The 113,549-nt window shown below is 71.6% G+C and carries 112 protein-coding genes, 2 pseudogenes and 1 riboswitch (2 of these 115 cut by a window edge); of the genes and pseudogenes, 46 read left to right on the forward strand and 68 right to left on the reverse strand.

All coding sequences use genetic code 11. The features are described 5' to 3' along the window. Nucleotides 1–54: the start of a class I adenylate-forming enzyme family protein gene (locus tag HAV40_RS28280; RefSeq protein ID WP_166386541.1), read on the reverse strand. The gene continues 1,461 nt to the left of window position 1, outside the view; 54 of the gene's 1,515 nt are visible here — the first part of the coding sequence; it begins with the start codon at nt 52–54; the stop codon falls past the left edge of the window. A 557-nt stretch (nt 55–611) separates the two neighbouring features. Here HAV40_RS28280 and HAV40_RS28285 point away from each other — a divergent pair. From HAV40_RS28285 to HAV40_RS28300, 4 genes and pseudogenes are all read left to right on the forward strand, one after another. Next, complete coding sequence (locus HAV40_RS28285) at nt 612–1,421, forward strand: ECF subfamily RNA polymerase sigma factor, BldN family (protein ID WP_409365007.1); 810 nt, start codon at nt 612–614, stop codon at nt 1,419–1,421. A 142-nt stretch (nt 1,422–1,563) separates the two neighbouring features. After that, a pseudogene (locus HAV40_RS28290) lies at nt 1,564–2,403 on the forward strand (DUF5667 domain-containing protein); the annotation flags it as partial. A gap of 460 nt (nt 2,404–2,863) precedes the next feature. Further along, a complete protein-coding gene (locus HAV40_RS28295) occupies nt 2,864–3,673 on the forward strand; it encodes an HAD family hydrolase (RefSeq protein ID WP_239086910.1) in 810 nt (269 codons plus the stop codon). Nucleotides 3,674–3,762: 89 nt separating this feature from the next. Continuing rightward, nucleotides 3,763–4,827 (forward strand): TolB-like translocation protein, encoded by a 1,065-nt coding sequence (locus HAV40_RS28300; protein WP_166386549.1) that lies wholly within the window; start codon nt 3,763–3,765, stop codon nt 4,825–4,827. A gap of 3 nt (nt 4,828–4,830) precedes the next feature. Here the strand turns inward: HAV40_RS28300 and HAV40_RS28305 are convergent, their stop codons facing one another. From HAV40_RS28305 to HAV40_RS28335, 7 genes are all read right to left on the reverse strand, one after another. Continuing rightward, complete coding sequence (locus tag HAV40_RS28305; protein WP_166386551.1) at nt 4,831–5,691, reverse strand: lysophospholipid acyltransferase family protein; 861 nt, start codon at nt 5,689–5,691, stop codon at nt 4,831–4,833. Further along, entirely contained in the window at nt 5,688–6,776 is a 1,089-nt protein-coding gene (locus tag HAV40_RS28310) for an NAD-dependent epimerase/dehydratase family protein (protein ID WP_166386553.1), read from the reverse strand. The genes HAV40_RS28305 and HAV40_RS28310 overlap by 4 nt, the downstream gene beginning before the upstream one ends. 168 nt (nt 6,777–6,944) lie before the next feature. Further along, nucleotides 6,945–7,046: a 30S ribosomal protein bS22 gene (locus tag HAV40_RS28315; protein WP_007465623.1), complete on the reverse strand. Its 102-nt coding sequence runs from the start codon at nt 7,044–7,046 to the stop codon at nt 6,945–6,947. A 155-nt stretch (nt 7,047–7,201) separates the two neighbouring features. Then, nucleotides 7,202–7,411: a helix-turn-helix domain-containing protein gene (locus HAV40_RS28320; RefSeq protein WP_120321539.1), complete on the reverse strand. Its 210-nt coding sequence runs from the start codon at nt 7,409–7,411 to the stop codon at nt 7,202–7,204. 98 nt (nt 7,412–7,509) lie between these two features. After that, complete coding sequence (locus HAV40_RS28325; protein WP_166386555.1) at nt 7,510–9,495, reverse strand: hypothetical protein; 1,986 nt, start codon at nt 9,493–9,495, stop codon at nt 7,510–7,512. 115 nt (nt 9,496–9,610) lie between these two features. Next, a complete protein-coding gene (locus tag HAV40_RS28330; RefSeq protein ID WP_166386557.1) occupies nt 9,611–11,131 on the reverse strand; it encodes a hypothetical protein in 1,521 nt (506 codons plus the stop codon). Nucleotides 11,132–11,179: 48 nt separating this feature from the next. Next, nucleotides 11,180–12,133, reverse strand: a complete 954-nt coding sequence (locus HAV40_RS28335; protein WP_166386559.1) for a proline dehydrogenase family protein — start codon at nt 12,131–12,133, stop codon at nt 11,180–11,182. Nucleotides 12,134–12,253: 120 nt separating this feature from the next. On the opposite strand from HAV40_RS28335, the gene HAV40_RS28340 reads away from it, so the two are divergent. From HAV40_RS28340 to HAV40_RS28350, 3 genes are read left to right on the forward strand one after another with little or no spacing between them, the layout of a single operon-like run. After that, the gene (locus tag HAV40_RS28340) at nt 12,254–12,490 is read left to right on the forward strand and encodes a hypothetical protein (protein ID WP_239086899.1); all 237 of its coding nucleotides are present in this window, start codon (nt 12,254–12,256) and stop codon (nt 12,488–12,490) included. 6 nt (nt 12,491–12,496) lie between these two features. Further along, the gene (locus tag HAV40_RS28345) at nt 12,497–13,663 is read left to right on the forward strand and encodes a glutathionylspermidine synthase family protein (protein ID WP_166386563.1); all 1,167 of its coding nucleotides are present in this window, start codon (nt 12,497–12,499) and stop codon (nt 13,661–13,663) included. Nucleotides 13,664–13,681: 18 nt separating this feature from the next. Then, nucleotides 13,682–14,278: a CGNR zinc finger domain-containing protein gene (locus HAV40_RS28350; protein ID WP_166386565.1), complete on the forward strand. Its 597-nt coding sequence runs from the start codon at nt 13,682–13,684 to the stop codon at nt 14,276–14,278. Nucleotides 14,279–14,340: 62 nt separating this feature from the next. Here the strand turns inward: HAV40_RS28350 and HAV40_RS28355 are convergent, their stop codons facing one another. Both HAV40_RS28355 and HAV40_RS28360 read right to left on the reverse strand, forming a co-directional pair. After that, nucleotides 14,341–15,144, reverse strand: coding sequence for a sugar phosphate isomerase/epimerase family protein (locus HAV40_RS28355; protein ID WP_239086898.1), 804 nt, complete (start codon nt 15,142–15,144; stop codon nt 14,341–14,343). Nucleotides 15,145–15,164: 20 nt separating this feature from the next. Then, nucleotides 15,165–16,091, reverse strand: a complete 927-nt coding sequence (locus HAV40_RS28360) for a Ppx/GppA phosphatase family protein (RefSeq protein ID WP_166386567.1) — start codon at nt 16,089–16,091, stop codon at nt 15,165–15,167. Nucleotides 16,092–16,134: 43 nt separating this feature from the next. On the opposite strand from HAV40_RS28360, the gene HAV40_RS28365 reads away from it, so the two are divergent. Genes HAV40_RS28365 through HAV40_RS28375 form a run of 3 tightly spaced genes read left to right on the forward strand, consistent with a single transcriptional unit; the run spans nt 16,135 to nt 17,541 of the window. Further along, nucleotides 16,135–16,965 (forward strand): DUF3109 family protein, encoded by an 831-nt coding sequence (locus HAV40_RS28365; RefSeq protein ID WP_166386569.1) that lies wholly within the window; start codon nt 16,135–16,137, stop codon nt 16,963–16,965. Nucleotides 16,966–16,981: 16 nt separating this feature from the next. Next, nucleotides 16,982–17,161, forward strand: coding sequence for a hypothetical protein (locus HAV40_RS28370; RefSeq protein ID WP_166386571.1), 180 nt, complete (start codon nt 16,982–16,984; stop codon nt 17,159–17,161). After that, nucleotides 17,158–17,541: a type II toxin-antitoxin system death-on-curing family toxin gene (locus HAV40_RS28375; RefSeq protein ID WP_166386573.1), complete on the forward strand. Its 384-nt coding sequence runs from the start codon at nt 17,158–17,160 to the stop codon at nt 17,539–17,541. Before HAV40_RS28370 ends, HAV40_RS28375 begins: the two co-directional genes overlap by 4 nt. A 79-nt stretch (nt 17,542–17,620) precedes the next feature. Here HAV40_RS28375 and HAV40_RS28380 read toward each other — a convergent pair whose 3' ends face one another. From HAV40_RS28380 to HAV40_RS28395, 4 genes and pseudogenes are all read right to left on the reverse strand, one after another. Continuing rightward, nucleotides 17,621–18,469, reverse strand: a complete 849-nt coding sequence (locus tag HAV40_RS28380) for a hypothetical protein (protein WP_166386575.1) — start codon at nt 18,467–18,469, stop codon at nt 17,621–17,623. Between the two features lie 2 nt (nt 18,470–18,471). Continuing rightward, nucleotides 18,472–18,990, reverse strand: coding sequence for a SigE family RNA polymerase sigma factor (locus tag HAV40_RS28385; RefSeq protein ID WP_239086897.1), 519 nt, complete (start codon nt 18,988–18,990; stop codon nt 18,472–18,474). Nucleotides 18,991–19,101: 111 nt separating this feature from the next. Then, nucleotides 19,102–19,785: a response regulator transcription factor gene (locus tag HAV40_RS28390; RefSeq protein WP_166386577.1), complete on the reverse strand. Its 684-nt coding sequence runs from the start codon at nt 19,783–19,785 to the stop codon at nt 19,102–19,104. A gap of 160 nt (nt 19,786–19,945) precedes the next feature. After that, nucleotides 19,946–21,196: pseudogene (locus HAV40_RS28395) on the reverse strand (sensor histidine kinase); the annotation flags it as partial. 236 nt (nt 21,197–21,432) lie between these two features. Here HAV40_RS28395 and phoU point away from each other — a divergent pair. Next, nucleotides 21,433–22,071: a phosphate signaling complex protein PhoU gene (gene phoU / locus HAV40_RS28400; RefSeq protein ID WP_144121645.1), complete on the forward strand. Its 639-nt coding sequence runs from the start codon at nt 21,433–21,435 to the stop codon at nt 22,069–22,071. 187 nt (nt 22,072–22,258) lie between these two features. Here phoU and HAV40_RS28405 read toward each other — a convergent pair whose 3' ends face one another. From HAV40_RS28405 to HAV40_RS28440, 8 genes are all read right to left on the reverse strand, one after another. Beyond that, nucleotides 22,259–23,257: a DUF559 domain-containing protein gene (locus tag HAV40_RS28405; RefSeq protein ID WP_166386579.1), complete on the reverse strand. Its 999-nt coding sequence runs from the start codon at nt 23,255–23,257 to the stop codon at nt 22,259–22,261. Between the two features lie 171 nt (nt 23,258–23,428). Continuing rightward, nucleotides 23,429–24,373, reverse strand: a complete 945-nt coding sequence (locus tag HAV40_RS28410) for a carbohydrate ABC transporter permease (protein ID WP_166386581.1) — start codon at nt 24,371–24,373, stop codon at nt 23,429–23,431. 11 nt (nt 24,374–24,384) lie between these two features. After that, entirely contained in the window at nt 24,385–25,374 is a 990-nt protein-coding gene (locus HAV40_RS28415; RefSeq protein ID WP_166386583.1) for a carbohydrate ABC transporter permease, read from the reverse strand. Nucleotides 25,375–25,447: 73 nt separating this feature from the next. Further along, the gene (ngcE, locus tag HAV40_RS28420; protein ID WP_166386585.1) at nt 25,448–26,869 is read right to left on the reverse strand and encodes an N-acetylglucosamine/diacetylchitobiose ABC transporter substrate-binding protein; all 1,422 of its coding nucleotides are present in this window, start codon (nt 26,867–26,869) and stop codon (nt 25,448–25,450) included. A 218-nt stretch (nt 26,870–27,087) separates the two neighbouring features. Continuing rightward, the gene (locus HAV40_RS28425) at nt 27,088–27,990 is read right to left on the reverse strand and encodes a MurR/RpiR family transcriptional regulator (RefSeq protein ID WP_166386587.1); all 903 of its coding nucleotides are present in this window, start codon (nt 27,988–27,990) and stop codon (nt 27,088–27,090) included. Between the two features lie 220 nt (nt 27,991–28,210). After that, a complete protein-coding gene (locus HAV40_RS28430; protein ID WP_166386589.1) occupies nt 28,211–29,638 on the reverse strand; it encodes an MFS transporter in 1,428 nt (475 codons plus the stop codon). A gap of 8 nt (nt 29,639–29,646) precedes the next feature. Beyond that, nucleotides 29,647–30,861, reverse strand: a complete 1,215-nt coding sequence (locus HAV40_RS28435; protein ID WP_166386723.1) for an MDR family MFS transporter — start codon at nt 30,859–30,861, stop codon at nt 29,647–29,649. A 25-nt stretch (nt 30,862–30,886) separates the two neighbouring features. Beyond that, nucleotides 30,887–32,152 (reverse strand): MDR family MFS transporter, encoded by a 1,266-nt coding sequence (locus tag HAV40_RS28440; RefSeq protein WP_166386591.1) that lies wholly within the window; start codon nt 32,150–32,152, stop codon nt 30,887–30,889. Nucleotides 32,153–32,346: 194 nt separating this feature from the next. Between HAV40_RS28440 and HAV40_RS28445 the strand changes: the two genes are divergently transcribed. Beyond that, entirely contained in the window at nt 32,347–33,102 is a 756-nt protein-coding gene (locus HAV40_RS28445; protein ID WP_166386593.1) for a phosphoglyceromutase, read from the forward strand. Nucleotides 33,103–33,537: 435 nt separating this feature from the next. Here the strand turns inward: HAV40_RS28445 and HAV40_RS28450 are convergent, their stop codons facing one another. Beyond that, nucleotides 33,538–35,346: a helix-turn-helix domain-containing protein gene (locus HAV40_RS28450; RefSeq protein WP_166386595.1), complete on the reverse strand. Its 1,809-nt coding sequence runs from the start codon at nt 35,344–35,346 to the stop codon at nt 33,538–33,540. 151 nt (nt 35,347–35,497) lie between these two features. Here HAV40_RS28450 and HAV40_RS38135 point away from each other — a divergent pair, with 151 nt between their 5' ends. The 4 genes from HAV40_RS38135 to HAV40_RS28470 all read left to right on the forward strand — a co-directional run bounded on the left by HAV40_RS38135 (nt 35,498) and on the right by HAV40_RS28470 (nt 41,970). Further along, complete coding sequence (locus HAV40_RS38135; protein WP_205694007.1) at nt 35,498–36,811, forward strand: hypothetical protein; 1,314 nt, start codon at nt 35,498–35,500, stop codon at nt 36,809–36,811. A 213-nt stretch (nt 36,812–37,024) separates the two neighbouring features. Beyond that, complete coding sequence (locus tag HAV40_RS28460; RefSeq protein ID WP_203671852.1) at nt 37,025–38,734, forward strand: FHA domain-containing protein; 1,710 nt, start codon at nt 37,025–37,027, stop codon at nt 38,732–38,734. Next, the gene (locus tag HAV40_RS28465) at nt 38,731–40,341 is read left to right on the forward strand and encodes a serine/threonine-protein kinase (protein ID WP_203671841.1); all 1,611 of its coding nucleotides are present in this window, start codon (nt 38,731–38,733) and stop codon (nt 40,339–40,341) included. The genes HAV40_RS28460 and HAV40_RS28465 overlap by 4 nt, the downstream gene beginning before the upstream one ends. Nucleotides 40,342–40,356: 15 nt before the next feature. Continuing rightward, on the forward strand, nt 40,357–41,970 hold the full coding sequence (locus HAV40_RS28470; RefSeq protein WP_166386599.1) for a serine/threonine-protein kinase: 1,614 nt from the start codon (nt 40,357–40,359) through the stop codon (nt 41,968–41,970). Between the two features lie 47 nt (nt 41,971–42,017). Here HAV40_RS28470 and HAV40_RS28475 read toward each other — a convergent pair whose 3' ends face one another. After that, entirely contained in the window at nt 42,018–42,209 is a 192-nt protein-coding gene (locus HAV40_RS28475) for a hypothetical protein (protein ID WP_166386601.1), read from the reverse strand. After that, nucleotides 42,206–42,433 carry a hypothetical protein gene (locus HAV40_RS28480; RefSeq protein WP_166386603.1) on the reverse strand — a complete coding sequence of 76 codons (228 nt, stop codon included), beginning with the start codon at nt 42,431–42,433 and terminating at the stop codon, nt 42,206–42,208. Before HAV40_RS28480 ends, HAV40_RS28475 begins: the two co-directional genes overlap by 4 nt. 201 nt (nt 42,434–42,634) lie before the next feature. On the opposite strand from HAV40_RS28480, the gene HAV40_RS28485 reads away from it, so the two are divergent. Genes HAV40_RS28485 through HAV40_RS28495 form a run of 3 tightly spaced genes read left to right on the forward strand, consistent with a single transcriptional unit; the run spans nt 42,635 to nt 44,194 of the window. Beyond that, complete coding sequence (locus tag HAV40_RS28485) at nt 42,635–43,471, forward strand: helix-turn-helix domain-containing protein (RefSeq protein WP_275413517.1); 837 nt, start codon at nt 42,635–42,637, stop codon at nt 43,469–43,471. A 5-nt stretch (nt 43,472–43,476) separates the two neighbouring features. Further along, nucleotides 43,477–43,671, forward strand: coding sequence for a DUF397 domain-containing protein (locus HAV40_RS28490; protein WP_409365004.1), 195 nt, complete (start codon nt 43,477–43,479; stop codon nt 43,669–43,671). Nucleotides 43,672–43,678: 7 nt separating this feature from the next. Further along, nucleotides 43,679–44,194: an O-acetyl-ADP-ribose deacetylase gene (locus tag HAV40_RS28495; protein WP_166386607.1), complete on the forward strand. Its 516-nt coding sequence runs from the start codon at nt 43,679–43,681 to the stop codon at nt 44,192–44,194. Between the two features lie 69 nt (nt 44,195–44,263). Here the strand turns inward: HAV40_RS28495 and HAV40_RS28500 are convergent, their stop codons facing one another. From HAV40_RS28500 to mshA, 5 genes are all read right to left on the reverse strand, one after another. Continuing rightward, nucleotides 44,264–44,548 (reverse strand): hypothetical protein, encoded by a 285-nt coding sequence (locus HAV40_RS28500; protein WP_166386608.1) that lies wholly within the window; start codon nt 44,546–44,548, stop codon nt 44,264–44,266. A 100-nt stretch (nt 44,549–44,648) separates the two neighbouring features. Then, entirely contained in the window at nt 44,649–45,710 is a 1,062-nt protein-coding gene (cobC, locus tag HAV40_RS28505; protein ID WP_166386610.1) for an Rv2231c family histidinol phosphate aminotransferase CobC, read from the reverse strand. Then, nucleotides 45,707–46,687 carry a cobalamin biosynthesis protein gene (locus HAV40_RS28510; protein WP_275413516.1) on the reverse strand — a complete coding sequence of 327 codons (981 nt, stop codon included), beginning with the start codon at nt 46,685–46,687 and terminating at the stop codon, nt 45,707–45,709. The genes cobC and HAV40_RS28510 overlap by 4 nt, the downstream gene beginning before the upstream one ends. Beyond that, the gene (locus HAV40_RS28515; RefSeq protein WP_166386612.1) at nt 46,684–47,235 is read right to left on the reverse strand and encodes a type III secretion system chaperone family protein; all 552 of its coding nucleotides are present in this window, start codon (nt 47,233–47,235) and stop codon (nt 46,684–46,686) included. The genes HAV40_RS28510 and HAV40_RS28515 overlap by 4 nt, the downstream gene beginning before the upstream one ends. Nucleotides 47,236–47,250: 15 nt before the next feature. After that, nucleotides 47,251–48,540 carry a D-inositol-3-phosphate glycosyltransferase gene (gene mshA / locus HAV40_RS28520; protein WP_239086896.1) on the reverse strand — a complete coding sequence of 430 codons (1,290 nt, stop codon included), beginning with the start codon at nt 48,538–48,540 and terminating at the stop codon, nt 47,251–47,253. A 100-nt stretch (nt 48,541–48,640) separates the two neighbouring features. On the opposite strand from mshA, the gene HAV40_RS28525 reads away from it, so the two are divergent. Then, nucleotides 48,641–49,387, forward strand: a complete 747-nt coding sequence (locus tag HAV40_RS28525; protein ID WP_166386616.1) for an SDR family NAD(P)-dependent oxidoreductase — start codon at nt 48,641–48,643, stop codon at nt 49,385–49,387. A 3-nt stretch (nt 49,388–49,390) separates the two neighbouring features. Further along, complete coding sequence (locus HAV40_RS28530) at nt 49,391–50,161, forward strand: class I SAM-dependent methyltransferase (protein WP_166386618.1); 771 nt, start codon at nt 49,391–49,393, stop codon at nt 50,159–50,161. Nucleotides 50,162–50,479: 318 nt separating this feature from the next. Here the strand turns inward: HAV40_RS28530 and HAV40_RS28535 are convergent, their stop codons facing one another. After that, nucleotides 50,480–51,535, reverse strand: coding sequence for a UDP-N-acetylmuramate dehydrogenase (locus tag HAV40_RS28535; protein WP_166386620.1), 1,056 nt, complete (start codon nt 51,533–51,535; stop codon nt 50,480–50,482). Between the two features lie 67 nt (nt 51,536–51,602). Here HAV40_RS28535 and HAV40_RS28540 point away from each other — a divergent pair, with 67 nt between their 5' ends. Together HAV40_RS28540 and HAV40_RS28545 are read left to right on the forward strand one after the other, a co-directional pair. Then, the gene (locus HAV40_RS28540) at nt 51,603–52,361 is read left to right on the forward strand and encodes a maleylpyruvate isomerase family mycothiol-dependent enzyme (RefSeq protein ID WP_166386622.1); all 759 of its coding nucleotides are present in this window, start codon (nt 51,603–51,605) and stop codon (nt 52,359–52,361) included. Nucleotides 52,362–52,372: 11 nt separating this feature from the next. After that, nucleotides 52,373–53,371 (forward strand): LacI family DNA-binding transcriptional regulator, encoded by a 999-nt coding sequence (locus HAV40_RS28545; RefSeq protein ID WP_166386624.1) that lies wholly within the window; start codon nt 52,373–52,375, stop codon nt 53,369–53,371. 160 nt (nt 53,372–53,531) lie between these two features. Here the strand turns inward: HAV40_RS28545 and HAV40_RS28550 are convergent, their stop codons facing one another. The 10 genes from HAV40_RS28550 to HAV40_RS28595 all read right to left on the reverse strand — a co-directional run bounded on the left by HAV40_RS28550 (nt 53,532) and on the right by HAV40_RS28595 (nt 62,440). Continuing rightward, nucleotides 53,532–55,643, reverse strand: coding sequence for an endonuclease/exonuclease/phosphatase family protein (locus HAV40_RS28550; RefSeq protein WP_166386626.1), 2,112 nt, complete (start codon nt 55,641–55,643; stop codon nt 53,532–53,534). A 9-nt stretch (nt 55,644–55,652) separates the two neighbouring features. Beyond that, nucleotides 55,653–56,417 (reverse strand): EI24 domain-containing protein, encoded by a 765-nt coding sequence (locus HAV40_RS28555; RefSeq protein WP_166386628.1) that lies wholly within the window; start codon nt 56,415–56,417, stop codon nt 55,653–55,655. Nucleotides 56,418–56,475: 58 nt separating this feature from the next. Further along, nucleotides 56,476–57,366, reverse strand: a complete 891-nt coding sequence (locus HAV40_RS28560; protein WP_166386731.1) for an alpha/beta fold hydrolase — start codon at nt 57,364–57,366, stop codon at nt 56,476–56,478. A 7-nt stretch (nt 57,367–57,373) separates the two neighbouring features. Next, complete coding sequence (locus HAV40_RS28565; protein WP_166386630.1) at nt 57,374–57,661, reverse strand: DUF2516 family protein; 288 nt, start codon at nt 57,659–57,661, stop codon at nt 57,374–57,376. 110 nt (nt 57,662–57,771) lie between these two features. Then, on the reverse strand, nt 57,772–58,296 hold the full coding sequence (locus HAV40_RS28570; RefSeq protein ID WP_166386632.1) for a hypothetical protein: 525 nt from the start codon (nt 58,294–58,296) through the stop codon (nt 57,772–57,774). Nucleotides 58,297–58,298: 2 nt separating this feature from the next. Further along, nucleotides 58,299–58,703 carry a helix-turn-helix domain-containing protein gene (locus HAV40_RS28575; protein ID WP_409365006.1) on the reverse strand — a complete coding sequence of 135 codons (405 nt, stop codon included), beginning with the start codon at nt 58,701–58,703 and terminating at the stop codon, nt 58,299–58,301. A 413-nt stretch (nt 58,704–59,116) separates the two neighbouring features. Continuing rightward, on the reverse strand, nt 59,117–60,064 hold the full coding sequence (locus tag HAV40_RS28580) for an asparaginase (RefSeq protein WP_166386636.1): 948 nt from the start codon (nt 60,062–60,064) through the stop codon (nt 59,117–59,119). A 29-nt stretch (nt 60,065–60,093) separates the two neighbouring features. Then, the gene (locus tag HAV40_RS28585; RefSeq protein ID WP_166386638.1) at nt 60,094–60,930 is read right to left on the reverse strand and encodes a beta-keto acid cleavage family enzyme; all 837 of its coding nucleotides are present in this window, start codon (nt 60,928–60,930) and stop codon (nt 60,094–60,096) included. Nucleotides 60,931–60,950: 20 nt separating this feature from the next. After that, on the reverse strand, nt 60,951–62,018 hold the full coding sequence (ygfZ, locus tag HAV40_RS28590) for a CAF17-like 4Fe-4S cluster assembly/insertion protein YgfZ (protein WP_239086894.1): 1,068 nt from the start codon (nt 62,016–62,018) through the stop codon (nt 60,951–60,953). Beyond that, nucleotides 62,018–62,440, reverse strand: coding sequence for a Fur family transcriptional regulator (locus HAV40_RS28595; RefSeq protein ID WP_144127817.1), 423 nt, complete (start codon nt 62,438–62,440; stop codon nt 62,018–62,020). The genes ygfZ and HAV40_RS28595 overlap by 1 nt, the downstream gene beginning before the upstream one ends. Nucleotides 62,441–62,579: 139 nt before the next feature. Between HAV40_RS28595 and HAV40_RS28600 the strand changes: the two genes are divergently transcribed. From HAV40_RS28600 to HAV40_RS28610, 3 genes are read left to right on the forward strand one after another with little or no spacing between them, the layout of a single operon-like run. After that, the gene (locus tag HAV40_RS28600) at nt 62,580–63,461 is read left to right on the forward strand and encodes an aminotransferase class IV (RefSeq protein WP_239086893.1); all 882 of its coding nucleotides are present in this window, start codon (nt 62,580–62,582) and stop codon (nt 63,459–63,461) included. Between the two features lie 31 nt (nt 63,462–63,492). Further along, entirely contained in the window at nt 63,493–64,668 is a 1,176-nt protein-coding gene (locus HAV40_RS28605) for a thiolase family protein (protein WP_166386642.1), read from the forward strand. Further along, entirely contained in the window at nt 64,658–65,239 is a 582-nt protein-coding gene (locus tag HAV40_RS28610; protein ID WP_166386644.1) for an NUDIX hydrolase, read from the forward strand. Before HAV40_RS28605 ends, HAV40_RS28610 begins: the two co-directional genes overlap by 11 nt. A 98-nt stretch (nt 65,240–65,337) precedes the next feature. On the opposite strand, the gene pstB is transcribed toward HAV40_RS28610, so the two are convergent. The 7 genes from pstB to HAV40_RS28645 all read right to left on the reverse strand — a co-directional run bounded on the left by pstB (nt 65,338) and on the right by HAV40_RS28645 (nt 72,962). Then, nucleotides 65,338–66,129: a phosphate ABC transporter ATP-binding protein PstB gene (gene pstB / locus HAV40_RS28615; RefSeq protein WP_239086892.1), complete on the reverse strand. Its 792-nt coding sequence runs from the start codon at nt 66,127–66,129 to the stop codon at nt 65,338–65,340. 62 nt (nt 66,130–66,191) lie between these two features. Further along, entirely contained in the window at nt 66,192–67,106 is a 915-nt protein-coding gene (gene pstA, locus HAV40_RS28620; protein WP_166386648.1) for a phosphate ABC transporter permease PstA, read from the reverse strand. Beyond that, complete coding sequence (gene pstC / locus HAV40_RS28625; protein ID WP_166386650.1) at nt 67,103–68,089, reverse strand: phosphate ABC transporter permease subunit PstC; 987 nt, start codon at nt 68,087–68,089, stop codon at nt 67,103–67,105. The genes pstA and pstC overlap by 4 nt, the downstream gene beginning before the upstream one ends. 89 nt (nt 68,090–68,178) lie before the next feature. Continuing rightward, a complete protein-coding gene (gene pstS, locus HAV40_RS28630; RefSeq protein WP_239086891.1) occupies nt 68,179–69,240 on the reverse strand; it encodes a phosphate ABC transporter substrate-binding protein PstS in 1,062 nt (353 codons plus the stop codon). 179 nt (nt 69,241–69,419) lie between these two features. Further along, nucleotides 69,420–71,066: a hypothetical protein gene (locus HAV40_RS28635; protein WP_166386654.1), complete on the reverse strand. Its 1,647-nt coding sequence runs from the start codon at nt 71,064–71,066 to the stop codon at nt 69,420–69,422. 45 nt (nt 71,067–71,111) lie between these two features. Then, complete coding sequence (gene mshD, locus HAV40_RS28640; RefSeq protein ID WP_166386655.1) at nt 71,112–72,053, reverse strand: mycothiol synthase; 942 nt, start codon at nt 72,051–72,053, stop codon at nt 71,112–71,114. A 162-nt stretch (nt 72,054–72,215) separates the two neighbouring features. Then, on the reverse strand, nt 72,216–72,962 hold the full coding sequence (locus HAV40_RS28645) for a winged helix-turn-helix transcriptional regulator (RefSeq protein ID WP_166386656.1): 747 nt from the start codon (nt 72,960–72,962) through the stop codon (nt 72,216–72,218). A gap of 461 nt (nt 72,963–73,423) precedes the next feature. Between HAV40_RS28645 and HAV40_RS28650 the strand changes: the two genes are divergently transcribed. The 6 genes from HAV40_RS28650 to HAV40_RS28670 all read left to right on the forward strand — a co-directional run bounded on the left by HAV40_RS28650 (nt 73,424) and on the right by HAV40_RS28670 (nt 77,408). After that, on the forward strand, nt 73,424–74,338 hold the full coding sequence (locus HAV40_RS28650; protein ID WP_239086890.1) for a hypothetical protein: 915 nt from the start codon (nt 73,424–73,426) through the stop codon (nt 74,336–74,338). Then, entirely contained in the window at nt 74,335–75,042 is a 708-nt protein-coding gene (locus HAV40_RS28655) for an LmeA family phospholipid-binding protein (RefSeq protein ID WP_166386657.1), read from the forward strand. The genes HAV40_RS28650 and HAV40_RS28655 overlap by 4 nt, the downstream gene beginning before the upstream one ends. A 105-nt stretch (nt 75,043–75,147) precedes the next feature. Beyond that, the gene (locus HAV40_RS39125) at nt 75,148–75,225 is read left to right on the forward strand and encodes an Ms5788A family Cys-rich leader peptide (RefSeq protein ID WP_322790472.1); all 78 of its coding nucleotides are present in this window, start codon (nt 75,148–75,150) and stop codon (nt 75,223–75,225) included. A 239-nt stretch (nt 75,226–75,464) separates the two neighbouring features. After that, nucleotides 75,465–76,313 (forward strand): sulfurtransferase, encoded by an 849-nt coding sequence (locus HAV40_RS28660; RefSeq protein ID WP_166386658.1) that lies wholly within the window; start codon nt 75,465–75,467, stop codon nt 76,311–76,313. Nucleotides 76,314–76,318: 5 nt separating this feature from the next. Beyond that, the gene (locus tag HAV40_RS28665) at nt 76,319–76,648 is read left to right on the forward strand and encodes a DUF1416 domain-containing protein (RefSeq protein ID WP_166386659.1); all 330 of its coding nucleotides are present in this window, start codon (nt 76,319–76,321) and stop codon (nt 76,646–76,648) included. Between the two features lie 241 nt (nt 76,649–76,889). Then, nucleotides 76,890–77,408, forward strand: a complete 519-nt coding sequence (locus tag HAV40_RS28670) for a hypothetical protein (protein ID WP_166386660.1) — start codon at nt 76,890–76,892, stop codon at nt 77,406–77,408. A 10-nt stretch (nt 77,409–77,418) separates the two neighbouring features. Here the strand turns inward: HAV40_RS28670 and HAV40_RS28675 are convergent, their stop codons facing one another. Beyond that, nucleotides 77,419–77,790 carry a DsrE family protein gene (locus HAV40_RS28675; RefSeq protein ID WP_409365003.1) on the reverse strand — a complete coding sequence of 124 codons (372 nt, stop codon included), beginning with the start codon at nt 77,788–77,790 and terminating at the stop codon, nt 77,419–77,421. Nucleotides 77,791–77,830: 40 nt separating this feature from the next. Here HAV40_RS28675 and mtfM point away from each other — a divergent pair, with 40 nt between their 5' ends. From mtfM to HAV40_RS28685, 3 genes are all read left to right on the forward strand, one after another. Then, complete coding sequence (mtfM, locus tag HAV40_RS39000; RefSeq protein WP_269059029.1) at nt 77,831–77,935, forward strand: small membrane protein MtfM; 105 nt, start codon at nt 77,831–77,833, stop codon at nt 77,933–77,935. Nucleotides 77,936–78,004: 69 nt separating this feature from the next. Further along, nucleotides 78,005–78,598 carry a heme-binding beta-barrel domain-containing protein gene (locus HAV40_RS28680; RefSeq protein ID WP_166386662.1) on the forward strand — a complete coding sequence of 198 codons (594 nt, stop codon included), beginning with the start codon at nt 78,005–78,007 and terminating at the stop codon, nt 78,596–78,598. 33 nt (nt 78,599–78,631) lie between these two features. Next, nucleotides 78,632–79,597 (forward strand): Gfo/Idh/MocA family protein, encoded by a 966-nt coding sequence (locus HAV40_RS28685; RefSeq protein WP_239086889.1) that lies wholly within the window; start codon nt 78,632–78,634, stop codon nt 79,595–79,597. Nucleotides 79,598–79,648: 51 nt separating this feature from the next. Here the strand turns inward: HAV40_RS28685 and HAV40_RS28690 are convergent, their stop codons facing one another. The 4 genes from HAV40_RS28690 to HAV40_RS28705 form a co-directional block, all read right to left on the reverse strand. Further along, entirely contained in the window at nt 79,649–80,701 is a 1,053-nt protein-coding gene (locus tag HAV40_RS28690) for an inorganic phosphate transporter (protein ID WP_166386663.1), read from the reverse strand. Nucleotides 80,702–80,740: 39 nt separating this feature from the next. Continuing rightward, complete coding sequence (locus HAV40_RS28695; RefSeq protein ID WP_155375534.1) at nt 80,741–81,367, reverse strand: DUF47 domain-containing protein; 627 nt, start codon at nt 81,365–81,367, stop codon at nt 80,741–80,743. 118 nt (nt 81,368–81,485) lie between these two features. Further along, a complete protein-coding gene (locus HAV40_RS28700) occupies nt 81,486–82,379 on the reverse strand; it encodes a PPK2 family polyphosphate kinase (protein ID WP_166386664.1) in 894 nt (297 codons plus the stop codon). A gap of 152 nt (nt 82,380–82,531) precedes the next feature. Further along, on the reverse strand, nt 82,532–83,023 hold the full coding sequence (locus tag HAV40_RS28705) for a DUF402 domain-containing protein (protein ID WP_166386739.1): 492 nt from the start codon (nt 83,021–83,023) through the stop codon (nt 82,532–82,534). A gap of 89 nt (nt 83,024–83,112) precedes the next feature. On the opposite strand from HAV40_RS28705, the gene HAV40_RS28710 reads away from it, so the two are divergent. Beyond that, the gene (locus tag HAV40_RS28710) at nt 83,113–85,188 is read left to right on the forward strand and encodes an ATP-dependent DNA helicase (protein WP_166386665.1); all 2,076 of its coding nucleotides are present in this window, start codon (nt 83,113–83,115) and stop codon (nt 85,186–85,188) included. Between the two features lie 113 nt (nt 85,189–85,301). Here the strand turns inward: HAV40_RS28710 and HAV40_RS28715 are convergent, their stop codons facing one another. Together HAV40_RS28715 and HAV40_RS28720 are read right to left on the reverse strand one after the other, a co-directional pair. Further along, nucleotides 85,302–86,480 carry a DUF5685 family protein gene (locus HAV40_RS28715; protein ID WP_166386666.1) on the reverse strand — a complete coding sequence of 393 codons (1,179 nt, stop codon included), beginning with the start codon at nt 86,478–86,480 and terminating at the stop codon, nt 85,302–85,304. A gap of 103 nt (nt 86,481–86,583) precedes the next feature. Beyond that, nucleotides 86,584–86,925 (reverse strand): GroES family chaperonin, encoded by a 342-nt coding sequence (locus HAV40_RS28720; RefSeq protein WP_120317331.1) that lies wholly within the window; start codon nt 86,923–86,925, stop codon nt 86,584–86,586. Nucleotides 86,926–87,006: 81 nt separating this feature from the next. Between HAV40_RS28720 and HAV40_RS28725 the strand changes: the two genes are divergently transcribed. Further along, the gene (locus HAV40_RS28725) at nt 87,007–88,266 is read left to right on the forward strand and encodes an AI-2E family transporter (protein ID WP_239086888.1); all 1,260 of its coding nucleotides are present in this window, start codon (nt 87,007–87,009) and stop codon (nt 88,264–88,266) included. 64 nt (nt 88,267–88,330) lie between these two features. Here the strand turns inward: HAV40_RS28725 and HAV40_RS28730 are convergent, their stop codons facing one another. Then, entirely contained in the window at nt 88,331–89,800 is a 1,470-nt protein-coding gene (locus HAV40_RS28730; protein ID WP_166386743.1) for a PrsW family intramembrane metalloprotease, read from the reverse strand. Between the two features lie 222 nt (nt 89,801–90,022). After that, nucleotides 90,023–90,141, forward strand: a riboswitch (SAM riboswitch). 98 nt (nt 90,142–90,239) lie between these two features. On the opposite strand from HAV40_RS28730, the gene HAV40_RS28735 reads away from it, so the two are divergent. Further along, entirely contained in the window at nt 90,240–91,514 is a 1,275-nt protein-coding gene (locus HAV40_RS28735) for an aminotransferase class V-fold PLP-dependent enzyme (protein WP_166386667.1), read from the forward strand. Nucleotides 91,515–91,587: 73 nt separating this feature from the next. On the opposite strand, the gene HAV40_RS28740 is transcribed toward HAV40_RS28735, so the two are convergent. Then, nucleotides 91,588–93,198, reverse strand: coding sequence for an LPXTG cell wall anchor domain-containing protein (locus HAV40_RS28740; protein WP_166386668.1), 1,611 nt, complete (start codon nt 93,196–93,198; stop codon nt 91,588–91,590). Between the two features lie 55 nt (nt 93,199–93,253). Further along, the gene (locus tag HAV40_RS28745) at nt 93,254–94,411 is read right to left on the reverse strand and encodes an FUSC family protein (RefSeq protein WP_166386669.1); all 1,158 of its coding nucleotides are present in this window, start codon (nt 94,409–94,411) and stop codon (nt 93,254–93,256) included. A gap of 58 nt (nt 94,412–94,469) precedes the next feature. Between HAV40_RS28745 and HAV40_RS28750 the strand changes: the two genes are divergently transcribed. Beyond that, the gene (locus tag HAV40_RS28750; protein WP_166386671.1) at nt 94,470–95,102 is read left to right on the forward strand and encodes an HD domain-containing protein; all 633 of its coding nucleotides are present in this window, start codon (nt 94,470–94,472) and stop codon (nt 95,100–95,102) included. 52 nt (nt 95,103–95,154) lie between these two features. On the opposite strand, the gene HAV40_RS28755 is transcribed toward HAV40_RS28750, so the two are convergent. Then, nucleotides 95,155–95,439 (reverse strand): DUF4031 domain-containing protein, encoded by a 285-nt coding sequence (locus HAV40_RS28755; RefSeq protein ID WP_166386673.1) that lies wholly within the window; start codon nt 95,437–95,439, stop codon nt 95,155–95,157. A gap of 22 nt (nt 95,440–95,461) precedes the next feature. Here HAV40_RS28755 and HAV40_RS28760 point away from each other — a divergent pair, with 22 nt between their 5' ends. Continuing rightward, complete coding sequence (locus HAV40_RS28760) at nt 95,462–96,850, forward strand: FAD-binding oxidoreductase (RefSeq protein ID WP_166386675.1); 1,389 nt, start codon at nt 95,462–95,464, stop codon at nt 96,848–96,850. Nucleotides 96,851–96,979: 129 nt separating this feature from the next. On the opposite strand, the gene HAV40_RS28765 is transcribed toward HAV40_RS28760, so the two are convergent. Beyond that, complete coding sequence (locus HAV40_RS28765; RefSeq protein ID WP_166386677.1) at nt 96,980–98,719, reverse strand: glycerol-3-phosphate dehydrogenase/oxidase; 1,740 nt, start codon at nt 98,717–98,719, stop codon at nt 96,980–96,982. 70 nt (nt 98,720–98,789) lie between these two features. Here HAV40_RS28765 and HAV40_RS38140 point away from each other — a divergent pair, with 70 nt between their 5' ends. The 3 genes from HAV40_RS38140 to HAV40_RS28780 are packed head-to-tail and all read left to right on the forward strand — an operon-like array spanning nt 98,790 to nt 103,828. Then, complete coding sequence (locus tag HAV40_RS38140) at nt 98,790–101,444, forward strand: S8 family serine peptidase (RefSeq protein ID WP_239086887.1); 2,655 nt, start codon at nt 98,790–98,792, stop codon at nt 101,442–101,444. Nucleotides 101,445–101,446: 2 nt separating this feature from the next. After that, a complete protein-coding gene (locus HAV40_RS28775; protein ID WP_409365001.1) occupies nt 101,447–102,349 on the forward strand; it encodes a GNAT family N-acetyltransferase in 903 nt (300 codons plus the stop codon). Between the two features lie 57 nt (nt 102,350–102,406). After that, nucleotides 102,407–103,828 carry a sugar porter family MFS transporter gene (locus HAV40_RS28780; protein ID WP_239086886.1) on the forward strand — a complete coding sequence of 474 codons (1,422 nt, stop codon included), beginning with the start codon at nt 102,407–102,409 and terminating at the stop codon, nt 103,826–103,828. Between the two features lie 229 nt (nt 103,829–104,057). On the opposite strand, the gene groL is transcribed toward HAV40_RS28780, so the two are convergent. The 5 genes from groL to HAV40_RS28805 form a co-directional block, all read right to left on the reverse strand. Then, nucleotides 104,058–105,680, reverse strand: a complete 1,623-nt coding sequence (gene groL, locus HAV40_RS28785; protein ID WP_166386681.1) for a chaperonin GroEL — start codon at nt 105,678–105,680, stop codon at nt 104,058–104,060. A gap of 129 nt (nt 105,681–105,809) precedes the next feature. Next, nucleotides 105,810–106,274, reverse strand: coding sequence for a hypothetical protein (locus HAV40_RS28790; RefSeq protein ID WP_166386683.1), 465 nt, complete (start codon nt 106,272–106,274; stop codon nt 105,810–105,812). After that, nucleotides 106,271–106,447: a hypothetical protein gene (locus HAV40_RS28795; protein ID WP_166386685.1), complete on the reverse strand. Its 177-nt coding sequence runs from the start codon at nt 106,445–106,447 to the stop codon at nt 106,271–106,273. Before HAV40_RS28795 ends, HAV40_RS28790 begins: the two co-directional genes overlap by 4 nt. Beyond that, nucleotides 106,432–107,268 (reverse strand): hypothetical protein, encoded by an 837-nt coding sequence (locus tag HAV40_RS28800; protein ID WP_166386687.1) that lies wholly within the window; start codon nt 107,266–107,268, stop codon nt 106,432–106,434. The genes HAV40_RS28795 and HAV40_RS28800 overlap by 16 nt, the downstream gene beginning before the upstream one ends. Before the next feature lie 163 nt (nt 107,269–107,431). Continuing rightward, nucleotides 107,432–107,635: a cold-shock protein gene (locus HAV40_RS28805; protein ID WP_033342363.1), complete on the reverse strand. Its 204-nt coding sequence runs from the start codon at nt 107,633–107,635 to the stop codon at nt 107,432–107,434. A 307-nt stretch (nt 107,636–107,942) separates the two neighbouring features. On the opposite strand from HAV40_RS28805, the gene HAV40_RS28810 reads away from it, so the two are divergent. Then, nucleotides 107,943–108,737 carry a serine hydrolase gene (locus tag HAV40_RS28810; RefSeq protein WP_239086885.1) on the forward strand — a complete coding sequence of 265 codons (795 nt, stop codon included), beginning with the start codon at nt 107,943–107,945 and terminating at the stop codon, nt 108,735–108,737. Between the two features lie 73 nt (nt 108,738–108,810). Here the strand turns inward: HAV40_RS28810 and paaN are convergent, their stop codons facing one another. Beyond that, entirely contained in the window at nt 108,811–110,454 is a 1,644-nt protein-coding gene (gene paaN / locus HAV40_RS28815) for a phenylacetic acid degradation protein PaaN (protein WP_409365000.1), read from the reverse strand. A 110-nt stretch (nt 110,455–110,564) separates the two neighbouring features. On the opposite strand from paaN, the gene HAV40_RS28820 reads away from it, so the two are divergent. Both HAV40_RS28820 and HAV40_RS28825 read left to right on the forward strand, forming a co-directional pair. Next, a complete protein-coding gene (locus tag HAV40_RS28820) occupies nt 110,565–111,014 on the forward strand; it encodes a hypothetical protein (RefSeq protein WP_239086884.1) in 450 nt (149 codons plus the stop codon). 21 nt (nt 111,015–111,035) lie between these two features. Continuing rightward, a complete protein-coding gene (locus tag HAV40_RS28825) occupies nt 111,036–111,767 on the forward strand; it encodes a TetR/AcrR family transcriptional regulator (RefSeq protein ID WP_239086883.1) in 732 nt (243 codons plus the stop codon). 6 nt (nt 111,768–111,773) lie between these two features. Here HAV40_RS28825 and HAV40_RS28830 read toward each other — a convergent pair whose 3' ends face one another. Together HAV40_RS28830 and HAV40_RS28835 are read right to left on the reverse strand one after the other, a co-directional pair. Then, nucleotides 111,774–112,565, reverse strand: coding sequence for a hypothetical protein (locus tag HAV40_RS28830; protein ID WP_166386691.1), 792 nt, complete (start codon nt 112,563–112,565; stop codon nt 111,774–111,776). 74 nt (nt 112,566–112,639) lie between these two features. Next, on the reverse strand, nt 112,640–113,549 hold the 3' portion of the coding sequence (locus HAV40_RS28835) for a GNAT family N-acetyltransferase (RefSeq protein WP_166386693.1). The gene runs 140 nt beyond the window's last position; only the last 910 of its 1,050 coding nucleotides appear in the window; the start codon falls outside the window, past its right edge; it ends in the stop codon at nt 112,640–112,642.

The raw sequence follows: 113,549 nt of genomic DNA on the forward strand, positions 1-113,549 counted from the left end.
GATGCGGTCCGGGGTCGCGGCGGCGTGCTGGCGCAGCAGTGTGGCGAGGTTCACGGAGGCTGAGTTTTCCACAGCCCGGCCCGTCCGCCCACCCCTCGCGTTCACCGTCCTGACACGACGCCGCCACAGCCGCCACCGTCACGGGGACTACGGGCGCATCACCCACCCGGGTGAGCGGCCCCGAAACTTTCGGCCAGTAGGCGGACCAGCGCACACAGTGTGCGACGACACCTATGGGGGGCGGTGCAACATTTCGGTCCGGCGTGTAACTGACTCCACACCGCTCGGTGAGTTGGGGCCTTTATAGTCCTCAGGGTCGGCTCACCCTTTTTGTCATGAGTCGACACCCCTCAGCCAGAGGAGGCCTTTGTGCCGTTTATCGCACCGAACGAGTACCTCATGGGTGTTCAGCGGCTTATGGTGGAGATTGCCCGGTATGCCGGGGGACGCGTGCGTCTCCCGCAGCACCGGGACGGATCGGTCTGGGGGCACGCGGAGGTGGCGGGATGAGTTCTCTGTTGTTCGGCGATGAGCTGGTCACCAGCGAAGTGGCGGCGGCCCGCCGGGCCCTGGTCGACGGCCTGACGCTGCTCCGTACTTCGCTCAACGAGATGCTGGCCACGGCGGTACGTGGGGACGGCGGCACGCAGCGGATCCGTACCCGGCAGACCAACGACGCCACGGCCAGGCACCAGCCCCCGGGCACCAAGCCCGTGGGCGGCCGGGTCAACGGGCGCAGCGCGCCCACCCAGGCCAGCGGTTCGGCCGTGGAGGCAGGCGAGACCCAGGTGCTGCCCGCCGTCGAGGAGGGCGGCAGCGGCGGCACCGGATACCCGGACCGGCCCGATCCCAGCGACGCCGCACACGAGGTGTGGACGCTGGTCGAACGGGCCCAGCAGGGCGACTCCGAGGCGTTCGGGCTCATCTACGACCGGTACGTCGACACGGTGTTCCGGTTCATCTACTTCCGGGTCGGCAACCGTCCGCTGGCCGAGGACCTGACCTCGGACACCTTCCTGCGCGCGCTCAAGCGCATCAGCAGCTTCACCTGGCAGGGCCGCGATCTCGGCGCGTGGCTGGTCACCATCGCCCGCAACCTGGTCGCCGACCACTTCAAGTCCGGCCGGTACCGGCTGGAGGTCACCACCGGCGACGTGCTGGACGCCGACCGCGAGGACCGTGGCCCCGAGGGCAGCCCCGAGACGGCCGTGGTGGACCACATCACGAACGTGGCGCTGCTGACCGCGGTCAAGCAGCTCAACCCCGAGCAGCAGGAGTGCATCGTGCTGCGGTTCCTGCAGGGCTTCTCGGTGGCGGAGACCGCGCAGTCGATGGGCAAGAACGAGGGCGCCATCAAGGCTCTCCAGTACCGCGCCGTGCGCGCGCTCGCCCGTCTGCTGCCCGAGGGGTTCCAACCGTGAACGTGACTCACATCACTGCGGGTGCCCCGTCACCCTCGGCGGCCGTAACTGATCGTGCCCTGGTCCCGTTTGACCGGGTGCGAGCGGCATTCTCAGCGTTCGCTGTAACCATCACCGCGATCAGCGAAGGGGGGTGCCCGCGGTGAACAACATTTCCCTGTTCGATCGTGGGCGTGCCGAGCGCTTCGCCCAACTGGTCGACGAGGCCAACGGCGGCCGCCGTCACCACACCCGGTCCCGCCTCGACAGCCAGCTCGCCGAGCTGGTGACCGTCGGGCAGCAGTTGCGCACCGTCGCGCTGCCCGGCGTGCCCGAGGCCAACTTCAAACGGGATCTGCGCGCTCAGCTGATCGCCACCGCGGAACGCGACGGCATCGGTGTGACCGCCCGGACCGACGTCGAGGACCAGCGCGCCGCCGCGCCCTGGACGGCCCGTAAACCCGGCCGGGCCCGGGCCCGCGGGGCGATCGTCATCGGCATCGCCGCGGGCACGCTGGCACTGTCCGGCGTGTCGGTGGCCAGCGGCGAGGCGATCCCCGGCGACGCCCTCTACGGCGTCAAGCGGCAGACCGAGAAGGCCCAGCTCGCGCTGGCCGGATCGGACCTGTCCCGGGGTCGGCTCTACCTGGAGTTCGCCCGCACCCGCCTGTCGGAGGCGCACGCCGTGCGCACCGACGCGACCGGGTTCGGGTCCGCGCTCACCGACATGGACGCCGACACCACGCAGGGCATCCGGATGCTGATCACGTCCGCCATGGCGCGACGCGACACCTCCGCCCTGGACGCGGTGGACCGCTTCGTCGCCGACCAGCGGATGCTCGTCGGGCAGCTGCTCGACGGCAGCACCGACCGGGAGAAGGTCACCGGGTCGCTGTCGCTGCTGGACCGGATCGAGAAGCGCTCCGCGGCGGCCCGTACGGCGCTGGCCTGCGGTGCGGGCTCGAAGGAGAGCGACCGGCTCGGCTCGGTGCCCGGCTCCTGCGCCAACGCGGTCACTCAGCCGTCGCGGCCGGAGCAGCAGCCGCAGCCGGTGGAGACCAGGGAGAACGTCAAGCCCAACGGCAACGGCACGCCGGCGGCTCCGCAGGCGTCTATCGCGCCGAGCGCCTCGGCGTCGCCCGCGCCTGGCGAAGGCGAGACCGAGCAGACGAAGGACGACGGTCTGCTCGACGAGCTGGGACGGATCCTCGGCGGCCTGCTCGGCTAGCCGGAAACGAGCACCACGGGGGCGCGATGCCGGTAACGGCGTCGCGCCCCTACTGCGTCCGGCGGCCCGTGCCGCATAGGCTCTAGCGGTCGGCTTCGCGCACCCGGCACCCCGCGTTCCGCGCAGAAGGAGGCCCCCGATGGCACGTCGTCGCAGCCCCGCGCCGCCGACTGCCGCCGTCGGCACGGCCGTGCCGCAGACCGCCCCGCCCCTCATCCCCCCGGTCATCGTGCCGATGCCGCCGGCCGAGCCGGCCACCACGGTCGCCGACCGCACCGGAGCCGCGTTCTTCGACGTCGACAACACGATGATGCAGGGCGCCTCGCTGTACTACCTCGCCCGCGGCCTGGCCTCCCGGCGCTACTTCACCACCCTCGACCTGGCCAAGTTCGCCATCAGCCAGGCCCGGTTCCGGCTGCTGGCCGCCGAGCACGCCGGCGACATCGCGCAGGCCCGCCAGGCCGCGCTGGCCTTCATCAACGGCTGGAAGGTCGACGATGTGCAGCGGCTCAGCGAGGAGATCTTCGACGAGCTGATGGCCGACCGGATCTGGTCGGGCACCCGCGCGCTCGCCGACCAGCACCTAGCCTCCGGCCAGCGGGTCTGGCTGGTCACCGCCGCACCCGTGGAGCTGGGCCGGGTCATCGCGGCGCGGCTCGGGCTCACCGGCGCGCTGGGCACGGTCGCCGAGATCCGCGACGGGGCGTACACCGGACGCCTGGTCGGCGAGATGATGCACGGCCCGGCCAAGGCGCACGCCATCGACGCGCTGGCCGCCGCCGAGGGCCTGGACCTGACCCGGTGCACCGCGTACAGCGACTCGATCAACGACGTGCCGATGCTGACCAGCGTCGGCCGCGCGGTCGCCGTCAACCCCGACAGCGCGCTGCGCCGGATGGCCCGCGCCCAGGGCTGGGACATCCGCGACTTCCGGTCCGCGCGCAAGGCCGCCAAGGTCGCGGTCCCCGTCGCGCTGGGCGCGGGTGTGCTGGCGGGCGCGGTGGCGGGCGGCATGGCGCTGAGCCGCCGCCGGAAGAGAACGTGACCCTGCCCGGACGGAGCGGCCCCCCACCGCCACCCGGACCCCTCGCGAACTCCCCCGCGAGCCACGGCCAGCACCGGCATCCGGCCACCGTGCCGGTCACCCGTGCGGTCGCCCTGACGCTGGCGCTCGGCGCGGCAGGCTTCATGCTCGCGCTGAGCCCGCAGCCGCCCGACCCGCCGCCCGCCGCCGAACCCGCGCTCGCGCAGGCGTACGCGAACGCCACCGTCCAGGACACCCCGGGCGCGCTGGCCGACGGCTCGGCCTACAGCCCGCTCTACTTCGTCGGCGCGACCCGGTCCGTCGGCACCGCGCCGTCCGGCGACCAGGTGCGCCTGCTGCTGCGCGACGGCGGCATCGAACGCGAGCTGCGCCGCGTGCCCCAGAACGCGTCCACCGAGTTCGCCGGGTTCACCAGCGACGGCACGACCCTGGCCTGGGTGGAGCTGAGCAGCGACCCGGACGGCGCGGCCCGCGGCGGCATCTGGGCCGCTCGGCTCGACGGCGGCACGCCGCGCCTGGTCACCGCCGACACCGGCGCGGTGATGCTGTTCGACAGGCAGGGCGACCTGGCGCTGCACGACGGGCAGCTGAGCTGGATGGCCGACACCGGCCGGCCCGGCTACTCCGCGATCCGCACCGTGCCGCTGAGCGGTGGCAAACCCGTCGTGCGGGAGCTGGCGGGCGGGTACGCCATCGGCGCCTGGCCCTGGCTGGTCGGCGAACCGGTCGCCGACACCGGCGCGATCGAGCTGAACAATCCGCGGACCGAGGAACGGATCCTGGTCGGCGTGCAGCCCGGCGAGCTGATGAGCTGCTCGGCCACCTGGTGCCGGTCCCTGATCATCGGCAGCACCGAGTCGTCCACGGTCATCGAGCTGGTGCGCCCGGACGGTTCGGAGCGCGTACGCACGGTCACCGGCGCGGTCTCGTCGGCGATCACGGACGTCGCGGTGCTGGACCGGTTCGAGGTGTACACCCGCAGCACGCAAGGTCTGATCACGACCCGGGTCATGCTGTACGACCTGAAGACCCGCAGCCTGTCCCTGGTCACCGCGAACGCGGGCCGGGTCGCCTGCCGGGGCGGCGTGCTCTGGTGGTCCACCGGCGACAACGAGACCCTCACCTGGCACGCGCTGGACCTGCGCACGCTGTGACGGTCAGGGCGCGAACGGGTCCGGCCGCAGTTCCAGGGTCTCGTGCAGCATCGTCTGGATCGTCTCGCGAACCTGGTCGGCGAGGTTGAACACGACCGCGGGATCGTCGGCGGCGTCGGCGTACGGCGTGGTGTCGATGGGCTCGCCGAAGCGGATCAGCCACTTGCTCGGCAGCGGCACCATGCCGAGCGGCCCCAGCCACGGGAACGTCGGCGTGACCGGGAAGTACGGCGCGCCGATCAGCCGGGCCAGCGGCTTGATGTTGCCGAGCAGCGGATAGATCTCCTCCGCCCCGACGATGGCCACCGGCACGATGGGCTTGCCGGTGCGCAGCGCCGCCGACACGAAGCCCCCGCGCCCGAAGCGCTGCAGCTTGTACCGGTCGACGAAGTGCTTGCCGACGCCCTTGAACCCCTCCGGGAAGACGCCGACCAGCTCCTCGGCCTCCAGCAGCCGCTCCACGTCCGGGTTGCAGGCCAGCGTGGCGCCCGACTTGCGGGCCAGCTCCGACACGAACGGCATGCGGAACACGAAGTCCGCGCCGAGCAGCCGCAGGTGCCGGTGGGCCGGGTGCTCGTCGTGGCAGGCCACCGACAGCATCAGCGCGTCGAGCGCGACGGTGCCGGAGTGGTTGCCGACGACCAGCGCGCCGCCGTCGGCGGGCAGGTTCTTGACGTCGATGACCTCGGTGCGGAACCAGCGGCGGTAGAGCTGGCGCAGCACCGGCTGGAAGACCTGGTCGGTCAGCTCGGCGTCGAAGCCGAACTCGTCGACCTGATACTGCCCCGACAGCCGCTGGCGCACGAACGCCAGGCCCGCCGCGACCCGCTCGTCGAACTCGTCGTCGACCTCCGGGACCGTCACCGGCCTGCCCTCCCCCGCGTCTCGCGTACCGACCTGATCATGTCGAGCATCCGCTGCTCGGTCGCGGCGACCAGCGCGGGTGTGATGACCGCGCCCGGCTTCTGCGCGCGGACGAAGTCGTCGAAGGCGTCGGCCGTCGAGCGGGGCGTGAAGCCATACTCCCGGACCAGCCGCGCGGTGTCGACCACCCGGCCGTGCACGAACAGGTCCACCTGGTCCAGGCTCAGCCCGGCGACCCCGCGCCGGAACGAGGCGGCGGCGTGCATGGCGGGCTCCAGCACCGGCACCGCGATGCGCCCCGACCGGCGTACGGCCTGCGACAGGGTGAGCGTGCCGGGTCCGGCGACGTTGAAGGTGCCCTGGTGGTCCTCCAGCACCGAGCGGCGCAGGATCTCCAGCGCGTCGTCGACGTGGATGAACTGCAGGCGCGGGTCCCGCCCGAGCACCGTCGGCACCGCCGGGCGGGCCAGGAACTTCAGCAGCGCCGTGTCGGCCTGCGGGCCGATGAACGGGGCGAAGCGCAGCACGGTGGTGGTGACCTCGGGCCGCCTGCGGCGGAAGCCCCGCACGTACGACTCGATGTCGAGGATGTCGCGCGCGTACCCGCCCCGTGGCACGTCCCGGGGCTCGGTGTCCTCGGTGAACACGGCCGGGTCGCGGAACGAGACGCCGTACGCCGCCGTCGACGAGCGCACCACCAGGCGGCGCAGCGACGGCATCTGCTGGCAGGCGGCCAGCAGTTGGAGCGTGCCGATGACGTTCTGGTCCTTCATCGCGGCCCGCCCGCCGCCCTCGGCATCGGGCGAGGACATCACCGCGAGGTGCACGAGAGCTTCAGCACCGAGCTTGACCAGGGAGGACGCGCCTTCGGTCAGATCGACCCGGCGCACCGCGACATCGCGCAGCAGTGGTGCGAGCTCGTCGGGCGGATCGGCCCGGTCCACCCCGACCACCTTGTGGACCTGCGGGTCCGCGGCGATCCGGGCGGCGATGGTCGCACCGAGGAACCGGCTGACGCCGGTGACGATGACGACCCGGGGAGCGCGTGCGCGATCGGCGGCGGAGCCGTTGGCGACCGCGGTCATGACGCGCCTCCCCGGGGCGGCGAAGAATGAAGAGGAGCACCGCGCCTCCCGCAGGCCGTTGGCCCGCAGCAGGTCGACGCGGGACTGCGCCCGAGCTGCCGACACCGCCGGATGAGCGCACGATGGCGCTGCGAACCGGCCCGGTGGCTCAGCGCCGGGGCGCGGACCTCACTTGCCGAGACGGCGACGCTGGACGCGGGTCTTGCGCAGCAGCTTACGGTGCTTCTTCTTCGCCATACGCTTGCGGCGCTTCTTGACCACGGAGCCCATACGGCATCCCCTCGAAGTTGACGGTGGTGGAACCCGTTCAGGGTAGCCGAGCAGCCGCGAGCGCACTGCCAGGGGTCACCGTCAGGGTGAGCCGCACTACCGAAACGCAGAAGCTCGCGCTGCGGGGCTCGCAAGCTCACTCCTCGCACTTCGCCCTACTGCTCCGAGAAAGCGCCCCGCAAGTACTCCTGAACCGCCTGCTCAGGAACCCGGAAAGAGCGCCCCACCCGGACGGCGGACAGCTCCCCCGAGTGGACCAGGCGGTAGACCGTCATCTTCGACACCCGCATCAGGGTCGCCACCTCGGCGACGGTGAGGAATCTGACCTCAGCCAGCCGTGCGTCCTGTCGTGTCGATCCGATCATGAGCAGGCCCACCTCCTCCGGTGTGTAACAAGTACGGTACCGGGACGGTTGTTACCGATGCGAGCCTTTCGTCAAGATCGGGGCGGATCACGCGGTGATCAGGCGACGCTGTGCCGGACGAAGTCGGCGCACTCGCGCTCCAGCGCCGCCCAGTCCGTCCCGAAGATCTCCTGGGCTCCGTCCTGCACCGTCACCCCGTCGTGCACCACTCGGTGGAAGAACTCCACCAGCTTCGCCTCGCCGAAGCGGTCGGCCAGGTGGGTCATGGTCAGCCCGCTGATGCCGTAGCGGGCCGAGACGACCCAGCCGGCGGTGTTCGGGGGCGGATCGGCGAACTCCACGTCGCCGTCCCAGCCGCTCTCCACCAGGCGCTTGATCGCCGGAAGGCGCAGGTAGTCGCGCACCGGGCGGCCGTTCATCCCCGCGTAGTCGGCCAGGCCCTCGTGCAGCCACCACATGGTGTCGCTGTCCTTGAACGGCCCGGCCAGCGACGACGCGTGGGTCAGCTCGTGGCGCAGCACCCCGGACAGCACCTCGGGCGTGATGTTGTCCTCGTAGAGCATCAGCTCCCAGCGCTCCACGCTCACCCGCAGCGCCACGCCGGACACCGTGTCGCCCGGGTTCCAGGTGAACCAGCGCCGCCACTCGTCCGGCCCGGCGTAGTACACGACGTACCGCGACGGGGTCGCGCCCGCGCGGGCGAACCGGTCGGCGACCTTGGCCGCCTTCTCCGCCTCGGCCAGCAGGACCGGCAGCTCACCCGCGTACGCGGGGGTGGTCGCCACGACCGTGCGCTCACCCGCGTCGGCGACCAGCTCGGCGACCTGCCACGGATGCGGCGACGGCTGGGCGGTCACCGGCGTCCACTCGACCAGCCACGCGCGGTCGTCATGGATACGCCACCGGGTCTGCGCCCGCGCGCCCGCCTTCGCGCAGGTGGACGTCACGAAACAGGGGCTGCCGCGCAGCTCGGTCGTCCACTGCTCGCCGCCCTCGGCCGCCACCGCGGTCGGGTTGGAGGGCTCGTCGGTCCACCCCGCCACCCGCATCGCGCGCAGCGACCGGAACTGCGTGCGCATCCCGTCCAGCACCTGCGGCGCGGTCGAGTCGACCACGGCCAGGTAGGCCTGCTCGTCACCGGCCAGCAGGGCCCGGCGCTGCTCGGTCAGGGCCAACCCGATCCGGCTCTTGATCCAGGCCTGCCGGGCGGCGAACGGGGCGTTCGGGCCGGGGCTCGGCACGCCGCTCGGCGCGGTGCCGTCGAACCGTTCCTTCAGCCACGGGAACGCCACCACGGCGACCCCGCCGACTACCAGGCACACCACCACCATGACGACGGCCACGACCGCCAGCAGCCGCCCCCAGCGCCGCCGTGGCCGCACCGGAGGCCCACTCGGGGGCCACGCCACCGGATGACCGCCCGGCACGCCCGACGCGGGATACGGCGGGTATCCGCCGGGCGTCCCGGACACCGGCGGGGCGGCAAACCCTCCACCTGGCCCGCCGGACACCGAAAAACCGCCCGGTGTCGGCGACGCGGGATAGCCACCCGGTGTCGCGGAGACGGGATAGCCGCCGGGGGATCCGCTCGTCGGGTAGCCGGCGGGTGATGCGGAGGCCGGATGACCCGCGGGCGCGGCGGAGACCGGGTAGCCGCTCGGCGGCGCGACGGGCGGCGGATAGCCGGACGGGGGCATCGGCGCGGGCGGCGGCACGAAGGTCAGGTCCGCCGCGGCCTGCGGCGCGAATGCGGCGGGCGCCAGCGTGGGCGGCTCGGCGGGTGAGGCGGCGAACGGCGCGGTCGGCGGCTCGACGTAGGCCTCCAGGCCGCCGAGCGGGACCGGACCGACCGGGGCCTGCGCGTATCCGGCCAGCGGCGCGGTGGGCTGCTCGTCGTCGGGCGGGGCGGCGGAGTGCGCGGCGGCGATCACCGCGGCCGGGGTCGGGTCCTCGTCGTCGAGCGGCAGGAGTTCGGGCGCGCTGCGCGCCCAGGGGTCGACGGCCCCCGTGCCGGTCTCGTCGGGCGAGCGTCGATCGGCGGGCGGGGGCCAACCGGCGGAAGGGTTCTCGTCCTCGGGGGGCACGGACGTGGAGGCTACCAACGGGTTGCTGCCACGGGTAGGGCTCACGGCCACCGAATCCGGTATGAGCGGCATGGGCGGTCAAGCCCTTCCGCCCGATTCGCCCCCTACCCGCTGCTCAGCGCGAGGTACGCCGCACGTAATCGACCAGATCCCGCTGCACCACGGTCCAGCTCAGGCCGAGCACCGCCGGTGCCGCCAGTGCCGCTTCCCGGCTCTGGTGCAGCACGCTCTTGAAGAACGCCATCGCCTTGGCGAACCCGAACCGGGCGATCAGCCGGTGCACCGCGAGGTACGCCACGCCGTAGCTCCCGGCCACCGCGCCCTGCGCCGTGGTCCGGCCGGGTGCCACCACGGAAAGGTCGCCCTTCCAGGTCTTGGCGAACGTGCGGACCTCGTCCAGCGACGGGTACGCCGCCGGCTTCGCCCCGTTCATCGCGGCCTCCTCGGCCAGGCCCTCGACCAGCCACCACGCGCCGTAGCCGCCGGTCGAGCCCGCCAGCGACGAGGCGTGTGTCAGCTCGTGCCGCATCATGTCGCCCATGCCGCCCTGCAGCAGGTAGTCCCCGTTGAGCACGAGTTCGTAGCGGTCGTTGGTGACCGCGTAGGCGTAGCCGCCGGCCCAGTCCGGCAGCTTGCCGCCGAACCAGCGCTCCCACTCGCGGCTGTCGGCGTAGTAGACCGGGTAGCGCACGGGCGGGCTGCCGACGGCGTACTTGTCGGCGACCTTCGCGGCCTTCTCCGCCTCGCGGAGCAGCAGCGGCAGCTGCCGCTCGTAGACGGGGGTGGTGGCGACCACGGTGCGGGCACCGGCCAGGGCCACCAGCTCGTCGGTCTGCCAGGGCGGGCCGCCGTTCTTGTCGCCGGGCTCCCACCCCACCATCACGGCCTTGTCGCCCTCGACGCGCCAGCGCATGACCGAGGGCGTCCGGGACTCCGAGCACGACGCGACGACGAAGCACGGCGTGCTGTTGAGCCGTACGGTCCACTCGTCCCCGGTGGGGCTCGGCTGGTAGCCGCGGTCGGTCCAGGACGCGACCTTCATCGCCCGCAGCGACCGGAACTGGATCCGCAGCCCGTCCAGGGCCGACGTCGCGGTCGGGTCGACCATCGACAGGTAGCCCTGCTCGTCCCCGGCGATCAGGGCTTTGTTCTGCACCGCGAGGGCCTTGTCGATGCGCTCCTTGACCCAGGCCTGCCGCACACTCACCGGGTCACCGGGCCGCGGGCTGGGCGCGGTGCCGGGCGTGTCCGTCCCCGCCTCGGCGAGCTGCTCCAGCACCGGCGGCACCACCACGACCGCGAGCCCGCCGACCGCACCGCAGACCAGCGTCAGGCCACCGGCGACCAGCGCGACCACCAGCCCCCAGCGACGGCGCGGCCGGTGCAGCACCGCCGGGTCCGGCCACAGCGTGGGGTACGGATACGGCACGTTCGGAACCGGCTGCGTACCCGGCACCGGCATCGCGCCCGGAGCGGGCTGCTCGGCCTGCACGACCGGGCCCGGTTGCTCGACCGGCGCGTCGGGGGCGGACCGCTGCGCGGGCACCGCCGGGAACGGCTGGATCCGCACGGCTGGGGCGGGCGCGGGCGGGATCGAGGACCCGTCAGCGGATGGGGCGGCGTCCTCGTCGTTCACGGACGAGGACGCTACCCACCTGCGCAGCCGAGTTGATCAGCCGGACGGTCACTTCTTCGAGATCAGTGCCCGGCCGAAGAAGGCGAGGTTGGCGGGACGCTCGGCGAGACGGCGCATCAGGTAGCCGTACCACTCGGTGCCGTAGGGCACGTAGACCCGCACGGTGTGCCCGGCGCGGGCCAAGCGGGTCTGCTCCTCGGGGCGGATGCCGTACAGCATCTGGAACTCGAACTCGTCCGGCGCGCGGTCGAACCAGCGGGCCCGGTCCTGCGCGATGGCGATCAGGCGCGGGTCGTGGGTGGCCAGCATCGGGTAGCCCTCGCCCGCCATCAGGATGTTCATGCACCGAACGTACGACTTGTCCACTTCCAGCGGAGCCTGGTACGCCACGTGCTCGGGCTCCTTGTAGGCCCCCTTGCACAGCCGCACCCGCGATCCGGCGGTGGCCAGCTCCCGGCAGTCGCCCTCGGTGCGGCGCAGGTACGCCTGCAGCACCGCGCCCGTGCCCGGGTGGTCGCGTCGCAGCCGGGACAGGATGTCCAAAGTCGAGTCGGTGGTGGTGTGGTCCTCCATGTCCAGGGTGACCGTGGTGCCCAGCGCCGCGGCGGCCTCGCAGATCTCCCGGGCGTTCTTCTCCGCGAGCTGCTCGTCGAAGGCCTGGCCGAGCGCGGACAGCTTCAGGCTGACCTCGGCGGTCGCCACGGTCACCGGGCCGCCGCCCTCCTTGGGCGCGGTCAGCCCGGCCTGGCCCAGCGCCGCCAGCAGCTCCAGGTACGCCTCCTTGGTGGCGTTGGCCTGGTCGGCGGTGAGAGTATCCTCGCCGAGGTTGTCCAGCGTGATGCAGAGACCGGCGTCGGCGAGCTGCCTGGTGGTGGCGAGCGCCTCGCCGGTGCCGGAACCGGCGACGAAACGCCTGACGACGTCCCGGCTGATCGGTGCGGTCTCTACGAGCCGTTCCACCTTCTGGGATCGGGCGGCGGCGAGGATCACGGAGCGAAGCATGAGGGCAGCGTAACCCGCGTGTGCTGACGGGCTCACGGGACTCCTGCCCGTTGTATACAAGAACACGGCTCGATATCTCGACTACCGGAGGGTTGTGTGAGTCGGCTACAAACGTCAGCTGTGAACTCCAACCCGCTCCGCTCCCCTGCTGTGATCATCGGTGGGGTCGTGCTGCTCGTCGCCGGTCTGGCGTGCGCGCTCGACGACGATGACGACTGCTCGAGCTCGCCCCAGCCGCAGCCGACCGTCTTCGCCGCCGGCGGCTCCGGCATCCGGCTGGCCGAACCTCCCGCCCCGACCGAGGCACTGCCCGACTCGGGCGGCTTCGGCACCCACCTCGCCTCCTGCGGCGGCTGATCGCCCGTGCAGCGGCACCAGGTCGAACCCCGCCCGGACTGGCGTGAGACGGTCCGGGCCCAGGGCATGCTCTACGCCGACACCAAGCTCGACGACGGCACCACGATCCCGTACTGGGACGAGTCGGCCTGCTACGCGTTCGGCCTGGACGAGGTGCTGCGCCTGGAGGAGGCGACCGAGGAGCTGCACCGGATGTCGCTGGCGGCCGCGCGGCACGTGGTGGAGCAGGACCGGTGGGCCGAGCTCGGCATCCCGGCCTGGGCCGTGCCCGAGGTGCGCCGGGTCTGGCGCGAGCAGCCGCCGACGCTCTACGGCCGGTTCGACCTCTGGTACGACGGCAGCGGCCCGCCGAAGATGCTGGAGTACAACGCGGACACGCCGACCTCGCTGCTGGAGGCGTCGATCATCCAGTGGTTCTGGCTCACCGACACGCGGCCGGACCTGGACCAGTGGAACAGCCTGCACGAGCGCCTCATCGCGGCCTGGCGCAGGCTCGGCCCCGACTTCGCGCCGGGCCCGGTGCACTTCGCGTGGTCGAACCTGGAAGAGACGTTCGAGGACCTGATGACCGTCGGCTACCTGGCCGACACCGCGCACCAGGCGGGCCTGGACGTGCGGGTGACCCCGATGCTCGACATCGCCTGGGACGGGCGGCGCTTCCGGGACAGCGGCGGTGACCCGATCAGCACGATCTTCAAGCTGTATCCCTGGGAGTGGATGGTCGCCGAGCCCTACGGGCGGCTCGCGCTGGCGCCGGGCACCCCGACCACCTGGATCGAGCCGGCCTGGAAGCTGCTGCTGTCGAACAAGGCGCTGCTGGCCGTGCTCTGGGAGCTGTACCCCGGCCACGAGCTGCTGCTGCCCGCATACCTGGACGGCCCGCGGGACATGGCCGAGTACGTCGCCAAGCCGCTGCTGGGCCGAGAGGGAGCCAATGTGCGGATCGTCACTGCGGCCGGTGAGCAGGTCACGGACGGTATCTACGACACCGGCGGGCACTGCTTCCAGGAGTTCCGTGCGCTGCCGTCATTTGAAGGCAACCACGTGGTGCTGGGTTCGTGGATCATCGATGGCGAGTCGGCGGGACTCGGGCTACGGGAGAGCACCAGCCTGATCACGGACGGTCACGCACGGTTCATACCCCACTATGTTGACACCCCACGCACGCCGTAGGTGCACTACCTTTGTCGGGTGAACTTCGATGCGTACGCCCGAACGGCTGTTGATCTTGTCAACGCGCCGCTGGACGACCTGAGCCAGCTCCGCGCTGTCCTGCCGGGGCCGGACTGGATGTGCGAGGACGCCACCGAACGTGACCTGCAGGCATTCCGCAAGGCACAACGCCGCCTGCGCGAGGTCTTCGAGCACGGTGCGCACGGCCGCGAACGCGAGGCCGTCGAAGAACTCAACTCGCTGCTCGAAGCCCATCCGGTGCACCCCCGCATCTCCGGTCACGAGTCCGGGAACTGGCACATCCACGTCACCAGCCGCGGCTCCGCGGTCAGCGCCGAGTACCTCGCCGGGGCCGTCTGGGGCCTGTCGGTGTGGCTCTGCGAGTACGGCAGCGCCCGCTTCGGCGTGTGCGCCGACGACCGGTGCGGCAACGTCTACCTCGACACCTCGTCCAACAACTGCCGCCGCTTCTGCTCCGAGCGCTGCGCCACGCGCTCGCACGTCGCGGCCCACCGCGCCCGCAAGAAGGCCGCGGTGTCCGAGCTGGCCTCCCACTCCAAGGCCCAGCTCAAGCCGACCGTCCCGGCCCAGCCCACGCTCACTCCGGTCGGCTGACCCACCCGTCCGTCACGAAGGGCCGCTTCCCTGCCGGGGAGCGGCCCTTCGTCTCACGATGCTCAGGAGCGGGTCGGCGCCACACCCGCCGCCAGGTGCGTACGCGCGAACGCCAGCGCCTCGGCGAGGTCGGCCTCCCGGGCGGCGCGACTGCCCGCCTTGCGGGTGGCCACCTCCATCGCCACGGAACCGGTGAACCCGCGCCGCTCCAGCCCCTCCAGCAGGCGGGCGCACGGCTGCGTGCCACGGCCGGGCACCAGGTGCTCGTCGCGGCCCTCGCCGGTGCCGTCGCCCAGGTGGACGTGGGCCAGCCCGTCGCCCATCGTGTCGGCCATCTCCAGGGCGTCGGAGCGCGACGCCGCGCAGTGCGACAGATCCAGGGTGTACGAGTCGTAGCCGGCCTCGGTCGGGTCCCAGCCGGGGTAGTACGGCACCACCTGGCGGCGGCCCATGCGCACCGGATACATGTTCTCCACCGCGATGCGCACCCCGGTGTGCCGGTGGGCCAGCTTGCCCACCGTGTCGGCGAAGCCCCGGGCGTAGTCGCGCTGCCAGGTGAACGGCGGGTGCACCACGACCGTGGGCGCGCTGAGGGTGTCGGCCAGGATCACCGCGCGGCGCAGCCGCTCCTTCGGGTCGCTGCTCCAGACCCGCTGGGTGACCAGCAGACAGGGCGCGTGGATCGACAGCACCGGCACGCCGTAGTGCTGGGACAGCCCGCGCAGCGCTCCGGCGTCCTGGCTCACCGCGTCGGTCCACACCATGACCTCGACCCCGTCGTACCCCAGAGACGCCGCCAGCTCGAAAGCTGCGGCGGTGGGCTCGGGAAAAACGGACGAGCTGGACAGGAGTACGGGAACGGACACGTTGTCCAGGGTAGCCCCGGTCAGCCCGCCGAGAGCTGATCCAGGCGCGTCAGGATGACTCCCTCACGGAGCGCCCAGGGGCAGATGCGCAGCTCATCGACGCCCAGCCAGCGCATTGCGGCCTCCGCCACAACCGCTCCGGCGAGCAGCTGATGAGCCCGGCTCGCGCTGACTCCGTCCAGTTCGGCCAAACCTGCCGACGGGATCCGCTGGATGAAGCCGCGCACCTGGTGCAGGCCCTGCAGGGTGAGCGCGCGCGGCGCCCACAGCCCGTCGCCGCTGGGCGCGGCGCCCGCCAGCCGGGCCAGCGACCGGAACGTCTTCGAGGTCGCCGCGGCGATCTCCCAGCCCTTCAGCCCGTCCAGCTCCCGGTGCATGAGCTGCTCGTCCACGTAGGACTGCAGCGCGGCCAGCTCGGGCGCGCCCGGCGGGTCGGCCTTGAGCCAGCGGCGGCTCAGCCGTCCCGCGCCCAGCGGCAGCGACACCGCCACCGTGGGCTCCTCGTCGATGCCCGCCGCGATCTCCAGGGAGCCGCCGCCGATGTCGAGCACCAGCAGGCGGCCCGCCGACCAGCCGAACCACCGGCGCACCGCGAGGAAGGTCATCCGGGCCTCGTCCTCGCCGGAGAGCACCCGCAGCTCGACACCGGTCTCCTCGTGAACCCGGCGCAGCACCTGGGCGGAGTTGGTGGCGTCGCGGACAGCCGAGGTCGCGAACGCCATCAGCTCCTCCGCGCCCTGCTGCTCGGCCGCGGCCTTGGCCTGCTCGCACGCCTTCACCAGCGCGTCGGACCCGGCGATGGTCAGCTCGCCCGCCTCACCGAGCTGCTCGGCCAGGCGCAGCCGCTCCTTCTGGGAGTGCGCGGGCCACGGATGCGCGCCGCGGTGCGCGTCGACGACCAGGAGATGAACTGTATTGGATCCGACATCGAGGACACCAAGCCGCATGCGCCTACGTTATCGGTGCCCGCCATCGCCGTAGGCTGGGATCGTGGAGCATGAGGGCGAGACCGCGCTGGACTTCCCGCGGGAGTGGATCGAGTTCGCCGACCCGGCGGATCCGGCCCACCTGATCCGCGCCGACCTGACCTGGCTGCTGTCGCGCTGGACCTGCGTGTTCGGCAGCGCCTGCCGGGGCATCATCGCCGGGCGCGAGGAGGAGGGCTGCTGCTCGCACGGCGCCTTCTTCACCGACGCCGACGACGTCAAACGGGTCAAGGCCGCGGTCAAACGGCTGGACAAGGACACCTGGCAGCACCACGTACGCGGCTTCGAGAAGTGGACCGAGCTCGACGAGCTGCACGACGAGAAACCGGCCCGGCGTACCGCGATCCAGCACGGCCCCGACGGCGAGGAGGGCCCCTGCGTCTTCCTCAACGACGCCGACTTCGCCGGTGGCGGAGGCTGCGCCCTGCACGCCCAGGCGCTGCGCGACGGCGTGCACCCGCTGACCTACAAGCCCGACGTGTGCTGGCAGCTGCCGATCCGCCGGGACCAGAACTGGGTCAAGCGCCCCGACGACACCAAGATCCTGGTATCGGTCATCGGCGAGTTCGACCGGCGCGGCTGGGGCGCGGGCGGCCACGAGCTGCACTGGTGGTGCACCTCGTCCCCGGACGCCCACGTCGGCGCGGAGCCGATGTACGTCAGCTACGCCCCCGAGCTCACCGCTCTGGTCGGCGAGCAGGCGTACACGAAACTGGCCGAGGTGTGCGCCGACCGGGACAAGCGCGGCCTGGTCGCCGAGCACCCCGCCACGGTCGAGGCGCGCCGCCGCACGCCGCTCAAACTCATTGCCCGCCCGGCTAACCTCGACTCATAGGACTTCGGAGGCACCCATGAGCGACGAGCAGCTACGCGGGCGGCAGGCCCCCGCCACGCCCGCGATCGACGACGAGGAGCGCCTGGCCGCGCTCGACGACGTCGACGAGATCGAGCCCGGCCCGGACGGCTTCGCCGCCGCCGTTGACGAGATCATGGGCGCGCACCAAGACCTGCTCGCCCGGCTCGCCCAGTGAGCGAGGTCTACGTCCCGACGTACGCCGACGTGCTGGCGATCGCCGGCCGGCTCGGGGTCGCCGTACGCGATCCGGGGCTGGTCGAGTCGGCGGTGGCCCGCCCGCGCAGCACCGTGTTCGGCGCGGACGCCTACCCGGACCTGTGGACCAAGGCGGCGGCGCTGCTCCAGTCGCTGACCCGCAACCACGCCTTCGTCGACGGCAACAAGCGCATCGGCTGGATCACCGCCACCGCCTTCCTCACCGTCAACGGCGCGGTGACCCGCCGCCGCCTCGCCGCCCTGGACCAGAACGCGGCCTACGACCTGGTCATCGCCGTCTGCACCGGCACCCTCACCGACATCGACGAGATCGCCGCCGCCCTCCGCGCCCTCTTCTGAGCCGCCACCGCGACGCGGTTTCGGGGAAACTGCGGTCACCGGTCGCCCGATAGCCGCGGTTTCCCCGAAACCGGCCTTACTACATCGGGCCGTCGACCGGCGGGAGTTCGCGCTGGGTGTAGCCGGGGGGGATGGTGGCCGTCAGCGGCTTCAGCGACTCAGAGGTGCGGGGCTGCCAGGTGAATTCCAGGCGGTTGCGGGCGTCACCGTCGGGGGTGTGCTTGACCGTCTCGCGGCGTACGGCGCGGTAGGTCTGGGCGTCGACCCACAGGTCGTCGGAGCCGTCCTCGAAGGTGAGGCGCAGGTGCAGAACGGCCTGGCCGTCCAGGTCCGCCGGACCGACCAGGGTGTAGCCGTCGCCGCGCTGGAGCGCCGCGCGCAGCTCGCCGGGGGTGCTGCCCGCCGGGCCGGGCGGCCGCTGGCCGTTGAGCGGGCGTTCGAGGAGCACGTAGCTCCGGTCGCCGTGGAAGACCTGCGTCATGGTGAGCTTGTCGTCGCGTACCAGCTGCCAGAGGTCCATCGTCACCGTGCCGCCAGGGGCCCGCAGCTCGGTGATGCGGGAGTCGCCGGTCTGCTGGTCGAACCACCACTCGCCGTGCTCGGTCCGGCCCTGGTGGTCCACCGTCGAGACGACGTGCTGCAGGTCGTCGGCGGCCAGCGCGGCGACGGCCCGTTCCTGCACCATCGCCACGGTCAGCAGCTCCGGCGCGGGCCGCGGGCCCGGCTCGACCGGCGCGACGGGTGTGCCGCCCAGCGCCGTCATCGCCACCGCGACGACCGCCGCCAGGGCGAACACCCCGGTGCCGGACGCCATGGCCGCGGTGCGCCGCCGGTTGCGCCGGGCCGCCCGGTCCAGCAGGTCCGCGCTCGGCTTCAGGTCGGCGGTGTGCTCGCGCATCCCGGCCGACAGCTCATCTTCCCAGTTCATGGTCATGCTCCGATCCGCAGTGGGGAGTCGTCGAGAGCCCAGGCGGCCGTGATCTCACGCAGCCGGGCCAGGCCGCGCGAGGCGCTGGATTTCACCGTGCCCACCGAGCAGCCCAGCACCGCGGCGGCCTCGGCTTCGCTGAGCTGCTCCCAGTAGCGCAGCACCAGCACCGCCCGCTGCCGTGGCGGCAACTGCGCCAGCGCCTGCACCAGCGCGTGACGCAGCGCGAACCGCTCCGACCCGTCCGGGTGGGCCGGTGGTTCGACGGTCGCGACGACCTCGCGCCGGCGCAGCCGCCGCCGCCAGCTGTCCACGGCCAGGTGGTACATGGTCCGGCGCAGGTAACCCTCCGGGTCGCCGTCGACCCGCCGCCAAGCCCGCATCAGGCGTTCCAGGGCGGCCTGGAGCAGGTCCTCCCCGGCGGCGCGACCGCCGCTGAGCAGGGTCGCCGTGGCCAGCAGGGCCGGGCCACGATCCGCGACCAGGTCCGCCAGCCCGGCGTACGCGTCTGGTGACCGCACAGGCTCTCCTCTCGTCGCCCACCAAGGACGACGCGGCCCGCGTGAAGGTTGACTCCCCCGCAAAAAAAGCTCCGCCCGTGGCACCGGGCGGAGCTGCTCAGATCAGCCGGTTCACGGCTCGAACTTGTACCCCAGGCCACGCACGGTGACCAGGTAACGCGGCGTCGACGGCTCCGGCTCGATCTTCGAGCGCAGCCGCTTCACGTGTACGTCCAGGGTCTTGGTGTCGCCGACGTAGTCCGCGCCCCACACCCGGTCGATCAGCTGGCCGCGGGTCAGCACCCGGCCCGCGTTGCGCAGCAGGAGCTCCAGCAGCTCGAACTCCTTCAGTGGCAGCTGCACCGGCGCGCCGTCGACGGTCACCACGTGCCGCTCCACGTCCATCCGCACCGGCCCGGCGGCCAGCGTGCCGCCCGTCACCTCGACCACGTCGGTGGTCTGCCGCCGCAGCACCGCCCGGATACGGGCGACCAGCTCGCGCGGGGAGTACGGCTTGGTCACGTAGTCGTCGGCCCCGATCTCCAGCCCGACCACCTTGTCGATCTCGCTGTCCCGCGCGGTGACCATGATGATCGGCACGTGCGAGCGCTGCCGCAGCTGTCGGCACACCTCGGTGCCGGACATCTCCGGCAGCATGAGGTCGAGCAGCACGATGTCCGCGCCGGTGCGGTCGAACTCGGTGAGCGCGGCGGTGCCGGTGGCCGCGACGGACACCTCGAAACCTTCCTTGCGCAGCATGTACGACAGCGCGTCCGAGAACGACTCCTCGTCCTCGACGACCAGTACGCGGGACATCACGCCCACCTTTCGCAGTTGCCAGTCAGCCGGTCTGTGCCGGTCGTGCGGGGTTCGCAGCCGCCGCGGGGGTCGCGTCCTCGGCTGCGAGGTCCACGGCGTCGGCCGTGTGGTTCACGTCTGCGGTGATCTGGTGCCGGGCTTTCTCCGCACCCGGCACCGGTGCCGCATCGATCTCAAAGGAGGCAGGTAGCGGAAGCATCGCCTCCGGGGGGCGGGCAGGTAACCGGAGGGTGAACGTCGAGCCTCCACCCAGGCGGCTGCGCACGTCGACGCGGCCCCCGTGGTTGGTCGCGATGTGCTTCACGATGGCCAGGCCCAGCCCCGTGCCGCCGGTCGCCCGCGAGCGCGCCTGATCGGCCCGGTAGAACCGCTCGAACACCCGGTCCAGGTCCCCCGGCCCGATGCCGATGCCCTGGTCGGACACGCTGATGTCGACCCGGTCACCCTCGGCCAGCGCGCTGACCACGACCGCCGAGTGCTCGTGCGAGTACGCCACCGCGTTCTCGACGAGGTTGCCCAGCGCGGTCGCGAACTGGTTGTCGTTGCCGTACACGGTCAGCCCGCGGGTGCCGACGACGACCAGCTCGATGTGCTTGGCGGCCGCGTTGGTGCGGGCCCGGTCCATCGCCTCGGCCACCACCCCGTCCACCATGACCGGCTCCGGGTCCGGCAGCCGCTCCGCACCCTGCAGCCGGGACAGCTCCAGCAGCTCCGACACCAGCCGCCCGAGCCGCGTACTCTCCCGCTTCATCCGCTCCGCGAACCGCCGGCTCGCCGCCACGTCTTCGGCCGCCTGGGCCGCCGCCGCCTCCGGGTCGGCCGGCTGCTCCGGCGCGGGCTCGGTGGCGTCCAGCAGCGCCTCCGACAGCAGCTGCAACGCGCCGATCGGCGTCTTCAGCTCGTGACTGACGTTCGCCACGAAGTCCCGCCGCACCCGCTCCACCCGGTGCGCGTCGGTGACGTCGGCCGCCTCCACGCACACCAGCCCGCCGCCCACCGCCACCGCGCGCAGGTGCACGCCCAGCGGCTGCGACTCGCCCAGCTCGCGGCCACGCGGCAGATCCAGCTCCACCTCGCGCGGCACGCCCGTGTGACGCACCTGACCCGCCAGCGTACGCAGGATCGGATGCGCCGCGATCGTGCCCGGCACCGCACTGGCCCGCAGCATGCCCATGGCCCGGGCCGCCCGGTTGGCCAGCACGACCTGATCGCCGCCGTCGAGCAGCACCACGCCCACCCGCAGCGCGTCGAGACTCTTGCGGCCCAGCCCGGCCAGCGGATCACCGGTCGCGGGCGCACCCAGCCCCGACGGCCCGAGCGTGTTCACGGCACTCGACGCACGCTGCCGTGCCAGGTAGCGGGACAGCAGCACACCGGCCGTCAGGCCCAGCACGATGCCGACGGCGATCGCCAGCGTGAGCGTGCCACCATCGAGGGGCGCTGCCAGTACCTTCACGTTGCGATCGTAGGTCAGATCGATCAGCCAACGTTCTCGTACAAATCATCTGTAAACTGGGCGTATACGGCATTGGTTGCACAGTGTTCACCGTCGCGCCCATTCCCGTTCACCGGCGTTCACCTTCCGGCCGCGCACGCCGCCTACCGTGAGGCAGACCCGACCCCCATCGTTACTGGAAGTGATCAATGCGCGAGGAGTTCCGTGCCGACCTGCTCGAGGTCGGCCGCCTGCTGGTCTCCATGGCCGAGGCGGTCCGCACCGCGATGAGCGCGGCCACCACCGCCCTGCTCAGCGCCGACAAGGAGGGCGCCGAGCGCGTCGTCGCCCGTGACGAGGAGATCAACGCCCTGTTCCGCGCGGTCGAGGAGAAGGTGCTCCGGCTGCTCGCGCAGCAGGCCCCCGTCGCCTCCGACCTGCGCATGGTGATCACCTCCCTGCACATCGGCACCGACCTGGAGCGCATGGGCGACCTCGCCGAACACGTCGCCAAGTCGGCCCTGCGCCGCCACCCGGCCGTCTGCGTACCCGCCGAGCTCACCGGGGTCTTCGGCCAGATGGCCAACATCGCCGACCGCATCGCCGGCAAGATCACGCTTGTACTCGCCTCCCGCGACATCGAACGCGCCGCCGAACTGGAGCGCGACGACGACGCCATGGACGAGCTCGAGAAGGCCCTCTTCGAGAAGCTCCTCAACACCGAGTGGACCCACGGCGTCGAAGCCGCCGTCGACGCCGCCCTGCTCGCCCGCTTCTACGAGCGCTACGCCGACCACGCCGTCAACGCCGGCCGCCACGTCATCTACCTCGTAACCGGCGAATCCTGACCTCCCCACCCGACCCACCCGCCCGCCCCGCCCCCGCGACCACGTGGCCCCGGGACGCACCGCCTGACGTAGACGCTGGCCTATCTCATCGAATTTGAGCGCCATTTTTTCGATGAGATAGGCCAGCGTTTATGCGATTCGCGAGCGGAAACGGCTCCGGTGGGCTGCTGCGGGTTAGACGCGGCGGTCAGGTGCATCGCGATCGGTGGGACATCATCTGGGCCACCTCGGCACGCACTGCGTCGGGCTCGCGCAGCAGACGGGCGCCGGTGAATCGCACAACAGTGAACCCCATCGCGGTCAGCGCCGCGTCGCGCCGGAGGTCACGTTCACGGTCGCGGAGCGAGGAATGGTAAGCCGTTCCGTCCAGCTCGATGTTGAGTCCTGACTCGTCATCGAGGATGTCCAGGTAGACAGCACGTCCCCCCAACATGACCTGCACCTGCCTGCGCAGTCGCGAGAACGCCCGACCATGGAACACCCGGTCGTATCCCCACAGCTCCAGGGGACTGTGACAACCAGCGGCCAACCGTTCCAGCAGTTGCGCCAGGTGGCGACGGCCGGCCAGGCGGGGCGTTCGTTGCAGTTCTTCGGCCAAGCGTTCAGGCGTTGTCATCCGGCTTGAGACTGCGGTGATCGCCGGAGCACGCCTGGCGTCACCGTGAAGCAGCGGCCAGCTGTCCACGATCGCCGCCTCCAATCGAACGACGGGAAGCCCGGCCCGCGTGACGACGCACGGCGGTTCGACGGTGAAGTCCTCACGGCGATGGACCTTGACGCCGAGTGCGCCGCGCAGATGACGAGAGTCGCCGGTGAGCAGATGAATCCACGAGTCGTCCGGCACCGGCAGCCCCCACACCCGCAGGGCGGACAGGTGACTCACCGCCACGGGCGGCCCGGCGTACACGAGCGCTGCCCTCAGCACTACTTCCCAGTCGTCCAGTGCTTCAGGCAGCAGGAACGTTCGCGGCAGGGGTCGCGTCACGTGGCCCGCCTGCACCGCATACGCGAGAACGTGCTCATGGAGAGCGCCGGTGAGGGCGGCCCGCGTGGACAGACCCGCTCCTGCGCGCATCAGTTCGTTTAGTTCGGGGCGCATTCCGGCAGCGTCGGCGCTCGACGATGTCCGGTCCACCAGTCGCCGGTGATCTGTGGACGACACGCGCGTTATCCACAGGGCCGCCATCGCCATTCCATAGACGCTGGCCTATCTCATCGAAAAAGTGGCCCTCGAATTCGATGAGATAGGCCAGCGTCTATACAAAGCGTGGCGAGGCGAGGCGAGGAAGGCGGGGCGGGAACGGAGCGCGCCGCCCCGTGTGGCGGGGCGGCGCGTGTGGTTCGGGTGGTGCGGCGGCTACTTGAGGGTGGCGCCTGTCAGGCCGCTCTGGACCTGGCGGTGGAAAATGAGGTAGACGGCGAGGATGGGGAGCATGGCCAGGGTCATGCCCGCGAACAGCCGCGCGAAGTCCGTCTCATATCGCGCGTTCGTGGCCAGTTCCAGGAGCCCCTGCGTCAGCAGCCGCTTGTCCTCGTCCTTCATGATCACCGTGGGCAGGATGAACTGGTTCCACTGCCCGATCACGTTGAAGATCCCGATCCCGATCAACCCGGGCTTCGCCATCGGCATCATCACCTGGAAGAACAACCGCACATGCCCGGCCCCGTCCACCGACGCCGCCTCCGCGATCGAGCTCGGCAGCGTACGGAAGAACGCGTGCAGGAAGAACACCGTGAACGGCAGCGAGTACGCCACATACACCAGGATCAGCCCGAGGTGCGTGCTCAACCCGATGACCTCACCCAGCCCCAGCGCGTTGGCCACGTTGTCGACCGTCAGGTACAGCGGCAGGATTCCCAGGTAGATCGGCATCGTCAGCCCCGCGACGAACATCCAGTACACGGCCCGGTTACCCCGGAACGGATACCGCGCGAGCACGTACGCCGCCATCGAGCCGAGCAGCATCGTCAGCCCGACGCCGCCGATGAGCACGAGCACGGTGTTGAAGAAGAACTCGCCGATGTGCCCCTTGGTCCAGGCGCGCCCGAAGGCGCCCCAGAGCCACTGGTCGGGCAGTCCCAGCGGGTCGTTGATGATCTCGGTGTCGGTCTTGAACGACTGGATGACGGCCCAGATCAGCGGGATGGTGACCAGGGCGCCCCAGATGAACAGGAAGCCGTGCGAGAAGACGTTGAAGACGCGGCCGGTGTCGCCGGTGTCCTTGGCCGCGGGCTTGGCGGGCGCCGGGGCCGGGGTGGGCTCGGGCGTCGTGGGCGCGTCGGTGGTCGCGAGGTGAGACATCGTGTTGCCCCTCAGAACTCGAGCTTGTCGCGGCTGCGCGTGATCCGCAGCTGGGCCGCGGCGAACAGGAGCGTCAGGATGGCGATGGAGACGCCCATGGCGCAGGCGAACGCGAAGGAGTCGAACCGGGCGGGCCGGAACGCGTTCGACATCATGTAGGAGCTCATCACCTGGCTGGCGTCGTTGGGACCGCCGCCGCCGGGGCCGGGGGTCATGCCGACGACCAGGGCGTAGAAGTCGAGTGCGGCGATGCCGAGGTAGACCCAGGCGACGGAGACGTGCTCGCGCAGCAGCGGCAGGGTGACCCGGAAGAACGTCTGTACGCGGGTGGCGCCGTCGAGCGTCGCGGCTTCGAAGATGTCCTTGGGGATCGACTGCATCGCGGCCGAGAAGAGGATGAGGTAGAAGCCGACGCCGCCCCAGATCGCGATGAGGATCAGGCAGACCAGGACGACGGGCGCCTCGAAGACGAAGTTCCCGATGTGGATCGGCGGGAAGACGGAGTCGGACTCGGCGAGGAACAGCAGCGGCTTGTCCTTGTCGACCAGGCCGAGCTTCATCAGCAGCGAGTTGATCATACCGCCGTCGTTGCTCTGGAACACCCGGCGCCAGATGACGGCGACGATGGCGATCGAGAGCACCTGCGGGAAGAAGAAGATGAACTTGTACACCGACGAGCCGCGCACGCCGCGTACGCCGGCCTTGTCGCCGCGCCCGCCGACGTTGAGCATGAACGCGAAGAACAGCGCGAGCAGGATGGTGACGACCGGGTAGACCGTCAGCACCACGACGTTGTGGCCGAGCGCCCGCAGGAACACGTCGTCGGAGAACAGCTCCACGTAGTTGCCGAAGCCGACATACGAGTAGTCCGGGCTGAAGCCGGAGAAGTCGGTGACGGAGTAGTACGCCGTCTGGCCGTACGGGTAGAGGACGTACACCGCGTACAGCACTATGGGGGCGACGAGGAACCCAAAGATGAAGCGGGCTCTGCCGAACGACATGGTCGGAAGTCCTTTGCTGGCCACAACTGGGGGGTGGGGCGGGGCCGATCGAACCGGCCCCGCCCGTGCGCGATCAGGAAGCCTTCTGCTTCACGATCTTGTCGTCCTTGGCCACCTCGTCGGCGGCCTTCTGCACGGCGGCCTGGAACGCGGCGGCGCTGCTCTTGCCGGCGGCCAGGTCGGTCGCGGCCGCGAAGACCGCGTTCTGCAGCGGGACGTACCAGCCGGCGTAGCGCCAGTTGATGACCTCCGGAGCCGCAGCGGCGACCTTGGAGGCCGACGACAGGGCGCTGGAGATGGTGAGGCCGTCGGCCGCACCCTTCACCACGGGCAGCGACTTGGTGAGCTCGGCGAACTTGCGGGCCTGCTCCTTGCCGAGCATCATGCGCAGGAACTCCTGGCCACCGGCCGGGTTCTTGGCCTTGGTGGGGACGACGAAGCCCTCACCGGGAGCCGCGTGCACGGTGCCGTACTTGGTCTTGTCCGAGGAGGACAGGTCCCACGGCGGGGCGACGGCCAGCTTGACCGACGCGGGCAGCGTCTTGGCCATCTCGCCCTCGAGCCAGGAGCCGCACCAGATGAACAGCGCCTTGCCGTCGAGCACGGCCTGCTGGGTGGTGGTGTGGTCCAGGCCGGACGCGCCCGCCTGGATCCAGCCCTTGCTGGCCATCTCCGCGATGCGCTCGGCGGCGACCTTGACCGCGTCCTGCTTCCACGCGTCGGGCTCCAGGTTGTCGATCTTGAGGATCGCCTCCTTGCCGCCGACCTTGTAGATCCACTCCGTGATCACGTTGTGGATGTACCAGGGGTGGATGCCCTGGAAGGTGTACGCGGCGATGCCCTTCTTCTTGGCAGCCTCCGCCAGGGTGGCGAACTCGTCCCAGTTCTTGGGGACGGTGAAGCCCTCCTTCTGGAAGAGCGCCTCGTCGTACCAGTGGCCGTAGATGGAGTACGCGTAGTTCAGCGTGTACATCTTGCCGTTGAACGTGCCCTCCTCCACGACGCCGGCGACGAGGGTGTCGCGCACCTTGACCTTGGGGTCGTCGTAGCTCGGCGCGTCCAGCAGCGCGGTCAGGTCGACCAGCTGGCCACCCTGCACGACCGGGCCGACCGGGATGGTCTCCGGCGACGAGTTGTTCAGCACGTCCGGCGGGTTGCCGCCGTAGAAGCGCGGCTGGTAGTCGGTGAGGATGGTCTTGGAGAACTTCAGGTCGACCTTGCTACCCGGCCACTTGGCCTCGTAGGCGGCCACGTCGAACTTGGCGTAGTCCTCGCCGAAGCCGCCGTTGAAGAACACGGTCTCCAGCGGCTGCTTGTCACCGACGCCGAACGGGTTGGCCTCGGTCTTCTCGCCGGTGGTGCCACCGTTGCCGTCCTCGCTGGCGCAAGCCGCCAGGGCACTGAAGGCGGGGGCGGCAAGCAGGCCGACGGCAGCGGCCCGGCGCAACACGGTGCGGCGGTTCAGCTCCGACGGGCTGTCGGGGGTTACGGTCATGACAATCTCCTCGTACGAGATATCGCGGCGCGTCGGGCCCATCCGGCGCGTCGCTGCACTTCGATCTGGTGTTGCGCTTCCCCGGGGAGACCGGGAAACGTCACGCCGCGGGACGTGACCAGATACCGCAGCGGTGCGTCGCTTGACGTCGCCGCGTCTACCGGCACGAATGCGCCGGAGTCTGTGGAACGGCCGAGGGCCGTCAGGGTGGACATCACTCACACCACCTCCCGGAGGCGGTGGCCGGCGACCGCCTGGGCGGTGCGCTGGAACGCCGCGTGCGCACGCTCGTGGGTGCGCTGCGCGACGGCGATGTACAGCAGGTCGAGCACGACGAGCTGCGGGTGGCGGGCCGACAGCGAGTCCGGCCGGAACGTGGTGGCCTGCGTCGCCGTGGTCAGCACGACATCGGCGACGTCGGCCAGCGGCGAGCGCGGGAAGCTGGTGAGCGCGACCGTGGTCGCGCCGCGGCTGCCGGCCTCGGCGACCATCTCGATGGTCTCCCGCGTCTGGCCGGAGTGCGAGATGCCGAGCGCGACGTCCCCGGCGCTGAGCAGGGCGGCGCTGGCCAGTCCGTTGTGCACGTCGGGCCAGGACCAGGCGGCGATCCCGATGCGGTGCAGCGAGAACTGCATCTCCGCACCGACCAGCGCCGACCCGGAGGCTCCGTAGATGTCGACGCGCTCGGCCCCGGCGATGGCGTCGGCGGCGCGCTCGACCTCGACCAGGTCGGTCATCGCGGCGGTGTCCTGCATGGCCCGGGTGTCGGCGGCCATGATCTGGCCGAGTACGCGCTCCAGCGGGTCGCCCGGCTCGATGGCCCGGCCGATGTCGACGGCCCAGCCCGCCGAGCGCGCGGCGCGACCGGTCTCGCCCGCGATGGCGAGCCGCAGGTCGGCGTATCCCTCGAAGCCGACCGCCCGGCAGAACCGGGTGATCGTGGCGGGCGAGGTGTGCGAGCGCTCGGCGAGTTCCACGATGGTCGCTCGGGAGGCTCCGGCCGGATCGGTCAGCACCTGCTCGGCGACGCGCCGCAAGGCGCCCGTGAACTCCGGGAGTTTGGCACGCAAACGGGCGAGCACGCTGTCCGTGCCTGCCGTCGGGTACGCGCCTCGTTCCACGTTCGTCAACCTCTTTTAGGAAGGAGTGTTAACTGTATGTGGAAAGAATTCTTACTTAATTTGGCGCTGTGTCAACAGTCACGTCGGCCGTTTTCAAACCGTTACCTTGTGACATCCTTCGATGGGTGGAGGTGCCCATCGGCCATTCGGTGGAGTGAATGTCACCCGGTTATCAGGGCGTTGCGGCTCAGCCGCATGGCACATCGCGATCCCTGGCGGATCAGGCGAAAGCGGGCTCGTCCGTCGCTTGTGGGGTCATTTCCACGGCGCGGATCGATGCGGCGCGCGCCTCGCGGCGGCGGGCCGTCCACAGGTGCCCCGCCGCGCCGAGCAGACCCAGCGCACCGCACGCGAGCCAGTGCCACGGACCCAGGTGCTGGAGGCTCCAGCCGCCCACCGACGGCGCGACGAAACCCGCCGCCGGGAACACGAGGAAGAAGACACCCTGGTAGCGACCGCGCAGCGCGGTCGGGGCCAGCTCAGCGATGATCGAGGCGTTCGGCGGCGCGGCCAGCATCTGACCGACCGTCCACACCGAGGCGGCGGCCACATACACCCAGAGCCGGTCGGCCAGGAAGACGGTGCTGTAACCGACCGCGAGCAGCGAGAACGCCGCCGCCAGCACGACCGCGTGCCGTCGTGCCCCGATCAGCTTCGGCACGAACAGCTGCCCGACCACGATCATCGCCCCGCCCAGCGAGACGACCAGCCCGTACGCGGACGGCCGCAGCCCGTCGCCCTCCATCGCCAGTTGCAGGATCGACTGCCCCTGCACGGTTAGCAGCGCGAGCACGAACGTCAGGCCGACGAACGTCAGGAACACCCGGTCCCGCAGCACGACGGCGAGCCCGACCTGATCGGCGGAACGGTCCGCGGTCCGGTTGATCGGCAGCCGTCGCCAGATAGACGCTGGCCGATCACGTCGATTCTGGCTGCCCGATTCTCGATGTGATAGGCCAGCGTCTATGCCAGGAGGGGCGGCAGGCCCGGTGCCCGAGCCCGCCGCCGGGGCAGTGGGCGCCGCCGGGGCGGTGGTCGATGCGCCGACCGGGCTGGTCGCGGTGCGCTGGCGCCGGAGGGTCTCCGGCACCAGTCGCCACACCAGCAGCGCGGTCACGGCCGTCATACCCGCGTCGATCAGGAACAGGGCGAGGAAGCTGAACTCCGCGATCACCCCGGCCAGCGCGGCGGCGATCGCGCTGCCCATGTTGAACGCCCAGAACTGCAGGTTGAAGGCGCGCGAGCGGTCGGCCTCGGGCAGCACGTCGACGATGGCGGCGACCACGGCCGGGCCGGGCAGCGAGTGCGCCAGCCCGACGGCGGCGGCCAGCGTCGCGATGAGCCAGATCGGCCGGGCCAGCCCGAGCCCGACCATCAGCAGCGCCGCCACGCTCGTGCCCGCGAGGTACGTCGCCTTGCGCCCCCACCGGTCGGCCAGCACCCCGCCGAGCAGCGTGCCGCCCGCGCCACCGGCCCCGTAAGCCCCGACGACCAGCCCGGCGACGGCGACCGACGCGCCGCGGGCCGTGGTCAGGTAGATCGGCAGCAGCAGCATGCCGAACGCGCCGACCCGGTTGACCAGCATCGCCGAGAAGAGCATCCAGAAGGTACGCGGCAGCCCGGCCACCGACTCACGAACGAACCGCATACCCGCCCTCACGCAGCCTGTAGTGCCTCGGCCCGGCGCTCGCGGGCCGGGCCCGACCAGAGCTGCCCGGCCGCCGCGACGATAGCGATCACGCCGCAGCCCAGCCACAGCGCCTCGTCCCCGAGGTGCTGCTGCACGTAGCCGCCCAGCACCGGAGCGGCGAATCCGGCCACCGACCAGGACAGCGACATCACTCCCTGGTAACGACCGCGCATGGCGGCCGGGGACAGCGCGGCGGTCAGCGTCGAGTTCGACGGCGAGTTGAGCATCTCGCCGACCGTCCAGATCAGCACGGTCAGCGCGTAGAACGCGGCCGAGTCGGCGAACGCGGTCAGCCCGAACCCGAGCCCGATGATCACCGCCGCGACGGCGAGCACCCGCGAACGGTCGTACGCCCTGATCAGTTTGGGGATGAACAGCTGCCCGGCCACGATGAGCACCCCGTTGAGGGCGATGACCAGGCCGTACTGCTGCGCGGGGATGCCGTCGCCGGTCATCGCGATGGGCAGCGTGGACAGGTGCTGCATGAACACGAACGAGATCAGCAGGTTGACCGCGACGAAGCCGAGGAACACCCGGTCGCGCAGCACCACGCCGATGCCCGCCCGCTCGACCGGCGCGTGCGGCGCGGCGGCGGGCCGCTCCCGGTGCGGTTCGCGCACCTTGAGCAGGATGAACAGGAACGGCGCCAGTGCTGTTCCAGCGTTGATCAGGAAGATCAGCTTCGGGTCGGCCGCAGCGGCCAGGCCCGCCAGCGTCGCGGCCACGGCGAAGCCGACGTTGACGGCCCAGTAGTTGAGCGTGAATGCGCGCAGCCGGTCCTTCGCGGGCACCACGTCGACCATCAGCGCCTGGAAGGCCGGGCGTGACGCCTCTCCGACCAGGCCGAACAGGAAGGCGAGCGGTGCGATCGCCCAGAAGCCCTGCGCGAAGGCCAGAGCCACCAGCAGCACGACCGCACCCAGGTGGGCGACCAGCAGCGTGATCCGCCGCCCCACCCGGTCCGCGGTCACGCCGCCGATCAGGGTGCCGATCGCCCCACCCGCCGCCCACAGACCGAGCACCAGGCCGGACCGCGACGGCGAGAAGCCCTGCACGGTCGTCAGGTAGATGGTCAGGTAGACGATGACGAAGCCGCCGGCCCGGTTGATCAGCGAACCGGTCCACAGGTACCAGTAGGTCGCGGGCAGCCCGCCCACGGTCTCGGCGAACCAGCGCCGCACCCCGCCCGGACCGGCGGGTGTCGTCTCACGCGGCGACGGGGGCAAGGTCGGCTCCTTCCACGGTCGGCTTCGGCTCGGTCAGGGCGCGGGCGCGGCGCTCGCGGACCGGGCCGCTGAGCAGCTGACCGGTCGCGACGGCGACGCCCAGCAGCGCCAGCACCAGCCACAGCGTCATCGGCGGCGCGTGGTCGAGCAGCATGCCGCCGAACACCGGCGCGAAGAAGTTGGCCGCGGTGAAGCCCATCGAGGCGACGCCCTGGTAGCGGCCGCGCATCGCGGGCTGCGACAGGTCCGCGATCAGGGTGCCGTTGACGGGGGCGTTGAGCATCTCGCCCGCCGTCCAGACCACCACGGTCAGCATCAGCGCCGGAACGGTGCCCGCGATGGCGGTCGCGCCCATGCCCAGGCCGACCAGCAGCGCCGACAGCGCCAGCACCCGGCTGCGGTTGCGCCCGGCCAGCAGCTTCGGCACGAACAGCTGGAACGCCACGATCATGATGCCGTTGACCGCGATCACGGTGCCGTAGTCGGCGGCGTCGAGGCCGCGCTGGTGCATCGCGATCGGGATCAGCTTGCAGGACTCGATGATGATCCACAGACCGAGGTTGAGCAGCACGAACGTCATGAACACCCGGTCGCGCAGCACGATGAGGATGCTTCCCTCGACCGGTGCGCGGTGCGGCACGGCCACGCCGGGCACCGCCGCCCGGACCGGCCGGGTCTCCGGCACCCGCCAGAACACGATCGCCGCCATGGTCAGCTGGGCCGCCGCGTTGAGCAGGAACACCGTCAGGTGCGGGGTGCGCGACAGCACGCCCGCCAGCACCGCCGCGAACGAGAAGCCCAGGTTGATGGCCCAGTAGTTGAGGTTCATGCCGCGCATGCGCTTGGTCGGGCCGAGCACGTCGACCATGGTCGCGGAGAAGGCGGGGCGGCCCAGTCCGTTCCAGAAGCCGTACACCGCGGCCAGCAGCGCGACCGCGACCGGCTGGAACACGAAGCCGAGCACCACCGCGGTCGCGGCGAGCGCGAGGTTGGACACCAGCAGCGTGGAGCGCCGCCCCCAGCGGTCCGCGAGCACGCCCCCGGCCAGCGAGCCCAGCGCCATGCCGCCGCCGAACAGGCCGAGCACGAGCCCGGCGAAGGTGGCGGAGAAGCCGTACTCGACCACCATGTGGATCTCGAGGTACAGCATCACGAACGCGCCGGTGCGGTTGATCAGTGTGCCGGTCCACAGGTACCAGAAGATCTTCGGCAGTCCGCCCGTCGTCTGCGTCAACCAGCCCCGCACACCGCACTCCTGTAATGATTGCAACCCCGTCTAACGCCTTACAACCTAGGCCGCCGGTACGACGGAAGTCACCCCGAATTTCACGTGGTGGTCGTCACTGCACCGCGTCGACGGCTCGGCGCCCGCTCCGCTGCGCTGCGCAGTCGTTCGCCGTTAGGGGACTGGTCACAAGGCCTTGACGGTCATCGGGAAAGATGGGCGGCATGGTTGGAACACTGGTGCTGCTGCGGCACGGCTACAGCGAATGGAACGCCAAGAACCTCTTCACCGGCTGGGTCGACGTCGACCTGAACGCCCAGGGCGAGGCGGAGGCGCGCCGCGGCGGCGAACTGCTCAAGGAAACCGGACTGCTGCCCGACGTGGTGCACACCAGCGTGCTGCGGCGCGCCATCCGGACCTCCGAGATCGCGCTCAACACGGCAGACCGGTCCTGGATCCCCGTGTCGCGCAGCTGGCGGCTCAACGAGCGCCACTACGGCGCACTGCAGGGCAAGGACAAGAAGCAGACCCTCGACACGTACGGCGAGGAGCAGTTCATGCTCTGGCGCCGCTCGTACGACACCCCGCCGCCGCCGATCGCCGACGACGACGAGTTCTCGCAGGTGGCCGACGCCCGCTACGCGCTGCTGCCGGACGAGCTGAAGCCGCGCACGGAGTGCCTCAAGGACGTCGTCGGCCGGATGCTGCCGTACTGGTACGACGTGATCGTCCCGGACCTGCGCGCGGGTAGGACGGTGCTCGTGGTCGCCCACGGCAACTCGCTGCGCGCCCTGGTCAAGCACCTCGACGGGATCTCCGACGAGGCCATCGCCGCCCTCAACATCCCGACGGGCATCCCCCTGCGCTACGACCTCGACGAGAACCTCCGCCCGATCACCAAGGGCGGCACCTACCTCGACCCGGCCGCCGCCGCCGAAGCCGCCGCCGCCGTCGCCAACCAGGGCCGCTAACCACCAACCCAACCCAGCCCCGGCCCCGCCCGACGTCGGCCCCGGCCCCGGCCCGCCCTCATCCTGCGACAACTCTTAAAGAGTTGCGCCCTCAGGACATGACTGAAGGCGCAACTCTTTAAGAGTTGCGCCAGTGGTGGTGGGGGTGGGGGCGACGGGGGCAGCGGGGGCTGGATGTGCCGGTGGCCGGCGGCGACGCTCACCCCCGTTAGCGTCGCCGGCCGGCCGACCGGTCTCAGGTGGCGGCCGTCCCCCAACGGCGTGGTGCCACCCATCCCCCGGCGCATCGGCTCGGCGCCACAACCGATAAATGATCGGCTGGGCCATCCCCCGGGTTTCATCGAGCGATGCGCTTGAGAGAGACGCTACGCCGCTGGTCAAGTGGCCGTCCAGTCATTTGCGAATCTCATTCGTAACATTGCGTAACCGCAGTCTCTACGATGCGCTACCGTCTCCGAGCTTCGTGATCAACTCGACCCGGGTCCGTACGCCGAGCTTGCGATAGATGCTGGCCAGGTGGGTTTCGACGGTCCGCTCGCCGAGCACGAGCGCGGTAGCGATCTCCTTGGCGGGCGCGCCGCGCAGTGCCCACGACAGCACCTCGCGCTCGCGGGCGGTCAGCCCGCCCGGCCCGGCGTCCGGACCCGACCAGGCTCGCAGGGCACGGTCGGCCGCCTCGGCCACGGCCGGGTCGACGAGCCGCCCGGCGGCCAGCGCCCGGTCGGCGGCCAACGGATCGGGCCGCCCGCGCAGGGCCGCCAGCTCCGCCGCGGCGCGTAGCGCGTACCAGCGGACGAGCGCGGTGGGGCGTCCTTCGCCCAGTGCCGCCGTCTGGGCCAGCAGGGCCACGGCACGGCTCCGGTCGCCGCGCCGGACCGCGTCGGCGGCCGCCAGGTCGTACGCCCGTACTTGCAACTCGGCGTCGCCGAGCGCGGCTGCTTCGCGTACCACCTGGTCGAGCCGACCGCCCGCAGCCAGCAGCGCCTCCGCGACCGCCCGCGGGTCTCCCCCGGCGCGGGCCAGGTCCAGCGCCCGGTCGGCCAGCTCCGCCTCGCCCAGCTCATCGGCCAGCCGCGACATCAGCCGCGCGGCCACCGAGTGCTGCTCTGGCGGCAGCCCCGACGCGGGCAGCGCCGCACAGGCGTCGCGCAGCGCACCCATCCGCACCGGGTCCCCGGGTGCCCGCTCATCCGGGTGGCCGACCTGCCCTGATCCACCGGGTACGCCGCCAGCCGCTGAACCTGCGCGCAGGGCCGGACGGCGCGCCGCTGCGCCCTCCACCGCTCCACCGCCCACCATGCCGTCTCCGGTGCCGACCGCGCCGTCCGCGACCCCGGCACGCGCTGGGCCGACGCTCGGGGCCAAGGCTCCCAGGCTCGGGCGCGGCCCCAGCCCCAGCGCCGCTGCCGCGATCAGGCCCATGTCGGACGCGCGCAGGCCGAGGCGCAGTGCGCCGGTGAGCGACGCGCGACCGGCCTCGCGGGCCGCCGCGCTGGCCGCGCCGCGCAGCCGGGCCGTGCCCGAGGCGGCGAGCAGCCTTCCAGCCTGCGCAGGAGTCCATCCGGCCCGCCCGGCGAACAGGGCGGCCTGCGCGTAGTAGCCGGCGGCCAAGTCGTACGCGCCGTCCTCGTCGGCGGCGGCCGCAGCGGTGGCCGAAGCGGCGACCGCGGCGTCGAGCCGGGCCGCTCCGCCCAGCGCGGCCGCCTCGGCGGTGTGGTGTGCCAGTTCCGGCAGGGTCGCCGCTCGGGTCCCGCCGAGCGCGCCTAGCCGGATCAGCACACCGGCGACGCGTTCGTGCAGCGCCGCGCGGCTGCGGCCGCCGAGCGTGTCGTAGCAGACCTCGCGGTCAAGGGCGCGTACGAAGCCGTACACCTGGGGGCCCTGCTCGCGGACCAGTCCCGCCGCGGCGGCGTCGTCGAGGCCGCTGAGCACGTCCTGCTCGGGGCATACGCCCTCCAGGATGGCCAGGTCGAACTCGCGGCCGATCACGGCGGCCGCGGTGACCGTCTCGCGCGCGCCGGGCTCCAGCGCGCGCAGCGCCGCCCGCACCGGCTCGGCCAGTTCCTCGGGCCAGCGCAGCGGGAGGCGGTAGAGCCCGTCGCCGTCGGCGTCGACCTGGTCGGCGATCGCGGCCAGCACTGTCGGGTCCGCGTCGGTCCGCCGCAGCAGCTGCTCCACGAGGCGGGGCGCGACGGGGCGGCCGATGCGCTCCCGCAGCAGCTCGGCAGCCTGTCGGCGATCCACGGCGCCTCCCCTCTCCGGGTCGGTACGCAGCACCCCCGGTGCAGAAGTTACGTACTCGCCGCGATGTGCGCAGTCCCCTAACGGACCTAGCGTGAACTCACCTCGCAACGCCCCCGCACGAACCCCCTCTCCCATTGAAAGGGAGCCTCCGATGTCCCAGTTCCGCGATCTCATCGCCAGGATGGCGGTGGACCCGGAGTTCGCCCGGCACGCACGGGCCAATCCGGACGCCGTCGCCACCCAGTACGGCCTCACCGCCGACGAGACCGACCAGCTCCGCGGCCTTGCCGACGCCTCGGCGGGGGCCGGGCCCACCGCCCTGGGCGTACGCCTGTCCAAGTCCGGCATCGGCACCGGCGGCCTCGGCAGCCTCATCTCCCCCGCCGACCTGACCCCGGACCTGCCGGACCTGCCGGACGACGAGCCGACGGCCCCGCTGCCGCCCGCCGAGCCCGCCCCGGTCGCGCCGATCCACCTCACGCCCGTCGACCTGACGCCGGACGCAGAGGAGCCGCTGCCCCCGCCCCCGCTGCCGCTGCCCGAGGAGCCGCTGCCCCCGCCCCCGCTGCCGCTGCCCGAGGAGCCGCTGCCCCCGCCCCCGCTGCCGCTGCCCGAGGAGCCGCTGCCCCCGCCCCCGCTGCCGCTGCCCGAGGTCGGCCTGCACCTGCCGGACCTCGACCTGGTGCCGCTGGACCCGGACCCCGAGCCCGCGCCGATCCTGCCGCCGGTCGTCCACCTGCCGCCGGACTTCAACTTCCCGGGGCTGGACCCGGACCCCGAGCCGGACCCGATCGTCCCCCCGGTCATCCACCTGCCGCCGGACTTCGGGCTGCCGCCGTTGACGCCGGAGCCGGACCCGGGCCCGTGGATCCCGCCGATCCACCTCCCGCCGGACCTCGACCTGCCGGACCTGCCGGAGCTCGAACCCATCCCGGACCCGGGCCCGTGGATCCCGCCGATCCACCTGCCCCCGGACCTCGACCTGCCGGACCTCCCGGAACTCGAACCGGCCGAGCCCGCCGAGCCCGCGGAACCGGCCGAGCCCGCTCCGCCGCCACCGGCCCCGGAGCCCGCACCCGAGCCCGCCCCGGCCCCGGAGCCCGCACCCGAGCCGGCCCCGGCTCCCGACCCGGCTCCCGCACCCCCCGCCCCGGCCCCCGCGCCGGTGGTGGACCCGGTGGCCACCCCGACCGAGGACGCCGGTCCGGTCGTCGTGGTCGTGCAGTCCGGCGACCCGGCCGCACCCGGGGCCGACCCCGCCCCGGCGGCCTCCCCGCAGCCGGGCGCTGTCCAGGCTTACCCGGCCGCCGCGAGCGAGAGCTCCGACGGCATCGGCACCCAGGAGCTGATCATCGGCGGAGCGGGCCTGGCCGCGGGAGCGGTCGCGGGCGGCGTCGCCGGAGCGGTCGCGGGCAAGGTCTTCAAGTCCGATCAGGACGGCACCGAGGCGACCGCCGCGGCCTGACCGTCCGCACCAGACACCGGGCAGCAGGGGTGTGCGCCCCCGTCGCACCTCTGCTGCCCGGCACACTCCCACCCATCGACGAACCCCCTGAACGGATCACCGTCGTAAAGCAGTCAGCCGAGAGCGTGCCGCCGTTCGGCCGCCTATGATTCGGCTCGCCGCACGGCTCCATACCCCTTGAAAGGCCGAACGATGTTGTGCCACGCCTGCCATGTGCACCTGCGGCGGGACTACCCGTACTGCCTGCACTGCGGCACGCTCCGCAAGGGCGCTGTGGTGGAGTCGTTCGCGGCGCCGGAGCTGCGCTGGCACGACGCGGCAGGTGAGCGGGTCTTCCCGCTCGTCAAGCCGCACACCACGATCGGCCGCGCCCCCGACAACGACATCGTGCTCGACGACGCCAGCGTCTCGCGCCACCACGCCCGGGTCGTCCGCAACGCCGAGGGCTTCCACCTCGAAGACCTCAACTCGTTCAACGGCACCACCCTGGGCCGGCGTACGTTCCACGGCGACTGGGCCCCGCTGCCCGACGAGTCCGAAATGCACATCGGCGACATACCGCTGCGGTTCGCGCAGCCGCGATCGGCGGCGATCGGCTCCAAGACCATGGTGCGCGGCGTCGAGCACAGCATCCTGCTGCCCGCCGGTCAGCCCGAGACCGCGCCGACGGCCACCGGCCCGCTGACGGCCCGCCCCCGGCGGCGCAGCGGCTGGGCCCTCAAGCAGGTGCCGGACATGCGCGGCGACCAGCAGTGGGTGCTGCGCAACACTCGTACGGGGCAGTACCTGCAGCTCGACGAGCGCGACGTGTTCCTGTGGCACCAGCTCGACGGCGAGAACACGGTGCGCGACCTGCTCTTCGCGTACGCCCAGCAGTACGGCGAGCTGGCGCTGCCCCGCATCGAGCGGACGCTGCGCACGTTCGCGGCGCTGGAGCTGGTGCGCGGCGTGCACGGCCAGCGCGAGGCGGACAAGCCGCCGCTGCTCAAGCGGTTCGGCCAGGCCGTGCTGAGGACGCTGCTGCGCACCGAGGTGTCGGTCAAGGGCCTGGACCGGGTGTTCAGCGCGATGTACCGGTCGTTCGGCTGGCGCTTCTTCACGCGTACCGGCGTGGCGGGTCTGTGGTTGTGCATCATCGGCGGCATCTACGCGATGACCGTGGCCAGCGCCGAGCAGAACCTGTTCGACATCAACGGCGCGGGCATCTGGGGCGCGGTCGTCATCGCGGCGGGTTACCTGTTCGCGCTGATCGTGCACGAGTCGGCGCACGCGCTGGCCGTGAAGTCGTACGGCCGCACGGTCACCCGGGGCGGGTTCATGCTGATGATGGGCATGCCGTTCGCGTTCGTGGACACCTCGGACATGTGGTTCGGCAGCCGCTGGTCGCGCATCGTGGTGACGCTGTCCGGGCCACTGTCCACCGCCGCCATCGCCGGGATGCTCGCCGCCACCGCCGCCTGGGTGCCCGTGCCGCAGGTCTCCGGCATGGCGTACCAGCTGGCCTTCGGCCTGTACCTGAACACGCTGTACAACCTGAACCCGCTGATGCCGCTGGACGGCTACCAGGCGCTCGCGGACGGGCTGCGGCTGCCGCGCCTGCGCGAGGAGGCCTCGGCCTACTTCACCAAGGGCATCTGGTCCGACCTGAAGGCGGGCCGCAGGCCCGGCATCAAGCAGATAGGCATGGCGGCGTACGGCTTCACCGCCGTCGTCGGCACCGGTCTGTTCGTGCTGCTGGGCTTCCTGGCCTGGCGCGACCGGCTCGGCGGACTCGTCGAGGAGTACCTGCCGCCCGGCATCGACGTGCTGGTCATCGTGCTGGGCATCGGCCTGATCATGTTCCCGATCTGGTACCGGCTGTTCCGCAAGCTGACCGCGTTCATCAAGTCCCGCAAGGCCGCGACTGCGGAGGTGACGGCATGACTCAACCCGACATGTGGACCGTGCCCGGATATGTCGAGATCCGGGAGCTGGGGCGCGGCGCGTCCGGGCTGGTCGTGCTCGCCGAGCACGAGGCGACCGGGGTCAAGGTCGCCATCAAGTACCTGGCCGAGCACCTACGTGACGACGAGAACTTCATCCGCTCGTTCCGGGCCGAGGCCCGCGTCATGTCCGAGGTCGAATCCCCGCAGGTCGCCCGGCTGTACGAGTACATCGAGGCGCCCGGCGGCGCGGCGATCGTGATGGAGCTGGTCGACGGCGTCGCGCTGCGCGCGATCCTGCGCGAGCAGGGCCCGACCGAGCCCGAGGCCGCCCTGGTGGTGCTGAAGGGCTCGCTGCTCGGCCTGGCCGCCGCCCACGAGCGCGGCGTCGTGCACCGCGACTACAAGCCCGAGAACGTGCTCGTCAACGGCGAGGGCCAGAGCAAGCTGGCCGACTTCGGCATCTCCGCCCGCAGCGGCCGCCAGGGCCCGCTGGCGGGCACCCCGTCGTACATGGCCCCCGAGCAGTGGGCCGGTGCCCCCGCGAGCCCGTCGACCGACATCTACGCGGCGACCGCCACGTTCTTCGAGTGCCTGGCCGGGCAGCCGCCGTTCCGCGCCCCCGGCGACCTCCAGGGCCTGCGCCGCCAGCACGAGCATGCTCCGGTCCCCGTGGAGATGGTCCCCGAGGCGGTACGCGGCCTGGTCCGCCGTGGCCTGGCCAAGGACGCCAAGCAGCGTCCCAAGGACGCCACGACGTTCCTGCGCGAGCTGGAGGCCGTCGCCGGGGCCGGTTACGGGGCCCAGTGGGAGGAGGAGGGCCGCAGCAAGCTGGCCCGCCGCGCACTGCTGCTGGCGCTGCTGTTCCCGCTGGCCGCCGTGCAGGCCCAGGCGACCGCCATCGGCACCACGATCCTAGGCATGTCCCGCAAGGCGTTCACCACGGCGGCCAGCATCACCGCCCTCGTACTGGTCCTCGGCGGCGCGGGCGCGGCCGCGGCCCTGTGGCCGACCGCCAGCACCCCGACGCCAGAGCCCAGCGCCACCGCGGCCGAGTCCCCGTCGCCGATCCCGTCACCCTCGGAAAGCCCGTCGCCGAGCCCGTCCCCCTCACCAAGCCCGTCGGCGGAGCCGTCGCCGTCCCCCTCGGACGAGCCGGAGCCCAGCCCCAGCCCGAGCCGCAAGCCGTCCCCCTCGCCGTCCCCGGCGAACCCGGTCGCGACCGTCACGGCCTTCCTCCGGCCGAGCACCTGCTGGTGGGTCAAGGAGGCGTGCGCCGGCACCGCGCCGAACGCCGCCGCGCGGGAGTCCCGCACCTTCGTGATCGTGAACACCGACCAGCCGGGCAGCTACCGCTACACGCTGCGGTTCACCGCGATCAACTACAACAACATGCCGATCGACACGATCCCGCAGAAGACCTTCGTGGTCACCGGAACCACGGACAGCCAGAGCAAGACCGTCTCCACCGTCGTCGACATGAGCGGCCTGCTCTACTGCGGCACCCAGATCCGGGTGACGATCGAGACCACGCGGGGTGGCCCGGCCATTCCCACGAAGGTCTACTCTGCACCCATCATTCAGAACGCTGACTGCATCATCGGCTGAGAAGGACGCGCTGCGGTGACCGACACCATCGGTGGCAAATACACCCTGCTGGATGCGGGGCGGGCCGGACGGCTCGGCACGTGGCACACGGTGTCCACAGCGGAGGGCAAGCAGCGCGGCGCGCTGCGCCTGGAGGACCGGGGCCTGACCGACCCGGCCGCCGCCCAGCGCCTCGCCGACGCCGTCAGCGGACAGGCCCGCCTGCGCGTGCCCGGCCTGCTCAACGTCATCGACCAGGTGACCGAGGGCAGGCACAGCTGGCTGATCACCAACGCCGCCCCGTCGCCGACGGTCGCGCAGGCGCTCGCGGCCGGGGTGACCCTGCCGCCCGCCGTGGCCGCGCTGATCGCCACCGACACCGCGCAGACGCTGCTCAAACTCCACTCGGGCCAGCTGGCCCACGGCGAGCTGAACGCCCACGGCGTCGTGATCAGCGCCGGTGGCGCGGCCCTGCTGGCCGAGGCCGGCTACGGACACGCGGTGCTCGGCACGACCCCCGGCCCCGGCCACGACGCCGCAGGCTGGTCACGCCTGCTGGCCCAGCTCGCCGACGCCTGCCACGACGCGGTCACCCAGCAACTGCTGCGCCAGGCCGGGCAGCAGGCCGAAGCCGTCGGCGGCAGCGCGGGCATCACCGCCGCCCTGACCACCCTCAGCGGCGCGGCCCAGCAGATCACCGGCTTCGGCGACCGCGCCGCACTCAAGTCCCTCGCCGCCCGGATGCACCCGCTCGCCACCACGCCGGTGTCGGCCTCGCCGATGTCCGCTCCGCCCGTGTCCGCGCCGCCCGTCTCGGCCCCACCGGTCGCCGCGCCGCCGGTCTCGGGTCCGCCCGCCTTCCCCGCCCAGCAGCCGTGGGCGGCCGCACCGGCCTTCCCGCCGGGGGCGCCCGCTGGCGTCCCAGCCGCCGAGGAGACCGTGCAGCTGGCCGGAGGTTCGCACTCCGGTCCACCGCCGCAGCCGCCCCGCACCGCGCCACCGACCGCCGTCATGCCCGTGGTGCCGCCGGACGGGGCCACCCGCATGGGCAACCGGGCCGCCGAGGAGCAGCGCAAATCCGGCGCGTACCAGGTGGGCCGGGCCGCCCCGCCGCAAGCTCAGCAGCCGCAGCAGGACGTGAACCTGCGGTTCGGGCAGGGCGTGCCGCCCGCGCCGCCCGCCTGGCAGATGGCCGCCGCGCAGGCCGCCCCGCCGCCCCGACCCAGGAAGACCGTCGGCAAGCGCATCGCTGCGTTCTTCAGCGCGCTGACCACGGTCGCCCTGCTGGTCATCGCGGGCTACGTCGGCTGGAACTGGTGGCAGGAGCGCAACAACGCCGTCCAGGTCACCAAGGTCACCGTCACCCCGGTCGTCCCGCCGACCACCGCCGAGTGCAACGTGAACGTCGACGTGGTCGGCCTGATCGAGACCGACGGCCAGGCCGGCGTCATCACGTACGAGTGGCTGCGCAACGACGGCGAGACCTCCGGCGCGCTGGAGCAGGCCGTCAAGGACGGCACGCGCAGCGTCCAGGTCCACCTGTTCTGGCGCTTCCAGGGCAAGGGCACCCGCGAAGCCGAAGCCACCCTGCGCATCCTCAAGCCCACCGTCATTCAGGGTTCGTCGAAGTTCACCTACTCCTGCAAGTGACCTGTCAGCGCTGAGCCCACCCGCCGTCCAGCGGGTGGGCTCAGCGCTCAGATGTCGCCGTCCAGCAGATCAGCGAGAATCAACTGCTCCACTGCGTACGCCCATTCGGGGCAGCGGCTGCGCCGACAGTGCACGCACATGTCCGTGGCCGGATCGTCCCCATGGACGGTGATGGCCTCCCAGTACCGTCGCGCCAACTCATCCGGGATCGGGGCGTGACCCTGCGCGGGGCCGCTCACACGGACACCGCCTCGGCGTCAGCCCGGTGCCGGACGAGCCGGGGCGATTGGTCGCGCATGACCTGCTCACGCGTTACGCGGTGCGAGCATGCACCGCAGACCGCGCCGACCGCCCCACCGCACGACGAGCACCAGCTCGCCGCGTGTCCGCGTAGTGCCCAACCGGCCAGCATGGCCAGCAGTACGACCGCGCCCAGCCCAGCGACGGCCAAGTAGACTGCCATGAACCACCTCCTATGGAGTTGTGGGGGAGGCGGGGCGTCGGGGACCAACCACACAGCCCCGCCTCCTGCTTTTCAGCGCATCCTTGATGCGCCGACTGTCACATATGGACGGTGGAGCCAGTGTGCCGCATGTAATCTGCACACGGCAACCCAATCATTGGACTCCTTTACAGTCCAACGGATTCGCTGCACAATGTCCTGATGCCTCCCAGCCCTACGGCCATTCGTCGACGCGTTGGCTACAGACTGCGCGAGCTGCGCAACCGGGTTGGTATGACCACGATCGAAGCCGCAGCAGTCATCGGCGGGTCCGACGCCAAGATCAGTCGACTTGAGCGTGGCTTGACGCCGCTTCGTCCAGGCGATGTCCTACTGCTTCTCGACTGTTACGGCGGAATCGAGCGTGACGAGCGAGACCTGCTCGTGCAGCTCGCAGGCGATTCCGGCCGCCGAGGCTGGTGGCAGGCTTACGAACTGCCCGAATGGTTCAACCTGTACATCGGCCTCGAAAGCGCCGCCTCGTCGATCTCCAACTTCGAAACGCTACTGATTCCCGGCTTGCTCCAGACAGCCGATTACACCCGAGCCCTGGTTCGCCAGGCACAGCCCACCGCCACGGCGGAGCGCGTAGATCGCATAGTTGACGCGAGGCTGAAACGCCAGGGTCGGCTGACCGGGGATGATCCCATCCGACTGCGTGCAGTCGTGGGCGAAGCGGCATTGCATTGCGTGGTCGGCACTCCCGACGTCATGCGCGCGCAATTTGCACAGCTCGCCAGGCTCAGTGAGTCACCGAACATCGAACTCCGCTTGGTTCCGTTCAGCTCACCCGCGTACGCACCGTATGGACGACCTGTCGTCATCCTGGACTTCCCCGAGCCCAGCGACCCGGGACTGGTTTACTTCGATCACCTCGGTAAGGGCGTGTACGTTGAGGAGGAGGCGCACATTGCCACCCATCGACAGGCGTTCGAGATGCTGGTCGGGGGCGCGTTGAGCACCGAGGACTCCGCCCGGCTTTTCGCTGATCGAGGATGATGGACGTGTTCGAGAACGTCGTGTGGAAGAAAAGCAGCCGCAGTGACGGTCAGGGTGCCAACTGCGTCGAGGTCGCCGTCTCACCGGACGCGGTTGGGGTAAGGGACAGCAAGGACAGGGATGGGGCCACGCTCGCATTCACTCCGGACGACTGGGCAGCCTTCCTGACCGGGATCAAGTCCGGCGAATTCGACAGCTGAGTCGATCATGCAGGTGAACCTCGTACAGGGTGACATCACGCGCCAGGAAGTGGACGTGATCGTCAACGCGGCCAACTCGTCGCTGCTCGGCGGCGGCGGCGTCGACGGTGCGATCCACCGCAAGGGCGGCCCGGAGATCCTCGCCGAGTGCCGTGCGCTGCGCGCATCCCATTACGGCCGTGGCCTGTCCACAGGTCAAGCAGTCGCCACCACTGCGGGCAAACTCCCCGCCCGCTGGGTGGTGCACACAGTCGGCCCCGTCTACAGCGCCACCGAAGACCGCTCCGAGCTGCTACGCGACTGCTACCGCAACGCGCTACGGGTGGCCGACGACCTGGGCGCCCGAACCATCGCCTTCCCCCTGATCTCGTCTGGCGTATACCGCTGGCCGATCGAGGACGCCGTCCGCCAGGCCCTCGGCGTCCTCGACCACGCCGAAACGAAAATCGACCAGGCCACCCTCGTCCTCTTCGACGCCCCTACCTACAAAACCGCCCTCTCCGCGCGCGGAATCCCTGCATGATCGCCGTTTGCGGTCAAACCCTCGTTTCACACCACAGATTCTGACCACAGACAGCGATCATGTCCGGCGTCAGGACACCGGGCCGTAGTCTCCGCTGGTCTCACCGGCGAGAACCGCGTGCAACTCGGGGTCGGAGTGGGCCTCTGCGGTGTGCCGCCATGCGCTGAGCAGCACCGATAAAGCAGGCATGTCTCCGAAGTCACCGGAGGTGGTGACGAGTTCCTCGGCAAACTCCCTGACGGCCGAAGCGGGCAGAAAACGCACCCAGGGAAGCGCTCGCGGCAGCAGTTCCGCGACCACCTGCGGGTCGCGACGAGCGATCTCTGCCAGAAGGCGGGCAGGCGTGTACGGCATACCTGCATGATCGCCGTTTACGGTCAGGATGTGGAGTCCCGCCCCAGGTTTTGACCGCAAACGGCGATCATGGCAAGCCAACGACGGGCTGAGAGGCGGGTCAGTAGATCGCGTGGGCGAGCGCGGCCACGAAGGCGTCGCTGGTGGGCTCGTCGCGGACGGCGATGCGGAGCCAGTCGGGGCCCAGGCCGGGGAAGGTGTCGGCGCGTCGGACGGCGTAGCCCGCGTCGCGCAGGCGGGCGCGTACGCCCAAGCCGCCGGTGACCTTGAGGAGCACGAACGAGCTGGCCGGGGTGCCTGCGACGGCCACCTCGGGCAGTTGCCGCAGGGCGGTGAGCAGGTGCTCGCGGCGGGCGGTCAACTCGTCAGCGATCGCCTCCTCGGCTGCGACGGCCGCCGGAGTGGCACACGCGGCAGCGGCGGCGAGCGCGGGCGTCGACACCGGCCACAGCGGCTGCACGGCGGCCAGCCTGCGCACCAGGTCCGGTGCGGCCAGCAGGTAGCCGACGCGCAGCCCGGCCAGTGCCCAGGTCTTGGTGAGGCTGCGCACCACCACGAGGCCGGGCAGGTCGCGGCGGGTGGCCAGGGAGTGCGGCTCGCCGGGGATGGTGTCGGCGAACGCCTCGTCGACGACGAGGATGCGGCCTGGCCGGGCGAGCCGGGCGACCGTGTCGGCGGGGTGCGCGACCGAGGTGGGGTTGGTCGGGTTGCCGAGCAGGACCAGATCGGCGTCGTCGGGCACGGCGGCGGGGTCGAGCGTGAACGGTTCGGGCAGCAGGACTCGGGTCACCCGGTGCCCGGCGGCCAGCAGCGCCGCCTCCGGCTCGGTGAACTGGGGGTGGATCACGACGGGGTGGCGGACGTCGCGCAGTCCCTGGGCGAGCAGCGTGAACGCCTGGGCGGCACCGGCGGTGAGCAGCACCTCGCCGGGTTCGCGGCGGTGCCGGGCGGCGACCGCGGCACGTGCTGCGGTGCCGTCGGGGTATGCATCCAGGCGGGTCAGTGAGTCGCGGATCGCGGCGGCGAGCCAGTCGGGCAGCGGGGCCTGCCGCACGTTCACCGCGAGGTCGATCAGTCCGTCGCCGACCTCGGTGTCACCGTGGTGGCCGAGGTCGTAACCGTCTCCCACCGGTTTGCCCGATGCCGCCGTCGTCGCCGTCATTTCCGCTGCTCCATGGCGTGCAGTGTCAGGAAGGTGCCCTTCCTTCGGGTCCAGCGGGTGAGGACGGCAAGGGCCGCCGTCAGCAGGCCGATAGCGGCGGAGAGCGTCGCGGCGCGGCGAATGTCGCCGCCTCGCGGGGTGGGGCCGTCGCCGAGGACGGGGCGGGTCTCGGAGCGGCCGAAGTAGACGTTGGTGCCGCCTAGGCGTACGCCTAGGGCGCCGGCGAAGGCGGATTCGCACTGGCCGGAGTTGGGGCTCGGGTGGGCGTCGCCGTCGCGGTGCCAGATGTGGGCGGTGCGGGCCGGGGAGCCTGACACCAGCGGCGCGGCCGCCACGGCCAAAGCGGCGGTGAGGCGGGACGGGAGCAGGTTGGCGGCGTCGTCGAGGCGGGCCGACGCCGTGCCGAAGCGGGCGTATCGCGGCGAGCAGTGCCCGACCATGGCGTCGAGGGTGTTCACGGCGCGGTAGCCGACCAGGCCGGGCAGCCCGGCGAGCGCGCCCCAGACCAGCGGCGCGACCTCCGCGTCGGAGGAGTTCTCGGCGATGGACTCGACGGTCGCGCGGGCGAGCCCGGCTTCGTCCAGGGCGGACGGGTCGCGGCCGCACAGGTGGGACAGCCGGGCGCGGGCTGCGGGCAGGTCGCCGCGTTCCAGCGCCCCGGCCATCAGGCCGCCTTCGCGGCGCAGGCTGCGGCCGCCGAGCACGGCCCAGGTCCCGGCCGCCACCAGTACGCCGCGCAGCACCGGACGGTTTCGGGTGGCCCGCTGGGCGAGCACCGCCGCCGCCACCGGCACCCCGACGGCCAGCGCGGTGAACGCGGCCCCGGCCCGCCGCGAGTCGGCGTACGTGTACCGCTCCACGAGCTGCGCGTAGTTGCCGAATCCGGCGACCGGGTGCAGGCGGCGCGGGTCGCCGAGTGCCGCGTCGAGCGCGACTCCGGCCAGCATGCCCAGCGCGTCGGCGCGCCGGGAGGTCACCGGCCGGGTTCCGGGAGCACGTCGGTGCCGGTGTCGAGGACGGCCTCGTCGCCGGGGGCGAGTGGTTCGTCCATGAGGTGGCGGAAGGCGCGCAGGTTGTCGGTGGGTTCGCCGCGGCTGATCCGCCAGCGCCACTCGCGCTTGATGGCGCTGCTGAAGCCGAGTTCCAGCAGGGTGTCGAAGGACTCGTCGGCGGCGGTCAGCACCGCTCCGAGCAGCCGGTCCAGCTCCTGCGGGGTGACCGCGCCCAGCGGCAGGCGGCCGGTCAGGTACACGTCGCCGACGGCGTCGACGGTGAACGCGACCCCGTACAGCTTGGCGTTGCGGCGCAGCAGCCAGGCCCAGACGGCCTCGCGGTTCTCGTCGGGCTGGCGTACCACGAACGCTTCGACGCGCAGCGCGTGCTCGCCGACGATGAGGTTCACGTTCGTCTTGAGCTTGTGCGTGCCGGGCAGGGTCACCACGTACGAGTTCTCGCCGGTGCGGTCCAGGGGCAGCTCGGCGCAGGCCTGCTCGATGAGCGCGCAGGCTTCGGCGACCGTGGTCATGGGACTCCTAGGAGGTCACCACCGGGCACAGCCGGCGAGTTCGAGCTGCCGGCGGGACCGGTGCTCGGTCATCGCCTCACGATAGACGTCGAGCAGCCGGGCGGTCGTGTGGTCCCAGGAGAAGTCGTACGCGTGCGTGACCGCGCCCAGGGCCAGCTCGTCGCGGCGGGCGGGCTCGGCCAGCAGCCGGTCCAGCACCCGCGCCCAGTCGGCCGCGCCGTGGCCGTCGACGAGCACCCCGCTGACCTCGTCGCGTACGGCGGTGACCAGGCCGCCGACGGCGGCCGCGACCACGGGCGTGCCGCAGGCCTGGGCTTCCAGGGCGACCAGGCCGAACGACTCGTTGTGCGACGGCACGGCGACCAGGTCGGCCGCCCGGTACACGTCGGCGAGCCGGTCTCCGGCCTGCGGCGGCAGGAAGCGCACCCGGTCGCGTACGCCCAGGGTCTCGGCCAGTTCGATCAGCGAGGTCGGGCGGTCCAGGCCGGAGCCGCTGGGGCCGCCGACGATCAGCGCGATCGCGTCGGGGTCGCGCAGCTCGGACAGCGCCCGGATGAGCACGTCGGGGGCCTTGAGCGGCTGGATGCGGCCGACGAATGCGATGATCTTCGCGCGGGCGGGCAGGCCGAGGCGGGCACGGGCCGCGAGGCGGTCGCCGGGGCGGAAGCGCTCCAGGTCGACACCGGGCGCGACGACGGCGACCCGTTCCAGCGGCGCGTTGTAGAGGTCGATCAGCTCGCGGGCCTCGGTCGGGGTGTTCGCGACGAGCCGGTCGGACTGCTCGACGACCTGCTCCTCGCCGACGACGCGGCCCATCGGCTCGGCCCGGTCGCCCTCGGCCAGCTGCTTGTTCTTGACCTTGGCCAGGGTGTGCGCGGTGTGCACCAGCGGCACGCCCCAACGGTCCTTGGCCAGCCAGCCGACCTGGCCCGACAGCCAGTAGTGGGAGGCCAGCAGGTCGTAGTGGCCGGGCGGGCGGGCGGCTTCTATTCCGAGCACGCCGTGGGTGAAGGCGCACAGCTGCGCGGGCAGATCCTCCTTGGCCAGGCCCTCGTACGGCCCGGCGCTGATGTGGCGGACGGTCACGCCGGGCGCGAGTTCGGCGCGCGGGGGCAGATCGCCGCCGGTGGTCCGGGTGAGGATCTCGATCTCGATACCGGCCTTGGCCAGCCGTTTGGACACCTCGACGATGTACACGTTCATGCCGCCCGCGTCCCCGGTGCCCGGTTGGTGGAGCGGGGAGGTGTGCACGGAGAGCGTGGCGATCCGCCTGGGCAGCCCCTGGGGGAGGGAACGAGAGTTCACGTGTCGATCAACATCAGTCAGGGCCGGTGTCTTCCCGATCCGGGGGTGATGAGCGTCGCAGCCCGGATGATGGGACGTCGCGACGCCTAAGATGCTGCTCATGTCGTACCAGAAGATCGCCGTCGTCTCCGGGGCGTCCAGCGGCATCGGCGCCGCCACCGCCCGACACCTCGCCGCCGCGGGCTACCACGTGCACGCGCTGGCCCGGCGCACCGAGCGGGTCGAGGCGCTCGCCAAGGAGATCAACGGCACGGCCGTGACCTGCGACGTCACCGACGACTATGCAGTCGCGGAGTACGCGGCGACCGTCGACCGGGTGGACCTGCTGGTCAACAACGCGGGTGGCGCGGTCGGCGCGGACACCGTGGCCAACTCCAGCATCGCCGACTGGCAGGCGATGTACGACGTGAACGTGCTCGGCACGCTGCGCCTGACCAAGGCGCTGCTGCCCGCGCTGATCGCCTCCGGTGCAGGCACCGTGGTCACCGTCAGTTCGACGGCCGGGCTCATCGTGTACGAGGGCGGCGGCGGTTACGCGGCGGCCAAGCACGCGCAGACCGCCCTGGTCGAGACGCTGCGCCTGGAGCTGTGCGGTGATCCGGTCCGGGTCGTGGAGATCGACCCCGGCATGGTCAAGACCGACGAGTTCGCCCTCAACCGCTTCGCCGGCGACGCCGCCCGCGCCGCCTCCGTGTACGCGGGCGTCGAGAAGCCGCTGACCGCCGACGACATCGCCGCCTGCGTCACCTGGTGCGCCGAGCTCCCCCACCACGTCAACATCGACCGCCTCGTGGTCCGCCCCCTGGCCCAGGCCGCCCAGCACAAGGTCCACCGCGTCGGCGTCTGACCGGTGAAGCCGCAGGGGGAGATCACGCGCGGGACGACCAATCCGAACCGGCTGCGGCGGGTGGACCGGTGGATCGCGTGGTGGTGCGGGCGGGCGCTCGGTGCGGCCGTGGACCCGCTGGTGGTGGACCTGGGTTACGGGGCCACGCCGATCACGGCGGTGGAACTGCGGGCGCGGCTGGCGCGGGTGCGGCCGGACGTGCGGGTGACCGGGCTGGAGATCGATCCGGCGCGGGTCGCGGCGGCTCAGGTGGCCGCGGACCCGCCGGGGCTGACGTTCGCGCGGGGCGGGTTCGAGCTGGCCGGGCTGCGACCCGTCGTGGTCCGGGCCTTCAACGTGCTGCGGCAGTACGACGAGAGCGCCGTGCCCGCCGCGTGGACCACGATGACGGCCGGGCTGGCCCCGGGCGGCTGGCTGATCGAGGGCACCTGTGACGAGCTGGGCCGCCTCGCCGCCTGGGCCGCGCTGCCCGCCGGGGCGGCCGCCCCGGCCACGCTGACCCTGGCCGCGAAGCTGTCCACCCTGGAGTCCCCGGCCACGTTCGCCGAGCGCCTGCCCAAGGCCCTGATCCACCGCAACGTGCCCGGCGAGCCGGTGTACGACCTGCTGCGCGCGCTCGACGAGGCCTGGCGGCACGCCGCCCCGCTGGCTGTCTTCGGCCCGCGCCAGCGCTGGCTGGACACCGTCTCGCGCCTGAAGGCGGCCGGCTGGCCGGTCCTGGACCGCCCCGCCCGCTGGCGCCTCGGCGAGGTCACCCTGCCCTGGCCGGGCTGAACGCGGACCGGAGGATGATCCCTTCCCGGTTGGCCGGTCGTTACGTCCGTTATGAACCTAATTGGGGAGTTCGTAGCACTGTCGTCGCACAGCCGACAGCAGCTCACCGTGCAGTCCAGCCCGCCGTTCCTGCTCGGGATTGGGCTGCTGGTGCTCGGCATCGTCCTGCTCGTGCTCGCGTTCGTGCTGGCCCGGCGGTCCGCCGAATGAATCGCGGCGACCTGATCCGCCTGGTCGTGCTGTTCGTGGTGTGCGGAGGACTCGGCTGGCTCGCGGGCGGCAGACGCCGTCCGCACCCCTGACCGGCACCGCGCCGGGTCAGAGTTCGCAGCCGACCAGGACCGGCTCCGGGCGCAGCGTGACACCGAACCGCTCGTGCACCCGGTCCCGGATCTCCGTGGCGAGTTCCAGCAGCTCACCGGTCGTGCCACCGCCGCGGTGCGTGAGCGCCAGGATGTGCTTGGACGAGATCGCCACCGGCCCGCGGGCATAGCCGCGCTCGAACCCGGCCCGCTCGATCAGCCACGCCGCGCTCACCTTCATCACCCCGTCCACGCCCGGCCAGGCGGGCGGCTCCACGCCGTCGAACCGCCGGGACAATTCGGCGTACGCCGCGGCGCTGAGCACCGGGTTCGTGAAGAACGAGCCCACCGAGTCGGTGTCCGGGTCACCCGGGTCGAGCACCATGCCCTTGCCCCGGCGCAGTTCCAGCACCGCCGCGCGCACGTCGGCCAGCGGCACCCGGCCGTTCTCCCCGACCCCGAGCAGCCGGGCCAGCTCGGCATGCCCCACCGGGCCCGACAGCGGGTCGCGGCGCAGCCGGAACGTCACGTCAAGCACCACCCAGCGGTCGGTGTACTTGAACACGCTGTTGCGGTACTCGAAGCGGCAGTCGGCGGGGCTGAACACCACCGTCTCGCCCTCGGTGCGGTCGTACACCGTCACCGCCTCGATCGTCTGCGACACGTCCTGCCCGTACGCCCCGACGTTCTGGATCGGGGTCGAACCCGACGCCCCCGGGATGCCGGACAGGCACTCGATGCCGGACAGGCCGTCGGCGACCGTGCGGGCGACGCAGTCGTCCCACGGGTGACCCGCGGCGACCCGCAGCGACACCGCGTCGCCGTGCTCGCCGACGACCTCGACCCCGCTGGACCGGACCAGCAGCACGGTGCCGGGGAAGCCCACGTCGCCGATGACCACGTTGCTGCCCCCGCCGAGCACCAGCAGCGGCTCGGCGGACCGGGCGGCGGCGTGCACGGCCGACACGATGCCGTCCGCGGACTCGGCCGTGACCAGCCGTCCGGCCGGGCCTCCCAGCCCTAGGGTGGTCAGGTCGGCGAGCGCGTGGCGGGCGGGACTATTGTCAGACACGTCACCACACTAGTGCCGCCACTGATCCCGAATGACCAGGTGGGGAAGACGCGATGAGGACGAGGCCATGAGAGCTCACGGCAGCAAGGAACTGTGGCTGGACTCGCTGCGCGCTGACGCGGCCGCGTTCCGGGCCGTCGCCGGCGAGGCCGAGCTGACCGCGATCGTGCCCACGTGTCCGGACTGGACCGTGTTGAACCTCGTGCACCACCTGGGCGGGGTCTACCGCTGGGTGCGCAGTTTCGCCAGCCGGGGCATCACCAGCGCCCCCGACCCGGCGGCCCGGCGGCACGACTACCCCGGCGCGGACGAGACGCTGACCTGGTTCGACGAGGAGTGCAAGAGCCTGGTCGAACTGCTCGACGCGCTCGACCCGCACATGCCCGCCTGGAACTGGGCCCCGCAGGCGAAAACGGCCGACTTCTGGCACCGCCGGATGGCCCACGAGACCGCGGTGCACCGCTGGGACATGCAGATGTCGCAGGGCCTCGCCGAGCCGCTGGACGACCGGCTGGCCGTCGACGGCATCACCGAGGTGCTGGACAGCTGGCTGCCCGCGGGCCGCCGCAAGGGCCCCACCGACCGGTACGGCGTCGTGCAGCTCACCGCGCCCGAGGAGGGCCAGGAGTGGTTCATCCGGCTGCGCGGCGAGGGCATCGCCCTGCTGGACACCGACACCCTGCTCGACGCCGACGGCCCGGACACCCGCGTGCACGCGTCCGGCCCGGCCAGTGACCTGATGCTCGCCCTGTGGGGCCGGATCGGCTTCGACACGCTGGAGGTCAGCGGCGACGAATCGCTGCTGACCAGCCTGCGCACCGGCTGAGCGGCACACCGATGCCCCGGCCGACCCTCGAACAGGTCGCGCAGCGGGCCGGGGTGTCCCGGGCCACCGTGTCGCGCGTCGTCAACGACTCCCCCACCGTCGCCGAGTCGATCCGCACCGCGGTGCGCCGCGCCATCGACGAGCTGGGGTACGTCCCCAACCAGGCCGCGCGCAGCCTGGTCACCCAGCGCACCGACTCGTACGCGCTGATCCTGCCGGAGAGCCCGTCCCGGGTCTTCTCCGACGACCAGTTCTTCCCCGGCATCATCCGCGGCGTCAGCCAGGAACTCGACTCCGCCGACAAACAGCTCGTGCTGATGGTCGCGGGCTCGCAGGCCAGCCACGACCGCATCGAGCGGTACGCGCTGGCCCGGCACATCGACGGCGTGCTGATCGCCTCGATGCACGGCGCCGACCCGCTGCCCGGCACGCTGGCCCGGATGGGCATCCCGGTGCTGTGCGGCGGCCGCCCGCTCGGCCAGGTCCGCGTGCCGTACGTCGAGGTCGACAACGTCAACGGCGGCCGGATGGCGGTCCGCCACCTGCTGGAGACCGGGCGCACCCGGATCGCCACGATCGCCGGACCGCAGGACATGGTCGCCGGGATCGACCGGCTCACCGGATACCGCGAGGAGCTGCGCGGCAGCGACCGGCGCTCGATCGTGGCCGTCGGCGACTTCACCCGCGACTCCGGCGCGGTCGCCATGCGCCAGCTCCTGGAGGACGACCCCGACCTGGACGCGGTCTTCGTCGCGTCCGACCTGATGGCACACGGGGCGCTGCAGGCGCTGCAGTCCGCGGGCCGCCGCGTGCCCGACGACGTCGCCGTGATCGGCTTCGACGACATCGCGCTGGCCCGCTACACCGAACCCCCGCTGAGCACGGTCCGCCAGCCCATCGTCGGCCAGGGCCGCGAGATGGCCCGCCAGCTCCTGCGCCTGGCCGCCGGCGAGGACATCGCCGACAGCGTCATCCTCCCCACCGAACTGGTCATCCGCGGCACCACCTGAACGGACGCTCGCAAAGGAAGGGCGAACGCGCCGCCGTGTGCGACGCGGGGCGAAGGCCGGTCAAGATCTGTTTTTGTGGACGCTAGCCGCCCCTAGAGCGGCACTCAGCGTCCCCAAAAACAGATCTTGGGGGGTGTGACCGCCGGGCGGAAACTGGTCGTCAGCGGAGGGTGAGGGTGGCCAGGATCGGGAAGTGGTCGCTGGAGGTGACGCCGTTCAGGACCGCGAAGTCGGTGAAGGCCAGCTGCGGGGAGCCGAAGACCCAGTCGACGCGGTTGGTGGGATGGTCGGTCGGGGAGGTCCAGGCCGCGCCGTGGCCGGTGACGTCCTGCGCCGAGACCCAGCCCGCGCCGGTGAACGAACGCTGCTCGGGCCAGCTCGGCCAGAAGTTGAAGTCGCCCGCGACCAGCGTCGGCACGGCCGGGTCGACCTGCGCCACCAGCTCGTCGATCTGCGCCAGCCGGGTCGGCGTGTTCGGCTTGCGGTGCGTCAGGTGCGCGGTGATCACATCGAGGCTGCGGCCATCCAGGCCGAGCGTCGCCTTCAGGTAGGACCGCCCCATCGGACCCTGCCCGTACGGCAGCGAACCCGTACGCACACCGCTGATCGGCAGGCGGGTCAGCAGCAGGTTGCCGAACTGCCCGTCAGCGGCAGGTGACCAGACGAACGGCATGCCCAGCTCGCGGGACAGGTACTCGGCCACGTCCACGCCGCCGCCGATGGCCCACCCCCGGCTGACCTCCTGGAGCACCACCACGTCCGGGTTCACCGCCCGGATCGCGTCGGCGAGCTGGCGCGGGTTCGCCCGCCCGGTGGCGTCGTCCCGCCCGTACTTGACGTTCCAGCTCAGCACCTTCACGTCCACGGTGCCGGCGACGACGGGATCGGTGGTGGGCGGCCGGGTCGCGTACATCAGCGCCGGTCCCAGCAGCGCCAGCACGAGCACGCCGGTGGCCGGGGACGGACGCGCGACGAGCCCGCGCAGGTCGATGCGCCAGCCGCCCGGGTGCAGGGGCCGCCGCCCCATCCCGGCGAAGCCGAGGGCGACCCCGAGCGCGATCAACAGCCACCTGTTGTCGAACGGCAGCGGCATGTCGTAGTGAACCTGGAATAGCAGCACGGGCAGGACCCAGACGAGGCCGTACGCCCAGTCGCCCCGGTTGCCGGGGGCCGCGGTCGCCCGTGCGACGGCGACGGTGGCCGACAGCTGCGTGAGGGCGATCCCGAGCAGCACCCATGGCCCGGTCCCCCACCAGGCCAGGACGAGGCCGCCGACCATACCGGCGAGCGCCGCCGAGCCCGCGATCCAGTGGTCGGGCTCCGGGATCGCGTTCGTGCCGCCGTGCAGCGTCAACCGGCGCACCAGCTCGATCGCGACCAGCAGCACCACGATCAGGACCGCGACGCACAGCTGCAGCGCGACCCCCGACTGCGACGCCGCGAACGCCGGATTGCCCAACGTCGTCGTCCACAGCGCGAGGTAGCCGCCCAGGGCCCAGGTCCGCCCGGTGCCAGCCGCCCCAGGACTCCCCGTCTCCGCACCGGCACCAGTCTCCCGACCGGTCTTGGCGTCCGTCGCCGCATCGGTCGCGCCGCCGAGCGGGCCGCCAGTCTTGGCCGCCGTAGCGGCAACGGTCAAGTCGTCGCGCGGGTCGCCAGTCGCCCCACCGGACTTGGCCGCCGTAGCGGCGGCGGTCAAGTCGTCGCGCAGGCCGCCAGTCGCCCCACCGGTCTTGGTGTCGGTCGCGGCAAAGGTCGCGTCGCCGCGCAGGTCATCGGTCGGACGGCCGATCACCAGGAGGAGCAGCACCAGGACCAGCGCCGTCATCCCCAGGCGGGACGGCAGTTGTCCCCAGGCCGGGTCCCAGGTGACGGTCAGCGAGCGGATGCACAGATCGACCACGCCACCGGCGAGCAGGCCGACGGTGGCGGTCACCGGGTCGGCGGCGCGCCGCACCGTCAGCGCCAGCGCGGCCATGGCGAGCACCGCCCCGGCCGCCGTCAGCGCCAGCGACAGCCCGAACACCTGACCGGCCGACCAGGCCAGGACCAGCCCTGCCGTCGTGGCGGTCAGCAGCGGGATCCGGCTGGGCACGCGCGGCGCCGCCATCACGAGCACGCCCGGCACAGCGAAGATCGCGAGGGCGATCAGGGCGGCGTTGACGATGCCGACCGGCCCGGCCAGCTGGTCCAGCAGCGGACCGCAGGCCCGCAGCAGCTGGGCGGTGACCGCGAACAGCAGCGCGACCAGGGCGAGGGACCTACGTGACACGGGTGGGGCCTACTTCTCGATGGACAGGCCGAGCGATCGGCGGGCGAGCAGCGTACCGCCCGCGACGGCGGCCGGCATGATCAGCACCGCGCCCAGCGGGATCAGGAAGCAGCAGAACACCGCCACGCCGAAACCCAGCGCGCTGGCCCGGTGCCTGCGCAGCGCCACCCGGCGGTCCGGCAGCCGCAGCCCGCGGCGGTTGAACGCGACAGCGACGAGTTCCAGCGCCAGGAACCAGCCACCGACGAACGCGCCGATCACCGGGACCACCGTCTGCCCGACGACCGGGATGAAACCGCCCGCGAGCAGCGGAATCGCGATCATCAGCGACACCGCCAGCAGCCGCAGCGCGTCGAAGATGCTGCGTCGCAGCTCCTGGTGCCAGGGCAGGTCGACCTCGTTCGGCACGCCGCCGAAGTCGTCCTCGACGGCCTTGCTGATCGCCTCGTAGAACGGGTCGCCGATCAGCAGCGTCACCGCGGTGTACGACACGATCGCGAACAGGCCGCTCGCCCCGACGATGGCGATGCCCGCGAAGAGGCGCACCGACGAGCGCAGGTCGGCCGACCAGTCGTCGGCGAACCAGGTGACCGTGCCGGACAGTCCGTCGAGGTTGTAGAACAGCAGCGTGAACAGCCCCACGAACAACAGCAGGCTCAACACTGCGGGGATCAGCCCCAGCAGGATCAGCCGAGGGCTGCGTACATAACGCCCGACGCCCCGCAGGAGCAGGCGTACGCCGACGAAGAACTCTGAGAACGCTCGACCTGCCACGAACGGGGAGCCTAGTGGACGGTGATGACAGCCGTAAGGGCCGGCGTCGCGCGCGGGGTCAGCCGTTGAGGAAGCCGGAGACGCGTTCGCGCAGGTCGGCACGCTCGTGCCAGAGCACCGAGGGCCGGTTGTAGATGTGCAGGGTGGCGTCGGGCAGCACCGAGGCCAGTTCCTCGGCGACCGAGGCCGGGTGCAGGTCGTCGCCTATGCAGCCGATGACCAGCACCTGGGCGCTGACGTCCCGGAGCAGGTTCACGTCCGGCACGGGCACCTGGTCGGGCAGGGTGAGCAGGCCGCTGCTCAGACCGGTGTTCATCAGGGTGTTGAGGCGCTGGCGCACGTACGCCCAGCCGGACGCCCCGTTGCGGGCCGACGGCGGGATCTCCTCGACCACGGCGTTGGCCACGGTCGGCAGGTCACCGCTGTTGATCGCCTCCAGCAGGTTGACCAGACGGCGGCGGGCCGCCTCCGGCCGCCGCCGGTCGAGCACGGCGGGCAGGAACAGCACGACCTTCTCGAACCGGTCGGGCGTCTCGGCCAGCAGGCGGCACAGCGCGCCCGCGCCGAGGCTCACCCCGAGGGCCCGGGTGGCGCCCGCCATGTCGGCGATGGCGCGCAGGTCGCGGGCCAGGTCGCCGTAGTCCCACGCGCCGCGCGGCGAGCTGGACTCGCCGTGCCCGCGGAACTGGAAGAAGACCCGCTTGCCCGTCACGGCGCTGCCCAACGGCCGGGTCTCGGCGATGCCGTGGCCCAGGCCGTGCGCGAACACGGTGACCGGCTCGCCGACGCCGGTGCTGAGCCGTTCCAGCTGTACGCCGTGCGGCGTGTCGACGATCTCGGTGGGCAGGGCGGGCGGGGCGGGGCGGCCGGTGTTCGGAGCGGAGTTGCGCGGCTTGCCGAGGCGTCGGGGGAATCCGTCCGGCGGGGGCGGCCAGCGCAGATCGTTGATCACTAAATCACCAGGGTCCCTCGGCGGCCTCACGCAGACCGCGGCGTACGTCCAGCAGGTAGTACGCGGCGAGGCCCGCACCGACGTAGGCGAAGATCCCGAGTGAGGTACTGACGAGGGTCAGCAGGCTGACGAGCCCGATCACGGCCAGCCAGCCGATCTTGGGCATGGTGCCGATCGCCGGGAACATGCCCTTACGCCGGATCACGCAGTCGACGAAAGCCCACAGCAGGAATCCCATAATGAAGATCCACAGGACCGTGTCGATCCCGTTCCTGATAGTTAAGGCGACCATGGGTCACAGCTTAGAACCATCGGGCCCGCCATCCCAGCGGTGACGACGCCGGATACGCCTCGTCGCGGCGCGCCGACCCGGTGATCGGCGTGCCGCGACGAGTGCGGTGGTCACTTGGCGGAGCGCGGCGGCTTCTTCGCGGCGGGCTTCGCGGCCGGCGGCACATCCTCGGCCTTGGTCTCGGCCGTGGCCTCGGCCTTGGTCTCGGCGTGCGCCGTGTGGCCGTCCTTCGACTCGGTCTTCGGCTCGAAGCCCGGCGTCGGGGCCTGCTCGGTGAACGCCTGCTCGCCACGGGCGACCAGTGCGTCGTAGAGCTTGGTGGCCTTCTCCGCCGCGGTCTGGGTGCCCGCCACGATGCTGTCGCGGATCTGCGCCGCGTCGACCTTGGAGGTGAACTCGGCAGCCTTGCCGGTGGCGAAGGCGCCGTACTCGTTGGCCTTGGCCTTCCACTGCGGCACGTCGGCCTTGGTGGCCTGGTCGGCCAGCTCCGCGGCCTTGTCACGCAGCTTGTCGGCCAGCTCCGGCAGCTTGCGCAGCTGCGCGTACGCCATGTCGCCGACCCCCGCCGCCGCGTAGAACGCGCTCGGGTAGGTGCGGTCGTCGGACCTGTCGGACTTGCTCGACGTCTGGGTCATGGTCACTGTTCCTCCTGTGCCTGCTGCCGCACGGCCTTCTTGACCGCCTTCTTCACCGCCGGCTTCCTCGCCGTGGCAACGGTCTGCTCCGCCGGGTCGGCGGTCTCTTCGGCGCGCGCGTTCTCGCGTACGAACGTCTCGTAGATCTGCGTGAGTGATTGTTTCTGCGCGACCGTCAGCAGCGGGTCGGCCGCGACGGCGGTCGGCACGCTCTGATGGTCGTCAGACCCGAGCAGCCCGGCTTTGAGGTACATGGCCGGGGTGGAGACCCGCAGTGCCGCAGCCAGCTGGGCCAGCACCTCGGCGGACGGCTTGCGCAGCCCGCGTTCGATCTGGCTGAGGTACGGATTGCTGATGTTGGCCTGCTCGGCCAGCTGCCGCAGGGAAATACGGGCGTTCTCCCGCATATCCTTGATGAAGGCACCGATGTCGGGACTCTGCACGCCCACCAAGCTACCCACGACCGCTAGCAACAGCAAGCATATTGCTAACTCCCCGCTAGCGACTTACACCACGCCCCAAATCGCCCACCCAACCCCATATCCCCCAAACCACCGCACCACACTCCCCGCCACCCGCCCGACCCACCGCGATGATCGCCACTTGAGGTCAAAAGGTGGGGCGTGACCGCACTTCCTGACCTCAAACGGCGATCTTGAGCGTCTGACACGGCGGGGCGCGGGGCGCGCCGGGGCGGGGCGGGGCGGGGCTAGACAGGACGCGGCGCGGCGGGGCGGGACGCGGCGGGGGCGCGGGACGGGGCGGGGGCGCGGGACGGGGCGGGGCGCGGGACGGGGGCGGGGCGGGGCGCGGGGGGTTGTTACCAGAGGGGGTGGAGGGCGCCTACGGGGCGGCCGCCGCCGAGGAGGCGGGGTTCGGCGAGGGTGGGGACGTCGGCGGTGACGCCGAGGCGGCGCAGGGCGGTGATCATGATGGGGCCTCGGGCACGGGCGGCACCGTCGTCGATCTTGACGGCGACCGCGCCCTTGCCGGGTACGGCGGCGGCCCAGACGCCCTCCGCGCCGACCTTGCTGACCAGGCCGGGAACGGCGCGCATGAGCTGGGCGTCCTCGCGGTTGGTGCCACTGACCAGTTCGGGGTATGCCCGCATCGCGTCGGCGACCGAGCGCTCCAGCGAGCCGGGCACGCCCTCGGCGAGCCGGTGGAACGCGGTGGCCAGGCCGGTCAGGGACAGCGCGAGCACCGGCGCGCCGCACCCGTCGACGCCCATCGCGGCCGCGGACTCCCCCGCGAACTCCTCGATGGTCTCGTTGAGGCGCTGCTGCAGCGGGTGGTCGGCCTGGACGTAGTCCTCGGCGCTCCAGCCAGCGGCGCGGCAGGTGAGCAGCATGCCGGAGTGCTTGCCGGAGCAGTTCATGTAGACCCGCTGCGGGGTGCCGCCGCTGGCGATCTTCGCGGCGTCGTCCAGGGGCAGGTCGGGCGGGCAGCGCAGGGCCGCCTCGGTGAGCCCGCCGCTGCGCAGCAGGGCACGTACCCGGGCGATGTGGAAGTCCTCGCCGTAGTGGCTGGCCGTGACCAGTGCCAGGTCGGCCGGGTCGGCCAGGCGCAGCCCGGCACGCAGCATGCCGATGGCCTGCATGGGTTTGTTGGACGAGCGCGCGAAGATCGGGCCCGTGACGTCACCCGCCGACGCGACCGGGTTGCCCGACGCGTCCAGGACGATCACCGACCCGCGGTGGCCGCCCTCGACGAAACCACTGCGTTCCACCTCGACGAGCGGTACGCCGCCCTCGTAAACCTTGCCCATGGTAAGGAACGCTACCGGTGTTTCACATTTCAGCGCGGCGGGATCCCCAGGAGGTTGCGTGCCTCACCCGGCGTCAGCGGCGGCCGCTGCGCCAACCGGGCGAATGCGGACGCGCGTGCGACCAGCTGGGCGTTGGACTCGACCGGCTGGCCCTTGGCGTAGGTGACCGTGTCCTCCATGCCGACCCGCAGGTGGCCGCCCGCACCGAGCGAGGTGAGCAGCACCGGCAGGGTGAACCGGCCGATGCCGGTGGCCGAGAACGTGGTGCCGTCGGGCAGCTCGCGCAGCGCCTGCTGGCAGGCGACCAGCGCGGCGGGGGTGCCGGGCATGCCGCCGGGCACGCCCATCACGAAGTCGACGTGCACGTGCCCGCCCGCGGGCAGGCCGTGCTTGTCGAGCAGGCGCTGCAGCGCCCACAGCTGACCGAGGTCGAAGATCTCGTACTCCGGCACGACACCGCGTTCCTGCATGCGGGTGTGCAGGCCGACGATGAACTCCCAGCGGTTCATGAAGACGTCGTCGCCGAAGTTGACGGTGCCCATGGTGCAGCTGGCCATGTCCGGGCCCGCGTCGAGCACCGCCAGCCGGGCGGACTCCGGGTCGTGCACGGAACCGCCGCTGGACAGCTGCACGATCAGGTCGGTGCTCGAACGCAGCGCCGCGACGGTCTCGCGCAGCCGGACCGGGTCCAGGCTCGGCTGGGCGTCGTCGTCGCGGATGTGCACGTGGATCACGCTCGCGCCGACGGCCTCGCACTCCTTGGCGGTGGCGACCAGCTCGTCCAGGGTCACCGGCAGGGCGGGGACGTCAGCCTTGGCGGATTCCGCGCCGGTGGGCGCGACGGTGATCAGAGTGCCGTTCGTCATGCGCGCATCCTGTCATATTTCTAGTCAGGGTCGATAGAGGCCGAAGATTCTCCCGCAGTCAGGGGGGTGTCACCGGAAATATTGCGCTTCACGACCGCGAGTGCGATCGGCCCGAGTTCCGCATGCCGGGCCGAGGTGCCGACGAATCCGACGGTACGGCCGTTCGCCGTGATCTCGGTGCCGCGCACGGGGAGTTCGTCGGTGGCGATGCCGTCCAGGTGCAGCAGGCGCAGGGCGCGGGGCGGCTTGCCGAGGTGGTGCACGCGGGCGACCGTCTCCTGGCCCCGGTAGCAGCCCTTCTCCAGGTGTACGGCGGCGGCGGTCAGGTCGACCTCGGACGGCAACGTCCGGTGATCGGTGTCGACGCCGACCCGGGCCTGCTTCGCGGCGGCCCGCACCGACTCGTACGCCCACAGCCCGGCGGGCGGCACGTCCAGGGTGGCCAGCGTGGCCGCGGCGGTCCCGGCGGGCAGCAGCAGGTCCAGCACGGGCAGGTCGCCGAGGGAGTGCCTGCGGACGAAGCCGCCGCCGGGCAGCGGGGTCAGCGCGTACACCGTGGTCGGGCGGGGCGGCAGGGCGCCGGTGGCGAACTTGGGGCCGGGCACGTCGAGCACGTCCGGTTCGGCGGGCACCGCGATGCCGAGCTTCGCGGCGGCGGCCAGTGCGCCGGGGCCGGTCAGGCTGTGTACGACCAGATCCGCGGGTTTGATCTCGACCTGGGTGAAGAAGCGCATCCGGGTCAGGAAGGTCACCAGCGTGTCGACCGTGCCGGGCTCGACGTCGACCCAGAGCGTGCCGTCGAGTTCGGACACCCACAGCTCGTGCTCGATGTGCCCGTGCGGAGACAGCACCAGCGTGCGGGTGCCCTGGCCGTCGGCAAGCGCGGTGAGGTGCTGCGAGGTGAGGTTGTGCAGGAAGCTCAGCCGGTCCGGGCCGGTCAGCGCCAGCACGCCGCGATGCGAGCGGTCCACGATCCCGGCCGCGGTCAGCAGGGTGCGCTGCTCCCGGTTGGGGTCGCCGTGGTGGGCCGCGACGGCGGCGTCGGCGGAGTCCGGGTCGAAATGGCCCATCAGCACGGTCGTACCCATCACGCACAGCTCCCGCATAGTCCGAACAACGCCACGTGCCCGATGTCCATCCGGAAGCCGCGCTGCGACAGCAGCCGCTCCGCGAGCGGGGCCAGCTCGCTCTGCTCCAGCTCGGTGACCGTGTCGCAGTTGCGGCAGACCAGGTGCACGTGCTGCACGACCGCCGCGTCGTGGTACGTCGGCGCGCCGTGCGACAGGTGCACGTGGGTGACCAGCCCGAGCTCCTCCAGCAGCTCCAGGGTCCGGTACACGGTGGTGATGTTCACCCCCGAGGCGACCTCGCACACGGCGGCGTGCACCTGTTCGGGGGTCGCGTGGACGAGCTGGCGCACGGCGTCGAGCACCAGCTGCCGCTGGGGGGTGAGCCGAAGACCGCGATCACGCAGCAGTTCGGCCAGCTCCGCGGAGCCTTGTTCGGGCATCGTCCGATCATAGTTCGCCACGCGGAAGCGCCCCGCGCCCGCGCACGGTGACGCCGAACGCACCACCGGGGGCCGGGCGCGGGCGCGGCGATCAAGGTGGGCGGGAGCGGCGGACACCGGGCCGCGTAACATTCCGGCCGTGGTGCAGCCTGTTCTCGTGGTCCAGGGCCTTGGCGTGGTGCCGGCCGACACTCCCGTGCTCCGTGCCGACGACCTCGGTGTGCTGCGCGGCGACGGCGTCTTCGAGACCATGCACGTACGGCCCGACGGCCGGGGCGGCGTGCAGCCGTGGCTGCTGGACGAGCACCTGGCCCGGATGGCCCGCTCGGCCGCCCGGATGGAGCTGGCCCTGCCCGCCGAGGCCGCCCTGCGGGAGCTGGCCGCGCTGGCCTGCGCGCAGTGGCCCGCCGAGGTCGAGGGCGCGCTGCGGCTGACCTGCACCCGCGGCCCCGAGGCGAGCGCCGCCAGCGGCGGCCCGGTCACCTGCTTCGCGTCGCTGAACCCGATCGGCGCGGCGACCCTGGCCGCGCGCCGCGACGGCATCACCGTCACCACCATCTCGCTCGGCTACCCGGCCGACGCGCGAACGTCGGCCCCGTGGCTGCTCGGCGGCGTCAAGTCGCTGTCGTACGCGATCAACATGGCCTCGCAGCGCTGGGCGCTGGCGCAGGGCGCCGACGACGCGCTGTGGGTCTCCCAGGACGGATACGCCCTGGAGGGCCCGACCTCGACGCTGGCCTGGCTCGACGGGGACGTCCTGTGCACGGTGCCCGTCGAGCCGACCGGCATCCTGCCCGGCACGACCGCCCGGCACCTGCTCGACCACGCCGCCGACCTCGGCTGGACCGCCGCCGAGCGCATGGTGACCCCGGCCGGGCTGGCCGCCGCCGACGGCGTGTGGCTGCTGTCCAGCGTGCGCGGCGTCGCCGAGCTGCGCTCGATCGACGGCGTCGCGTCGGCCCCGTCCGCGCACACCGGGAACCTGCTGGGCTACCTCGGCTTCCCGAGCCTGGGTTACTGAACGATCCCTCAGGTGACGTAGCCTGCGGAGCATGACCTCGCAGGCGTATCTCATCGACGCGGTCCGCACCCCGTTCGGCCGCCACAAGGGCGGGCTTTCCGGCGTACGCACCGACGACCTCGCGGCCGCGCCCCTGGTCGCGCTACTCAAGCGGCACCCCGACCTGGACCCCGCGCTGATCGAGGACGTGATCCTCGGTGACGCCAACGGCGCCGGCGAGGACAACCGCAACGTGGCCCGCATGGCGGCCCTGCTCGCCGGGCTGCCCGCCACGGTGCCCGGGGTGACCGTCAACCGCCTGTGCGCGGCCGGCGCGGAAGCGATCGTGCAGGGCTCCCGGGCCGTCCGCGCGGGCGACCTCGACCTGGTCATCGCCGGTGGCGTCGAGAGCATGAGCCGCGCCCCGTTCGTGATGGCCAAGCCCGACACGGCCTTCCCCGGCGAGGCGAAGCTGTGGAACACGCAGCTCGGCTGGCGTCTGGTGAACCCGCTGATGCCCGACGCGTGGACCGTGCCGCTGGGCGTCGCCGCCCAGCAGGTGGCCCACGAGTTCGGCATCGGCCGCGAAGCCCAGGACGCCTGGGCGCTGCGCTCGCAGCAGCGGGCCGCCGCCGCCTGGGCGCAGGGCCGCTTCGACGACCGGGTGTTCGAGGTCAACGGGGTCACCCGCGACGAGTCGGTGCGCCCCGACACCAGCGCCGCCGCGCTCGCCAAGCTGCGCCCCGCGTTCACGCCCGACGGCACGGTCACCGCGGGCAACTCCTCCCCCGTCAACGACGGCGCGGCCGCGACCCTGGTCGGCTCGGCGGCCGCCGTCGAGCGCCTCGGCGTACAGCCGCTCGGCCGCATCGTGGCCAGCACCGTCGCCGGAGTCTCACCGGAGCGCTTCTCCACCGGACCGGTCCCCGCGATCCGCGCCCTGCTCGCCAAGGCGAAACTCGGCTTCGGCGACATCGCCGCCTGGGAGCTGAACGAGGCCTTCGCCGCGATGGTGCTCAGCTGCCTGCACGAGCTGCCGGAGATCGACCCGGAGCTGGTCAACGTCGACGGCGGCGCCATCGCGTACGGCCACCCGCTCGGCGCGTCCGCGCCCCGCGTCGTCATGGACCTGTGCCACACGCTGCGCCGCCGGGGCGGCGGCTACGGCATCGCGGCGGCCTGCATCGGCGTCGGCCAGGGACAGGCGGTGCTGGTCCATGTCGAGTAACCCGTTCGACCTGCTGCCGCCCGAGCAGCGGGCCCGGTTCGAGGCGCTGGCCCGCGAGTTCGCCGCGTCGGGCCGCGAGCCCGCGACGCCCCGCGAGGCGTCCACCGTGGTGCTGATCCGCCCCGACCGCACGATCTTCCTGATCCGGCGGATGCGGGCGATGGCGTTCGGCGGCATGTGGGCGTTCCCCGGCGGCTCCCTGGAGGCGGGCGAGACCCCCGCCGACGCCGCGGTCCGCGAGATCGAGGAGGAGACCGGGGTGACCCTGCTCCCGGCCGCGCTGACCCCGTGGCACCGCTGGCTGACCCCCGTCTTCGAGCCGCGCCGCTTCGACACCTGGTTCTTCCTCGCCGCCATGCCCGACGGCCAGGAAGCCGCCCTCCCCGAGTTCGAAGCCGACCAGGCCCGCTGGCTGACCCTGGAGGACGCGATCACCGAACACGAGTCCGGCGACCTCCCGATGCTCCCGCCCACCCTGGTCACGCTGCGCGAACTCGCGGCCTACCGCTCGGTCACAGACATGCTGACCACCCACCGAGACGTGACCACTCCCTACATGCCCACCCTCTGACCCACCCCACCCGCCTCAACTCTTAAAGACTCGCGGCCTCAGGACAGTCCTGAGGCCGCGAGTCTTTAAGAGTTGTCGCAGGGGTGGGGCCGGGTGGGTCAGCCGAAGCGGCCGGTGATGTAGTCCTCGGTCCGCTTGTCGGAGGGGTTGGTGAAGATGCGGCCGGTGTCGTTGAACTCGACCAGGCGGCCGTGGCGGACGCCGGCCTCGTCCAGCTCCGCGGTGAAGAAGGCGGTGTGGTGGCTGACGCGGGCGGCCTGCTGCATGTTGTGGGTGACGATCACGATGGTGTACGTGCCCGCCAGGTCGTGCATCAGGTCCTCGATCTTGCCGGTGGCGATCGGGTCGAGCGCGGAGCACGGCTCGTCCATGAGGATCACCTCGGGCTTGACCGCGATCGCGCGGGCGATGCACAGCCGCTGCTGCTGGCCGCCGGACAGGGCCAGGCCGCTGGTCTTCAGCTTGTTCTTGACCTCGTCCCACAGGGCCGCGCCGCGCAGCGCCTGCTCGACGCGGTCGTCCATGTTGTCCTTGATCCCGTTGATCTTCAGGCCGTACGCCACGTTCTCGTAGATGGACTTCGGGAACGGGTTCGGCTTCTGGAAGACCATGCCGATACGACGGCGCACCTGGATCGGGTCGACGTCGGGGGCGTACAGGTCCTGGCCGTGGAACGTGATCTTGCCCGCCACCCGGGCACCCGCCACCAGGTCGTTCATCCGGTTGAGCGAGCGCAGCACGGTGCTCTTGCCGCAGCCCGACGGGCCGATGAGCGCGGTGATCTGGTGCTCGCGGACCGCCATGTTGGTGCCCCGTACGGCCTCGTAGTTGCCGTAGAAGACGCTGACGTTCTCCAACTGCATCACCGGCGTTGCGGATGCGACGGGCATGGCTGGCACGGCTCCCGGAAGAAGGGTGGACAGGGTGAAGTCGCTGCTCATGGTGGTCATCCTCAACGTTCCTTGATGGCGAAGCGGCTGGAGATCAGGCGGGCCACGACGGTGAACACGAGCACGATCACCATCAGCGTGAGCGCCGCGCCCCAGGCACGTTCCTGTGCCGCCGGGAACGGCTCTCCGGCGTTCTTGAAGATCTGCGCGGCGAGCGTGGTGTTGGCCCCGTCGAGCGTCCAGTTCGAGGTGAAGATCGTGCCGGCCACCAGTACGACCGGCGCGGTCTCGCCCGCGGCGCGCGCGATGGCGAGCATCACGCCGCTCACGATGCCGGAGATCGCCGCGGGCAGCACCACGGAGACGGTCGTCTTCCAGCGGCGGGCGCCGAGCGCGGCGCTGGCCTGGCGCAGCTCGTCGGGCACCAGGCGGAGCATCTCCTCGGAGCTGCGGATGATCACCGGGAGCATCAGGCAGCCCAGGGCGAGCGCGGCCGCGAAGCCGGACTGCTCCTTGACGATCAGCACGTACGAGACGTAGATGAACAGGCCCATGACGACCGAGGGCACGCCCGTCATGACGTCGGCCATCGTCCGGATGAGCCGGGCCAGCGCGTTCTGCTTGCCGTACTCGTTGAGGTAGATCGAGCCGAGCACGCCCAGCGGGATCGCCATGGCGGCCGCGGCACCGGTGATGAGCAGGGTTCCCGCGACGGCGGGGCCCATGCCACCTCCGGCCCGGCGGGCCGAGTTGGGGATGTCGTCGATGATGAAGTCCCAGTCGAGCACCGCGATGCCGCGGCTGGTCACGTGGTAGATGACCAGGCCCAGCGGGATGAGCGCGATCAGCAGCGCCAGCCCCATGAGGCCCTTGCTGAAGCCGTCGGTCATCCGGCGGCGCAGCGGCAGCGCCGAGCGGCGCAGGTCCGCCGGCACCGGCGCGGCAGCGGCCGACGGGCGAGTAGCGGTGGTCGTCATGCCGACGCTCCCCTCATCCGGATCTCCGCCCGGCGTACGACGAATCGGGCGACCAGGTTGACCAGCACCGTGATGACGAACAGCACCACGCCCATGCCGATCAGCGCGGCGGTGAACTCGCCGGTGGACTCGCCCCACTGGTCGACGATGATGGCCGGCAGCGCGTAGCCGCTCTCGAAGACGTTCGCGGCGATCTGCACCGAGCTGCCGATGACCAGCGCGACCGCGATGGTCTCGCCCATCGCGCGGCCGAGGCCGAGGATCACCGCGCCGACCACGCCGCCGAAGCTGTGCGGCAGCACCGCACCCTTGATCATCTCCCAGCGGGTGGCACCGAGCGCCCAGGCTGCCTGCTTGTCGGAGTCCGGCACGGTCGCGAAGACCTCGCGCGCGATCGACGTGATGATCGGGACGATCATGATGGCCAGGATCAGCCCGGCGGTCATGAAGGTACGGCCGCTGCTACGCGGCTCGCCGAACAGCGAGCCGAGCACCGGCACCCCGCCCAGCACGTCATGCATCCCCTGGTACACCGGCACCAGGGCGGGCGCGACGACCAGGATGCCCCAGAGGCCGAAGACCACCGAGGGCACCGCGGCCAGCAGGTCGATGAGCGTGACGATGGCGGTGCGGACGCGGCGCGGCGCGAGCTCGGTCAGGAACAGCGCGATGCCGATCGAGACGGGGACCGCGACGATCACGGCGATGGCGGAGACCACGACCGTGCCGTACAGGAAGGCCAGCGTGCCGTAGACCGGCTTGGCCGGGCCGTCGCCGTCGGGATCGTTGGGGACCCAGCTCGAACTGGTGAAGAAGTCGGCGGAGAAGGCCGGATAGGCCTCCTTCACCATGGTGATCAGGATCAATGCCAGGATCACCAGCACCGCGAAGCCCGCGGAGACGCACAAGGCCCAGAAGAGCCGGTCGGCATGCCTGCCGCGGTCTTTCCGGGTCAGCTGAGCGGTTTTGTCTAGGACTGTCATCTCTACTCCGGGGGGTGGCCTGGCGAGGCCGGTGCGGCGAGTCCTTCCGGACCCGCCGCACCGGGGGTGGTGCTCAGGTCAGATCAGCTTCAGCTGACCTTGTCCAGCTGGGCGAGAGCCTTGGCCTGCAGCTCCGTCGGCAGCACGGCGTAGTTCACCTCGGCGGCGATGGCCTTGCCGTCGGTCAGCACGTACTTGACGAAAGCCTTGACGAGCTCGGCCTTCTTCGGGTCGTCGTACTTCGGCTTGACCAGCAGGTAGGTCGGCGCGGTGATCGGGTAGGTGGCAGCACCGGCAGCGTTCAGCGGGTTGAAGGTCAGGTCGTCCTTGACCTCGGCGCCGGCGAGGGCCGCGGTGGCGCCCTCCAGCGTCGGGAGAACGTACTGGCCGTCCTTGTTCTTGATAGCGGCGAACGGCAGGCCCGAGTCCTTGGCGTCGCTGAGGTCGATGTAGCCGATGGCGCCGTCAGCAGCCTTGACCAGCTGCGCCACACCGGTGTTCTTGGCACCGGCCTGGGTGTCGGCCGGCCACGCGACGGTGTCGCCGCTGCCCAGCTTCCAGTCGTCGGGCGCGGCCGCGGCCAGGTACTTGGTGAAGTTGCTGGTGGTGCCCGAGCCGTCCGAGCGGTGCGCCACGGAGATGGCGGTGGCCGGCAGGGTCACACCCGGGTTGTCGGCGGCGATCTCCGGCGCGTTCCAGGTCTTGACGGTGCGCTGGAAGATCTTCGACAGGGTGACCGGGCTGAGCTGCAGCTTGTCGACACCCTTGAGGTTGTACGCCACGGTGATCGGCGCGGCGACCGTCGGGATGTAGAGGTAGGAACCGGCCGGCACGCCGTCGGTGTCCTTGACCGTGCTGTCGGTGCCGGCGAAGTCGACCAGGCCGGAGCCGTACTCCTTCTTACCCGCGCCCGAGCCGATCGAGTTGTACGTCACCTTGAAGTTCGGGGCGGCATCCTTCAGGGAGAGGATGACCTCCTGGTAGTAGGTGTTCGGGAAGCTCGCGCCCGACGCCTTCAGTTCACCGGTGATGGAGGCCAGGCCGCCGGCGGCGCTGGCGGAGGGGTCGGTACCCGGGTCGCCCTTCGAGGAGCAACCAGCAAGAGCAAGCGCAGCGACCGCGACGCCTGCGAAAACGCGCCGAGAGAGCACGGTACGGTTCACTTCAGGGGTGCCTTCCTAGTCAGGGATTACAGGCCGTCACCGGCCTGACCCCGACATTGCACGGCTGAGGTAGCCGGTTCTCCCGTCCCAGGTGAACGCAGGGTGAACAGGCAAAACAGGACCGGTGTCGGCTCCCTCAGCAAGGCGTGGCCAGCAAGTGAACGCGATCACACAGCCCCGTCGAGGTCGGCCAGGGACAGGCCGCCACCCGGCCGTACCGTCGCGATCAGCGCGAGGCTGCCGTCCCGTACGTCCCACACCAGCACCCGCTGTCCCGCGCCCGATGGCGCGCCCGCTCCGCCCGCACAGCGCAGCAGCACGCGCCGCCGGTCGAGCCAGCCCAGCAGCGTCAGGTCGCCGGTCACCTCGATGTCGGCCGCCAGCATCCGCAGCACCCGGGCCGAGCCGGGTTCCAGTACGGCCACCGCGATCCCGGCCCGCCAGTCGGCCCGCACCGGCAGCCCCATCGGCTCGCAGAGGCGCGCCACCAGCCCGCCCGTACCCGCGACGGCGAACCCCGGCCCGAGGAACGGGCCGAGCCGCCCGGCGCCCGGCCCGCTGACCGCGACCGTGCCCTCGCTCTGGTCGCGGCCGTCGAACTGCCACGTTCGCACGCGCGGCGGCGCGGTGATCGGTTCCCCGGCCGAGAGCAGTTCCAGCACCGTCGACGGGGTGTCCTGGCCGTTGGCGCGGCGGGGCCCGACGGCGTCACGCACTCCGACCGGCACCGCGAGCAGCCTGCCGGTGCCGACCTCCAGCAGTTTGTCGACCGCGACCAGCAGGTGCCGTGGGCTGAGCCAGATCACGACCGGTGACGGCGGCACCATGTCGTGCCGCCGGGCCCGGCCGGTGGCCAGCTCGACCACCCACAGCTCGTCGGCGGTCACCACCGCGGCGCGTGCGCCGTCCGGGGACAGCGACCCCGGCGACAGCAGCGCGGCGGCCTCCGCCGGAAGCTGGTCGACCCTGCGCCAGGCCCCGTCCTCGCCCAGCACCAGCAGCGGCCCCTCGCCGACGCCCTTGACGGCCGCGTCGAGCACGACCTGCGCCCGTGGCGTCGGCTGCCTGCTCAGGGCTGGCAGTGTCGCCGGATCACCGGGGGCGAGTTCCCGTGGCAGGTGCGCGACCAGTGCCTCCCGCAGCGCGAGCTGGTCCGGCACCGGCGGCACCTCGTCGACCCCCTCCAGCAGCACCGGGCCGGAGGGCAGCGGCGGTAACGGCCGCAGGCTCTCGTCGGGCCCGGTGATCAGCGCGCGGACTCCCGCCGCGCCCAGCGCCGCCGCCCCGACGGCACCCGCGATCAGCAACCGGCGGCGGGTGGTGGCCCGGCCGCGCCGCCACAGCTCGGCCGCCTCCTGCTCGGCGGTCGCGGGCAGGGCGGAGCCGCCACGGCGCGGCGGTGTGCGGTCCAGTTCCAGCCGTACCCGATAGGACGGTCCGGCATCGGCGACCTCACGCGCGAAGAGGCGCTGGAGCAGCCGGTCCGCGGCCGCGCCCGGCGGCGCGTGGTGCTCGGCGTCGTTGCCGCGCAGCGACGGCCAGCGCCGGGCGACCAGGGTCAGCAGGTCCCGGGCCAGCGCGCCGCCCTGCGTCGGGTCTGCGGACAGCTGCCGGGCGGCATGTTCCAGAGGCGGCAGACGGCGGGACACCCAGTCCGTGAAATCGGCTGGCGCGGCCGCCGGGCTCGACTCCTCCCGCTGCGACAGCACGTCGGGCTCCTGGTCGACCACGCCGCCTCCTGACCCGTCCACCGTGCGCGCCGCGACCGGCCCGACACAGCCCGTGGGGAAGATCTCGCGGGGTCGGACGGCCACACCCTTAGATGGTGATGGATCTCACAGGATTGCGGTAGAGGTCGCTCAGGCGCGCTGGAAGAGCACGTCGGTGGACCAGCGGGCGAAACCCAGCCGCTGGTATAGGGCTGTCGCGGCGGTGTTGGACTCGTCCACATACAACATGACCTGGTCGAGGCCCTGGGCCCGCAGGTGGCGCAGCCCCGCCGCGGTCAGCGCGCGGCCGAGGCCGGAGCCGTGCGCGGACGGATCGACGCCGAGCACGTACACCTCGCCGATCGGGTCGTGGTGGTGCGCGTCCTCGGCGTCGCTGCGCAGCTCACCATGCACCTTGGTCCAGTGGAAACCGGCCAGCGCGCCGTCCCTTTCGGCCAGCAGGAAACCCGCCGGGTCGAACCACGGCTCGGCCATCCGCGCCCGCAGGTCACGCAAGGTCCACCGGCCCTGCTCCGGGTGGTCGGCGAACGCCCGCGCGTTGAGTGCCAGCCAGGCCTGCTCGTCCTCGCCCGGCCGGAACGGGCGCAGCACCACGCCCGCGGGCAGGTCGGGCTGCGGCACCTCGGCGAACAGCGAGCGGCGCATCTGCCACAGCACGCGGGCCCGCCGGAAACCCAGCGACAGCGCCAGCGCACCGGCCGACGGGTGGTCGCCGTGCGCCCAGAGCCGCAGGCGGCCGGCCGGATCGGCCTCGGCCGCCGCCTCGATGGCCGCCTTCACCAGGGCGCGGCCCAGGCCGTGGCGGCGGCGCTGCGGGTGCACGACCAGCTCCGCCGACGGCCCGTCCACCGCGTCGGTGGTGTCGACGTGGGCGTATCCGGCGAGCTCACCGTCGGGCGTACGGGCGACCAGGTGCACCGCCGGCGCCTCGCCCCCGTGCCGCAGGTGCAGCACGGTGTGCTCGGACAGCGGATACGCCCCGTCGGTGTCCCCCGCCGCGCTGGCCAACGCGACCACAGCAGACACCTCGTCCGGCGTCAGCCGCTCGCGCCGCTCGACATACCCGATCATGACCGCCAGCCTAACCGCCCCCGACGACCTCCCCACCCCCCAGCCGAGCCGCAACTCTTAAAGAGCTGCGCCTTCGTCCCCGCGCTGAGGGCGCGACTCTTTAAGAGTTGCGGCAGGGAGAGGGGCCGCGGCCGGAGGCTGCCGGGGCGGTGTGGGGGCGGGTCAGAGGGAGGGGAGGTCGGCGAGGAGTTGCTCGGCGGCGTTGGTGAGGGGGCTGCGGTCGGCGAGTTGCTGGCGCGAGGACGGGACCACGAACTTGTAGCCGACCTGGCGCACGGTGCCGATCATCGCCTCGTACTCGGAGCCGAGTTTGGCGCGCAGGCGGCGCACGTGCACGTCGACGGTGCGGGTGCCGCCGAAGTAGTCGTAGCCCCACACCTCGCGCAGCAGCTGGTCGCGGGTGAACACCCGGCCCGGGTGCTGGGCCAGGAACTTCAGCAGCTCGAACTCCTTGTACGTGAGATCGAGCGGGCGTCCCTTGAGCTTGGCCGCGTACGTGTCGGGGTCGATGGTCAGCTCGCCGCCCCGGATGAGGCCGCCTGCGGCGGCGGTCGCGGAGTTGAGGCGGCCGACGGCGACGCGCAGCCGCGCCTCGACCTCGGCGGGACCGGCGCTGGCGAGGATGACGTCGTCGACGCCCCAGTCGGCGTTGATCGCGACCAGCCCGGCCTCGGTGACCACGGCGATCAGCGGCACGCCGATGCCGGTCGCGTGCAGCATCCGGCAGGTGGCACGGGCCTCGGACAGTTCGGTGCGCGCGTCGACGAGGACGGCGTCGGGGCTGGGGGTCGACACCAGGGTGCGCACGTCGCGCGGAGCGGTGCGCACGGAGTGCGGGAGCAGGTCGAGCGCCGGCAGCACGGTGGATGGTTCACCGGCGCGTGCGGTCACCAGGAGCAGGATTTCCACGGATCGCCTCCGTCCTTGCGGCAAGGCCGCGTGAGCAGCACATGGGGGGCGTGGCTGGCCTCACGTCGGTCCCGGCGTCGCTGACGGGCGGGTAAAGCATGAGCATAGTCGAGGACAATAGAAATACCAGCACCTCGTACGTTTGTCACTCACCACGCGTGATCGGGAACCATTGTTTCGGTCATCTTTCGCGCGTGTTTCGTACGCCGCGCCCACCGTCTCAAGGTTCCCACCCCGGTGAGGTGCGCTCTTGGGGGGTGAGGTGGCACGATCGTTGCGTGCTCGGTTCCCCTCCCGACGACAGCGTCCGTAATCGCAGGTCATCCGGCCCCCAGTTCGACGGGCCGCACCGGCCCGGCCCTGGCCAGGCCGGCCGTGGCCCTGCGCCCGTTCCCGTGCCCGCGAGCCGTGGCGCCGAGCGGGGGGCCGAGCCGGGCCCACGTTCCCGGCGGGACGAGGCGGTGAAGACGAAGGACCGGCGGCGCACCCGTGGCGGCGACGAGCCCGAAGCCGAGGTGCTGGACGGGCCGGAACCCGAGATCGTCCCGGTGCGGCGGCTGCTGTCGGCGGCCGTGGCCGGTTTCGCGCTGCTGCTCGGCGTGGGCCTGGTGATGGGCGCGCAGACGGCCGGGGTCGGCACGGGCCGCATCCCGTACGCCGTGGTGATCTTCGGTGCCCAGCTGCTCTACGTCTTCGCCACCACCATGGCGCTGCGCCCGCCCGGTATGAAGGTGGTCGCCGCCGTCGGTGTGCTGGCGGCGATCAGCGCCGACGTCGCGTCGATCGTGACCGATGTCGCGTCGGTGGCCCCGCTCGGGCTGATCGCGGCGGGCGGCCTGGTCGCGGGCGTGGTCGGGCAGATGGTGCGGCAGGAGGGACGGATGAACGTCTCGGAGTCGCTCGGTTCGACGGTCGTCATCGTGCTCGGCGTGGTCTCGTTCGCGACACTCATAGTTTTGACCCGCCTCCCGGCGGGCACTCAGGCCATTGTGGTCTGTCTCATCGCCAGCGGCATCGCCTTGAGCGTCGCCCGGCTCACCGACGTCTTCGCGCCTTACCCGCGCCTGGCCGACCAGGTCCCGCGCGGTTCGGCGGGCATCGTGATCGGCGCGATGCTCGGCACCGGCGTGGCCGCCGTCATCGGCCGCTACCTGGTGCCGTTCACGCCCAGCCAGGCCGCGATGATCGGGATGGCCGCGGCCGGGGCCGCCGTGCTCGCCGACCTCACCATCGGTTTCGCCGAGGCGGGGCGGGAAGTGGCCGGCGACGCGCCGACCATGTGGCTGGCCCGGCACATGCAGGGCCCGCTGGCCGGCTTCGCGCTGGCCGCGCCGGTCGCCTACGTGATCAGCGTGTTCTTCCTGGTGCCGGCATGAAGAAGTTCCTCGTGATCACCGCGGTCGCGGTCTTCGTGCTCGGGGTGCTGGTCGTGGTCGCCGACCGGGCCGGTGCGCACTACGCCGAACGTGAGATCGCCGCGCGGGTCTCGGCGCGCATGCAGGACCAGGGCATCACCTCGGCCCCGCCCGAGGTGGAGATCCAGGGCTTCCCCTTCCTGACCCAGGTCGCGGCGGGCCGCTACACCCAGATCGACATCACGATGCGCGACCTCAAGGGCGGCCAGCTGCCCCTGCCGCTGCTGAACGTGGCGGCGCACGAGGTCGAGGCGTCGCTGTCCGAGCTCAAGGACGGCACTGCCCGGCCCGTGGCGGCGCTGGTGGACGGCGACGCGACGGTGTCGTACGGCAGCCTCGTCGAGGCGAGCGGCCTGAACGGCATCACCCTGACCTCCGCGGGTCCGAACGACGTCCGGGTCACCGGCAAGGTGCCGATCATCGGCGAGGTCACCGGCACCGCCGAGGTCACGGTCGTGGACGGCAGCCACGTACGGCTGCGTGTCACGTCCCTCAAGGGCGCGGCCGGCTCGGTCAGCCAGACGATCATCAATGCCTACAAGGATCGCCTCGCGGTGACCCTGACCCTGCCGAAACTGCCGTTCAACCTCGAACTGACCAAGGTCCAGACCGAGTCGACCGGCCTGATCGTCGGGTTCACCGCCAAGAACGTCGAACTGGCCTGACCACGGCGGGAATCACCGTCAGCGCGTCCGGATGGTGATCCACCGTTCCCGGATGGTGGAAGACACATTCCCGAAATCACAGCGCTGCTGGTAGGGTCAGCAACTATGAGTCCGCTGCTTACCAAGCGGCGCGCGGTCGACCTGTGCCGCGTGGCCACGTGCCTGTGTCGCCCCGTCATCTGACGGCGGCACAGTTTTGCGCACCCCGATCACCGTTCGTGATCGTCAGCAGCTCTGTTAACTGACTCGCACCAGCCGCTCATCGCTGAGCCGGCCACCCAGTCAGCCGCCGTCGCCCTGTACCCGGTGAATCCCCTGTGGACCCGTACGCGGCGACGTTTTTCTTTCTCCCGCTCGCGCTCCCGGTGGCGTCACCCGCACCAGACGTTCATCCATCCAGCCACATCTCAAGGGAGAACTCCATGAGTCGCGAATCCGCCCTCGTCTCGGCCGACTGGGCCGAGAAGAACATCGCCGCACCCGGCGTCGTGTTCGTCGAGGTCGACGAGGACACCACCGCCTACGACGGTGGCCACATCGCCGGCGCGGTCAAGCTGGACTGGCGCACCGACCTGCAGGACCCGGTGCGCCGTGACTTCGTGAACAAGGAGCAGTTCGAGGCGCTGCTGTCGTCGCGTGGCATCGGCAACGACGACACCGTCGTGCTGTACGGCGGCAACAACAACTGGTTCGCCGCGTACGCCTACTGGTACTTCAAGCTCTACGGCCACGGCGACGTGAAGCTGCTCGACGGTGGCCGCAAGAAGTGGGAGCTCGACGCCCGCCCGCTGTCCAAGGACACGGTCGAGCGCCCCGCGACCCAGTACGTCGCCCAGGACCAGGACCTGTCCATCCGCGCCTTCCGCGACGACGTCGTCAAGGCGATCGGCGTGCAGAACCTGATCGACGTGCGCTCGCCCGACGAGTACGCGGGCCGCCTGCTCGCCCCCGCCCACCTGCCGCAGGAGCAGGCGCAGCGGGCCGGTCACATCCCCACCGCGCTCAGCGTGCCGTGGTCCAAGGCCGCGAACGAGGACGGCACCTTCAAGTCCGACAGCGAGCTGGCCGACCTGTACGCGGCCGCGGGCATCGATGACAGCAAGGACACCATCGCGTACTGCCGCATCGGCGAGCGCTCCTCGCACACCTGGTTCGTGCTGCAGGAGATCCTCGGCAAGGCGAACGTGAAGAACTACGACGGATCCTGGACCGAGTACGGCTCGCTGGTCGGCGTGCCGGTGGCACTGGGCGACGAGCCCGGGAAGGCGTGATCACCATGACCGCACAGACTGCTTCCACTGTCGCGGCCGGTTGCGCCGCGCCCGACCAGGCCGCCCCGCTGCCGCTCAGCGTCGACCTGGAGAAGGAGACCGTGATCACCGGCGTCGTCCAGTCCGGCGGTGACCCGGTCGCGGGCGCGTACGTGCGCCTGCTCGACCGCAGCGGCGAGTTCACCGCCGAGGTCGTGACCTCCCCGGCGGGCCAGTTCCGCTTCTTCGCCGCCCCCGGGACCTGGCAGCTGCGCGCCCTGTCCCGCTTCGGCAACGGCGACGCCACCGTAGACGCCGCCCGCGGCGTCAACGAGGTGGCCCTCGCCGTCGCCTAGCTCCTCCCCCGCCTCGCGCGGACTTGCTCGAAGGAAGGGCACCTTCCCAACGTCATGACGTTGGGAAGGTGCCCTTCCTTCGTCCGCCGGTGCGGCGGCCGGGGCATGATCGCCGTTTCAGGTCAAGGTCTGCGGTGTAACCCGAGTTTCTGACCCGAAACAGCGATCTTGCCCCAGTCCCCGCCCCCGCCCCCGCCCACCGCGACACGCCCGGCGGCACGCACGTGGCAGCATGAACGGCGTGACCATCGACGCGCCCGCACCCGAGGCCGCCCCGCAGCCCCAGCCGACGCCGCCCGCCCGCCGTTACCTGTGGCCGGTGCTCGTCGGCGCCTGGGCCCTGCTGCTGCTGGTCCTGGCCATCTGGTCCGCGCGCAACGACCCGCCGTCACTGCGCGACCAGACCACCGCCGCCTCGGCGAAGGCCACCATCGACCAGGTCGTCGGCCAGGTCACGGCCGGTGTCCCGGCGGGCTGGACGATCCAGGACAAGGGGTACGCCGAGAAGGCCTGCAGCCTGTCCGCCGCCCGCGACGGCGTCGCCGTCACCCGCACGCTGACCGTCTCCGGGCCCGTCGGCGGCGAGTCCGCCACGGTCGAGGCGCTGGCCGCGACGCTGCCCGACGCCGTCACCCGCCCCGCCGACGGCCCCAAGGAGGGCTTCTACCACGACGCGGGCAACTACGTCGCGGTACGCGGCAAGGTGATCGGCGAGGGCGCGGTGAGTGTCGACCTCAGCTCGGGCTGCCGGGTCCCCTGATCCCGCCCGGTCAGTAGACGAGGGCCTGGGTGTCGTCGGAGAGGGCCTCCTCGACGAAGACGGCCGCGCCCGCGATGCGGATGCCGGGCAGCACGTCGGCGGGGGTGATCTCGCGGCGGGCGGCGCACTGGGTACACAGCGTGACGGTGCCCGCGGCCAGGATGGCGTCGAGCAGGTCGGGCAGCGGGGCCGAGTGCGGCAGTTCGAACGCGGCGGCGCGGCCGGGCAGCGCGAACCAGCTGGCCTCGCCGGTCAGCCACAGCGACACCTGGGCTCCGGCCGCCACGGCGGTCGCGGCCACGGTGAACGCCTGCGCGCACCGCTCCGGCGCGTCGGCTCCGGCGGTGGTCTTGACGATGAGTTTGCGTGCCACGTCCGACAGCTTATGCACGGCCGCCGGGCGCGCCTCATAGGATCTACCAATGGTCACCGAGATCGGGTTCGTCAGCCTGCTGGTCGCCGGGTTCGGCGCGCTGGCCGGAGGCCTGGCCTACGTGGCCGTCAAAATCTCGCGCGGCCGCTGGTGAGAGTGCCTGCACAGGCAGGCCGACCGGGTCGGCGAGTTCCGCAGTCGTGAAACGAAGAGGGTTGAAACGGTGAGTACTGAAGAGAATCCGCTGCAGCCGCCGCCGTGGCTCAACGCGCCGCCGGTCGACCCGTACCCGTACGAGGAGACCCACGACCTGCGTTCCGGGCCGGACCTGCACCCGGACCTGCTGGACCTGCTGCCTTTCGTGGGCGTGTGGCGGGGGCGCGGGCGGGGCGGCTACCCGTCGATCGAGGACTTCGACTACGCGCAGGAGATCCGGATCAGCCACGACGGCCGTCCGTTCCTGTTCTACGAGTCGAAGGCGTGGATCCTGGACGCGGAGTCGAACCCGGTGCGGCCGGGCGGCCGGGAGGCGGGCTGGTGGCGTCCGGCGGGCAAGGACGGCGACGAGCTGGAAGCCATCATGACCAACCCGACCGGGATCATGGAGCTCTACCTCGGCAAGGTCGAGGCGAACCCGCCCCGGATCGAGATGGTCACCGACTTCGTGGCGCGTACGTCGACTGCCAAGGAGGTCACCGCGGGGCACCGGCTCTACGGCGTCGTCGAGGGCGCGCTGCTGTACGCCCAGGACATGGCCGCGGTCGGCGAGGGCCTGACGCCGCACCTCAGCGCACGTCTGATCCGCGTCGGCGGTTGAGATACCCGAACTTAACCGGTGTAGCTTCGGGTCGTGACTGATCAGATTCGTTGGGGCGTTCTCGCCACGGGCGGGATCGCCGCACGCTTCGCACGCGAGCTGGCGCAGGTGCCCGGCACCGAGCTGGCGGCGGTGGGCTCGCGGACAGCGTCGTCCGCGCAGGCCTTCGCCGCCGAGCACGGGGCGGCCCGCAGCCACGGCTCGTGGGAGGCGCTGGCCGCCGACCCGGACGTGGACATCATCTACATCGCGACCCCGCACTCCCACCACCACGCGGCGGCCTCGCTGTGCCTGCGGGCCGGTAGGCCGCTGCTGGTGGAGAAGGCCTTCACGCTCGACCTGGCACAGGCCCAGGACCTCGTCACCATCGCCCGGGAGCGGCAGCTGTTCCTGATGGAGGCGTTCTGGACGCGCACCCTGCCGTCAACGCTGAAGATCCAGGAGCTGATCGCGGACGGCGCGCTCGGCGAGGTCGTCTCCGTGCAGGCCGCGTTCGGCATCGGGCTGGACCCGGACCCGTCGCACCGGCTGCGCAACCCGGAGCTGGGCGGCGGCGCGCTGCTGGACCTGGGCGTCTACCCGATCGGCTTCGCGCAGCTGCTGCTCGGCGAGCCGAACCAGGTCCGGGCGTGGGCGCACCTGTTCCCGGAGGGCACCGACGAGCGCACCAGCATCTCGCTGGGCTTCCCGTCGGGCGCGGTGGCGTCGCTGTACTGCGGTGTGAACGGCGACGTGCGCAACGCCACGATCGTCGGCACCCGGGGCCGCATCGAGCTGCCGTGGGGCTTCCACGCCGCCGAGCGCTTCGTCCTGCACCGCACCGGCGCCGACCCGGAGGAGTTCGCGACCGCCCCGACGGGCCTGCACTTCGAGGCCGCCGAGGCGACCCGCTGCCTGCGCGCGGGCAAGCTCGAATCGGACCTGGTCCCGCTGTCGTCGACGTTGTCGGTGATGAGCACCCTGGACGCGGTCCGCGCCCAGATCGGCGTCACCTACTGAAAAAGATCTCGCGGGTATGGCGGGAGCGGCCCGCCATACCCGCGAGGTCTTTCAGAAGATGGGGCGGACCACCACGTACGCGATGACGGCCGCGACGGCCGCGCCGGGGAACGTGAGGATCCAGGCCATGATGATGTTGCCCGCGACGCCCCAGCGGACGGCGGAGAACTTCTTGGTGGCGCCGACGCCCATGATCGCTGAGGTGATCGTGTGGGTGGTGGAGATCGGCAGGCCGTAGTGGGCCGCGGTGAAGAGCACGCCGCTGGCCACGGTCTCGGCAGCGAAGCCGGCCATCGGGTCGAGGTGGATGACCCGGCGGCCCAGGGTGCGGATGATGCGCCAGCCGCCCGCGTAGGTGCCCAGGGCCAGCACCGTGGCCGACGTCCAGAACACCCACTCGGGGATGGTGTCGTTCGTGCTCTGGAAGCCGCCGGTGTAGAGCGCCAGCACGATGATGCCCATGGTCTTGGCGGCGTCCTGCATGCCGTGGCCGACGGACATGGCCACCGCCGACAGCGACTGCATGATGCGGAAGAAGCGGTTGAGCGGGGTGGGCTGGAACAGGCGCCCGGACTTCTTCTTCGCGGTCGCCTTGGCCAGCAGGAACACGGCCCACAGCAGGGCCAGCATCAGCAGCGCGCCGAGGATGAACCCGGTGGCCGGGGACGCGACCATCGGGATGACGACCTTGTCCACGATGCCGCCCCACAGCACCTCGCCCTGTACGCCGAACGCGATCGCGGCGAGCATCGCCCCGACCAGGCCGCCGATCAGCGCGTGCGAGGACGACGAGGGGATGCCGAAGTACCAGGTCAGCAGGTTCCAGGCGATGGCGCCGACGACTCCGGCGAAGACGATGCCCAGGCCCGCCTCGCCCTCGGGCGGGGTGATGATGCCGCTGCCGACGGTCTTGGCGACCGACGCGCCGAAGTGCGCGCCGACGAAGTTGCCGATCGCCGCGATGCCCAGCGCGATCCGCGGGGTCAGCGCCCGGGTCGACACGCTGGTGGCGATGGCGTTCGCGGCGTCGTGGAAGCCGTTGGTGTAGTCGAACACCATGGCCGCGAGGATGACCGCGAGCACCGGGATGAGGAGCTCGTTCACGTCACGCACCCCCGCCGGAACCGGCGATGAGGGCGCGCATCAGGACTCCTTGACGGCGATGGTCTCGACGGTGTTCGCCACGTGCTCGAAGGCGTCACAGGCGGCCTCCAGCTCGTCGGCGACCTCCTTCATCTTCAGCACGGTCAGCGCGTCGTACTCGCCGCTGAACAGCCGGACCAGCAGCATGCGGTAGGTGCGGTCGCCGTCGTTCTCCAGGCGGTTGCACTCGACCCAGTAGTCCTTGAGGCCCTTCATCTGCTTGAGCCGCGGCATGGCCAGGGCGGTGACCTTGGCCTGCTGGTCGAGCACGTCGATCATCTCGATCATCTCGCGCGGCAGCGCCGGGAGCTTGGTCAGGCCGTACAGGTAGACCAGGTTGCCCACGGCCTCCAGGTGGTCCATGACGTCGTCGAGGCCCGACCCGAGGCGGTAGATGTCCTCGCGGTCGAACGGCGTGATGAACGTTGAGTTGATCTTGTTGTACAGCTCGTGCGTGATCTGGTCGCTGTCGTGCTCGACATCGGCCAGCCGCTCGCTGACCGACTGCACGTCAGCGCCGGGCAGCGCCAGCTCGGAGAGCAGCTCCGTGCCCCGCACCAGGTTCTGGGCGGCACGGGAGAACATCTCGTAGAAGGCGCCCTCTTGGGGGCGGAGTGAAAACTTCACCGCAAGCACCTTTGGTTTGGTGGTGTCATCCGGACGGTCTAGTCGGGGGGAATGCTAAGCACTGTTACCCGGCGTTCGTGACCCGGTCACCCAGCGCCTTCTGCCCTTCATGGCCCGTTCACCTGCCGTTCACCTTCGACACCCTGCCCGTTTCCTCACGTTCCAGCCTCTTCGTCTCGGCTTGCGGGTCGAAGCCGGCCGGTGGATAGCTCAGACGCAGGCGTTTCAAGGCATCGAGGATGAGGTTCGCCACCGCCCAGTCGCGGTACCACTTCCGGTCCGCCGGGACCACATGCCAGGGGGCGTGATCAGTCCCACACCGGCTGATCGCGTCCTGGTAGGCCTGCTGGTACGCGGGCCAGTAGGCGCGGTTGTCGACGTCGTCCGGGTTGTACTTCCAGTACTTCGTGGGGTCGCGCAGGCGCTCCAGCAGGCGGCGGCGCTGCTCGTCGTACGAGATGTGCAGCATCACCTTGACCAGCGAGAACCCGCTGTCAGTCAGCTCACGTTCGAAGTTGTTGATCTTTTCGTAGCGCGGTTTCCACACCCGCGGGGGCGCCAGCTCGCGCACGCGTACCACCAGCACGTCCTCGTAGTGCGAGCGGTTGAAGATGCCCAGGTATCCCGGCAGCGGCAGCGCCCGGCGGATCCGCCACAGAAAATCGTGCTGGCGCTCCTCGGCCGTCGGCGGCCCGAACGCGGTGATCCGCAGACCCTCCGGATTCATGGTTCCGGCGACCTTCTTGACCGTGCCGTCCTTGCCGCCGCAGTCCATCGCCTGCAGCACCAGCAGCACCCGCCGCTGGTCGGCCGGGTTGCACTTGGCGTTCGCGAACAGCATCTCCTGCTGCCGGGCCAGCTCCGCCCCCAGCGTCACCAGCTCGGCCCGCGCCCACCCCTTCGGATCCCGCCGAACCTCCTTGCGATCCGGCAGCCCCGGCGTCCCCGCCGGATCTATCGCCCCGAGGTCCACCCCCGACCCGACCCGCAGCAATTCGGACACGTCCGCCACATTCCGATCATTGCGCACAACCCACCCTCCCGACCGAACATCCCCAACTTCCCCCACGCCCGACCGGGTTGATCATGAACTTGTGGACGCGCTCGACGGAGTGCCGCTACCCCACCCCCGTGATCAACTACCGGATCCCGGGCAGCGGGGCATTACGGGGAGACGTGGGCAAGCCAGCGGTGGAAGTGGGTGGTGAAGGGTTCCTGGTTGGTGCGGACGGCTTCCAGCAGCCACTGGGCGGCGGCGCGGGCCTGCTTGACGACCTCGTCGGGGTAGTTGAACTTGGCCTGGTGTGCGGCGAACTCGTCCTCGTCCACGAGTTGCACCTCGCCGGTGAGCCGGATCTTGCGTACGTCCAGGTCCAGGTCGGTGACGGTGACGGTGTCGTCGTTCCAGGTGGCGGGGGTGGTGATGTCGCAGTACACGGAGGTGTTGCGGGGGGCGGCGTTGAACATGGCGGTCCACCAGCCGGTGTGCGGGACCAGGACCACGCCGGGGATCTCGTACACCTTGCCGGTGTCGCTGACCGTGCCGCTCGGGATGCCGAGCCAGGTGCCGTGCTCGTCGCGGCCGAGCAGGGTGGCCGGGAAGGCCCGGTGCGTGCTCCCGTCGAACTTGCGGATCTCGACCCGTACGACGCCCATCCGACTACCTCGTTTCACGGCGGTGGCGTACACCCTCGCACCACCGCGCAACGATGCGGGGGTGACGCGGGTCGCGCCCACAATGCGCCATGTTCCCAAATCCGACGGCGAGGTGGAAGACCGTCGGTCCCAGCCGGTACGGTCAGTCGGTGCCGCCGAAGAAGAAGCGAACACGTGACCACAGCGCCCTCGACCTGCTAGAGGCCGCTGTCGGTGCGGTGCCCGGCGGCTCGGCCCGGCCCGGCCAGCAGGCCATGACCGCGGCCATCTCCACGGCGATCGAGTCCGGCGACCACCTGCTGGTGCAGGCCGGCACCGGCACCGGCAAGTCGCTGGCCTACCTCGCCCCCGCGCTGACCGTCGACGGCCCCGTCGTCATCTCGACGGCGACGCTGGCGCTGCAGTCGCAGCTGGTCGAGAAGGACCTGCCGCGCATCGGCAAGGCGATCTCCCCGCTGCTCGGCCGCGAGCCGACGTTCGCCCTGCTCAAAGGCCGTCACCACTACGTGTGCCTGGCGAAGCTGGAGCACTCCGACGAGCAGGACCCGCAGGACTCGCTGTTCGACGCGGGCACCAGCGGCAGCGGCGTGAAGTGGCTCGGCGAGTCGGGGCGGCTCGGCAAGCAGATCGAGCGCATCCGCGACTGGGCGATGGAGAGCGACACCGGCGACCGCGACGAGCTTGACCCGGGCGTCGACGACACGGCCTGGCGCATGGTGTCGACCCCGGCGCGCGAGTGCGTCGGCGCGGCCCGCTGCCCGTACGGGCCGGACTGCTTCGCCGAGCTGTCGCGTGCCCGCGCCCGCGAGGCCGACGTGGTGGTCACCAACCACTCGCTGCTGTCGGTCGACATGATGGCCGGGCGGCACATCGTGCCCGAGCACAAGCTCCTGATCATCGACGAGGCGCACGAGCTGGCCGACCGGGTCTCCAGCGCCGCCCAGGCCGAGCTGACCCCCGACGCCGTGGACCGCACCGCCCGCGCCGCCCGCGCCTACGTGGAGGGCGAGGAGTACCAGTCCCTGGTCGAGGCCGCCGACGCGCTGACCGTCGGGCTGGCCGAGACCCCGGCCGGGCGGATCACCGGCAAGCTGCCGACGGGCATCGTCGAGGCCTGCACCCTGCTCGACGGGGCGACCCGGCGCGGGCTGTCCCGGATCGGCGAGATCAAGGCCGACGACCCCGACCCGGTGCGCAAGCAGCAGGCCAAGTCGCTGCTCGACGAGGTCTCCAAGACCGCGCAGCGGCTGCTGGAGGACAACGAGCACGACGTCGCCTGGGTCGAGCACGAGCCGCGCCGCGCCCTGGTCGTCGCACCGCTGTCGGTCGCCGGACTGCTCGGCGAGAAGCTGTACGAGGACCGCACCGTCATCGCCACCTCGGCCACGCTGACCCTGGGCGGCAACTTCGACACCCTCGCCCGCTCGCTGGGCCTGCCGGTGAGCCCCAAGACCCCCGCCAAGCCGGGCGCGCCCCCGGCGTTCGCCTCCGGGCCGGGCTGGAAGTCGCTCGACGTCGGCTCCCCGTTCGACTACCCGAAGCAGGGCATCCTCTACGTCGCCGCGCACCTGCCCCGGCCTGCCGCGTCGGGCCTGCCGGACGCGACCGGGGCGGAGCTGCTGGCGCTGGTCGAGGCGCTCGGCGGGCGTACCCTCGGGCTGTTCTCGTCTCGCAAGGCCGCGCAGCAGGCCGCGGAGCTGCTGCGGGCCAAGACGAACCTGACGGTGCTGCTGCAGGGCGACGAGGCGCTGCCGCTGCTGGTCCGCAAGTTCCGCGAGGACCGCAACAGCTGCCTGCTCGGCGTCATGTCCCTGTGGCAGGGCGTGGACGTGCCCGGTGACGCCTGCCAGCTGGTCGTCATCGACCGGCTCCCGTTCCCGCGCCCCGACGAGCCGCTGGCCTCGGCCCGCTCAGCGGCCGTCGACGAGGGTGGCGGCTCCGGCTTCGCCGCCGTGAGCGTGCCGATCGCGGCCATCCGCCTCGCCCAGGGCGTGGGCCGCCTGATCCGCTCCACCTCCGACAAGGGCGTCGTAGCCGTCCTCGACTCCCGCCTGGAGACCGCCCGCGGCTACGGCGCCTTCCTCCGCGCCAGCCTCCCGCCCTTCTGGTACACCACCAAGCAGGACATCGTCCTCAAATCCCTCAAACGCCTCAGCGAAAGCTGACCCCGGCCGGGCTCTCCGGCAGTTTCCGGGAAACTGCGCGAATCCGGCGCGCGATAGCCGCACTTTCCCCGAAACTGCACGACCGCCGGGTGCGCGCCGCGCGGGCACGGGGGTCAGCAGTCGCAGTCGCAGCAGTCGCAGTGTTTGCAGACCTTGCAGCATTTGCAGACGTCGCAGCAGTCGCCGCAGTCGCTGCAGTCGCAGTTCGTGCACCAGCCCTCGCGGGGCAGGCCGCTCCACGGGCCGGGGTACGGGTCGCGGCAGCAGACCTGGCAGGTGCAGCACATCCAGCTCGCCACGGCGCAGCCGAAGATCGGGCCGCGCGTCGCGGGCGGCCGTTCGACCTGCGGCCACCAGCACGAGCCGCTCCCCGACGGCTGCGGGGGCTTCGGCGGGCGGCCCTTCTTGCCGGGCTGGACGACCGGCGGGTAGTAGCCGGGGTCCGCACCGGTGAAGGTGCGCTCGATGGCGTGGTCGACCTCGTGCACCAGCAGCCGGTGCACCAGCTTGCCGTCGGCGAGCTCCACCTCGGCCAGGGCCAGCCGCAGGCCTGCCGCCGCGTCCCGTGCGAGCACCCCCGCCTGCGCGAACGACGCGCCGGTGGCGAGCAGCGGATTCCACGCCCCGGTGGCCCGGTCGGCGGCCACATCCTCGACCGCGTCGAGCAGGTGCGCGATCCGGCCGAAGAAACGTCCCGCCTCGGCCAGCGGCTCGGCGTTGCCGGGCCGTCCCGCCAGCACGGCGGTGTGCGCGAACGCGGCGGCCGTGGCGAGTTCGGTCGGCTCGGTGACGGTCAGCAGCGAGCCGCCCAGCATGATCGCCTTTTCGACCTCGCGCTGGCCGTACACGGCCGCCAGCAGCACGCCGGTGTCCAGACCGAGGTCCAGCCCGGAGCGGTGGGCCCGCGCGGCCCAGCGCCGGGCGACCAGGCGCGCGCCTGCGGCGACCGGTCGGCGGGCGTACGCCCCGTCGCCGTCGGCCACGTGGTCGGACAGCTTGGCCGAGGCCAGCACCAGCGAGACCGTCGCGGCCAGCCGCGCCCCCACCCCCTCGGCCACGAGGGCGGTGCGCATACCGCGCAGCGGGCACGGCCCGGCGGTGCGCCGCTGGACGGTCGGTGACTGCGCCTGGGTCAGCGCGGAGATGATCAGGCCGTCGTAGTTGGTGACGATGCGGGCCGCCTGGCCGTGCTCGTCCCGTAGGGCGAGGCACAGCCCGCACAGGTGGCCGAGCCACTCGCCGTGCAGCCGCTCGGACAGGCTGTGCGCGCAGGGTCTGATGATGCCGAACACGCGCGGCAGCCTAGGCGACGCGGGCTCGCTCCGTGGGGCATGTGTCGCCCTGCCGACCGTCGCCGACTGCCACCACGTCGGCTCCGCCGGACGTCAGCCGAGGTCAGAGATACAGACCGGTGGCGTCGGGCTCCACGCGGGAGGCCGCCACGGCGTGCACGTCGCGCTCGCGCAGCAGCACGTACGCCTCGCCGTGCAGTTCCACCTCGGAGCGCTCGTCCGGGTCGAACAGGACCCGGTCGCCGACCTGGATCGCGCGCACGTGCGGGCCGACGCCGACCGCGGTGGCCCAGGACAGCCGCGTCCCGACCGAGGCGGTGGCCGGGATCACCAGGCCCGCGGACGAGCGCCGCTCCCCCTCGGCCGCCTCCTGCTTGACCAGCACCCGGTCGTGCAGCAGGCGGATCGGCAGACCGGTCTCGGCGGTGGCGGGGTTGAGTGTCACGCGGGTCAGGGTACTTCCCCCATGATGCGATGGTCGCAGGCGACTAACGTGGTGACGTTGCCTGTCCCCGGGAGGACACCAGTGGGTCGTTTGGACAACTTCAAGGCGAACGTGCGGCGCGCCTACGAGGCGAGCCGTGCCAGCGCCCGCGCCAAGCGCGAGCAGGACGAACGCGAGCGCGAGGACGCCGGGGCACCGCTGCCCGAGCCGGTCGAGCCCGAGTTGCAGCACTACTCCACGGCCAGCCGCGACGACGTCGACGTGCCGTACAGCCTGCGCATCGGCGCGGCCTGGGCCTGGCGCATCATCGTGCTCGGTTTCCTGCTGGTCTACCTGCTGCAGTTCCTCGGCAAGATCAGCATCGTGATCGTGCCGGTGCTGATCGCGATGCTGCTGGCGGCGCTGCTGGGGCCTGCGGTGCGCTGGCTGAACCACATCCGGGTGCACCGGTCGCTGGCCACCGCGATCGTGGTGCTGGTCGGGCTGGCCGCCGTCGCGGGCACGCTGACCCTGGTGATCAACCAGTTCGTCAACGGGCTGCCCGATCTGACCAAGAACGCGGCGGAGGGCATCCAGCAGATCCAGACCTGGCTCAAGAACGGCCCGCTGCACCTGACGGACGCGCAGCTCGGCAGCGCGATCGACTCGGTCACCAAGTCCATCACGACGAACAAGGAAGCCCTGACGACCGGCGCGATCACCACGGCGACGACCGTGTTCGAGGTGCTCAGCGGCCTGTTCCTGGTCATCTTCACGCTGTTCTTCTTCCTGCGCGACGGCCGGGTCATCTGGCGCTTCCTGCTGCGGCTGGTGCCCAACCAGGCCCGCGAGCCGCTGGACCGGGCCGGGCTGGCCGCCTGGGGCTCGCTGGGGGCGTACGTGCGGGCGACCGTGCTGGTCGCGTTCATCGACGCGGTCGGCATCGGCATCGCGCTGGCGCTGCTGCGGGTGCCGTTCGCGCTGCCGCTGGCCGCGCTGGTGTTCCTCGGCGCGTTCATCCCGATCGTCGGCGCCACCCTGTCCGGGGCGGTCGCGGTGCTGGTCGCGCTGGTCACCAACGGGCCGCTGACGGCGCTGCTGGTGCTGGCCGCGGTCATCGCCATCCAGCAGATCGAAGGCCACCTGCTCCAGCCGCTGATCATGGGACGGGCGGTGGCCATCCACCCGCTCGCGGTGATCCTCGGCATCGCCGCGGGTGTGGTGCTGGCCGGGATCGTGGGCGCGCTGATCGCCGTACCGCTGATCGCGATCCTGAACACGGCGATCCGGTCGCTGGCCGGACGCCCGCAGCCGGAACCCGACTCGGTGATCGTCAAAGCGCCGCCCGCACCGGCCGCCTGAGGCACGAAACCACGAAGGGCTCCGCCGGTATGACCGGCGGAGCCCTTTCGTCGTGACGGCGGTGTCAGGCCGCCTGGGGCGGGTAGTGCGGCTGCGGCGGGTACGGGTAGCCCGGATACGTCGGGTACGCCGGGGCGGGCGGGGGCAGCAGCACGGGCACCGGCACCACCGGTTCGGCGGGCATCGGCACCGTGCGGGCCACCCCGTCCGGGAACGTCATCCGGTAGGCCGTGCCGTCGAAGAAGGCAGGCGGCACCTGCGGATCGCGCCCCACGAACGCCGCCCGCGCGGTGCTCAGCACCTGCAGCAGGTCGCGCTCCTCGGTGGCACTGCGGTCCCGGTCGGCGGCGCTCACGTCGAGGCCGCGGTTCATGCCGTCGCGCACCAGCGCCAGCCGGGTCGCGGCGAACTGGAACTGCTTCATCGCCTTGCGGCCCGGATCCCCGGCGACCCGCTTCGCCCACACCCGGGCCGCGTTCCTGCGCGACAGCGTGCCCATGGCCGCCACCTCCGGCGGCGTCAGCCAGCCCGCCATCGCGTACGCGGGCAGCACCTGCAGCGCCAGCCGCCCCTCACGGGCCCGCACCCACAGCGCCACGCCGATCATCGACAGGAACACCGGCACCATGACCGCGATGTATCCGTACAGGAAGAAGTAGGGGCTGATCTCGGCGGACAGCGTCGCCATCAGGTTCCACGAGCCGTGCAGGATCATCGCCAGCAGCAGCCCGCCGATCGGCGCGCACCAGCGCACCCAGCTGCTCGCCGAACGCGCGGCGATGCCGATGCCGATGCCGGTCATCGAGGTGAACAGCGGGTGGGCGAACCCGGAGATCAGGATGCGGCCCAGGAACATGCCGAAGACCAGCTGCGCCCCCGAGTACGGACCCCACTGCTCGTTGCCCGTGTAGAAGCCGTGCCCGCCCAGGTAGAGGATGTTCTCGACCATCGCGAAGCCGACCCCGGACAGGCCGCAGTAGACGATGCCGTCGGTGATGCCGGACAGCTCGCGGCGGCGGCGCCACAGGATCCACAGCGGGAACGCCGCCTTGCCCAGCTCCTCGATGAACGGCGCGACGACCGTGGCGACCACCGTGTCCGGCAGCGTCACCACGTTCAGCCAGCCGGAGAAGAACGAGTTGACGCCCAGCGCCAGCAGCGTGGCCGGGAACGCGCCCCACAGGAAGCTGATCACGAGCAGTTTCGGCGGCTCCGGCTCGTACCGGTCGAGCCACAGGAACGCGGCGACCAGCACCGGCACCGGCAGCAGCGCCGCTGACAGGCCGACTCCGAACGCCAGCGGCCCGATCTTCCAGCCGAGGTAGCCGAGCATGCCCAGCGCGGAGCCGCCCACCACGACGATCGCCAGCAGCAGCGGCAGCCAGCGCCGGGGGCGCTTGACCGGCAGTGTCGGCTCCGGCAGCCCCGGCGGCAGGCCGAGTCCGGCCGTGCCGACAGCGGCGGGTTCGGAGGCGACCGGTGCCACCGCCGCAGGCGCCACGGGTGCGGGCACGTCCGGCTTGGACAGCGACATGGCGGGGCCGGAGGAGTCCGGGGGCTGCCACGGCTGGGCCGGTGCGGTCGGCTGCCACCCGGGGGGCGGCGGCCACGGTGCGGGAGGCGGGCCGCCGTCGCCCGTGCCGGGTGCGGTCCCAGGAGTCGGGAGGTCGGACATGGCCGCAGCCTACCTCCGCTATGCTCGGCGAAAGGTCACGAGTGTCAGCCGCTCTCACATTCGCCTGCGCAAGCGGTCGAAGGTGTCGAAAGATGGAGCAAAGCCCCGGCTTGCTGACCGGCAACCCTCTGTAGTTCGCGGTGGGGTGCCCCGGGTGATGACCGGGCCCAGCCCGTTGACGTGCTGGGCAAGCGCGGACCACTGCCTCCGCTAGTGGCTCGTCCGGCGACCGCCTGAACCGCGGCCGCTCTGGCGTGCCCACCAGCGGCTCAGGGGTCCCTGACCCCGGAGGTGCCCCATGACCGCGATCGCCCAACGACCCTGCAGCCCGGTCGAGGCCGCAGACCTCGCGCCCGTACGCGTGGCCGAGCCCGAGCTGACGGTGCTCGGCGTGCCCGGCCAGATCAACCTCGACTACGCCGCCACCGCGCCCTGCCTGAAGGCCGCCGCTGACGCGGTCACCGCCCTGCTCCCCTGGTACGGCTCCGTACACCGGGGCGCGGGCGCGTTGTCGCAGCGCTGCACGCTGGAGTACGAGCGCGCCCGGCAGACGGTCGGCGACTTCGTCGGCGGGCGCGCCGACGACCACGTGATCTTCACCCGCAACACCACCGACGCGCTCAACCTGCTGGCCCACGCCCTGCCCACGGGCACGACGGTGATCACGTACGCCGGTGAGCACCACGCCAACCTGCTCCCCTGGCCCAACGCGGTGCGCCTGCCGGTGCCCGGCTCCCCCGAGGCCGCCGTGCGCTACCTCGCCGCGGCGCTGGCCGAGGTCCGCCGGGGCAACGCCGAAGGGCAGATCCTGGTCGCCGTCACCGGCGCCAGCAACGTCACCGGCGAGCTGTGGCCGGTCGCGCAGCTGGCCCTGATCGCGCACCGGTTCGGGGCCCGGATCGTGCTCGACGCCGCGCAGCTCGCCCCGCACGTGCCGGTCGACGTGTCCACGCTGGACGTCGACTACGTGGCGCTGTCCGGGCACAAGCTCTACGCTCCGTTCGGCGCGGGCGTGCTCGTCGGCCGGGGCGACTGGCTCGACGCCGCCGCGCCGTACCTGGCGGGCGGCGGGGCGACCAGCGGCGTCGGCGACGCCACCCACGACGTGCGGTGGACCACCGGCCCGGCCCGGCACGAGGCGGGCACGCCCAACCTGCTCGGCGCGGTCGCGCTGGCCGCGGTGTGCACCACCCTGGAGGCCGCCGACCGGTACGCGCTGCACGCCGAGGAGCAGCGCCTGCTGGCCAAGCTGCGCGAAGGACTGGCCGCGCTGCCCGACGTCGCCGAGCTCCGCACCTTCGGCGCGGACGCGGCCCGGATCGGCGTGGTGTCGTTCGCGGTGCGGGGCCGCGACTCGGCCGAGATCGCCCAGCGGCTGGGCCGCGAGCACCAGATCGGGGTGCGCGACGGCCTGTTCTGCGCCCACCCGCTGGCCCGCCGCCTGCTCGGCGAGGCCTCGGTGCGGGCGGGCTGGGACGGCGTGCCCGCCACCGCGCTGCGGGCCAGCATCGGCATCGGCACCACCGACGCCGACGTCGACGCCTTCCTCGGCGCGCTGCGCACCATCGTCTGAGCCGCCGACGCGCGGAAAAGGATCGGCCGGTGACCCGTGGCGGGTCACCGGCCGCATGCCGCTACCTGACGGATCAGGCGGCGATCTCCTCCGTGCTCACCTTGCGGCGGCGGGCCACCAGGAACAGCACCGCGCCCAGCGCCACGACACCGCCGCCGATACCGGCGATCAGTGCGGTGTTGTCACCGGTGACCGGCAGGCCGCCACCGTTGCCGCCGTTGTTGCCACCGGCCGGCGGGGTGCCGATCTTGATGATCACCTTCGCGGTGTCGTTCTTCGGGTTGCCGTCCTTGCCGACCAGGGTGATGACCTCGGCCAGCCCGTCGTTGCCGATCGGCGCGGAGTCGATGTGCACCAGCAGCTCGCGGGTCAGCGTGCGGCCCGGCTGCAGCTCCGACTCGAACCCGCAGGCCAGCTGGGTCTCACCGGTGTATTCCCAGGCCGGGCCCTCGCCGCTGCGGTCGATGCAGTTGCCGACGCCCGGCTTCACGGCCGGAGCCACGAAAGAGGTGCCGGCCGGGGTCTTGATGTAGAACTGCGGGCCGGAACTCGCCTTGCCGACATTGGTGACCTTGACGAAGATCTTGACGGTGTCACCGACCCGGCCGATGCCCTGAGACACCGTGATGGCCTGGTCGACCGTCGGCGGCGCGCCCACGTGCATGGCGAACGCGGCGTCGTTGTCGCCGGGGTCGGCTTCGGCGGCCTGCTCGGCGTTCGGAACCAGATCCTCGATCAGGTCCGCGATCCGGGCTTCGATCTGCGCCTCGGTCAGGTCCTCGGCAACCTTGAAGCCGTCGGCAGGCTCGGCCTGCTTACCGGTCGGCACCTCGCTCACCTGCTTCAGCGCATTCACGCTGACCAGGCCACCGGGCAGCGCCGCGGGTCCGTCATAGAACATGCCGCTGGCGCTGACCAGAACCGGCTGCTCCGGCAGGTAGGCCTCGCCGGGCGCGAGCACCACATCGGGGTCGGTGCAGACGGCGTACTCGGTCTCGGCGATGTTGATCTCGCAGATGTCGTAGACCGAATCGAAGCTGGCGTACGCGGGCAGCGTGATGGTGAACTTGATGCCCTGCACGGTGGCGTCACCCTCGTTGCTGACCGCCCAGCCGAGCGGTGCCTGCTCACCGGGCTTGAGCGGGACGACCTTGCCGTTGCTGTAACCACCGACGAGGTCGCTGGCCATCGACACCAGGTCGACCCAGCCACCAATCACCTGCTCCACTGCCGCGGTGGTGGTGTCGTTGCTGTGGTCGGTGTCGCCCGGCGTCGTGAACGACACCGAGAACGATCCGGCGGAGCCGGTCTCCTTGCCCACGTTCTTCAGGTAGACGAAGTCGAAGGTCGACTCGCCGGGCAGGAAGCCCACCCAGTGACACGTCACGATCTTGCCGGAGATGTCGCAGGCACCGTCGTAGATGCTGGTGTCCGCGACCACGCGGCTGCTGTCGAGCCCGGAGAAGTCGTACCGAACGGTGGTGTCGCCCGACGCGGTGCTGCCGACGTTGGAGAAGTCGACACGGAACCACTTGCCTTCAGCCTCGACGGACATCATGCTGCCCGTGACCTTGGCAGCCACATCGATGCCGTCAGCCGCGTACGCGGGAACGCCCAGCGCGGCGGACAGGCCACCGGCGAGCAGCATCGAGGCGCCCGCCGCCAGGGCGGTGCGGATCTTCATTTGTTGTGCCCCCGTGGGATGGTGGGTGAAGCTTGATGATCAAGCGGAGGGGACGTTACCCAGCTTTCTCCGAGCTTCCACCAGCCGAACGGCCGGAATCCGGCCGGTCGATACGGCCGACCGCCCGGCGCACCTGCCGTTCCGCTTCCTCCCGGGGCATACCGCAGGCGCGCAACAGATCCGTCGCGGTCGAGCGGACCTGCGCGAACACCACCTCACCCGAGAATCCCAGCCCGGCCTGGTGCGCCTCCCGCGCCTGGCGTACGGCGCGCACCGCGGCCTGTTCGGCCTGTTCGGGATCGACCGCGTCGGCCAGTTCGCGGCGCAGCGAGGACACCGACTGCGCCAGCGCGTGCACGGCTTCGACGAGCGGTGCGGGCACCGGTTCGGCGTCACGGATCATGGACACGATGCGGCGTACCAGCACCCGGCTGTTGCGCAGCGAGCGCGCCAGGTGGTCGGCCGCCTCGATGTACGTCGACAGCAGCCCGTGCTTGCCCCAGTGCAGCGGGGCGATGGTCGCCAGCTCCTTGCTCGCCTTCAGCGACTCGCCGAACGCCCGCAGGTGCGACTCGGCCTCCCGCATCCGGTCCAGCGCCTCCTGGGCGGTCGCCGCGTCACCGTGCGCCAGCGCCTCGGCCGCCTCGTTGAGCCCGTCGGACAGCGCCTCCATCAGCGGCCCGACCGCCCGCTTCACCTCGGTCAGCGGATTGAGCGGCAGCAGCAGCGCCATCACCAGCAGCGCGATGCCGCCGCCGACGACAGCGTCGACGAAACGGCTCAGGTAGTAGTCGCTGGTGATCGGCAGCAGGGTGGCGACCAGGATGCCCGACGAGGCGGCCTGGCTCACCAGCGACGCCGAGCCGCCGATGAAGATGGCCAGGTTGATCGCCAGCAGCACCACCAGCGACACCTGCCAGGCGCCCCGGCCGATCACGAGGATGAGCAGCTCGCCGAGCAGGATGCCGACCGCGTTGCCGGCCACGATCTCGGCCGCGCGCCGCATCCGCTGCCCCACCGAGATGGCGAGGGTGACCACGGCCGCGATCGGCGCGAAGAACGGCTGGTAGTGGCCCAGCAGCTGGTGCGCCACGTACCAGGCCAGCCCGGCGGCGACCGCGGCCTGGACGGAGAGGATCAGGCTGCCGCGCACCCGCCGGACCCGGTCGCGCAGCGTCACCCGCGTGCGTCGGCCCAGCTCGGCGGCGTCCATGACCTTTACTGTGGCGCACCTCGCACCGCGAGCCGGACGGATGCGCCAAGATTGCGCCATGGCCGCCGAGACGATCCCGCTCACCGCCGACCGGTTCGCCGCCGCCGCCCGCGCCGCCGGTGCCACCGCCCCGGACAGCGTGCTGGCCGAGGTCGGCACCGAGCTGATCAGCCGCTGGTCCGAGCCGCAGCGCTTCTACCACACCGGCGAGCACCTGGCCGCCTGCCTGGACCTGGTCGGCGACGAGCCGGTGGTCGCGCTGGCCGTGTGGGGCCACGATGCGGTGTACGACCCGACGGCCGCCGACAACGAGGAGCGCAGTGCCGTGCTCACCGGCGAGCTGCTGGCCGAATGCCAGGTTCCGGCTCCGGTGATCGAGGAAGTCCTCCGCCTGGTACGCCTCACCGCCGGGCACGCCGTGGCCCCGGGCGACCGCAACGGCGCCCTGCTCGCCGATGCCGACCTGGCCATCCTGGCCGCCCCGTGGCCGGATTACGTCCGCTACGTGGCCGCCGTCCGCGCCGAGTACGCCCACGTGCCCGACGAGCTGTGGCGGGTCGGGCGGGCCACGGTCCTGCGGTCCCTGCTGGGGTTGCCGGGCCTCTACCATCGCACTCCGGAGCTGGAGTCCACCGCCCGCGCCAACCTGCACCGCGAGCTCGCCTCCCTCACCCCCGCCCCACCGGATTGATCATGAGGTTAAGGACGGCGACACGCCGCCGAGCACTGCCTCAAGTTCATGATCAACGTGGCGAAGCGGCGGCAGCGCGGGCGAGGTGCTTGGGGATGCGGAGGCCGGCGGCGCGGAGCATGCGGGCGATGTCGCGGGAGGTGGCGTAGCGGGCGCCCAGCCAGAGGGCGACCGGGACCCGGTCGGAGGGGATGTCGTAGTGGTCGCGGTCGAAGCCGCGGCGGGGTGCGCCGAGCAGCTCGGCGAACACGTGCAGCTCCGCCAGGGACACGTCGCTGACCAGATGTGCCCACAGCCGGCCGTGCGCGGGCCAGACCGGGCTGTCGACATGGATCACGGGTCCACGCTAGCGTGCGAAGGTGACCTTCCTCGACGAGCTGACGGCCGCGCTCGGCCCCGAACGCGTGATCACCGATCACGACCTGCTGATCTCGTACCGGCGTGACGAGGCGGACCTCTGCGAGGCGGGTATGCCGCTGGCCGTCGTACGCCCGGAGGAGACCGCGCACGTCGCCGCCGCGGTGACGATCGCCGCGCGGCACGGCGTGCCGGTGGTGCCGCAGGGCGCGCGGACCGGCCTGGCGGGCGGCGCGAACGCGGTCGACGGCTGCCTGGTCGTGTCGATGCTGGCCATGGACCGCATCGTCGACCTCGACACCGCGAACCGGGTCGCCACCGTCCAACCGGGAGTGGTCAACGCGGTGCTGGCCCGCGGCGCCCTCGCCGAGGGGCTGCGCTACCCGCCGGACCCCGGATCGTGGGAGTCGAGCACGATCGGCGGCAACGTCGCCACGAACGCGGGCGGCATGTGCTGCGTGAAGTACGGCGTGACCACCGAGTACGTGCTCGGCCTGGAGGTGGTGCTCGCCGACGGGCGGGTGCTGCGCACGGGCCGCCGCACCCCGAAGGGCGTCGCCGGATACGACCTGACCAGGCTCTTCGTCGGCTCGGAGGGCACCCTCGGCATCATCACCGAGATCACCGTGGCGCTGCGGCCGGCAGCCGAGGAGTCGCTGACCATGGTCGCGGTGTTCCCGACCACGGCCGCGGCGGGCGACGCGGTGAACCGGATCTTCGCGGCCGGGCTGTCCCCGAGCCTGCTGGAACTGCTGGACCGGGTGCACCTGGAGGCGCTGGAGGCGTACCGGCCGATGGGGCTGGACACCACCGCGGCCGCGCTGCTGCTGGCGGCGGTGGACACCGGGTCACGGGCCGCCGCCGACCTGGAGGTGATCGCCGAGCTGGCCCGGCAGGCGGGCGCCGGCGAGGTCTGGCAGGCCACCGACGCGACCGAGGCCGCCGAGCTGCTGCAGGCCCGCCGCCTGGCGCACCCGGCGATGGAGCACCTGGCGCTGTCGCTGTACGAGCACGGTGGGCTGATCATCGACGACATCGCGGTGCCGCGTACCCGGCTCGCGGAGCTGCTCGACGACATCGTCGAGATCGCCGCCAAGCACGACGTGCCGGTCGGCGTCGTCGGCCACGCGGGCGACGGCAACCTGCACCCGAACATCGTGGTCGACCGCGCCGACCCGGTCAGCGTCGCGGCGGGCCAGCGCGTCTTCGACGAGATCATGGAGCGCGGCCTGGCGCTGGGCGGCACCTGCACCGGCGAACACGGCGTCGGCCTGCTCAAACGCGACTGGCTCGCCACCGAACTCGGCGAGGTGGGCGTCGACATCCAACGCGCCGTCAAGTCCGCCCTCGACCCCACCAACCTCCTCAACCCCGGCAAGGTCCTCCGCTGAGGGGCGCGGCCGCGCTCGATCGATGATCGCTGTTTCGGGTCAAAACCTGCGGTCCGACCACAGGTTTCGACCTGAAACAGCGATCAAGGCCGGTCCAGCGTTAAGAAGGTGCCCTTCCTTCGAGAAGGGTCAGACGGCGGTGAGGCGGGTGGTGTTGGCGGCGGCGTCGTCGGGCATGCGCTGGGATTCGCGCTCGGCGTCTACGCGGGCCAGGTAGGCGGTTATCTCGGACTCGGTGGTCGTGGGGGACCAGCCGAGGACCGGGGCCATGAGTTCAGCGGTGCGGCGCGCCGTCTGGACGCCGCGGTGGGCGGTCTCGATGGAGATCCTGGTACGCCGGGACAGCACGTCGACCACGTGCCGCGCACCCTCGTGGCGGGCCGCGTAGACGACCTCGGCCGACAGGTGCTCCGGCGCGCCGGGCAGCGGTTCGGCCAGCGTGCGGTCCTCGTCGATCAGCGCAAGCAGCTCGGTGGTCAGCGAGCCGTAGCGCTCCAGCAGGTGCTCCACCGCGCCGACGCTCAGCTCGTGACGGCGGGCCAGGTCGGCGCGGTCGCGCCACATCGCCTCGTAGCCGTCCGCGCCGAGCAGCGGCAGGTCGGCCGTGCCGCTGTGCCGCACGTCCCCGAGCCGCCGGACCGCCTTGTCGATCACGTCCTGGGCCATCACCCGGTACGTGGTGAACTTGCCGCCCGCGACGAGCAGCAGCCCGAGCAGCGGCTCGACGACGGCGTGCTCGCGCGACAGCGCCGACGTCGAGTCCGACTCCCCGCGCAGCAGCGGGCGCAGCCCGGCGTACACGCCCTCGATGTCCTCGCGGCGCAATGGCCGGTCGAGCACCTCGTTGACGTGCGACAGCAGGTAGTCGATGTCCTTGGCGGTGGCCGCCGGATGGGCGCGGTCCAGCTCCCAGTCGGTGTCGGTGGTGCCGATGATCCAGTGCCCGCCCCACGGGATGACGAACAGCACGCTGGTCGCGGTACGCAGGATCAGCCCGACCTCGCCGGTGATCGCCGAACGGGGCACCACCAGGTGCACGCCCTTGGAGGCGCGCACCCGGAAGCCGACCCGCGCGTCGGGCAGCCACGACGACACGTCGTCGCTCCACACCCCGGTCGCCGCGACGACGGTCTTCGCGCGTACGTCGAACTCGTCGACGCCGTCGCTGACCCGTACGCCCGTCACCTGCCGGGCCTGCCGCAGCAGGCCGACGGCCCGGACCCCGGTGACCACGGCTGCGCCGAGGCTGGCTGCGGTGCGGGCCACCGTCACCACGAACCGGGCGTCGTCGACCTGCCCGTCGTAGTACCGGATCGCCCCGGCCAGGCCCTGCTCGCGCAGCGACGGGAACAGCCGGCGCGCGCCGTGCTGGGTGAGGTGCTTGTGCAGCGGCATGCCGCGCCCGCCGCCGACCAGTCCCGCGAAGACGTCGTACAGCGCCACGCCCGCGCCGTAGTAGACGCGGTGCCAGGCCCGCTTGGCGACCCCGGCGACGCCAGGCGTCTCGGCGGGCAGCGGCACCAGGAACGGCACCGGCCGCACCAGGTGCGGGGCGAGCCGGGTGGCGAGCAGGCCGCGTTCCCGCAGCGCCTCGTGCACCAGCGGGAACTCCAGCTGCTCCAGGTAGCGCAGGCCGCCGTGGATCAGCTTGGACGAGCGCGAGGAGGTGCCCGCGGCGAGGTCGCTCGCCTCGATCAGGGCCACGCGCAGGCCGCGGGACGCGGCGTCCAGCGCCGCGCCGACGCCGGTCACCCCACCCCCGACGACCAGGACATCGAACTCTTCGTCGCGAAGCCTGCGCAGGTCAGCGGCGCGGCGTTCCGGCGAGAGGGCACCCGCGGCGAAGCGGGACACGCTGCGGTCACGCATCCCACCAAGGTACCGTGCGGCTGTGCTCCCACACGGTGACCGTCAGGGTGTTCCCGCTCATGTTCCGACCGTGCCCCCACGGTCCCCGGTCGGCGCGATCGTCGCCGCCGTCCTGGTCGGAGTGTGGGCGGTCGCCGTCGCCGTGCTCTCCCAGTACGGCATCGTGCTCACCGGCCAGGTGCTCGGCCAGCTCGGCATGGAACTGCCCGGCTTCCTGTGGCCGCTGGCGGGCATCATAGTCGGCCTGCTGGTCGGCGGGCCCGCGCTGATCCTGGCCCTGCTGCCCAAACATCCGCCGGTACGCGCGGTCGGCCGCGCCTTCGTCAAGGGCGCGGCGGTGCTCGGCGTGGGCTGCGCGCTGCGCCTGATCCCGGCCACCGCCAACGAGCTCTACCTGCTGTCGTACGCGGTGCTGGCCGGACTTGCCGCCTTCCTGCTCTACCGCCGCGCCACCGCCGGGCTCGCCCCGGCCACCGCCGCGCCCGCGACCGCGCAGCAGCTCCCCTCGGCCGCCGCCACGCGTGACGCCGACGGAAACGTGATCGCGCCCGCGGTCGCCGATCCGGACAGCGCCCCGGTCGCGGCCGGCCGTCCCGAGGCCGTGCCGGCCGACCGCCCGGTGGGCGCACCCGGCGCGCTGGGCTGGGCCGTGCTCGCCGGGGTGCTGGTGCTGACGCCGTACCTGTGGGCGGGTGCGCTGGGCGGGTTCACCGAGTCCATCGCCGCCGTGCTCGCCTCGCTCGGCACCGGCGCGCTCGCGATGGTGATCCTGGGACCGGGGCTGTGGCGGCACTTCACCGACCGTGGACGGCCGACGCTGGTGATCGCGGGCGGCCTGGTCGCCGGGGTGGTGCTCGCGCTGATCGCGGGCGGCACCGGCGCGACGAACGCCCAGGTGCTGACCCTGCTCGTACTGCCGCCGCTGGGTTTCGCGGTCGCGGCACTCGCCCCGTCCTCGCCCCGTGGCTGGACCACGCTGACGATGGTGGCGCTCGCCGCGTTCGGGCCGCTGGGCATGGTCGACCCCGACGAGCTGAACCTCGGGCTGATCGGCCGCGACGTGCCGTACTACGCCCTGCTCGCGGCCCTGTTCGCCTGGCTGGTGGCACTGGCCCTGGGCATCGGCTACGGCATCGGCCTGCTCCGCACCGTCGCCGAACCTGAAGAACCAGGACAGGCCACCACCGTGCCACCCGCCCCTGCGCCAGGTACGTGGCCCGGCGCACAACCCGCCGCGCAGACTCCGTGGCCGGGTGCGCATGCACCCGTGCCCGGCGCGTGGCACGGCACGCAGGCACCGTGGCCGGGTGCGCCCGCCCCGGTCGTGCCCGAGCGGCGGCATGTCGTGCCGCGTACCGGCAGCAGGAGGCTCGCGGCCGGGCTGGCCGCCGTCGTCGCCCTCGGCGCGGGCGTCTACTACCTGTCCACGGGTCAGCCGGGCTTCTTCGGCGACCAACTGTTCGTGGTGATGAAGGAGCAGGCCCCGCTCGCCGGGCTGCCGACCACGACCGGGCTCGGCGCGGGCCGTGACCAGCGGGTCGAGGCCGTCTACCGGCGGCTGATCGAGCACGCCGACCGCACCCAGGCCGCGCTGCGCACCGAACTGGACCGCTGGAACCTCGACTACCAGCCGTACTACCTGGTGAACGCGATCCTGGTGAACGGCGGCCCGGAGGCACGGGTCTGGCTGGAGTCCCGGTCGGATGTGGACCGGGTGCTGACCGACCAGCGGCTGCGCCCACTGCCCGCCGAGATCCCGATCGAGCACGGCCCGGTGCGGCAGGCGCCGACCACCGCGCAGTGGAACCTCAAGATGGTCGGCGCACCGGAGCTGTGGCAGCGCAGCGTGACGGGCAAGGGCATCGTCGTCGGGTCCTCCGACTCCGGGGTCGACGGCTCGCATCCCGCGCTGGCCGCCAACTACCGCGGCGGCGACGACTCCTGGCTGGACCCGTGGTCGGACAGCCGTACCCCGATCGACCACAACGGCCACGGCACGCACACCACGGCCACGGCGGTGGGCCGGGAACACGTCGGCGTCGCACCGGACGCCCAGTGGATCGGCTGCGTCAACCTGGAACGCAATATGAGCAGCCCGTCGCTCTACCTGGACTGCATGCAGTTCATGCTCGCGCCGTACCCGCACGGCGGCAACCCGTTCACCGACGGCCGCCCGGCCCGCGCCCCGCACGTGCTCAACAACTCGTGGGGCTGCCCGCCGCTGGAGGGCTGCGACGCCACCGTGCTCCAACCGGCAACGTCCGCGCTGGCCGCGGCCGGGATCGCCTTCGTCGCGGCGGCGGGCAACACCGGGCCGCAGTGCGGCTCGCTGGACACCCCGCCCGCCACCGACCCGGCGGCGATCACCATCGCGGCGGTGGACCAGACCCGGCGGATCACCTCGTTCTCCAGCCGGGGACCGGCCGGGCCCAAGCCGGACCTGGCCGGGCCGGGTGAGGCGGTGCTGTCGGCGATGCCCGGTGGCACGTACGCCGAGCTCAGCGGCACTTCGATGGCGACGCCGCACGTGGCCGGGGTGATCGCGCTGCTGTGGTCGGCGCGCCCCGAACTAGTCGGCGACCTAAGCCGCACCCAGCAGCTGCTGCGCGACACGGCGCAGCCCGCGCTGCTGGCCACGGCCGCTCCGGCGTGCGCCACGGAGGCTACCCAGGCGGGTTCCGGCATCGTCAACGCGGCCGAGGCGGTAGTCGCCTCGGCCAGGTAACGTTGCGCACCATGATCACCCCATACGAGCCGCAGCACCGGGCCGCAGTGGTCGATCTTCTCGACCGGTCGCTGCTGGCCGAGGACGCCGCCGAGTCGGCCGACATCGTGGCGCTGCTGGCAGGCTCGGCGGGTTTCGTGGCCGTCGACGGCGACGCGCCCGACGGCGACGTCGTCGGGGTCGCGCTGGCCTCGACGGGTCGCAAGGACCCGACCGTCGGGCATCTCGACCTGCTGGCCGTCGATCCCGCCTTCCGGCGGCAGGGGCTGGCACGCGAGCTGGTCGGAGCGGTCGAGCAGCTGCTGCGGGCGCGCGGGCTGAGCGCGGTGCGGGTCGCGGGCAACCCGCCCACGCACGCCTGGCCCGGCATCGACGTGCGCTACACCCCGGCCGTGTGCGCGCTGACCGCGCTCGGGTACGCCCACGACCGTACGGCCTGGAACATGACCGCGAATCTGGCCGAGGGCTCGCCCGCGCTGCGCGAGACCCGCACCGCGCAGGAGCGGCTGGCCGCCGCGCACGTGGTCGTACGCGCGGCGACGCCCGACGACCTGACCGAGCTGCGCCCGCTGATCGCAGCCGAGTGGGGCCCTGCCTGGGTGGCCGAGGTGGAACGGGCCGTCGGCGGCAGCGGGGGCTGCCACCTGGCCATTCGCGACGGGCAGCCGATCGCGTTCGCCGCCTGGGGCGGCTGCCGGCCGAGCTGGTTCGGCCCGATGGGCACCCTGCCCGCCGCGTCGGGCCTGGGCATCGGCGGAGTCCTGCTGCGACGGTGCCTGCGCGAGCAGGCCGACCGGGGCATCACCCGGGCCCAGATCGGCTGGGTGGGACCGGTCCCGTTCTACTCCGGAGCGGCCGGGGCGGTCATCGAGCGGGTCTTCTTCCTCTTCCACAAACCACTCTAAGCCGGGCTTTTTTCGCATTTCAGATCCGAACCGGGATTTTCCGGGGACGATGGGCATGTGGCAGCCCCGACCAGCCCCATAGCGGAACCCCACGAGACCAAGGGGGCGGCGATCCTGGTCGCCGCCGCGGCGGCCGTGGGAGGCTTCCTCTTCGGGTACGACACCGCGGTCATCAACGGCACCGTCGACGCCCTGCGCAACACCTTCCATCTGGGCTCGGTGGCCCTCGGCTTCGTCGTGTCGTCGGCCCTGCTGGGCTGCGCCGTCGGCGCCTGGTTCGCCGGCCCGCTGGGCGACCGGCTCGGCCGGGTCAAGGTGATGCTGATCGCCGCGGGCCTGTTCATCGCCAGCTCCATCGGCTCCGCGCTCGCCTTCAGCCCCGTCGACCTGACGATCTGGCGGGTCATCGGCGGCCTCGGCGTGGGCGCGGCCAGCGTCATCGCACCGGCGTACATCGCCGAGGTCTCGCCCGCCCACATCCGCGGCCGGCTCGGCTCGCTGCAGCAGCTCGCCATCGTCAGCGGCATCTTCGTCGCCCTGCTCGTCGACTACCTGCTGGCCGACGCGGCCGGCGGCGCGATGGAGGCGATGCCGTGGGGCGGCGCGGCCTGGCGCTGGATGTTCGCGTCCGCGACGATCCCCGCGATCATCTACGCGGTGCTCGCGCTCCAGATCCCCGAGTCCCCGCGCTACCTGGTGCGCCGCGGTCGGCTCGCCGAGGCCCGCGACGTGATCAAGCGGCTCATCGGTGGCGACGTCGAGAAGCGCATCACCGACATCAAGCGCACGGTGGCCGGCACCACCGAGAAGGTCCACCTGAGCATCCTGAAGGGCCCCAAGTTCGGGCTGCAGCCCATCGTCTGGGTCGGCATCCTGCTCTCGGTGTTCCAGCAGTTCGTCGGCATCAACGTGATCTTCTACTACTCGTCGGCGCTGTGGGCGTCGGTCGGCTTCAGCGAATCCGACGCACTGCTGATCACGGTCATCACCAGCATCACCAACATCGTCACCACGCTCATCGCGATCGCCCTGGTCGACAAGGTCGGCCGCAAGCCGCTGCTGCTGGTCGGCGCGGCGGGCATGGTGCTCACGCTCGGCGTGATGGCCTGGTGCTTCTCCACCGCCTCGCAGACCATCGGGGCCAACGGCGAGACGCTGACCACGCTCAGCCCCGCGATCGGCAAGGTCGCCCTGGTCGCCGCCAACCTGTACGTGGTCGCCTTCGGCATGAGCTGGGGCCCGGTGGTCTGGGTGCTGCTCGGCGAGATGTTCAACAACAAGATCCGCGCCACCGCGCTGGCCGTCGCCGCCGCGGCCCAGTGGATCGCGAACTGGCTGATCAGCACCACGTTCCCGGCGCTGTCGAACATCGGCCTGACCTTCGCCTACGGCCTGTACGCCCTCTTCGCCCTACTGGCCTTCATCTTCGTCTGGAACGCCGTCCGAGAAACCAAGGGCCGCGAACTCGAAGCCATGTAGGCCGCCACCACGAACCCGACCAACCACCCACCCTCCCTCCCCCTGCCGCAACTCTTAAAGAGTCGCGGCTCTTGGGGGCTGCGGAAGCCGCTAGTCGTTAAGAGTTGCGACAGACGGCGGGACGCGGGGCGGCGCGGGGCGGGTGGGGTGGGGAGACGGGAAGGCCCCCGAGCGGAGCTCGGGGGCCTTCGTCGTGTTCAGGTGGTGCGGTGGTGCTGATCCTGTCGGATCAGAAGTCCATGTCGCCACCGCCGGGGCCGGCCGCCGCGGGGGCCGCCTTCTCCGGCTTGTCGGCCACGACGGCCTCGGTGGTGAGGAACAGGGCCGCGATCGAGGCAGCGTTCTGCAGCGCCGAGCGGGTCACCTTGGCGGGGTCGAGGATGCCGGCCTTCAGCAGGTCGACGTACTCGCCGGTGGCAGCGTTGAGGCCCCAGCCGGGCTCCAGGTTGCGCACCTTCTCCACCACGACGCCACCCTCGAGGCCCGCGTTGACGGCGATCTGCCGCAGCGGCGCGTCGAGCGCGACCTTCACGATGTTGGCACCGGTGGCCTCGTCGCCCGAGAGGTCCAGCTTCTCGAACGCGGACTTGCCGGCCTGCACGAGCGCCACGCCGCCACCGGCGACGATGCCCTCTTCGACGGCCGCCTTCGCGTTGCGAACGGCGTCCTCGATGCGGTGCTTGCGCTCCTTGAGCTCGACCTCGGTGGCCGCGCCGACCTTGATGACCGCGACACCGCCGGCCAGCTTGGCCAGGCGCTCCTGCAGCTTCTCGCGGTCGTAGTCGGAGTCCGACTTCTCGATCTCGGCGCGGATCTGGTTCACCCGGCCGTTGATCTGGTCGGCGTCACCGGAGCCGTCGACGATCGTGGTCTCGTCCTTGGTGACCACGACCTTGCGGGCGCGGCCCAGCATGTCGAGGCCGGTGCTGTCGAGCTTGAGGCCGACTTCCTCGGACACGACCTGGCCACCGGTCAGGATCGCGATGTCCTGCAGCATGGCCTTGCGGCGGTCGCCGAAGCCCGGGGCCTTGACGGCGACGGACTTGAACGTGCCACGGATCTTGTTGACGATCAGGGTGGCCAGGGCCTCGCCCTCGACGTCCTCGGCGATGATCAGCAGCGGCTTGCCGCTCTGCATGACCTTCTCGAGGATCGGCAGCATGTCCTTGACGTTGCTGATCTTGCCGTTGACGATGAGCAGGTAGGCGTCCTCCAGGACGGCCTCCATGCGCTCAGGGTCGGTGATGAAGTAGGCCGAGTTGAAGCCCTTGTCGAAGCGCATACCCTCGGTGAGCTCCAGCTCCAGCCCGAAGGTGTTGCTCTCCTCGACGGTGATGACGCCTTCCTTGCCGACCTTGTCCATCGCCTCGGCGATGATCTCGCCGACGGTCGGGTCAGCCGCGGAGATCGAGGCGGTGGAGGCGATCTGCTCCTTCGTCTCGACGTCCTTGGCGAGCTTCGAGAGCTCCTCCGCCACGGACGCGACGGCGGCCTCGATGCCGCGCTTGAGGGCCATCGGGTTCGCACCGGCGGCAACGTTGCGCAGGCCCTCGCGGACCAGCGCCTGAGCCAGGACGGTCGCCGTCGTCGTGCCGTCGCCGGCGACGTCGTCGGTCTTCTTGGCGACCTCCTTGACCAGCTCAGCGCCGATCTTCTCGTACGGGTCCTCGAGCTCGATCTCCTTGGCGATGCTCACACCATCGTTGGTGATGGTGGGGGCACCCCACTTCTTCTCGAGCACAACGTTGCGACCCTTGGGGCCGAGCGTCACCTTTACGGCGTCAGCGAGGATGTTCATGCCCCGCTCGAGGCCGCGGCGCGCCTCCTCGTCGAACGCAATAATCTTGGCCATAACGGCGTTGTCCTCCTGGACAATTCCGAGGTCGGAGGGCTAGCCCGCGACGACCGGCTGCCACCATGCGGCAGCCCCGCCACTCCGACTTCTGGTCTCGTATTGGCACTCACACAAGGAGAGTGCCAATCACCTGTTTAGCACTCTCCCCAGCCGAGTGCAAGCGAACACGGGATGATCACAGCCTTTCGCGGCCACGTTCCAGCGCCTGGAGCACTCCCCCGCCCGTACGTGTATTACCTGGCAGTAACCCTCGTGACGCGGGCCCAACCCCTGCCGCAGCGCCACGGCGACGCCCACCCGGCGGCCCGCACCCGCGCTGCGGCACACCTCGACGACCGCCGCCCAGGCCCAGGCATTGCACATCCCGGCAAGCACGGCGGGCACCATGAACACGAGGGCGACACCGATGGTGCCGTCCAGTCCTGGGAACACGTCGACGGCACGGATGGCGGCCAGCGTCCCCGCGATACCGACACCCGCCGAGACCAGCTCGGTGACCACGACGATCGCGAGCAGCGGCCGCCAGTGCAGCCGCAGCAGAATCCGGGTCTCGTGAAGCCAGGACGGGCGGGAGTGCATGAGCTCGTTCACCGTGCGGCCAGTTCCTCGGCGAGCTGTCCCGTGGAGACGGTGTCCTGCGCGCCCCGGCGCTCGGCGTACGTGATGAGGACGCCACTGAAGACCACGATCGTCAGCGGGAGCTTGATGATCGCACCGAGCACGACGGCGCCGACCGACACCGCGGCGCTCACCGCGTCGGACACCGTGGGGTCGCCGTAGAGGAGCCAGGCGCCCAGGAACCGATCATCCGCTCGATGACGGATCCGGCGATCAGGGCGAGGCCGAGCAGCAGCAGCCGCCCGGTGGTGGGCCAGAACGCGCTGTGCAGCAGGTCGCGCGACCGGCGCAGCGGGTTGCCGCCCTCGAACAGGAACACCGGCCCGAGCAGGGCGATCATTAGGATGAGGTACGCGGCGACGAGCAGCACCGGGATCACGCCGAGCAGCTCGGCGGTCCGTACGCAGCATGCGGCGACGGCGACGACGGCGATGCCGACGAGCAGGTAGGCCAGCACGTGCCAGGCGGTGAGGCCCAGCATGCGGCGCAGCCCGTGCCGCAGTGCCGCTCCCACGGTGACGGGCAGCCCGGCCGCCTGGCGGGTGGCGAGGTGGGTGGCCGCCGCGTAGCCGAGCATCTGCAGCAGCAGCACGACGACCACGTACGCGGCCAGCGTCGCCAGCAGGGCGGTGAGCACGCCGTCGGAGGACCTCGCACGGATGACGCCGTTCAGGTCGATGGTCGCCCCGCCGAGCAGACCGGCCACGGTCAGCCCACCGAACACGACGGTCGGCAGCAGGTGGGTGAGCGCGAATACGGCGAGCAGCTGCCGCCAGCCCCGCCGCAGCACGCCGCCGACCCGCCACGCCCAGCCGCCGAACCCCTGTTCGGCCGGGTTGACCAGCGGGTCGTGCGCGGGACCGAGGTCGGGCATGGCCACGCGGTAGGCCTCGTCGGGTGGCCGGAAACCCCCGTCGGGCGGCAGCGGACCGCCCGCGTCGTACGGGTTGGGGATCGGCTCGGGCATTGCATCGCTCCAGCTCAGAGGGGGAAGGGCCGCCCAGTGTGGCACGCCTGTGCGGGTGCCGCTGTCCCCACGTTCCGATGCTGTGCCGTAGACAGCCGGAAGGGCCCCGATCCTGTGGGATCAGAGCCCTTTCCGTATTACTCAAGCTTTGATGGCCAAGCGGTCAGGCGATGACCCGGACCTTCTCAGCCTGGGGGCCCTTCTGACCCTGGGCGATCTCGAACTCAACGCGCTGACCGTCGTCGAGCGCCTTGTAGCCGTCCATCTCGATCGCGGAGAAGTGGACGAACACGTCCTGCCCTCCGTCGACCGCGATGAAGCCGTAGCCCTTCTCGCTGTTGAACCACTTGACGGTGCCCTGTGCCACGGTGCACTTCCTCACTTCTGTAAAGCTGGGCGGTCCTTCAGCGGGCCACCCCCGGCTGGTGTTGTCAGCCGTCCTCGCACGCTACACGAGCACCGGTGCCCTCGCACAGCCCCAAAACGGACCTGTAGTCCCCCCGTTACAGTTCGACAGTCGGCAATCTGACCATGAACACGCTCTATCGCGTGACCGGCCGGGCTGCCAGGGGGTTGGGTGGAACGTGGACTACCGCCGCCGCCTCCGTTCGCGCCGTCTGCCGGCTGCCTTTCTCCCTCTCATCGCGACGACGGCGTGCGCCGTCGCCCTACTCGTGACCGGCACCGCCGTGCAGTGGGCACTGCATTACGGCCCCGACGCGACGCCGCGGCCGGGCGCCTCCCGCGACCGGGGTGCCGACGAGTCGGCGTCACCCGCGGGGCTGGAGCTTCCCCCCGTCAGGCTGGACACCGAGGGCTTCGCCAGCTGGGCGATGCTGGACCGGCGTACGGGCCAGATCGCCGGATCGGACAACCTGGACGCCGCCAGCGACACCATGTCCCTGATCAAGGTTTGGCTCGCCGCGGACTTCCTGCGCCGCACCGACTATCCGGACGAGCGCAGCCTGAACCGGCTGATCATCATGATCCGCGACTCGGACAACAAGGCCGCGTACGAGTTCTACGAGCGCAACGGCGGCCGGGCCGGCATCGAGCGCATGGTCGACATCTGCGGGCTGACCGAGTCGAAGCCCTACAAGATCGACGGTTACTGGTCGAACACCGTGGTCTCCGCCCGTGACGTGGCCCGGCTGGGGGTCTGCGTGGCCGACGGCCGGGCGGCGGGCCCGCACTGGACGGACTGGCTGCTGACCCAGATGCGCCTGGTACGCGGTGTCGGCGACTTCGGGCCGCGGGCCGCGTTCCCGCCGGAGGTGGCGTCGACCATCGCCATCAAGAACGGCTGGCTGCTGCGCACCGAGGACAAGCTGTGGCACCTGGCCTGCCTGGCGGTCACCGACAAGTGGAGCATGAGCGTGCTGCTGCGCTACCCGTCCCGCCTCGGCTTCGACCACGGCCGCGACCTCTGCCGTTCCGTGGCCGACCAGCTCAAACCCGCACTCCCCTGACCGCGGAACGAAGGAAGGGCACCTTCCGCAACGCCAAGCGTTGGGAAGGTGCCCTTCCTTCGTTACAGCCGGGTCAGGCGGGGCGGCGGGACTGGATGATGCGGAACCGGCTCGCCACGAACGCGCCGTCGGTCAGGGCCGCGTTGGCGGCGGGGTTCGCGCCGGAGGCGTGGAAGTCGGAGAACGCGGCCGACTGGTTGACGAAGATGCCGCCGGTCAGGTTCGCCGACAGGTGTACGCCCACCTCCATCGCCGCCTGCTCGACCGCGTCGAGCACGGACTCGTCGGTGCTGTAGACCGCCGCGGTGATCGCGCCCATCTGTCCGACCGTCTCCCGGAAGATGTCGATGCTCTGCCGGGTCGACTCCGTGGGGATCGCGAACGTCACCGGGCCGAAGCACTCGGCGGCGTACCCGTCGGTCACCTTCACGATCATCGGCGTGCGCACCACCGCACCGGCGTACGCCGGGTGGGCCAGCTCAGCCGAGTCGAGCACGACGTCGCCCAGCTTGCGGGCGGCCTCGATCCGGTCGACCACGTCGCCGTTGACGATCGCGCCGGTGAACTCGACGGCCTTGGCCGGGTCGGCGGTGATCGCGCGGACCGCACCCGCGATGCCGTCGACGACCTCGTCGAAGCTCTTGTGCCCGGCCTCGGTCTCGATGCCGCCGGCCGGGATGAGCAGGTTCTGCGGGGTGGTGCACATCTGGCCGCTGTAGAGGGTCAGCGAGAAGCCCAGGTTGCGGCACATGCCCGCGAAGTCGGCGGTCGAGTCGACGACGACGGTGTTGACCCCGGCCTTCTCGGTGTACACCTGCGCCTGGCGGGCGTGCTGCTCCAGCCAGTCGCCGAAGGCGGTGGAGCCGGTGAAGTCGATGAGGCGGATCTCGGGCCGCAGCGCGAGATCCTTGGCGATCGGCGCCTCCCGGGTGTCGACGGCGAGCTGCACCGTGTTCGGGTCGAGCCCGGCCTCGGCGAGCACCTCGCGGGCGACCTGCACGGTGATGGCCAGCGGCAGCACCGCGCCCGGGTGCGGCTTGACCAGCACCGGGTTGCCGGTGATCAGCGACGCGAACAGGCCCGGCCAGGAGTTCCAGGTCGGGAACGTGTTGCAGCCGATGACCAGGCCGATGCCGCGCGGCACCAGGTGGTACGTCTTGGCCAGCGTGTCGGCCTTCTTGGTCCACACCACGGAACCGGCCTGCCGGGTCTGCTCGGCGTAGCCGTAGGCGACCGCCTCCAGCGCGCGGTCGAGCGCGTGCGGTCCACCCGCCTGGAAGGCCATCACGAACGCCTGGCCGGTGGTCGCGTGCACCGCGTTGGCCAGCTCGAACACCCGCTTGTGCAGGCGGGCGAGGATCTCCAGGCAGACTCCGGCGCGCTGCTGCGGCCCGGCGTCGCGCCACGAGCCCAGCGCGGCCCTGGCGGCGGCGATCAGAGCGTCAGGGCTGGTCCGGGGGTATCGCACCCCGAGCGGGATGCCGAACGGCGACTGCTCCGGGGCCACCCACTCGTCGGCGGGCTGGTCCAGCGGGAAGTCCAAGCCCTGCAGGGCGTTGAAGGCGGCCTTGCCGTCGGCGGCAGCGGTCTCGCCGTACACCTTCGGGCTCGGCGACTCGGGGTACGCCGACCAGTAGCCGCGCTCGGTGATCGCCCGCAGCGCGCTGCTCAGCAGCTCCTCATGGGTGGTGAAGAGGTCCGTGGTGGTGACAGTCATGCCCCTCATCATGCCCGACGGGGTGAGCGGAGCCACAGTTGAACATGTTCAAGTCGTGTGCCAGCATGAGAACGTCCGCAAGTTGAACACGTTCACATCGGAGATGGGACATGGACCCGAAGCTGGTCGTGTACCTGGCCTACGCGGTGGTCACCCTCGCGCTGACCCTCTGGGTCGGCCACACCCTGCAGCGGCACGGGCAGGCCTTCCTGCGCGACGTGCTGCCCACCGGGGAGCTCGCCGCCGCCGTCACGAAGTTCCTCGTGATCGGCTTCTACCTGCTCAACCTCGGTTACATGGCGATCGCCATGAAGACCTACGACGAGGTGACCGGCCCCGTCGGCGCGGTCGAGACGCTCGCCACCAAGATCGGCATCATCACGCTCGCCCTGGTGCTGGTGCACCTGGGCACCGTGCTGCTGCTCGCCCGGCTGCGCCGGCAGATCCAGGGGCCGCTGACCCGGGCGTACCCGGTCCCGGCCGCCGCGATCACCCAGCAGGCCGCCGACCGGCCCACCGCCCGGCAGGCCGACGCCCGCCGACTGACCCCGACCGCGTGAGCCACCGCTAGCGTGGGCAGCGTGACGCACACCGACAACGGCTCGTCCCCCGCCGCCGAGCAGGCGGCCCGGGGACGGGCCGCTGACACGTCCCGCGGCGAGCAGACCCGCCAGGCGATCGTGAGCAGCGCCATCCGCCTGTTCGGCGAGGCCGGTTACGAGAAGACGACGATGCGGGCGATCGCCGCCGACGCCGGGGTCTCGGTCGGCAACGCCTACTACTACTTCCCCGCCAAGGAGGCGCTGGTCTCCGAGTTCTACCTCGAACTGCAGCGCGAGCACCTGGCCCGGGTCGAGCCGATCCTGAACGGCGGCACGTCCTTCGGCGACCGGCTGACCGCGATCCTGCGCGAGGGCATCGAGGTGTGGGCGCCACACCACGCGTTCGCGGGCCGCTTCATCGGCATCGCGGCGGTTCCCGGCTCGCCGGTGAGCCCGTTCAGCACGGCATCGAGCGAGTCCCGCGAGCTGGCCACCAGCATCTTCCACCGGCTGGTGGACAGCACGGACGTGAAGATGGACCCGCAGTTGCGGGCGCGGCTGCCGCAACTGCTGTGGCTGGCCCAGCTCGGCCTGGTCGTGTACTGGGTGCACGACACCACGCCGGGCCAGCGCCGCACCCGCTCCGTGGTCGACCTCGCCGTGCCCTACCTGGAGTACCTGGTCGGAGCGTCCCGGATGAAGATCTTCAGGCCGCTGACCACGCGCGGCCTGACCCTGCTGGAGGCCGTCTGGCCGCGCGCGGCCGGGTGAGCCCGCTCAGCATTTGCGGGGCTTGGCCCCGTCGAGCAGCCGGACGTACGCGTGGGACACGTAGATGCCGTCGCCGACGCGGTTCCACAGGTCGGTCGTGCGTACCGTCCCCTTGACCTTGTCGCCTTTGACCTGGCACCGGATCGGCACCTGGGCGTAGTCGCCCGCCCCGCCGCGCAGGTCGGCCTTGACCTTCGGGGCCGAGCGCACGCGCAGCCACTCGCCGCCGTCGGTGTCCACCACGCCCCGGTCGCCCTCGCCGGTCCACAGGTAGGTGACGTGGACCCAGTCGTTGTCGTCGAGGTCGAGGCCGTCCCAGAAGGCGCCGTCGGCGATGTCGATGCCCGCCGGGTTGGCCACCTCGCGACCGAACTCGTCCTCACCGTCGTTGTGGTCGTCCTGGTACGCCGCCTGCGCCTGCGGCTTGCCGCGCGGCAGTTCCTCCCACATGTGCCGGTCGTCGGCCCAGTAGTCGTCCTTGGTGTTCCACGGCCCGACGTCCCACACCGGCAGGAACACGCACCTGTCGTTGCCGTCGTGGCAGACCCGGACGCTCTTGTCGCCCTCGCCCCGCTCGGACAGCCCGCGCCAGGAGGGCAGCGCGGCGAACCAGTCGCGTTTGGTGATTTTGTGGCCGTTGGCGGTCTTCCAGCCGACCAGGCCCTCCCTGGTCGCGAAGACCTTGGCGGTGAGCGTGCCGCCGCCCGGCGGCGCTAGCGCCACGGCGGGAGTCGCGACCAGAGCGGCGGGCACGACGGTGAGGGCGGCGATCAGGGACACGAGCAATCGAGGCCTCATGTCTTTGATCAACGATCAAGACATGCCCAGGGTGCCGGGTATACGGCTAGTCCGTTTTAGGCATATGGTCCGATTCATTCCGCCGTTGCGGTGGAGCCGTCCTTCGCCAGGTCACGCTGCCAGTTCTGGAACGCGGCGAGCTTGCGGAAACCCATCTGCTCGTTGATGGCGATCATGTAGCCGTTCTCCGCCGCGTTGAACGTGTCCACCACCTCGACCTGCGGCATCTCCGCCCGGAAGAACCGCAGGTTCTCCACCTTCACCAGCGCGCCGAGCCGGTGGCCGCGGTGGTCCGGGTCCACGATGGTGATCTGCTGCCAGGCGTGCCAGGGCGTCTCGTCGTCGTTGGAGATCGTGGTCCAGGCGACCAGCGCGCCGGTCTGCTCGTCCACCGCCCCCGTGTGGAAAGTACGCCGTCCGCGCGCCGCGATCACCTCCTCCACCCGGCGCATCCGCGCCACGTCCGGCTTCTCCGCCTCGATCTGCAGGTCACCGGTCGGCGCATCCGACATCAGCCGGGAATCCAGGTATGCCACGCCCTCGGCCAGCTCCTCGGGGGCCGCGTCCCGCCAGCGCACCAGCCGGTAGCCGGTGGCCTTGGCCTGCGCGGCGGCCAGCATCCCGGCCAGCACGTCCTCGTCCACCTCCGCCAGCGTCAGCCGCCGTTGCAGCTCCGGCAGCGTGTTCGTGAACCCGAGCGCCGCCGCGAACGCACCCGGCGCCTCGTCGGGCGCGGGCAGCCCCGGCATGGACAGCGAAGCGCCGGTCACCAGGACGGTGCGGCCGTGCTCGCGGGCGTACGCCAGCACCTCGCCGAACAGCGCCCGGCCCACGCCACGCCGCCGGAACCGCGGCGCCACCTCGATCGTGAAGGAGAGGACCTTGAGGTTGTCCTCGGTCATCCGCGACACCTCGAGCCGCCCCGCAGGCTCGCCGTCCACCCAGGCCAGTTGATGCTCCACCGCCCGCGCCGGAAACGCGTGC

It is taken from the genome of Catellatospora methionotrophica (assembly GCF_011297335.1).
Lineage (GTDB): Bacteria > Actinomycetota > Actinomycetes > Mycobacteriales > Micromonosporaceae > Catellatospora > Catellatospora methionotrophica.

Coding starts and splice junctions, on each gene's coding strand:
- HAV40_RS28660 (WP_166386658.1), top strand. CDS start 75,465: ATGAGTCGCGAATCCGCCCTCGTCTCGGCCGACTGGGCCGAGAAGAAC.
- ngcE (WP_166386585.1), bottom strand. CDS start 26,869: ATGACCGTAACCCCCGACAGCCCGTCGGAGCTGAACCGCCGCACCGTG.
- HAV40_RS28415 (WP_166386583.1), bottom strand. CDS start 25,374: ATGTCGTTCGGCAGAGCCCGCTTCATCTTTGGGTTCCTCGTCGCCCCC.
- HAV40_RS28800 (WP_166386687.1), bottom strand. CDS start 107,268: ATGCCCGAGCCGATCCCCAACCCGTACGACGCGGGCGGTCCGCTGCCG.
- HAV40_RS28525 (WP_166386616.1), top strand. CDS start 48,641: ATGTCGTACCAGAAGATCGCCGTCGTCTCCGGGGCGTCCAGCGGCATC.
- mtfM (WP_269059029.1), top strand. CDS start 77,831: ATGGTCACCGAGATCGGGTTCGTCAGCCTGCTGGTCGCCGGGTTCGGC.
- HAV40_RS28360 (WP_166386567.1), bottom strand. CDS start 16,091: ATGCGGCTTGGTGTCCTCGATGTCGGATCCAATACAGTTCATCTCCTG.
- HAV40_RS28765 (WP_166386677.1), bottom strand. CDS start 98,719: ATGCGTGACCGCAGCGTGTCCCGCTTCGCCGCGGGTGCCCTCTCGCCG.
- HAV40_RS28285 (WP_409365007.1), top strand. CDS start 612: ATGCTGGCCACGGCGGTACGTGGGGACGGCGGCACGCAGCGGATCCGT.
- HAV40_RS28745 (WP_166386669.1), bottom strand. CDS start 94,411: ATGGACGCCGCCGAGCTGGGCCGACGCACGCGGGTGACGCTGCGCGAC.
- HAV40_RS28335 (WP_166386559.1), bottom strand. CDS start 12,133: ATGCTTCGCTCCGTGATCCTCGCCGCCGCCCGATCCCAGAAGGTGGAA.
- HAV40_RS28380 (WP_166386575.1), bottom strand. CDS start 18,469: ATGAACTGGGAAGATGAGCTGTCGGCCGGGATGCGCGAGCACACCGCC.
- HAV40_RS28730 (WP_166386743.1), bottom strand. CDS start 89,800: ATGTCGCTGTCCAAGCCGGACGTGCCCGCACCCGTGGCGCCTGCGGCG.
- phoU (WP_144121645.1), top strand. CDS start 21,433: ATGCGCGAGGAGTTCCGTGCCGACCTGCTCGAGGTCGGCCGCCTGCTG.
- groL (WP_166386681.1), bottom strand. CDS start 105,680: ATGGCCAAGATTATTGCGTTCGACGAGGAGGCGCGCCGCGGCCTCGAG.
- HAV40_RS28595 (WP_144127817.1), bottom strand. CDS start 62,440: ATGCCCGAACAAGGCTCCGCGGAGCTGGCCGAACTGCTGCGTGATCGC.
- HAV40_RS28485 (WP_275413517.1), top strand. CDS start 42,635: ATGCCTCCCAGCCCTACGGCCATTCGTCGACGCGTTGGCTACAGACTG.
- HAV40_RS28820 (WP_239086884.1), top strand. CDS start 110,565: ATGGACCCGAAGCTGGTCGTGTACCTGGCCTACGCGGTGGTCACCCTC.
- pstA (WP_166386648.1), bottom strand. CDS start 67,106: ATGACGACCACCGCTACTCGCCCGTCGGCCGCTGCCGCGCCGGTGCCG.
- HAV40_RS28370 (WP_166386571.1), top strand. CDS start 16,982: ATGAGCGACGAGCAGCTACGCGGGCGGCAGGCCCCCGCCACGCCCGCG.
- HAV40_RS28430 (WP_166386589.1), bottom strand. CDS start 29,638: ATGCGGTTCGTTCGTGAGTCGGTGGCCGGGCTGCCGCGTACCTTCTGG.
- cobC (WP_166386610.1), bottom strand. CDS start 45,710: ATGACGGCGACGACGGCGGCATCGGGCAAACCGGTGGGAGACGGTTAC.
- HAV40_RS28500 (WP_166386608.1), bottom strand. CDS start 44,548: ATGCCGTACACGCCTGCCCGCCTTCTGGCAGAGATCGCTCGTCGCGAC.
- HAV40_RS39125 (WP_322790472.1), top strand. CDS start 75,148: ATGAGTCCGCTGCTTACCAAGCGGCGCGCGGTCGACCTGTGCCGCGTG.
- HAV40_RS28740 (WP_166386668.1), bottom strand. CDS start 93,198: ATGAAGATCCGCACCGCCCTGGCGGCGGGCGCCTCGATGCTGCTCGCC.
- HAV40_RS28495 (WP_166386607.1), top strand. CDS start 43,679: ATGCAGGTGAACCTCGTACAGGGTGACATCACGCGCCAGGAAGTGGAC.
- HAV40_RS28575 (WP_409365006.1), bottom strand. CDS start 58,703: ATGCGGGAGAACGCCCGTATTTCCCTGCGGCAGCTGGCCGAGCAGGCC.
- HAV40_RS28605 (WP_166386642.1), top strand. CDS start 63,493: ATGACCTCGCAGGCGTATCTCATCGACGCGGTCCGCACCCCGTTCGGC.
- HAV40_RS28580 (WP_166386636.1), bottom strand. CDS start 60,064: ATGGGCAAGGTTTACGAGGGCGGCGTACCGCTCGTCGAGGTGGAACGC.
- HAV40_RS28750 (WP_166386671.1), top strand. CDS start 94,470: ATGGCCGCCGAGACGATCCCGCTCACCGCCGACCGGTTCGCCGCCGCC.
- HAV40_RS28405 (WP_166386579.1), bottom strand. CDS start 23,257: ATGGCGGCCCTGTGGATAACGCGCGTGTCGTCCACAGATCACCGGCGA.
- HAV40_RS28735 (WP_166386667.1), top strand. CDS start 90,240: ATGACCGCGATCGCCCAACGACCCTGCAGCCCGGTCGAGGCCGCAGAC.
- HAV40_RS28830 (WP_166386691.1), bottom strand. CDS start 112,565: ATGAGGCCTCGATTGCTCGTGTCCCTGATCGCCGCCCTCACCGTCGTG.
- HAV40_RS28465 (WP_203671841.1), top strand. CDS start 38,731: ATGACTCAACCCGACATGTGGACCGTGCCCGGATATGTCGAGATCCGG.
- HAV40_RS28515 (WP_166386612.1), bottom strand. CDS start 47,235: ATGACCACGGTCGCCGAAGCCTGCGCGCTCATCGAGCAGGCCTGCGCC.
- HAV40_RS28410 (WP_166386581.1), bottom strand. CDS start 24,373: ATGTCTCACCTCGCGACCACCGACGCGCCCACGACGCCCGAGCCCACC.
- HAV40_RS28545 (WP_166386624.1), top strand. CDS start 52,373: ATGCCCCGGCCGACCCTCGAACAGGTCGCGCAGCGGGCCGGGGTGTCC.
- HAV40_RS28610 (WP_166386644.1), top strand. CDS start 64,658: ATGTCGAGTAACCCGTTCGACCTGCTGCCGCCCGAGCAGCGGGCCCGG.
- ygfZ (WP_239086894.1), bottom strand. CDS start 62,018: ATGGGTACGACCGTGCTGATGGGCCATTTCGACCCGGACTCCGCCGAC.
- pstB (WP_239086892.1), bottom strand. CDS start 66,129: ATGCCCGTCGCATCCGCAACGCCGGTGATGCAGTTGGAGAACGTCAGC.
- HAV40_RS28585 (WP_166386638.1), bottom strand. CDS start 60,930: ATGACGAACGGCACTCTGATCACCGTCGCGCCCACCGGCGCGGAATCC.
- HAV40_RS28315 (WP_007465623.1), bottom strand. CDS start 7,046: ATGGGCTCCGTGGTCAAGAAGCGCCGCAAGCGTATGGCGAAGAAGAAG.
- HAV40_RS28295 (WP_239086910.1), top strand. CDS start 2,864: ATGCCGCCGGCCGAGCCGGCCACCACGGTCGCCGACCGCACCGGAGCC.
- HAV40_RS28655 (WP_166386657.1), top strand. CDS start 74,335: ATGAAGAAGTTCCTCGTGATCACCGCGGTCGCGGTCTTCGTGCTCGGG.
- HAV40_RS28390 (WP_166386577.1), bottom strand. CDS start 19,785: ATGTCCCGCGTACTGGTCGTCGAGGACGAGGAGTCGTTCTCGGACGCG.
- HAV40_RS28705 (WP_166386739.1), bottom strand. CDS start 83,023: ATGGGCGTCGTACGGGTCGAGATCCGCAAGTTCGACGGGAGCACGCAC.
- HAV40_RS28480 (WP_166386603.1), bottom strand. CDS start 42,433: ATGGCAGTCTACTTGGCCGTCGCTGGGCTGGGCGCGGTCGTACTGCTG.
- pstC (WP_166386650.1), bottom strand. CDS start 68,089: ATGACAGTCCTAGACAAAACCGCTCAGCTGACCCGGAAAGACCGCGGC.
- HAV40_RS28565 (WP_166386630.1), bottom strand. CDS start 57,661: ATGGTCGCCTTAACTATCAGGAACGGGATCGACACGGTCCTGTGGATC.
- HAV40_RS28310 (WP_166386553.1), bottom strand. CDS start 6,776: ATGACCGCGGTCGCCAACGGCTCCGCCGCCGATCGCGCACGCGCTCCC.
- mshD (WP_166386655.1), bottom strand. CDS start 72,053: ATGATCGGGTATGTCGAGCGGCGCGAGCGGCTGACGCCGGACGAGGTG.
- HAV40_RS28665 (WP_166386659.1), top strand. CDS start 76,319: ATGACCGCACAGACTGCTTCCACTGTCGCGGCCGGTTGCGCCGCGCCC.
- HAV40_RS28320 (WP_120321539.1), bottom strand. CDS start 7,411: ATGATCGGATCGACACGACAGGACGCACGGCTGGCTGAGGTCAGATTC.
- HAV40_RS28570 (WP_166386632.1), bottom strand. CDS start 58,296: ATGACCCAGACGTCGAGCAAGTCCGACAGGTCCGACGACCGCACCTAC.
- HAV40_RS38135 (WP_205694007.1), top strand. CDS start 35,498: ATGTCCCAGTTCCGCGATCTCATCGCCAGGATGGCGGTGGACCCGGAG.
- HAV40_RS28540 (WP_166386622.1), top strand. CDS start 51,603: ATGAGAGCTCACGGCAGCAAGGAACTGTGGCTGGACTCGCTGCGCGCT.
- HAV40_RS28445 (WP_166386593.1), top strand. CDS start 32,347: ATGGGCGGCATGGTTGGAACACTGGTGCTGCTGCGGCACGGCTACAGC.
- paaN (WP_409365000.1), bottom strand. CDS start 110,454: ATGACTGTCACCACCACGGACCTCTTCACCACCCATGAGGAGCTGCTG.
- HAV40_RS28710 (WP_166386665.1), top strand. CDS start 83,113: ATGTTCCCAAATCCGACGGCGAGGTGGAAGACCGTCGGTCCCAGCCGG.